Below are 115,343 nucleotides of genomic sequence, written 5' to 3'. Positions count from 1 at the left end.
CACGCGCGAGACCTCGAGCAACCGACCAAAGGCTTGTCCCGATTCCGAGCCGTTTGAGCAGCGCATGCGACATCAGACGCGCAACCCGACCATTCCCATCTAGAAAAGGATGAATCCATAAAAAGCGATGATGCGCCGCACCTACGGACTGAATTTGACGCATTCTTGATAATGTCGGCGAAACGTACGCTCGATCAAACCGCGCGAGGAAGCGCGGGACATCGTCATAAGCAGGTGGTAAATGCTTGCCGACTTCAACGTCAATGCGCCGGAACTGCCCAGGAACAACTTGATGGCGCTCGCCAGTACTCGGGTTTTCAATCCAAAGCATATCTTCAGGCAATAGTTGGCAGAATTCTCGGTGTAGCCAACGAGCATATGCCGCCGTGGTCGGCCAAACGGCGGGATCACGACCTTCGTCAATTAATTTCTGAACATGGATATGCGCGACAGCTTCAAGTTGGAGATCACGTTCTTTCGGCTCTGTTGAGAAGTCGTCTGCCAGAGCACGTTCGATATCTCGAGGATGTGTATTATGGCCTTCGATTAGGTTCGAGTAGTAGCAGTTCATTGACCTTACAAGATCACCGACTGACTTTTGAAGAGTGGGATGAACTCGCTTTGCCAGCCCGCTAGCGCTTTCTACAAGTTTTAATGCGCTGTCTTCGAGCTGCTGTATGGCTGCATCTTCTGGCAGCATTGGTTCCATCATAGTTACATCCATACGACGTACTGTGCCGGTTTTTATGCCGGTTGTAAATTCATATTTTTCAGTAAGTTAATGTGCATATTGAGCTGGCTTTGTGCCGGTTCATGTGCCGGAGATTTATATTACCCGAGAATAAATCATGGCGCGCCGGCCTTGTTGAGTTTGGTTGCCCGAAGTTCGCGGACGCTTGGCGAACCTAGAAGAAACCAAGCCGTTCCCAACGTCTCAAGGAAAATCGCTGAGACGTCACCAGATGGGAGCTTAAGGGTATGACCAATGCTTGCCATTCGGTGCTCGATTTCCCCGAATTTCTTAGCGTTGTCATGGTGATGCGCTCCACCGCATTTATTGGCGACGAAACGAACTATTGCTTCTCGATCAAACTGCTGGCCAGCGAAAGCAACGCAGGGTTGCTTCATAAATATACCCAATTTTTGCTCCGTCTGCGTGTGGTGGCGTGGCGAAGCCGCTCTCTCTCTTTCAAACTGAGGGCGGTGGGGACTGTTTTGTCCAGGTTCTCGGTAGAGATAATATGGAAGAATCTCTTGCTTGCCAATTTGGTAGCCTCCGCATGCGAACAGCAGTGCATTGCTTGTAGGGACTTCTCGCAGATCTGGGGCCATTATTTTCAGATCTAGGCCGTTTTCATGCGCTACGTGGTTCAAGTTTCCGTCAAAGAGAAACCTCAACGATATGCTGGCCTTTATGGCCTGCTTGGCAGAAGCAGTTTCGTTCGTAGCTTCTTCCAACAGATCGAGGTGAATTTGTACTATCTCAGTGCGATTAATCAACGGTTTGCTAGATATCATTGCTAGTAATCCGTTCCTCTAGGCCAAACTCTTACCCCGTTGAAGGGTAGGTAGTTAATCGCCGGGAAAGCCGAGGAGTGGCATACTATGCTTTGCTCACTCAGCAATTAAACGCTCCAATTTCTTGCTCGCGAAATGCAAGGTCAGAATTGAGCCTGTCAGCACAGGAACTAGAGCGCCTGCCACGGCAACACAGATGACTACGCATGCTGTGAACCAACTGAAATCAGTGCCGCGTTCGAAGAAGCTGAAATGAAGGAAGCCCGCTAGATAAACGGCACAGACGCCAAAGTATAAGTCATAGAGCGGCGATAAAGGGTCTATAGCGGTTCGTTGTGCTCGTTCCAAAGTTGCCCGGCGAATACGCTTCCAGTTCTCGCTTGGTTTTTGCATTTTCTCACTCCCTTGCGAATTCGATCCAAGTGTGGACCTCATCATCCGTTACTTCCCGGCCCTTGACGTGCGACTCGTACCAGCGCGCGACGATGGCCCCTCGCTTCTCACTTTTGATCTTGATGTTAGCGCTCACCAGGTGCTGATCGAGCGAGGTCTCAATTCTTTTCAGCGCATCGAAATCATGACCGGCGCGGATTGATTTTGTGCCAAGCAGCAGCCAAGCAACGTCAACGTCATACTTGTTCTGCATCTTGATTAGGGCTTCGACCGGGACGCCGCGCTTGCCCTTTTCGTAGCTGTGATAGGCTCTATGCGAGACGCCAACGGCTTCGGCCATCGCGGCCTGAGAGACGCCTATTTCGCTGCGACAGATCGCGAGGCGTGCGCCTATCTCAGCAAACAATTCGGCATCTTCTCGCGGCATGCAAGTTTCCTAATTGACCATTGCGCAATTTTGTATAAACATAGCACAAAATGACGTATATTTACGTTTCAACTCATCTGACCACGTCAGAAGGTGCAGAACAAGCGATTCCATGCGTACAGCGAATTCAACCCAAACGAACAAGGATGACTGAAATGGCAGAAATCGACAAAACCGACAGCTCGCAAATCCTGGGGCTTGGAAAGACGCCAGCGCAGTGGGTTGAGATTATGGCCGAGCGAGAGATTGAAATTTCCGAGCGAACCTTGCGCGAGCGGGCAAATGAAACAGGGGCATTCTACCGCCTTGGGCGGACCATGCTGATCACACCCGCGCAGATCGATACGATTTTTGAAGGAGGTCAGTCATGCCGCTCGAAATCTACAAGAGGGGCCGAGTTTACTGGGCGAAAGGCTGGGTCGAGTACAACGGCAGGCGTATCGCGGGCCCATACCGGCGAAGCACTAAGGCATCTACAGAAGCAGGCGCACGGGACTGGGTAGCCCGCGAAACAGAGGCACAAATTCATCGATACGTTTTCGGAGATGAACCGCGCATGACTTTCGCTGATGCGATCTTGATCTACAAGGCATCACCGAAAGCAGCGAAGCAGCTCATCCCCATTGTCGAAGAAGTCGGCGATCTGCCTCTGTCCGCGATCTCGGGCAGGATGCTTAAGGAGCTGGGGCCAAAGTTAAAGCCAGATGCTTGCACAGACACGTGGTGGCGGGAAATTGTCACTCCCGCCTGTGCAGTGATCAACAATGCCCACGATTTGAAGAACACGCCAATGATCCGCGTAAAGGCATACGACAACTTTGAGCGGATCGCTCAAGACAAGCGACGTAATAAACCGAGTCGTGTGGAGCGAAAACCAGCGGACAAGGAATGGATCGATGCGTTTTGCAGGGCTGCTGATCCATACAATGCTGCATTGGTGCGCTTCATGTTTGAGACGGCGGCGCGGATTGATCAGGCCGTATCATTGGAGCCAGACGATCTGCGGCCCGCCGAAAACAAGGTCAGGGTGAAGGCACAGAAAGGTCATCCCGAAAGTTGGATCACCGTTTCCCCACAGATGATGGACGAACTGCTGGCCTTGCCAGCCAAGCGACCCAAGAACCGCAAGACTGGCAGGCTCATGAAACCGCGCGTTTTGGCTATGGCAGTTCGACCGGCTACAACACGCGCTGGAAGACGATCTGCAAGCGTGCAGGCATTCCATACCTGTCGGCACACCCGGCAGGGCGGCATGGGTTCTTCACAGAATTGGTCGTGCGCCAAGGCGTTGACCCGGTCACCGCTGCCAAGGCTGGCCGCTGGTCCGACCCCAATTTGCCGATGCGCATTTACGCCCACGCAGAGACGGATGAGGCCGATGTCAGGGCCCTATTTCGTACAAACCACGTACAGGCGGACACTGTAAAAACACACAAGAGCAAGAAATCACAGAAGGAATAACGCTATGAACGGTTCCCTCCTAAGGGGCAGGTTGCAGGTTCGAATCCTGCCGGGGCCGCCAGCGCCGTTGGTTTTATTGAACACAGCAGCGCCACAGGCAGGACCTGCACACACATTTCTACCCGCATCATCTTGTCCACCGGCATCATCCTGCGCGCCAATGCTGCGTGGGGAAGGCGGCAAAGCTAGTGACGTGGGCTCAGCGCGGGCCAGGTTTCGGTGATCTGGCCCTCTGTCAGCACCAGGATTTCGCCGAACTCGGGGATCACCGCCTCGCTTTGGCTGGGGTGTAAAAAGGCAAAGTGATCCACCGGAGACGCCGCGAGTTGCGGGCCGGACCAGACCTCCTGATTTGAGGAGCGGCCAAAGATCCCAGAATAGCCGTAGCCATGGGGATAGACTGGCGAGGCCTTCCAATAGCCGCCATAGATGGCCAGGTTGGCGCGGCGGCGCCAGGTCAGCAGGGGGTTTAATCCGTCAAGCCCCGGCAACGGGTTGTTGGCGCGGTATTTAAGAATTGGTGTGGCGATGAACATCGCAGGCAGAAACCCACGGGTTGCGGGGCGGCAAAAACCCTGTGGCTTTACCAGCACGGACCCCAGCGAGACTTCGCTGACCCCCTGCGCTGGCCCGTAGCGGTCAAAGGTGAGGCTGCCGCCGGTATTGACCAGTGGTGCAGCCCCCTGCGGCCCGGTAATCCCCCGTTGTTTCAGCAGCTCCGCCGCCCCGCGCAGCGCCTGTTCGACCGCTGCTATGGATCGCTTGCGCAGCGGTGCCGGCAGCTTGTCCAAATGCGGCTCATAGCCCATCACCCCCTCAAGCTGCAGCTGTGGCATTTGCTGGATCTGTGTCAGCAGCGCGGCAAAGGCGGCGGGCTCAACACCGCCGCGATGCAACCCCACGTCCAGCTCTATCGCCACCCGCAGGCGGATACCGCAGAACTGCGCAAGCTCTGCATATTGCTGTGCCCGCACCACGGTATCAAGCAGCCAGATCACCTGATCCGGGGCCTTTGCCTGCTGCGTCAGAACCTCGGCAGCGGCGCCAACGGGCAGGGGTTTCCCCATGAGGTGGTCCAGCGCAGGACGTTCCTGCAGCAGGCTGTGCAACATGGCCGAAGAAAAAGTCATCACGCCCACGGCGCCAAGCTGCTGCACCGCCAGATCCAGCATTGGCAGCGCGGCCAGCGATTTTGCCACCACCCGCAGCCCGGTGCCGGGGTGCGCCCTGCTGCGGGCCAGCGCCAGGTTGGCGACAAAACGCGCTCGGTCCAGCACCAGACAGGGCAGGGTCTGGCCTGCTTGCCGCAACGCCCCATCCCAAAGCGCAAAATCTGGCAGGCTCTCTGCGCTGCTCATGGGCGAAACATCCGGGCCAGGGCGGGGGACAAAAAGCGGTCCTTGGGGTCGAGCCGGGCGCGCAGCGCGTCAAACTTGCCCAGATCAGGATAGAGATCTTCGAGATCACGCCGCTGCAGGCTGTGCAACTTACCCCAATGGGGCCGCCCGCCAGCGCTGCGGAAAATGGCTTCGCAATCGTGAAAGAACCCGGTGTAATCCTGTCCCCCATGCATATGCACCGCCACCGAGACCCGGCGGCCATGCTGAAAGGGTGACAGCCAGGCAGTGTCTCCGGCGGTTTGGCGCACCTCAATCGGGAACCAGACATCTGGGTGGCGCCTTTCGATCAACGCGATGATGTCGCGCAATACGGGTTCGGCAACATCCGGTGGCAGGTGATACTCCATCTCATTAAAACGCATGGCACGGGTCGAGCTGAGCACGCGCCAGCTTTCGCCGACATAGTCCTCCTCCCCCTGCAGTTTCAACATCAGCGCCAAAACCCCGCGCTGCGCTTTGGGGTGCAGATGGCGCAGGGCGCTGGCGACCTTCATCACCTGCAACCCCAGCGCATCTAGATCAAGCGGGGGTTTGCTGGGCGCGGCCTCGGTCACGTCATGTGAAATCTGCACCCCCTTGCCACTATGGGGCAACAGGAAGAATTCAAAACAGCGATGCGCCGACCAGTTGCCATGCATCTGCTCCAACAGCACCTCAAAGGGCCGCACCCCAACACGGCGGCGCAGATTAAATGCAGGAACGGTGTTCAGTTCAATCTCCAGCAAGATCCCCAAAAGACCAAGGCCGACCTGAACCCCTGGCAAATCCTCTGCCGCGATCTCAACCAGCTCACCGCTGCCCGAGAGCAGCCGGGCACCAGTCATTTCCGCCGCGATGCTGGGCAGATCCCGTCCGGTGCCGTGAGTGGCGGTCGACATGGCCCCGGCCAGGGTCTGGACATTGATATCCCCGAGATTGCGGAACCCCTGCCCTTTGGCCTGCAGAGCAGCTGACAGGTCATGTAGCCGGGCATTGGCACTGACCCGCGCGCGGCCCGGTGCGCTCGTCAGTACGGTGGGCGTATTTATCTGGCTCAGGTCAAGAATGCGCCCGCCCCCAGACACCAAGGGGGTAAAGGAATGCCCTGCCCCCACGGGGCGCAGAACCTTATCGGGGGCTGCCAGAACCTCCCGCAGCTGTTCAATCGTGCGCGGTGCCACAACCGCCGCCTCTGAGCTTTCACAGCCAGACCAGTTCCGCCACATCAGCCTCCCCCTTCTTGTTGTTATCAGACCCGCATTTTGGCCTAGCCTAGTCTAGCCGCAGCCCCCGGTGTGCAAACAATGCTGACCATGCGTCAAGCACACCTCGCTGATGCTGACGAAAGACCGCGGGGACAAACACCGGTGAAACATGACCAAGGAGTGGACCAAGTGGGCCAAATCGTCCGGTCTGGTCGGGGCAAAGCAAAAGCCATGGCCTGCTTTGCCCGCCCTTGGGTTAGACCTTCACCCGCTCCGATTTTGGGTCATACATGGGTTTGAGCGAAGCCTCGGCCTGTACCCGCACCCCCATGACCTCAATCTCATAGCTGGAGGCCAGCACCTCCGCTGCCGTCTCCCCCTCGCAGGGCACATAGCCCATGCCAATAGCCGCCCCCAGGGTATGACCATAGTTGCCCGAACAGATATAGCCGACGATCTCCCCGTCCCGCAGGAGCGGCTCGTTGTGGTACAGCAGTGGCTCAGGATCGCTGAGTTTGAACTGCAAGAGCCGCGCCTTGGGGCCAGTTTCCTTGCGCTGGAGCACCGCGTCGCGGCCAATGAAAGCCGGTTTGTCGGTTTTCACCGCAAAGCCCAGCCCGGCATCAATCACATGATCTTCGCAGGTGATGTCATGGCCAAAGTGGCAAAAGCCCTTCTCGATGCGGCAGCTGTCCATCATATGCATACCGCAAAGTTTTAGCCCCATGTCCTGACCAGCGGCGTGCAGGGTTTCAAAGGCATGGCCTGCCATGTCCGCGCTCATGTAGATTTCCCAGCCCAGCTCCCCCACATAGGTGACCCGGTGCACCCGGGCCAGCCCCATGCCCAGCTCGATCTCCTGCGCGGTGCCAAAGGGATTCACCGCGTTTGAGAAATCATTGGGAGAAACACGCTCCAGCAGCTTGCGGGCATTTGGTCCCATCACCGCCAAGACGCCCTCACCCGCAGTTACATCGGTGATGACCACGCGGTGATCGCCCACATGACGCCTCATCCAGGTTTCATCCGCCAGGCGGGTCGCTGCCGGAGTTACCACCAGATAGGCGGTTTCCGAAAGGCGGGTGACGGTGACGTCGGCCTCGATGCCGCCCCGCGTGTTGAGGAACTGGGTATAGACAATCTTGCCCGCAGGCACCGACAGGTTGGCGCCACACACATGGTTGAGGAACACCTCAGCATCAGGCCCTTCGACGCGCAGTTTGCCAAACGACGACATGTCATACATGCCGAGGTTTTCGCGCACGGCGCGGTGTTCGGCTGCGGCGTTTTCAAACCAGTTCTGCCGCTTCCAGCTGTACTCATACTCCGCCGTCTGGCCCGCATTGGCGAACCAGTTGGCGCGCTCCCAGCCGGCCAGTTCACCCATCACTGCGCCTTCTTCTTTCAGGTGGTGATGGAACGGTGTGCGGCGCACTCCCCGCGCGGTGGCCTTTTGCCGATAGGGAAAGTGATCTGCATAAAGCAGTCCCAGGGTCTCTTTGGAGCGTTCAAACAGGTAATGTTTGTTGCCCTGAAAAGGCTGCATCCGCGAGATGTCCACATCGCCCAGATCAAAGGGTTTCTGCCCCTCGTCCATCCATTGCGCCAGCGCCATGCCAGCGCCGCCAGCGGATTGAATACCGATGGAGTTAAAACCCGCCGCGACCCAGACATTGTCCATCTCGGGCGCCAGGCCCAGATGATAGGCGTCATCGGGGGTAAAGCTTTCCGGTCCGTTAAAGAAAGTGTGGATCCCGGCCTCGGCCAGCATCGGCATCCGGTTGCAGGCGTTTTCCAAAATGGGTTCAAAATGGTCAAAATCTTCCGGCAGCTGGTCAAATTCAAAACTGTCGGGAATACCCGTCATCGCCCAGGGTTTGGCATTGGGTTCAAAAGCGCCCAGCAACATCTTGCCCGCGTCTTCCTTGTAATAGGCGCATTCATCCGGCACCCGCAGCACTGGCAGCTGGGTCAGGCCCTTGATGGCTTCGGTGACGATATAGAAGTGTTCGCAGGCATGCAGCGGCACATTCACCCCCGCCATACGACCGACCTCGTGGCCCCACATGCCAGCACAGTTCACCACCATATCGGCGGCGATATGACCCTGGCTCGCCCCATCATCGCTGATCCAGTCAACCCCGGTCACCCGGCGGCCAGTCTTTGACAGGCCAGTGACCTTGATGCGTTCCTTGATCAGGGCGCCACGCTGACGCGCCCCCTTGGCCAGCGCCAGGGCGATATTGCCCGGATCACCCTGACCATCCCTGGGAAGCCAGACACCGGCCTTTACGTCACCAATGTTCAGGTGTTCATATTTTGCCTTCACCTCCTGAGGTGAGATTTCTTCCACATCAACGCCAAAGGCCCGCGCCATGCCGGCCTGGCGGAAGATTTCTTCGCGGCGTTCCTCGGTCAGGGCGACAGTGATCGACCCACAGCGTTTAAAGCCGGTGGCGACACCGGTTTCCTGTTCCAGCCCGCCATAGAGCTCTTGGGAGTATTTGGCCAATTTGGTCATATTGGCGGTGGCACGCAGCTGGGCAATCAGACCGGCAGCATGCCAGGTGGTCCCCGAGGTGAGCTGCTTGCGCTCCAGCAGCACCACATCCGTCCAGCCCAGTTTGGTCAGATGATAGGCAACCGAGCAGCCAATAACGCCGCCCCCGATAATGACCACACGGGCCTGAGTTGGAAGTTCGCTCATGTCAGCACTCCGAAAGAACCTGAATTCCACTCAGATTATCACAGGCAGGCGTCACAAAAGGTGCCAAAAGCGCCAGTTACCCAGGGCTATTCTCCGAGGTTTTGAAAATCCGGCGACTGATCTGCCCCCAGGCGGCGACGCTTGCGCAGCGCAAAGGGGGTGATTCCAAAGACCGATTTGTACAGGGTGGAAAATCCGTTCTGAAACCCACAGGCCAGGCCAATTTCGCGCACGCTCATGGTGGTATTGAGCAGCAGGTTATTGGCCTTGTTCAGTCGCATTTCCCGGTAGAACCCATTGGGGGTGGTGGCCAGATAGGTCCTGAACTTGCGCTCCAGCGATCGGGTCGAAACCCCCAGCTCCGCCACGATCTCACCAATGGGCAGTGGCTCTTCGATATTGGCCTGCATCAGACGGATGGCATGGTCCAGATCCCGGTCGCCAGTGATCGTCGGTCTGGCCCCAGAGAAAGGCTGCAAGGAGGAATAGTCCCGCACCTGTTCATGCAGCATGATATTGGCGACGCTGACCTGTGCGGCCGCCGAGGTGAGCCGCCCAATCAAGGCCAGCACGATATCAGTGGTGGCCCCCATTCCGGCACAGGTGATGATTGGGCCATCCTCGCTGGCCAGCGCGTGGCTGGCCTCGAACAGGCCCTGACGTTCGCGCAGCAGCGCGGCATTTTCCCAATGGGTGGCCCCGCCCCTGCCTTGATCTTTGAGATAGCGCGCGGCGGCCTCTGCCAACAAAAAGACCCGCGCCCCCCGGCTGGTGTAGCCTTGCAGCACCCGCCCCAGGGACAGCGCCGGGTGGTCCGGGTCGGTATTGCCCAGAACAAAGGCAAAATCCGCATCGGGGCGATCAATATAAGGATCGGTATCGACCAGCAGCCCCGCCCGGCAGGACAGCTGCCCGCCCTGTGCCGAGCGATAGCAGATCCGAAACGGCGGTTGCGCCAACACTCGGTTGGCGATGCGCAGGGTCTCTGCCACGGCGGACAGTTCTGTCAGCACAAAGCCCTCGGCCAGCAGAATATCCACCGTCCAGACGCGCGGCGGGGAGGTCGGAGCGCCTGTCGCCTTTTGCTGTGTCATGTCACGCCTCCCCGTTTGCAGATCTCAGATTAGATGATCTCGTGTCCGGCCGCGCGCAGCTGGTGGGCCAGCTCGGCAATATGGCCGGGGCCAACCTCGCAGCAGCCGCCCACAATCGTGGCGCCCATGGCCACCCAGCCCATCACAAACTGCGCGTATTCAGCCGGCCCCAGATCCTGCCGCTGCTGCAACGCGTCCACCGTAGGCGCCTCTTGCAGGAAACCGTCGGTGATGCCGGTAAAGCCATTGGCATAGGCCCCAAATGGGCGGTCAAAGCGTTGGAGGATCTCCAGCCCGGCGCCAATCACCTCGGGGCGGGAGCAGTTGATCAAAACGGCGGCGGGTTGGAATTCTGCAAGCACCGGCGCCAGGTCCAACAAGGGCTCACCCGAGCGCAGGCGGCTGCCGTCATCGTCCTTCACCGAGACCGCCAGCCAGACCGGCTTGGAGGTTGCGCAACAACCCATCAGGGCGCCACGCGCCTGCGCCAGTGACGAGGCCGTTTCGATCAGGAACAGATCAGCCGTGTCCTCCGTCAGGCGCACCAGTTCCGCAAACAGCCGCGCTGCCTCTTGCAGCGGGATGTTCAGATCAGGCCGATAGCTGGCCCCAAGCGGCCCCAAGGCAGCGGCGATGCGTCCGCCCCCATGGGCATCCCGTGCAGCCTTGGCCTGTGCCATGGCAATGTCCAGCAAGGTTTCAAAGCGGTCTTCCAGCCCAGCGCGCAACAGACGATCCCGGTGCACCGTATAGGTATTGGTGGTGGCAATGGTGGCCCCGGCAGCAAAATAGTCGCCATGAACCGCGCCGACCAAATCCGGCTGATCCATCATCACCGAAGCCGACCAAAGCGGCGTTGGCCGCTCCCCGGATCGTTTGACAACTTCCTGGCCAACCGAGCCATCCAACAAGGTGATCTGCATAAGCGTCTTCTCTTTTATGGCACCAGGACCAGCCTGCCGCCCCATTATTTTGGTCTTTTGTACGGCAGTATTCCCTATCAGGCACGCAGGCGAGCGTTAGTGGGATCCCACAGGGGCTGATCTTCCTGAACAATGGCGCGGCATTTCTCACCGTAGATTTCGACCTCGACCTCGGTGCCCGGCAGGGCCAGGTCACGGCGCAGCATGCCCAGCGCGATCGAGGCATCGATGCGGTAGCCATAGTCGCCACTGGTGGTCTCTCCGACAATTTCCCCATCTTTCCAGATACAGGACATATAGGGTGCATCAGCCTCGCCTGCCTCCACAATCAGCGTCACAAAGACCTTTTTTGGTCCCTGCTGCAGCTCACTGCGGATCGCCGCCTTGCCGGGGAACTCCTGTGGCTTGTCGAGTTTGACAAAACGCCCCAAGCCCCCTTCGAGCAGGGTGTAATCTGTGGACAGATCGCCTTTCCAGCTGCGGTAACCCTTTTCGATCCGCAGGGCGTTCAGCGCATACATGCCAAAGGGTTTGGCTCCGCCTGTCAGCAGCGCATCATAGATCGCCGCCTGATGGCTATTGGTGCAATGCACCTCCCAGCCCAGCTCACCCGCATAGGACACCCGCGCCAAAAGGGCGGGCTGACCTGCAACCGTGGCCGTCTGGTGGGTCAACCAACCCAGGGACAGATCGGCGTCAGAGATATCGGCAAACAGGTCGCGTGATTTTGGCCCGGTGACGATCATAGTGGCAAATTCGGTGGTGCGGTCGCTCAGCGTCAGCCCGGTCGGCAGTGCCTTTTTCAGCACATCAAAATCGTGCCACTGGGCCGATCCTGCGGTGATCATGGTAAAGTGATCCTCGCCGTGACGCAGACAGGACATTTCCGTCAGAATACGGCCGCGATCATCGGAGAAATAGACCAGGTTCATCCTGCCCACCTTGGGCAGACCGCCGGTGACCAGACCGCGCAGAAACTCAGCCGCGCCCTCCCCTTCGAGATTAAAGCGCGAAAAGCCCGGCAGGTCCAAGACGCCAACCCCGTCCCGCACCGCTTCGCACTCTTCCTTGATGCGCTGCTGCCAGGGGCCGGAGCGACCCCAGGTATGGGTAGCAGCCTCAGAGGTATCATCCCCGTCTTTGGCAAACCAATTGGCCCGTTCCCAACCGTTGTAAGCGCCCATTTGCCCCCCCAGTTGCCTGAGTTGCCCATGCACCTGACTGACCTTTTTGTCCCGCGCAGCAGGCCATTCGTGGTGGGGGAAGTGCATGGCATATTCGTTGCCGTAAACTTCCATGCCTTTCTGGTCGCAATAGTCCTGATCGGTATAATCGGTGTAACGGCGCGGATCGACCGACCACATGTCCCATTCGGTCTGACCATCGACAATCCATTCCGCCAGAACCTTGCCGGCGCCGCCGCCCTGGGCGATGCCAAAGGTAAAGACGCAGGCCTCAAAGGCGTTGTCGACACCGGGCATTGGGCCAAGCAGCGGCAGGCCATCGGGCGCATAGGGGATCGGGCCATTGATAACGCTGGAGACCCCGGAGGTTGCCATCAACGGCACCCGCGCCATGGCATCGGTAACGATATCCTCGATCCGGTCCAGATCATCCTGCCAAAGCTGGAAGGAGAAATCCTCCGGCATCTGGTCATCATCCGTCATCCAATGACCCCGGCAGTTGGGTTCATAGGGCCCAAGGTTATAGCCGTTCTTCTCCTGGCGCAGATAGTAAGACACATCCACATCGCGGATCAGCGGCAGCTTCTTACCGGTCTGTTTGACATGGGCCTCTACCTCATCAATCTGCTCGGTCAGCAGATACTGGTGCGACATCACCATCATCGGCACTGTGCGCCCACCATAGGGTTTGAAGAATTCGCCGACGCGCTGGGCGTAATACCCCGCAGCATTGACCACATAGTCACATTCGATATCGCCCTTCTCGGTATGAACGATCCAGGTCTTGTCTGCCTTCTGGGTGACGCCAGTGGCGGGACAAAAGCGGATGATCTTAGCCCCCATGTCGCGCGCGCCTTTGGCCAGGGCCTGGGTCACCTGCGCCGGGTCGATGTCGCCATCACTTGGATCCCACAGCACCCCTTCCAGATCATGGGTTTCCAGGAACGGATAGTGCTCTTTGGCCTGCTCAGGCGTCCAGATCTCCATCTCGATGCCCTGATAACGGCCCATGGAACAGGCGCGCTCAAACTCCTGCATCCGCTCCTTGGAATGCGCCAGACGGATCGACCCGGTCTGGTGATAGTTCATCGGATAATCGACCTCATCTCCCAGGCGGGCATAAAGCTCAGTCGAATAGCGCTGCATGTTCATGATCGACCACGAGGTCGAAAAGGTCGGCACATTGCCCGCCGCATGCCAGGTAGAGCCCGCCGTCAGCTCGTTCTTTTCCAAAAGCACGCAATCGCTCCAGCCCTTCTTGGCCAGATGATAAAGACCAGAGGCGCCAATCACGCCACCGCCGATAATGACCACACGGGCCTTGGTTGGAAAATCAGACATGTTTGCTCCCCGGCCTTAGTCTTTTTGCAAAACACCATCGGCGATCTCATAGAAATCGCCCTTGTCACGCACAAAGATATGTTTCTCGATCCTCAGCCCCGTGGGCGCCGCAACAGCGCCAAGGGCAAAACTTGTGGTGTCCTCGTCATGGGCCTTCCAGAACAGGGAGGACCCACAGCGCCCACAAAAGCCCCGTTTGGCCTGTGGGCTGGCCTCAAACCAGCGCACAGGGCCAGAAATGGTCAGCGCGCTGTCCTTCACATAGGCCGAAGACCAGATGCCGCCGGATTGCTTGCGACACTGGCCGCAATGGCACATCGAGGCCCCCTGTGGCTCCGCCGCAGTCTCAAACCGGATATCGCCGCACAGGCAGGATCCCCTGGTCACATGATCCGTCATCGCATCACCTCCGCTTGCGGCATACTGCTGGCGCCCAGAAGCACACCGTAGATAATAAAACACAGGGCCAGACCCCGGCGGATCCAGATGTTAAACACCGCCTTCAGCGCCGCCTTGCCCATCATCATCCCCAGCAGGGTAAAACCAGTATAGCTGAGCGTGGTCAGCACCAGCGCTGTGGGCATGATCACCCCCATCTGCTGCCAGATCGGCACATCCGGCTGCACAAACTGGGAAAAGGCCGCAAGATAGCCAGCGACGCTTTTGGGGTTGATCACCGCCACCGCCAGGGCATGCAGATAGACATGGCGCGCAGGCCGCTCCACCGCTGGGGTGGGCGTGCTGGCATTGCGCCAGTTGCGCAGCCCCAAAAAGATCAAAAATGCCGCGCCTACGAGTTTGGCGACAAAAAATCCGGTTGGCGACGCGGCAATCAGGGCCGTCACTCCCAGTGCCGAGAGCACCAGAAACAACACCGCCTGTGTCAGGATCGCCAGAACCCCAAGCATCGCCTTGGAAAAGCGCAAACTCATACCATTGCTGATACAATTCACCGCATTTGGCCCCGGAGTGGTCACAAAGACCACCCAGAACACTACAAATATGGTCCAGGCCTCAAAACTCATCGCTCAATAGACCGGCGGCGCGATAACCCAGACCGCAATGGCTGGCTCATCGTAGGGGTTGGCCCATTGGTAGGGCTGATGTTTGATGCGAAAGCTATCGCCAGGCCCAACCGTAAAGGGCTTTTGGTCAATCAAAAGGTCCAGCCGCCCCGCGATCATATAGCCCACCTCCTGGGTCGGACGGTCTGCCGGTTTCTGCATCTTGGAATGGGGCCGAAACGTAGAATGCACCATTTCAAAATCATCGGTCAGATCAGGCGAAAGCAGCTCTTCGATCAGCCCCTCCTCGCCCGAGCCCATAGGCCGCCGTGATCCCGCCCGAACAATATAGCCATGTTCATTTGCCGGAGCGTCCGTATGGGCAAAAAGCATCGACATTGGCACGCATAGACAACTGGCAAGTTGCCGCAGATCTGAAATCGAAGGCTCTGACAGATCCCGCTCCACCTGGCTCAGCCAACCAACAGATTTATCCAGTCTTCCCGCGATATCAGTCAACGTCAGCCCGCGCGCCTTGCGCAGGGCTCGAATATCTGCACCCAAAGTTGCCGGTTGCGGGGCTTGACTGGTCACGGCTGAGATCTCCCTCCGCAAAATGCTGGTGAAATTTTTACCTGTTTTTTCACTATGTGCCGATCCGGTGAAATTTTCAAACCTTTTTTCACATCCCTCGCAGCCCCATCGTAGCAATGGGCTCCAAAAGACGGCGCGAACAGGCGCGCGCCCTTTCGGCTTTCATCTTTCCAAAAATACCTTGGGGTGAGGCCGCAGGCCGAGGGGCAAAGCCCCTCTTGCGGGCGCCTCCCCTAAGCCCTGGCAAATACCTGCTGTAAAATCGCAGCTAATTGCTGCTGGTCGTTCAGGGTAAAGGCATTTGCCTGGTCGCTATCGATATCCAAAACCGCAATCAACTGCCCTGCCGCATTCCACACCGGCAGCACCAACTCAGACCGGGTAGAAGAGGCGCAGGCGATATGCCCGGGGAAAGCGTCGACATCCGCCACCAGCTGCGCCTCCCCACTGCGCGCCGCCGCACCGCAAACACCGCGCGAAAACGGGATTTGCAAACAGCCATGGCCGCCCTGATAGGGGCCGATCTTCAATAGATCAGGCGCGACAACGCGGTAAAACCCGGTCCAGTCAAATCGATCATCGCTGTGATGCAATTCGCAGGCAACAGTGGCCATCAGCGCCACGGTGTCATCCTCACCCTCGGTCAGAGAGGCAAGTGTCTTGGACAAGGTATTGTAATCCACAGCCATGTCACGGTCCTTTAAAAGCAAAAGAGGGGGCTCTTCTGCCCCCTCTTGCCCCTCCGGGTCAATTCATCCCCGAGGATATTTTTGTCCAAATGGAAATCAGACCACTTCGATGGCAATGGCCGTACCTTCGCCACCGCCAATGCAAATCGCCGCAACGCCGCGTTTCAACCCACGCTTTTCCAAAGCATTCAGAAGCGTCACAATGATGCGCGCGCCCGATGCGCCAATGGGATGGCCCAACGCACAGGCGCCGCCGTTCACATTCACCTTGTCACGGCTGATGCCCATTTCATGCATAAAGGCCATCGGAACCACGGCAAAGGCTTCGTTCACTTCCCAGAGATCGACATCCTCTACGGCCCAGCCAATTGAATCGAGCAGTTTTTTGGCGGCGGGAACCGGCGCAGTGGTGAACCAGCCCGGCGCCTGAGCATGGCTGGCGTGGCCCAGAACACGGGCCCGCACAGTGAGGCCCTGGGTGGTTGCCGCCTCTTCCGAGGCCAAAACCAGAGCCGCCGCCCCATCGGAAATCGACGAGGCATTGGCCGCAGTCACGGTGCCGTCCTTGCGAAAGGCCGGTTTCAGTGTTGGGATCTTTTCGGGACGGGCATTGCCGGGCTGTTCATCAGCTGCGCTGGTGGTTTCGCCTTTCCGCGTTTTCATCGTAACACTGGCAATTTCACCCTCAAAAGCTCCGCTTTCTTGCGCAGCCAAAGCATTGGAGAGCGACTTCAGCGCATAGTCATCCTGTGCTTCACGGGTGAACTGGTAATGTTCGGCGCAGTCCTCGGCAAAGGTGCCCATCAGGCGGCCTTTGTCGTAGGCGTCCTCCAGCCCATCCAGGAACATGTGGTCAATGACCTGGCCATGCCCGATTCGCGCGCCACTACGCTGATTTGGCAGCAAATAGGGCGCATTTGTCATGCTCTCCATACCGCCAGCAACAACCGTGTCAGTTTGTCCCAGGGCGATCTGGTCATAGGCGATCATTGCCGCTTTCATGCCCGAGCCACACATCTTGTTGAGCGTGGTTGCCGGAACCTCTTCACCAAGCCCGGCGGCAAAACCTGCCTGCCGTGCGGGCGCCTGGCCCTGTCCTGCTGGCAAAACGCAGCCCATCAGCACCTCATCAACGGTCTTGGCGCCGGCCCCTTCCAGCGCCGCCTTGATGGCGACCCCGCCCAGCTCAGATGCGGGCAGGGCTTCAAAGACCCCCTGAAATCCACCCATAGGGGTGCGCGCCGCGCCGGCAATCACAACATTTTTCATCAGATATTCCTCCAATCGTCGCCAATAAACATACTGAATGCTAAGGATTGAGGTCTAGACTGGTATAAATACGTTGAGACAACTTTCCTGGGGGATCACTATGAGCCTGACAAGTACAGAGGCCAATGGTGCACAAATTGTGACTGTAAATGCGGATCGCATCGATGCAGCCATGGCAATTCAATTCAAAGAAGACATGCGGTCAGAGACCGAAAGCGGACCTGACCGCGTCATTCTGGACCTGTCACTGGTACAGTTCATCGACTCCAGCGGATTGGGCGCCATTGTCGCCGCCATGAAGCAATTGGGGCGCGACCGCCGTCTGGACCTGGCTGGGCCCACACCAATGGTAGAAAAAGTATTTCGCCTGACCCGCATGGATACAATTTTCAATCTCTACGCCTCTTTGAATGACGCTGTCAGTGCAAATAACACCTGAGTTCTGTCCAACCGACCGCATAGGGGCGGGAAGCGAGAAATGAATGGCTGAGACTTTTGCATGTTCGTTCAAAGCAACCGAACAAGGCGCCAGATCCTGTATCTCGGCGGTGATGCAACAACTGCGCGATATTGATCTGCCGGTGAACCGGGCCGGAGATGTGCAAATAGCCCTGGCAGAAGCTGTCAACAACATCGTAGAGCACGCCTATTCTGACCTCTCAGACGGCGAAATCTATATCCAATGCGATCTGTCGCCGGACGAACTACAAATTTGCATCAGCGACACCGGCCCTCCGCTGCCCAACGGCGAGCTGCCAGTCGGCCTGCCCGCTGATATCAGCGGCCCCATGGAGACGCTACCGGAGGGGGGATTTGGCTGGCATCTTATTCGTGCGCTAACCTGTCGCCTGCACTACGAAAGACAGGCCGACAGCAACCAGTTGTCGCTGTTTTTTGATATGCAGGCCAAACAAAATTAGCTGATGAGCCATACAAGCAAGCCTCAGCTCAGATCATTGGATCACACAAGAGCGGGGCACGGGGCGAACCTGCGCCGCAAAAGCACCACATTTCCGGCCCACTCTCGCCCCAGGTCTCAGGCATTGATTAACCCGTAGCTGACATAGCTTCTCCTGGCGTCGGACATCCAAGCCCCCACCGATCGTACGACGCCAGGGACAATCCTCCTCCTCAGTCCAGACCTCCCAGATTGCGCCCCGCAGGGCTGCGTATCACCCGGCGGAATCACAAAATCTCATTGTCATTTCAATCAGGGTCACTACTTTGCCGGGCAGCCTAACAGGAGTGGTCAATGCGCAACTTTCAATCTCCCGGACGTTCTGCCGTCTTTGCCCAGAACGGTCTCTGTGCAACCTCGCACCCGCTGGCAGCTGGCGCTGCTATTGATGTGTTGAAACGCGGCGGAAACGCCATGGATGCCGCCATTGCCGGGGCTGTTCTTCTCGGCATATGCGAACCACAAATGACCGGGATTGGCGGCGATTGCTTTGTGCTCTTTTCGCGCAGCGACAGCGATGAAATTCAGGCGGTGAATGGTTCGGGGCGGGCGCCGACAGGTGCCACGGCCCAGGCACTGCGGGATCAGGGCCTGACCAGCGTCCCGTTGCAAAGCGCCGATGCCGTCACCATTCCCACCGCGATCGAGACCTTCTGCCATCTCGCGGAAACCGAAGGCAAGCTTGGCCTGGATGCCCTGCTTGCCCCAGCCATTCAGTATGCAGAAACTGGCGTCCCGGTGGCGCCACGTGTTGCCTTTGACTGGGCAAATGATGCCGCCACCCTGCAGGGCACGGCCCGCGAGGCCTACCTCTTTGATGGCAAGGCTCCGAAGGTTGGCCAGATCTTTCGTGCCCCCGGCCAGGCCGAAGTCCTGCGCCGCATCGCGCGCGATGGCCGCGATGCCTTTTACACCGGTGAAATCGCCGAAGACATGGTTGCGACACTTCAGGCCGCGGGAGGTACCCACCAGGTGGCAGATTTTTCCGCCGCCGCCTGCGACCGGGTCACCCCGGTTTCGGCCAACTACAAAGGCGTTGATCTGGTTGAGCATCCCCCCAACGGTCAGGGGGCGACCGCCTTGCTGATGCTCAATATCCTCTCACATTTTGACATCGCAGCCCTGGACCCTCTGGGCGCCCAACGCGCCCATATCGAGGCCGAAGCCGCCAAGCTGGCCTATGATGCACGCAACCGGTTTCTGGCTGACCCGGCGCATATGCAGCGGCTCGACCATATGCTGTCGCCCGAAACAGCCAGCCGGCTTGCTGCGCTTATTGACCCAAAGCGCGCCATGGCTGCTGCCGCTCCGCTTACCGAAGCCATCCACAAAGACACCATCTATATCACCGTGGTGGACAAAGATCGCATGTCAGTCTCGCTGATCTACTCGATCTTTCATGGCTTTGGCTCGGGCCTTGCCTCTGAGAAATTCGGCATCCTGCTGCAAAACCGGGGCGCCGGCTTTAGCCTTCAGCAGGGGCACCCAAACGAATTGGCAGGTGGCAAGCGCCCAATGCACACAATCATCCCAGGCATGCTCCGGCATCAGGGACGGGTGATGATGCCCTTTGGGGTGATGGGTGGGGCCTATCAACCCAATGGCCATGCCCGGTTTGTATCCAACCTGCAGGACTTTGGCATGGATGCGCAGACCGCAATTGATGCCCCCCGCAGCTTCTCCGATAACGGCGTTCTCAAAGTTGAACAGGGCTACAGCGATCAAACGCGGCAAGACCTGAGCGATCTGGGTCATAAGGTTGAAATCCCGGACACCGCCATTGGCGGCGCTCAGGCGATCAAGATCCACCCTGATGGGCTGTTGGAAGGCGGCAGCGACCCGCGCAAGGATGGCTGCGCCCTCGGCTATTGAGGCCAGCGGGCCGTTGACCAAGACGTATTGAAAAACGCGCACCCGCGCCAGACCTGGGGGTCGGTGCGGGTAAAACACCCGTGCAATTGCCAGTCGTGAAATTGCCAGTCAGAAGCCCAGCAAAACACCTGTCAGGTCGGCCTAGCGCGACCTGTATCAGAACCCGCCCGAGAAGAGGGGGGACCACAGCCGGAGCCAGGTTTCAAAACGAGTGATAGAAAAACGGATCGTCGATCCGGGGACGTTCAGTTGAGCTGATACTGCAAGGCGTAGGCCGCCCCATCAAACTGATCAAACATCTCTGGCAAGTCCGGGTGGCTGATTGGCTCACCGGAATAATCCGCGACCAGATTCTGCTCAGAGACATAGGCCACATAGTAGGTCTGATCATTCTCTGCCAGCAGATGGTAGAACGGCTGATCCCGCACCGGACGGCTGTCTTCGGGAATGGCTTCATACCACTCTTCCGTGTTCTCGAACTCTGGATCGACGTCAAAGACCACACCGCGAAACGGGTGTTTTCGATGACGGACAACCTGTCCCAGATTATATTTTGCACGTGTTCTTAGCATTGGCAGACTGTCTCCGTGACTTGTTACTAACGTGAAACACTGGCAGATGTCCAACTCTTGAGACAAATTTTCGAGGAAACAGTCTGTGAACCTGGCCTTAACAGTGCTTGAAATTACCGCCCCCGTTTTCCTGCTCGCGGGCGTTGGTTTTGCCTGGGTGAAACTGGGATTTGAATACCGCATTCAGTTTGTCACCCGGCTCGCTATGACCCTTGCGGTCCCGGCACTCATCTTCACCGCCTTGATGAAAACCGAGCTCGACAAGTCTGCGCTTGGGGTCTTTGTTATTGCTGCCATTTTGGGCCATGTATTGCTCGCCCTGGTGGGTTCGGTGCTGATCAAAACGGGTCGCCTGAACCGGCAAACCTATCTGGCACCTTTCATTTTTGGCAATACCGGCAATCTTGGCATCCCCTTGGCCCTGTTTGCATTTGGCGAGGCGGGCCTTGGCTATGCGGTGGTGATGTTGGCCGTATCGGCGGTGTTGTCCTTTACCCTCGGCCTGTCCTTGGTGGCGGGCAAGGGCGGCGGCGCCAAGGCCCTGCGCGAACCAATGGTTTGGGCCACTTTGCTGGGCGCGCTGTTTTTGTGGCAAGACTGGCAGACCCCCAAATTCTTGACCAATGCGCTGGATCTCATTGGCCAAATGGCCATCCCCTTGATGCTGATCACATTGGGCGTGGCCATCGCACGGTTGACACCGGGCAAAACTGGGCTGGCGGTTTTGCTGTCTCTTGCCAAGCTCATCGCCAGTGTCGCCATTGGCTGGGGGTTGGGCTGGGCCTTTGGCCTCGACCAGATCGCCTTTGGCGTGTTGGTCCTGCAACTGGCCACCCCCGTCGCCGTCACCTCCTATCTGCTGGCCGAAAAATTCGGTGCTGATGCAGAAGCGGTTGCCGGGCTGGTGGTGGTCTCGACCCTGATGGCGATTGCGGCCCTGCCGCTGGTGCTGTCACTTTTGATTGATTTGTGATTTTCACGGATGGCCAAACAGGCTAGAATGACAAAAAAATATAACGAATAGGCAGAGGCAATGAGCAGAATCATCGTCGTACTCGCCCTTCTTCTGGTTGTCGCATCCTGCGGAGGTGGTCCCAATACCCCACCCCGCAATCTGGAAAACGCGTGCGCCATCATCAAGGAGCGGCCCAAATACCTGCACGCCTTTCGCGCCACCGAGCGCCGCTGGGGCGTGCCCATCCATGTGCAAATGGCCACCATCCATCAAGAAAGCGCGTTCCGTGGTAATGCCCGCACCCCCCATAAATACCTGCTGGGGGTGATCCCCATGGGGCGGCAATCCAGCGCCTATGGCTATGGCCAGGCTTTGGACGGCACCTGGGAGGATTACAAACGCGACACCGGACGGCGCCGCGCCAAACGCGACCGGATCGAGGATGCCACCGATTTTATGGGCTGGTATATGAACAAAAGCCTCGAGAAGAACAGCATCCCGCTTTATGACGCGCGCAACCAGTACCTAGCCTATCACGACGGTCACACCGGCTATGCACGCGGAACCTACAAAGCAAAAAGCTGGCTGCTGCGGGTCGCCAGCAAGGTCGAAGCCCGCTCGCAGATGTACCAGGCCCAGCTTGCCACCTGCCGTCGCGCCCGCTGATCTAGGTCACACACACCAGGCTGTCGTTCTCCGCATTGCTTAGAACGGCAGCTCGGCGCCTGATATCTAGCGAACTTCTTTTGCCAGCTTTCCGGCAAACCCCAGAAGCAGCATCCCAGACAAAATCCGAAACCCTCGGTATCTGGACTGGGTCAGCAGCCGTGCGCGCAATAGCCCGGCAAGTGCCGCGTAGGTCGTCAGCGAGGCGAGGGATATCGCACAATAGGTGGACACCAGCACCAGCGCCTGCGGCCCGGCTGGCGCGTCCGGCTGAATGACTTGCGGAAAGATCGCCACATAAAAAAGAACCGCCTTGGGATTGGACACGGCCAGAGTGAACGCCTCCAGAAACAATGTCCGGGTCGATACGGATGGTGGCGCGGATGCTGACTGGCCAAGGTCAAGCGTTTCGCGGACAAAAATCAGGCGCAGCCCCAAATAGGCAAGATAGAGAACCCCCGCCCAGCGAAACAGGAACCACAACCATTCAGAGGCAAGAACAAATGCGGCGACGCCGAACGCACATGCAAAACCCGCGACAGCGAGACCGGCCGCGTTTGCAGCAATCGTCGGCAGGCATTGTTTGAAGCCAAGTTGCGCGGCCCGTCGGATCGTATTCAAGATCGCAGGACCTGGTGTTATGATGTTTGCAGCAGATATCAACGTAAATGCCAGCCAAGCTTCAAATGACATTTTTTCCTCCGTCAGAGAGACACATCAAATACTTAAGACGATCTAAAGAGAGGTCGGCAGACCCCATGTAGAATTTCCGCCGCAAGGCAATATCCACTCTGCCTCACCTGGCCATTCTTTGGTGTTTCTAGGGTGAATTGCCACCGCCACCGGCGCTGAACAGGGTTGAGGGCAGGCGCATCCCGGTTTCCAGCGCACCAAGGATCACGGTGGTCTTGCCCCCGGCCCCGTCATGTACCACCCATTTGCGCAGCTCCACCGGCGCATCCGTGAACATCAGCTCCAGACTGCCGTAGTCCGGGTTTTCCGGGTCCTGCGCCTGTACCACAGTCGAGGTGCCGTCAAAGCCGTGGCCGACAACCATATTGGCCTGATCCAGATTGACCCGCTTGGCCAGAATGATCGACAGCGGAGTGCGGCGTAGTGGGAAGGTTTCGGGCGGTTGATTGGATTTGGGGTCGTGAATGCGCACCGCGCCTGCGCCGGCCACAACTGTGCCACCATCGGTCCCATCATATTCAAACCGCATCCGGCCCGGACGGTGCAGATAGAGCTTGCCGGTGGTCAGCGACCCATCATCATTGATCTGGGTAAAGCTCGCCGTGGCGGTCTTCATCTCGTTCAGATAGCCGGAAATCTCATCCAGGCTCAGCTTTTCGTCAGCCCAGGCCAGGGTGCCGGACAGCGACGCTGTGACGCCCAGCGCCAAGATACAAAGAAGTTTTTTCATATGCGTTAAATAATCCTTGGAGCGGAAAAGAAAAGAGGCCGCCCCGCTTGCGGGCCGACCTCGCGGTTTCTTGATTGGGAAAGCCGATTTTCACCCAGCCTTACTGCTCCGGCACCAGGATTTCCCGTTTGCCCACGTGGTTGGCCGGAGAGACCAGACCCTCGTCCTCCATCTGCTCCACCAGGCGCGCGGCTTTGTTATAGCCGATGGCCAGCTTGCGCTGAATATAGGAGGTCGAACATTTGCGGTCCTTGATCACGATCTGCACTGCGGAATCATAAAGCGCATCCTCGCCGGTGGTGTTGCCACCGGTATTCAGCCCCAGAACCGCGTCAATGTTTTCGGCCTTGTCGTCATCCGGCCCCTCGACCACACCGCCCATATACTCCGGCGGGCCAAACTGTTTCAGGTGGTTCACCACCTCTTCGACCTCTTCATCCGACACAAAGGGCCCATGGCAGCGGGTGATTTTGGCGCCGCCCGCCATATAAAGCATGTCGCCCATGCCCAACAGCTGCTCGGCACCCATCTCGCCCAGGATCGTACGGCTGTCGATTTTCGAGGTCACCTGGAAAGAAATCCGGGTGGGGAAGTTGGCCTTGATGGTGCCGGTGATCACATCCACCGACGGGCGCTGGGTGGCCATGATCAGGTGGATTCCAGAGGCCCGCGCCATCTGCGCCAGACGCTGGATACAGGCCTCGATCTCTTTGCCGGCAACCATCATCAGATCCGCCATCTCATCGACGATGACCACGATATAGGGCAGCGCTTCGGGGGCGAATTCATCGGTCTCGAACACGGGTTCGCCGGTGTCATCGTCAAACCCGGTCTGCACGGTGCGGCTGAACATTTCGCCCTTTTCCAGGGCTTCTTTTACGCGTCCATTGTAGCCGGCGATGTTGCGCACGCCCATCTTGGACATCTTGCGGTAGCGATCTTCCATCTCGCCCACCACCCATTTCAGGGCGACAACCGCCTTTTTGGGATCGGTCACAACCGGCGACAAAAGATGGGGAATGCCATCATAGACAGACAGTTCCAGCATCTTGGGGTCGATCATAATCAGGCGGCATTCATCCGGTGACAGCTTATACAGCAGCGACAGGATCATGGTGTTGATGGCCACCGATTTACCAGAGCCCGTGGTCCCCGCGATCAGCAAGTGGGGCATCTTGGCCAGATCGGCCACCATCGAGGAGCCGCCAATATCCTTGCCCAGCGCCAGCGGCAGGTTCTGCGTGCCATCGCCATAATCGCGGCTCGACAGGATTTCTCGGAAGTTCACCATCTCGCGCTTTTCATTGGGCAGCTCAATGCCGATGACAGTGCGCCCAGGCACGGTAGACACCCGCGCCGACAGCGCCGACATGGATCGCGCGATATCATCGGACAGACCAATCACACGCGACGCCTTGAGACCCGGCGCGGGTTCCAGCTCATACATGGTGACAACAGGACCGGGGCGCACCGAGACGATCTCACCTTTGACGCCGTAGTCATCCAGAACCACTTCCAGCATCCGGGCATTTTCTTCCAGGGCTTCATCGCTCAGATGGTGCCGTTCGACCCCACTGGGATGGCTGAGCAACGACAGCGGCGGCAGTTCAAAGTCCGATGCACTGTCTTCAAAGGCCAGACCAGGCTGCGCCTCGGCCTTGGCCCGGGTCGAAGGCTGGACCGGCTTGCGCTGCGGCTGCTCGACCACCGCCTTGCGCGGGGTGGCAACGGGAATGTCATATTCCACCGGCTCTGGTGCCTGCTGTGCCGCAGCGGGGTTTGCGGGCGCGCCAAATTCACGGTTGATGACCCGGCCGGCGGGCAGTTCTTCTGAAACAACCCGGTCCGGCGCCAATTCAGAGGACATCCCCATCACCGCGCTTGGCTCCATTGTCGCGGTCTCAGCTTCGGCATGGTCTGCTGTGGGCTCTGCATACTCAGGTCCGGTATCTGCAGGTCCGGTTTCAACAGGTGCCGCGTCATAGCCCTGTTCCGCCTGCAGCTCTGGGGCAGAGGGCACAAATGCCGCCATCGATGCTGTAGCGCCCGGTGCTGCGGGAATGGCGGGGGTGGCGGTCAACGGCGGCTCGGGGGGCAGGCCATTCGTGGCAGCATTGGGATTGAACAGCAAAGGCTCCGCCCGCTTGCCGCGCCCCTTGGTCAGGGGCAGATCTGCGTCATTGCTCGCAGCTGCCTGGGTGGCCGCGCGGCGAATGCGCACCGCGCTGGCGATCTTTTCCGAAATACGCGCGTCGCCCGACAGCAGGGATTCCCCAGATTGTGCATTCTCAACCAGCTCAGGTTCCGGCATCTGATCTGGGATATCATCTGGGTCAGACCGGCGCATCAGCCCTGGCACACGGGAAAACAGGCTGGTTTTTTCGGGTTTTTCCACCACAAAATCATCGTCACCGATCCCCGCCTCAGCATCACCGCCCTGGGGATAGCTCTCAAACATCTGCGCGTCAGTGTCCTCGACGATCCAGGCCTCTTCTTCGGCCTGCAATTTGGCGGCACGCCGCTGTTCGCGCAGGGTCATCGCCGCCCGAAAACCGCTGGTAGCGCCGCGCCCCAGCAGGCTGGCAATGCCACCGTAGATCAGCACAAAGCCCAAGGTCAGATAGCGACCGGCGCGGTTGATCTCCCCGCGGCTGAACCCAGCCACAAAGGCGCCAAGGGACAACATGCCAATGGCCATCAGCAGCGACATCAATTTCACCGCAAAATGCGAACTCACCGGCAAAAGCGTCAGCAAGGCCCCCATCACGGTATCGCCAAACAGCCCACCCAGCCCAAAGCTATGGGTGGTTTTCCAATCGGCGTCGGGCACCAGCGTCGCCGCATAGATCGAGGCCACCGCCAACAAAACCGGCGCAAAGATCATCCGGCCAAGCACGCGCTCTTCGCCACTGTGGAACAAAAAACGCAGCCCCCAGGCCAGTGGCGTCAGCGCCAGGCTCCAGGCAGCCCAGCCCACAATCAGGAACAGCGGTGCCGCAATCGAGGCCCCAGGGCGCCCCATCCAATTCTGCACCGGCGCATCGGTAGAGACCATCCAGTTGGGATCATCCGGGGTGTAGGAACCAACCATTGCAGCCACAAGCAAGCCAAGCGCGATCAGAAAGATTCCAATCAGCTCCTTGCCACGCTTTTCGATCGCCGCCTGCATCGAACTGTCAAGCAGGGGGTCCCTGCTGCGGGTTTGAAATGCCATGCCTACCTCGGTTCATTGTTGCCGATGTGCCCTGAATTGTACCACAGGATCGGATCATCGGTTTGTCTTTTGTATTGGCGATGCCCCCGCTCTGGCAGGCAATCGCAGTCATTCAGTCGTCGTAGAGACAGCGCCGCAGCTTACTCAGCGCCTCCCGTGTCACCTCAGGCGCGGCCACCAGCGCCACCCGGATATAGCCTTTACCGGGGTTTTCGTCACCACTGCCCTGAGCCAGATAGGCCCCCGGCAAGACCCGCACGCCAGTCTGCTGCCACAGCTTCAGCGCGGCGTCTTCTCCATCCGCAACCGGCAGCCACAGGAAAAACCCGGCATGGGGAGAGACGTACCCGTCCAACCCGGCAAAGACCTCATCTGCAATGGCGTATTTCTCAACATAAAGCGCCCGGTTTTCCACCACATGGGCCTCATCCGCCCAGACCTTTGCCGCGGCAGCCTGCAACGGTCCCGGCAGCGGTGCCCCGGAATAGGCCCGCAGCTGCTTGATCCGTTTGATATTCTCCGGCCCGCTGGCAATCAACCCAGAGCGCAGCCCCGGCAGGTTTGAACGTTTGGAGAGCGAATTGAACAGCACCACCCGCTCGGGATCCGCGCCCATCTCCTGCGCCACGGTCAGCGCCCCAAGCGGTGGCGCATCGCGGTAAATCTCGCTGTAGCATTCATCGGCGAAAATACAGAAATCATGTTTTTCGGCCAGGGCGATCAGCCGCTGCCAATAGGCGCGATCCGCCACCGCGCCCTGGGGGTTGGCGGGAGAGCAAATATAGGTAATCGCTGTGCGCTGCAGCAGCTCAACCGGCAGGCTCTCATAATCTGGCAGATGGCCTGTCGCAGCTGTGGCCGACAGGAACACAGGTTCAGCCGCGACTGATAGGCTGGCCACCATGTAGACCTGATAAAACGGGTTCGGGATCAAAATCGCCGGTGTTTCGCCATTCTTTGTCTCAGGACACAGCGCCATGGCAGCATTATACAGCCCCTCGCGGGTGCCATTCAGCGCCATAATCTGTGTCGCCGGGTCCATGGTCACGCCGTAGCGGTTGGAAATCCAGCCCGCCATCGCGCCACGCAGACCATCAGAGCCATCGTTGGGCGGATAGCTGTTAAAGCCAGCGGCGTTTTCAACGATGACATCCGTCACCCATTGCGGGAATTGGTGTTTCGGCTCGCCAATGGTCATATGCACCACATCGCCGCCAGGCGCGTGATGGTCCAAAAGCGCCCGCAGACGCGGAAACGCATAGGCTGGCAGGTTCGCAAACCGGTCAGGGAAATTCATAGCTGTGCCTCGAATTCGGGATCATTCGCGCCCCGTTTGCAGTCAAATTACAGAGCAAGAGCCAATGCGTCCAGCCGCAGGATGCGGCCTTGGGCAAATTTGTGGCATTCCGGCCAGACTTTGGCGATTGGCTGCCCCGGGGTTAAACTGCCAGGGCAGCTTCGATCCCCATGCCAACCCGCAGCAAAGCCTCCTCACAGTTGGGTTGGCCAAGGACCTGCAAACCACAACTGGGGGTGCCCGTAGGCAGGCTCAGCCCGCAGGTGCCCATCAGGTTGCCTATGCGGGTATTGCGCAGCGTCAGCAGATTGGCCTGTACATAGTAGTCCTCCTCCTGCTCCAAACGCGCCAGATTGGGCGGCAGAATCGGGCAGCTGGGGGACAGGACGCCATCAAAGCCAGCCGTGGCCTGATCCCAGGCCATGCGGGCCTGTTCCAGCCGCCCCCAGGCGGCAACGTAGTCAGGCCCGGAGAAGCCTGCGCCAGAGCGGAAACGCTCCAGGATCTTGTCAAACATCACCTCGGGGCTGGCCTCGATCACCTCTTTCCACAGCCCATAGGCCTCGGTGGTGAACAAGATAGCGCTGAGCCCCATGGGCTCAACCAGTTCGGGCACTTCCAGCGGCACAATCTCGGCGCCCGCCTGCTGCAGTTTTAGCAGCGCATCCGCGTAGCTTTGGGCGACTACAGGATCTAGATCATCCTGCGCAATCGTTTGCAGATCCGCAAATCGGCGCCCCTCAAGACCCGTCGCGCCACGCAGATCGGGGCCAGCCGTGCCCTCAAGCAACCCCAAAAACAGGCCCGCATCCTCAACCGAGCGCACCAGCGGGCCGATGGTGTCAAACTTCAGACACAACGGCACCACCCCTTCGAGGCTAATCCGCCCGGCGGTGGTTTTCAGCCCCACCAGATCGTTCCAAGCCGAGGGAATGCGCACCGACCCCCCGGTATCAGAGCCAATGGCCCCTGCCGCCAGACCAAAAGCAACCGAGGCTGCGGCGCCAGAGGACGAGCCCCCCGGCACTGCCGCCTCATCGTTGACACAGGGCGGCGTTGCTGTCACCGGATTGAGCCCCAGCCCGGAAAAGGCCAGCTCGCTCATATGGGTTTTGCCCAGACACACAGCCCCCATGGAGGTCGCAACTTCCAGAACCAAGGCATCCTGATCCGGCACCCGGCCTTTGAGCAGCGCCGAGCCCGCCTCGGTCCCGGCCCCCGCCGAATCAAACAGGTCCTTCCAGCTGATCGGCACCCCATCAAGCGGGGAGCGGCGCAGCCCCGCCCGGGCCCGCTCGGCTGCGGCCTCGGCCTCGGCCAGAGCGCGCTCAGGGGTCACAGTGCTGTATATGCGATCGCGATGCGGGTGGCTGTCGATGGCCGCCAGATAGCACTGCGCCAAAGCAACAGGATCAATCTCTTGTGCTGCAATTCCCCGCCCCAGATCTGCGGCGCTCATCTTTAGCCAGTCCTGCATTGCCATCCCTCCGTTTGATTTTTCAGGACGGTAGCCCTCTGCTCAAACTGGTACAATCCCGAAGAGACGAAACGAGCCCACAAAGCGGCTGAGAATTGCCTGCTTTTGATCCACTGCCATGGACAATTCCGTCAATCGGCGCATATTGCGAGCTATGAAAAACACATCCGATATCTTGATCGTTGGTGGCGGCTTGAACGGCCCCGCCCTGGCTTTGGCCCTGGCACAAACCGGCCATAGCGTCACCGTTGTCGACGCCCTGCCACGCGGTGGGTTTGAGGATGAAGGCTTTGACGGCCGCGGCTATGCCCTGGCCCTGGCCTCACAGCGGTTGCTGGCGCAGATCGGCATCTGGCCGCAGGTGGCCGAGCAGGCCCAACCAATGCTGGAAATCAAGGCCAGCGATGGCCACGCCGGCGAAGGGGCGGCGCCGTTTTTTGTGCATTTTGATCACCGCGAGATCGAAGAAGGCCCGATGGGCTATATGTTGGAAGATCGCTATCTGCGCCGCGCTTTGCTCAAGGCGCTGGAGGAGGAGCCCCGCATTTCCCTGATCAACGGTGCCCGCGTGGTGGCCCAAGACACGGACCAGACCGGCGTTACCTTGACTTTGGCAAGTGGTGACACCCTGCGCGGCGGCATTCTGGTGGGGGCGGATGGGCGCAAAAGCGGCACCGCCGCGCGCGCCGGGATCAAGCGTACAGGCTGGGACTACGGCCAGACCGCACTGGTCTGCGCCATTGATCACGAAAAGCCGCACCACGGCATTGCCCATCAGTTCTTTATGGAACCCGGCCCACTGGCGGTCTTACCGCTGCCGGGCAATCGCTCTTCGATTGTCTGGAGCGAAAAGACCGAGATGGCCGAGGCGATCCAGGGGCTGGATGACAGCGATTATATCACCGCGCTAAAGCCGCGATTTGGCAATTTCCTCGGCGAGATTTCCCTGGCAGGCAAACGCTTTACCTATCCGCTGAACCTGACCATCGCCAATAGTTTTACTGGCGCCCGGATGGCGCTGATTGGCGATGCGGCCCATGGCATGCACCCCATTGCCGGGCAGGGATTGAACGCAGGGCTACGCGATGTTGGTGCCCTGGCGGAGGTGCTGACCGAGGCCCGGCGGCGTGGCGAAGATGCCGGATCCTCGCTGGTGCTGGACCGCTATCAGCAGTGGCGCCGCTTTGATACAGCCACGCTTGTTGCCGGCACGGATATGGTCAACAAACTGTTTTCCAATGACAACCCACTGCTGCGCCTTGGCCGGGATCTGGGGATGGGGCTGGTTAACAGCCTGCCCGGTCTGAGACGTGGTTTCATGCGCGAGGCTGCCGGGCTGACCGGTGATTTGCCGCGTCTGCTCAAAGGTGAAGCCATTTGACGTCCCGCCCCGGCAAGGGGGGGCTCCCGCCCATTGCGTCAACACCTGCGGTGTTGCGATCTGGTTGGGCCCAGCGCCTTGCCTAACGGCAAGGCGCGGCATCGCGGGTATTACAGGTATTGCTAAAAGCCACCCTGACCGCCGACACCACCGCCGATAGATCGTCAAAAGCCTCAACGGTCCAAACTGCGCGCTCGCTGTGCGTAAGCACAGCCCGGGCCCAAGGCCGCCAAGGCGCCCCAAAGGGGCACCTGCGGGCGCGGAAGCCCCCCCTTTTTTTCTGCTAAACCATGCAACAGCCGCGTTTGCTACAACCTGAACCAAGGCAGTTTTCAAACGACAGAACTCATCCCAGAACAGAACGACCAGAGCGATCTAGCCGAGAACAACAGGAAAGAGCTGCTGTAGGCCTACTCAATGGCGCGGGCTTCATCCGCCAGCATAACCGGAATGCCATTGCGGATTGGAAAGGCCAGATTGGCCGCTCTGGACAGCAATTCCTGCGCCTCAGCGTCATACTCCAGAGTGCCTTGGGTTTGTGGACACACCAAAGCCTCCAACATGCGGCGATCAAAGGTCACCGGTTTTGTATCACTCATTGCAAGATATCCTCATCTGCGCCGCCCCTTAGGGAAAACTCGATCAATGTCACCAGAGTTTTTCGCCTTGTGGCAAGGCAAGGCGCCTCTAGCAAGGCCTGTTTGTCTTCTGGCTCGAACTCCAACAACATCGACAGGGAGTTGATCAGCAGCTCATCTTCGGCCTCTTTCAGAGAATCCCAATCCGTTGACAGCCCCTGGGCCACAAAGAGCCGTTCCAGCAAAGCCAGAAAACCGGCACGGTCAAACTCGGTATCCGTCTCAGCAGCAGTGCCAAGATCGCGGTCAAACCCGGTCCAGCTGACGTCACAGCGCCGGTAGGGGCTAAAGCCGCTGACTTCACCCAGAATACGAAACCTGGACAGGCCCGACAGGGTGACCATGTAGCGGCCATCTTCGGTCTCGGAGAACTGCGTCACCCGGCCAGCGCAGCCAATGGCCTGCAGCGCCTCAGCATCCCCAGAGCCTGCGCAGGGCTGGATCATGCCAATCAGGCGCTCCGGGGTCTTCAGCGCATCTTCGAACATCTGCAAATAGCGCGGTTCAAAGATATGCAACGGCAGGCGGGCCCGGGGCAATAAAATCGCCCGGGGCAGTGGAAAGACAGCAATAGTGTCCGGCAGATCTGCGATATGCATCATGGCTATTACTGTAGGGCAGAGACCCAATTAGGCAAATATCAATGAGCTCAGCTTGCGGCGACCGTTCAAAACCACCGGATCATTGGGCTGCAGCGCGTCAAAGATAGTGAAAAGCTGCGCCTTGGCAGCGCCGTCGTTCCACTCACGATCACGGCGGAACAGCTCCAGCAGCTCAGTCACCGCCGCCTCGGCATCGCCCGCGGCATGCAGCGCCTGCGCCAATTCAAAGCGCGCGTCCAGATCCTCTGGGCTGGCCTCAACTTTGGCTGCCAGTTCGGCAACGGGGCCGGCGTTTTCCGCCTGTCGCGCGAGTTCGATCTGCGCCCGCGCCGCCTCGATCTCGGCAGCATCGGCAATCTCTGCCGGGGCGCCATTCAGAACCGCTTCGGCCTGGTCCAGATCTTCCAGCGCGATATGCGCCCGCGCCAGACCACCATAGGCCGCGGCGCTTTTGTCATCTTCGCCAATAATTGCTGCAAAGGTCTGCGCCGCATCCGCGACGTCACCATCTGCCAGCATTTGCTCGGCAACGTCCAGGGCTTCGCTCAGGCCACCGTCAGCACTGCCACCACCCGCCTCGATAGCCTTGTTGACAAAGGCTTCGATTTCGCTCGGCGGCACATTGCCCTGAAACATATCAATGGGGCGCCCTTCCACAAAGGCAACCACAGTTGGGATCGATTGCAGCGGCAACCCCTGCTGCGACAAAGCCTGGGCCAGGCGCTGGTTTTCATCGACATTTACCTTGGCCATGGTGACCGCGCCCTTGGCCTTGGTCACAACCGCCTCCAAGGCGGGTCCAAGCGTCTTGCAAGGACCACACCAGGGCGCCCAGAAATCAACGATGACCGGCGCCTGCATCGAGGCCTCGATCACATCCTGCATAAAGGTCGCCTCACCGACGTCCTTGATTACATCACCTGCGGGGGCTGCGGTGCCCGCTCCGCCAATAATATCCATTGTCTCAATCTTCTCCGTTTGAAGCTTGGCCCCTATATGGAGCGCTGGAACACAGAAACCAAGAGTGGAGTTCTCTCCGCCCTGGTCCCACTGTCATTTCTCGCCAGCCTAAGACGCTTGGTGTCCGACCTCAACACAGCGCACCCGCGCCGCGCCCTGGCGCGGCGCCGGGCCCAACGGGAGGCGGGCATCTGTGATGCCCAAACGACGGGCGGGAGCCCCCCCCGTTCCTCAAGAATGTTACAGATCAAAGGTGGCAAAAACCGGCGCGTGGTCACTGGGTTTTTCCCAGCCCCGGGCGGCGCGCAGAACCCGGCTGGAATGCGCTGCCTGACGAATGTCCCCGGTGGCCCAGACGTGATCCAAACGGCGCCCTTTGTCAGCCGCGTCCCAATCCTTGGCCCGGTAGCTCCACCAGCTATACAGCAGCCCCTCAGGAATATCCGCGCGGGTCACATCGGCCCAGCCTCCTGCCTCCTGCACCTCTGCCAGCAGATCCACCTCCACCGGCGTGTGGCTGACGATCTTCAGCATTTTCTTGTGGTCCCAGACGTCATCTTCGCGCGGCGCGATATTGAGATCGCCAACCAAAATGGATTTTTCAGGCTTCTCCGCCTTAAACCAGTCCCGCATCTCGCTCAGGTAATCCAGCTTCTGACCAAATTTCTCATTCACTTCCCGGTCAGGCTTGTCCCCGCCTGCAGGCACATAGAAATTATGCACGGTCACGCCATTTTCCAGCCGCCCCGCGATATGGCGCGCATGGCCGAGATTGGCAAAATCCTCAGCCCCGGCTTCCACGATGGGCAAGCGCGATAAAATGGCGACGCCGTTATATCCCTTCTGCCCACGTGCAACCATATAGGGGTAGCCCAAATCGGCAAAACCCTGTGTCGGGATCTTGTCCACCGGGCTTTTACACTCCTGCAGACACAGCACATCCGGGCCTTCCTCGCGCAAAAGTTTTTGCACCAGCTCTTCGCGCAGGCGGACAGAGTTAATGTTCCAGGTCGCAAGGGAAAAAGCCATGTAGATGCTCCGATTGGCAGGGGTATGCCACTCGCTATCACAGTGCTGCTAACCGGAGAAGAGAGCAGAGACGGGATTTTATGAAATCCAGTTTGCCCCCCCTGGGGGACGCACAGAGCCAAAAGCCGCAAAAAAAAGGCCGGGCATAAAGCCCGGCCCAGTCCAACAGGGAGGTGCACATCATAACCCGGACATGCGCGGGATGAGGGAAAAAAGACAGGCGCTAGCTGATCAGACGATAGCCACCGGATTCCGTTACCAGGATACGGGCATTGGAGGGATCCGGTTCGATCTTTTGGCGCAGCCGATAGATATGGGTTTCCAAGGTATGCGTGGTGACACCGGCGTTATAGCCCCAGACCTCATGCAGCAGCACATCCCGCGCCACCACCCCATCGGTGGAGCGATAGAGGAATTTCAGGATATTGGTCTCTTTCTCGGTCAGCCGGATCTTGCGCTCATCCTCGGTCAGCAACATCTTCATCGCCGGCTTGAACGTATAGGGCCCAAGCACAAAAACCGCATCTTCGGATTGTTCATGCTGGCGCAATTGGGCGCGGATACGCGCCAATAGCACCGGAAATTTGAAAGGTTTCGAGACATAGTCATTGGCACCGGCATCCAGTCCCAGAATGGTGTCTGAATCGCTGTCATGGCCTGTCAGCATCAGGATCGGCGCCTTGACGCCTTGCTTGCGCATCAGGCGGCACAGCTCACGACCATCGGTGTCGGGCAAGCCCACATCCAGGATCACCAGATCATACAGCGCCTCTTTCACGCGCTCCATGGCGCCTTGGCCATTTTCGGCCTCAAAGACATCAAAGTCCTCGGTCATAATCAGCTGTTCACTCAGAGCCTCGCGCAGATCCTCGTCATCATCCACCAGTAGAATTTTCTTCAGTTGCGCCATGGTTCTGGTCTCCCGCCTCTAGATCCTGTTTGCGTGACTGACAGATGCGCCTCCCCCCTGCAAAGGACAAGATATGCTGCAAAACATTCACGCCGTCGTGTCCGTAGCAAAGGAATTATTTCACTTCTGTTGAAATTGAGCCTAGGAAAGGCCGGTATTTATGTCACCCAATGCTGGATTTGCCGCATGAGCCTGATGCCCACCATGATCGAACTCTTGGCCCGCGCGCGGGTAGATCTGCGCATGGGGCTGCCAGTCGTCCTGATTGAGGAGGGGCAAGCCGCCCTAGCGATCGCCGCCGAGAGCCTGTCACAGGACCGCTTGACCGAAATGCAGGCGCTGGGAGAGGCCACCCTGGCCCTGACCGCACGCCGCGCCGAGACCCTGAAGGCCCGCGCCTATGATGGCGATACCGCCCGCATCCACCTGCCAGAGGCAGCAGATCTGGGCTGGATCCAGGCGCTGGCAGATCCCGCGGATGATCTGAAGGCGCCGATGAAAGGCCCCCTGGTCAGCGCCCGTGAGGGCTCCGCCACCCTGCACCGTCTGGCCATTGCTCTAGTGAAATCGGCGCGGCTGCTGCCCGCTGCATTGTTGGTGCCGCTGGAGAGTGGCGCGCAGTTTGCCGTCAGCCATGGGCTCACCCTGTTGCCGCAGGCTGCCGCTGAACCGCTGATGAGCCAAAGCTCGCCGCTGCATGCCGTCGCTGCCGCCCGCCTGCCGATGCAGGCTGCCGAGGCTGGTCGGCTGCATGTGTTTCGCCCCGAAGATGGCGCCGAAGAACACTACGCCATCGAAGTGGGCCGGCCTGACCGACACCAGCCAGTTCTGGCACGGCTGCATTCGGCCTGTTTCACTGGCGATGTTCTGGGATCGCTGAAATGCGACTGCGGCCCGCAGCTCAACGCGGCGCTGGCGCAGATGGGGGCGACGGGCAGCGGCGTGTTGCTTTACCTCAATCAAGAGGGGCGCGGCATTGGTCTGGCCAACAAGATGCGCGCCTATTCCCTGCAAGATCAAGGGTTTGACACGGTGGAAGCCAACCATCGCCTGGGCTTTGAAGATGACGAACGCGATTTCCGCCTTGGCTCTGCCATTCTGAATGAGCTGGGGTTTTCCCAGGTGCGTCTGTTGACCAACAACCCAAACAAGATCGCGATGATGGAAAAAACCGGCATCAAGGTCACCGAGCGGGTGGCGCTTAAAGTTGGCGAAAATGCCTTCAACGCGCAGTATCTGGCCACCAAGGCCGCCAAATCGGGTCACATGTTGTGACCACCACACCGCCCTATTCTGCAGCCGATCTGGTGCTGACCAAGCGCGGTCTGCGCTTTGCCGGACGGCTGTTGCCCTGCAGCATCGGCAAGGGCGGCATCTCGCGCAACAAGCGCGAAGGCGACGGGGCCACGCCAACCGGGCTGCACCACATTGTCGGGATGCTGTACCGCCCGGACCGCATGGCCAGACCAAATGCCTGGGCCCGGCCGATTGGCCCCGGTGATCTGTGGTCGGATGACAGTCACGACAGCCACTACAACACCCTGATCACAGCGCCTTATGGATTCAGCCACGAGCACCTGCGCCGGGCCGACCCTTTGTATGATCTGGTGCTGATACTGGATTGGAACTGGCCCAATGCCACCCCCGGCAAGGGCTCTGCCATATTTATCCACCAATGGCGCCGTCCGGGATATCCGACCGAGGGCTGCATCGCCTTTGATCGGCGTGATCTACAGTGGTTGGCCGCCCGCGTAGAGCCGGGCAGCCGGGTGATTGTCCCAGATCTGGCTTAGGCTCGGTCAGGCTTGCGTATCATAAGCGCGGGCGCCAAAGATGGCTGAGCCAACCCGCACATGGGTTGCCCCATGGGCGATGGCCTGCTCGAAATCGCCGCTCATTCCCATGGACAGCCCCGCCAGCCCATTGCGGGCGGCAATTTCTGCCAGCTGGGTGAAATGATCGGCTGCGGCCTCATCTACCGGCGGGATACACATCAGGCCTTTGACCGGTAGATCCAGCCCACGGCACTCGGCGACAAAGGCATCGGCCTCCTCCGGCAGGATGCCTGCCTTTTGTGGTTCGGCTCCGGTATTGACCTGAATGAACAGATCAGGGCAGTGGCCCAGCTCCTGCGCCAGCCGTGCGATACTTTTGGCCAGCTTTGGGCGATCCAGCGTATGAATGGCGTTGAACAGCTCCATCGCCTGACGCGCCTTGTTGCTTTGCAAGGGGCCAATCAGATGCAGATCCAGCCCGCTATAGGTTTGGGAAAAATCTGGCCATTTGCCCAGGGCCTCTTGCACCCGGTTTTCACCAAAGCAGCGCTGACCTTCGTCTAGCACCGCTGCCACCCGTGTATTTGGCTGGACCTTGGACACCGCAATCAGCGTCACCGATCCTGCGGGACGATCTGCAGCAACCTCTGCCGCGGTGATACGGTTTTTTATTTCTTGCAGCGACATTTAGCGTCCTCCGGTTTTGACGCCAGAACAACACTGTTTGGCGGCAAATGTTAAGAGCCAAACGAAAAGGGCGAGCTCTGTTAAGAGCCCGCCCCCAATTCACGCTAAGCGTAAGTTCAGCTTAGAAGCTGAAGTATACACCAGCCTGGAACGAGTTGTCGTCGTCTGCTTCGTCAACATAGCCAGCAACAAAGGTAGCGCCGCCACCCAGGTCGTACTGGTAGTTGATGCCGAAGGAGGTGCCGTCGGTTGCGCGAGCGTTTGCACCAACAGTGGTTGCACCGGTAACGGTGGTATCAGCCAGCAGAGCTGCGTCAACGTCGGAGTTGTTCACCCAGAGAACCAGGTTGGAAGCTGCGCCGATGTCCATGCTACCTTCCAGGGTAACGGAGTCAGCAACGTCGGTGGAACCGTAAGCGATTTTTGCACCGAACTGACCGAAGTCACCACCAGCAGCGATGAAGTACAGGCCATCGTTTGCGTCGATAACGACACCGCCGGAAGTTGTGTAGGTGGCAGTGTTGTCAGCAGCTTGGTAAGCAGCGGTGACATAGTAATCGGAGAACGAGTATGTCACCATGACTGCGGTGCGCTGTTCGCCGTTTGCTTCACCCAGAACGAGACCACCGTTACGCTGGCTGTAGGAGATGTGGCCAGTGAAACCACCAACCGAGTACAGAGCTTCGATGCCGTTTGCGCCCATGCCGTCGGAGGAATATGCATCCCAGTTAAAGCCAGTGCCAACGGAACCAGCTGTACCGGCTGCGATGGAAGCAGCGGAGAAGCTAGAAGATTTGATGGCCAGCGAGTGGAAGCCTTGGCCGTCGATGCCTGTACCAGCGGAACGAGCGCCAGTTACATACAGACCAGGTGCGTTTTCAACAGCACCGATGATGTTGCCAACGTTGACAGCCAGGCCGCCGTAGGTCACGCCAAAACGTGCGCCGTTGAAGCCATTGTCGCCACCAGGAGCACTTTGACCTGGGTTGCCGTCACGGCTTTCGGACTGCATACGAACGCGAGCGTTGAAGCCAATGCCGCCGTCAGATTCGGTGGACATGTCGACCTGCAGACGCAGACGGCTGGTGATGTTGGTTTCGGAAACGCCAGCAACACGCTCGTTGGCGGAGTTGTAGTCCAGACCAAAGCGGCCGTAACCGGACAGACGGACGTCAGCAGCTGCCATGCCGGCAGTGGCGATCAGCGCGGTAGTCGCGAAGAGAACCTTTTTCATCGATTTTTCCCTCGGTTTTCAATTCTGATGCCCAAACCGGGGAATCCGGTGTGGGTATGACAAGGGGTTTCGCTTTTTCACCCCCGTTTTGGCAAGAGCGGCCCAACTGCCAGCCAGCATTGCTCTTTCGGATGGTGCAGCTTTGCCACAGTCTCGAGCCTGCCCCGGCTCTTACCCCTCTGAATCCGCCTGATTTGCTCTCTGTGCAGCGCGTTAATCAACAACAATCCGCGCAGCTCCCATGATAACCAGACTGCCCGTAATTCGCTGTGCCCCATATATAACTGTCCGCCCACACGATTCGCTGGAAGCTGGCGCAGATCGCTAAACCCCTTGCTCCGCAACCCGTCGATACGGTAGGAGTGCGGCAAGATACTGGCGCCGGGAGTGACGATGACACTGCATAAGATAGTAAAGACAACTCTTATCGGAGTTGTGTGCCTTGGATTAGCAGCCTGTGGCGGGCGCTCTGACAGAACCGGTCCCCGTGGGACAGCCCCCCAAGAGTTCAACAATGACATTGATACTGCCCAAAGCAGCAAGTCATCGATCTGGGATCTGTTCGGCGGCACGCCGGATCAGAAGGTCCAGGTGAACCGCTACCTGTGGAATGCCACCCTGGATGTGCTGGAATTCCTGCCAGTGCAATCGGTTGACCCCTTCACCGGCGTCATCGTAACCGGCTATGGCACACCTCCTGGCAGCGGCCGCTCCTATCGCGCCACGGTTCACATCAAAGACCCGGCCCTGGACGCGCGATCACTGAATGTCTCGCTGCAGGCAAAGGGCGGCCGCCCTGTCAGCGCATCGACCACCCGCGCCGTCGAGGACGCAATCCTGTCACGCGCCCGCCAGTTGCGCATCGCTGACAAGAACCTCTGACAGGCCGCGACGACGGCTCTGGAACAGAGATCAAAACAACAGTATTACATGCGCCGGGTCACCACCCGGCGTTTTCATTCTTAAAGGACCTGTCGTGATGTCGCGCTACGCTGCCACCAAAATCGAAGAAAAATGGCAAAAGGCCTGGGATGAGGCCGGTATTTTTGAGGCCAAACGCATACCTGGCAAAGAGAAATACTATGTGCTCGAGATGTTCCCCTACCCATCGGGGAAGCTGCACATGGGTCATGTGCGCAACTACACCATGGGCGACGTGGTGGCGCGCTACAAGATGTCCACCGGACATAACGTATTGCACCCAATGGGCTGGGATGCCTTTGGCATGCCCGCAGAAAACGCTGCAATGGCCAGCGGTGGCCACCCCAAGGACTGGACCTACGCCAATATCGACGCGATGAAAGAGCAGATGAAGCCCCTGGGCCTGTCGCTCGACTGGTCGCGTGAATTTGCCACCTGTGACGAAGATTACTACGGCCAGCAACAGGCACTGTTCCTGGATTTCCTCGACAAGGGGTTGGTCTACCGCAAAAACGCTGTGGTGAACTGGGATCCGGTTGATATGACCGTTCTGGCCAACGAACAGGTCGAAGGCGGCCGTGGCTGGCGTTCGGGCGCGCTTGTGGAACGGCGCGAGCTGACCCAGTGGTTCTTCAAGATCTCTGACTATTCCGAAGAGCTGCTCTCGGCGCTGGACGGGCTGGACAACTGGCCCGCCAAGGTGCGCCTGATGCAGGAGAACTGGATCGGAAAATCCCGCGGTCTGCAGTTTGGCTTTGAGCGCACAGAAGGCGGTGACCCGATTGACGTCTACACCACTCGCCCCGACACCCTGATGGGCGCTTCCTTTGTCGGTATCTCACCCGATCACCCCATTGCCAAAGAGCTCGAAGCGAAGTCCGCTGAAGTAGCTGAATTTGTTGCACAATGCCGCAAGGGCGGCACCACCGAAGAGGCCATCGAGACCGCGGAAAAGCTGGGCTACGACACCGGCATCCGGGTGAAACATCCGCTGAACCCGGACTGGGAACTGCCGGTCTGGATCGCCAATTTCATCCTGATGGATTACGGCACCGGCGCCATCTTTGCCTGCCCAGCACATGACCAGCGCGACCTGGATTTCTGCCGCAAATACGACCTGCCGGTGAAAAACGCCTTCTTCACATTGGAAGACGCAACACCGGTTGCAAACGAGGCCTTGGTGCCTGCGAAATCGGAAAAAGTCCGCTGGGTTGATCATTTTGCCGGTCTCACCGAGGCCACCGGCGAAGAAGCCATCAACACCACCGTTGATTTTGCCGAAAAGGCCGGTTGGGGCGAGGGCGTCACCAAATACCGCCTGCGCGACTGGGGCCTGTCGCGTCAGCGCTATTGGGGCTGCCCGATTCCCGTAGTGCATTGCGCCGATTGCGGCGTGGTACCGGAAAAGAAAGAAAACCTGCCCATCGCCCTGCCCTATGACGAAGACGGCAAGGCGATTGATTTCTCGGTGCCGGGCAACCCGCTGGATCGTCACCCCAGCTGGCGCGATTGTGCCTGCCCCGCCTGTGGCAAACCGGCCCGGCGCGAAACCGATACCATGGACACCTTTGTGGACTCCTCCTGGTATTTCTCCCGTTTCACCGCGCCACATGCCAAAACACCCACGATTCTGCCCGAGGCCGAATACTGGATGAATGTGGATCAGTATATCGGCGGCGTCGAACATGCGATTCTGCACCTGCTTTATGCCCGGTTCTTTTCCCGCGCGATGAAGATCTGCGGCCACCTGCCGGATGGCTGCGAAGAGCCCTTTGACGCGCTGTTCACCCAGGGCATGGTGACCCATGCGATCTATCAAAGCACGGGAGCCAATGGCCGGCCGGTCTACCACTACCCCGAAGAGGTGGAGCTGCGCGACGGTGGCGCCTTCCTGAAAGAGAGCGGCGCCGAGGTGAAAATCATCCCGTCGGCCAAGATGTCGAAGTCTAAGAACAACGTCGTCGATCCGCTGTCGATCATCTCCTCCTACGGCGCCGACACTGCGCGTTGGTTTGTCCTTTCCGATTCGCCCCCCGAACGGGACGTGGAATGGACCGCCTCCGGCGCCGAGGCCTCCTACAAGCACCTCAACCGGGTCTGGAATCTCTGCGACAAGATTGCCGCGATGGAGCCCGGAACAGCGGGCCAAGGCGACGAAGACCTGCTGCGTGAGATGCATAAAACCATCCGTGACGTGACCCTGGGCATTGAAAGCTTTGGCTTTAACGCCTCCATCGCGCGGCTTTATGGCTTCACCAATACCCTGGCCAAATCGAAGGCGGGGCAAGCGGCACAGAAACAGGCCATCATGGTGCTGGCGCAGCTGATGTCCCCCATGGTGCCGCACCTTGCCGAAGACATCTGGGCTCACCAGGGCGGGGCCGGTCTGGTCACCACAGCGCCCTGGCCGGTTGCGGATGAGGCGATGCTGGTCGAGGCCAGCGTCACCCTGCCGATCCAGATCAATGGCAAACGCCGTGGGGAAATCACCGTGGCGGCTGATCTCGACAAAGCAGAGGTTGAAAAAATCGCCCTGGCACACGAAGCTGTACAAAAGGCGCTGAATGGCGGCGCCCCGAAAAAGGTCATCGTGGTGCCGGGTCGTATCGTCAATGTCGTTGCTTAAACAGTCTTTGCTGATCTTAACGCTGGCCGCCTCTGTGGTGGTCAGTGCCTGTGGCTTTACCCCGGTGCATGCACCGGGGGGCACCGGGGATGCGCTTTATGGGGAGGTGGAAATCACCTTTCCTGACCTGCCCGATTCGACTGGCGACAAGAATGCCTATTTCCTGGTGCGGGATCTGGAACAGCGTCTGGGACGCGCCAGCAGTGGCGCCTACCAACTTGACCTGACCCTGACCACCAGAACCGACGGCCAGGCGATCACCGCTGACAACTCGATCACCCGCTATTCGATCATCGGCGCTGCGGGCTACAGCCTGACGCGAAAATCGGATGGGGTGGTGGTGGCCAGCGGCAGTGAGACCAACTTCACCGGCTATTCTGCCACTGGCTCAACCGTTGAAACCCTTGCCGGGGAGCGCGACGCCTATAAGCGCCTGATGCGCATTCTGGCGGATCAGATCTCTGCCCGCCTGCTGGCCTCAGCGGATCTGGCCCCCACAGCCGCCGAATGAAGCTTTCGCCGCGTGACACCGACGCCTATTGCCAACGCCCGGATCCCTCCAAGACCGGGCTGCTGATCTATGGTGCCGATGCCATGCGGGTAGCGCTAAAGCGCCAGCAGATGCTCGCGGCCCTGCTGGGGCCTGGCGCAGATGAAGAAATGCGCCTTGCCCGGATGCCGGGCAGCGAGCTGCGCAAAGACCCCGCGCAGTTGTTGGATGCGGTCAAGGCGGTCGGCTTTTTCCCCGGCGCCCGCGCCGTTTTTGTGGAAGAGGCCAACGACACCGCTGCCCCGGCGATCCTGGCCGCACTCGAAGAATGGCAGCCGGGAGACGCGCAGATTATCGTCACCGCCGGCCAGCTCAAAGCCACCTCAAAGCTGCGCAAGGGGTTTGAAAGCCACTCAAATGCCTATGCCACCGGTATCTATGACGATCCCCCCTCGCGGGCTGAGATTGAGCGTATCCTGGGGGCGGCGCAGATCCGCGATGTGCCAAATGACAGCATGCTGGCGCTGACCGATATTGCCAATGACATTGGCCCCGGGGATTTCTCCCGGATGATCGATAAGCTGTCGCTTTATAAACACGGCGACACTGCGCCTTTGTCACTGGAGGATATCCAGGCGGTGGCACCACAGTCCACCGAGGCGGCCTTGGATGATGTGCTCAACGTGGTGGCCGAGGGGCGCACCGCCGAAATTGGCCCCTTGATCAGTAGATTACAGTCGCAAGGCACCAATGCAGTAACACTGTGTATTGGCGCCACCCGGCATTTTCGCACGCTTTACACTGTTGCCGCCGATCCCGGCGGTCCGGCGCAGGGTATTGGCCGCTTACGGCCGCCGCTCTATGGCAAGCGCCGCGACAGGGTGTTGCGCCAGGCGCAAAACTGGGGCGCCGATCGGTTGCAACGGGGCCTGACAATCCTGACAGACACCGACCTTATGCTGCGCTCAGCCGGGCAAACCGCGCCGGCCCTGGCGCTGATGGAACGTGCGCTGATCCGGCTGTCGATGCTGGGCCGCGCCCGCTAAGGCTGTACGCGCTGCGTCACATGTCCTTTCCAGCCTTGACCTCTCGCCCCCAGGCTTCATCTTGGCGCCAACGTCCAAGAGGGAGAGACCATCATGTATACAGTTGTCGGCGCACCTATGACACGCAGCTTTCGGGTGCTGTGGGCCCTGGAAGAACTGGGCCAGCCCTATGAGCTGATCCCGGCCCTGCCACAAAGCCCCGAGATCCTGGAAGTAACGGACTCGGGCAAGGTGCCTGCCCTGATTGAGGGGGACGCGGTGCTGACCGATTCCACCGCGATCATCACCTATCTGGCGGACAAACACGGGGGCCTCACAGCGCCGGCCGGTACGCTGGCGCGGGCCCAGCAAGATGCCATGACCCAGCGGTTTCTGGATGAGCTGGACGCGGTGTTGTGGACCGCCGCGCGGCACAGCTTTGCCCTGCCCAAGGACCAGCGCGTGGCTGATGTGAAACCCAGCTTGATGTGGGAATTCAATCGCAACCTCAACCGAATCGCGCCGTTGATCAAAGGCCCCTTTGTCATGGGGGAACACTTCACCCTGGCGGATATCGTTCTGACCCATTGCCTGAGCTGGGCCTTTGGCGCCAAGTTTCCAGTGGATAGCCAAGCGATGCTGGACTACGGCAAGGCCATGCGTGGGCGGGCGGCGCATCAGCGGGTTGCGGCCCTCACCAAGACATAGCCGCCCCCCGGCCCAGTCGTGCCGACCCAGTTGCGACTGGGCCTGTTACTGGGCCGCGAGATAGCGCGCGGCGCCCTGGCCAGCCCAACGGCCAGTGGCAAAACAGCCCGTCAACAGATAGCCGCCGGTGGGGGCCTCCCAATCCAGCATCTCTCCGGCGCAAAATGTACCGGGGCGTTTGGCCAGCATCAGATCCGGCGTCAGCTCTGCCCAACTGAGCCCGCCAGCGGTGGAGATTGCCTCATCCATGGGACGCAGGCCCGCATGGTTCACCGGCAGCGCCTTGATCAGCTTCGCCAAACTGGCTGGATCCTGCGGCAGCGGGCGGCCAAATTCCTGCAACAGGGCGGTGCGGGCTGCCCCCAGTTTCAAGCTGCGGCGCAGATGATTGGCCAGGCTGGCCTTGCCACGGGGGCGCGACAGGCGCTTGGTGATTTCTGCAGCGGATAGATCCGGCAGCAAATCCACGCGCAGATCCGCGCCATCGCGTACCGCAGCGCTGACGGTATAGATCCCGCCGCCCTCCAACCCACGCGCCGAGATCACCGCCTCACCGCGCGACGCGCTGCTGCCTGCCTGCCATTTCACGCCTTTCACTGGCTGGCCGTACTGCCCCTGCATGTGCGCAGACCAATCGACCAGTAGGCCCGCATTGGCCGGTCTGAATGGCTCCAGGCCAACCCCCTGCGCCGCAAGAATTTCGCTCCAGCTCCCGTCCGCGCCCAGCCGCGCCCAGCTGGCGCCGCCCAGCGCCAGCACCGTGCAGCGCGTTTTGACCTGCTGCGCCCCGTCAGGGGTGTCAAAACACAGATCAGCCCCCTGCCAACCGGTCCAGCGCCAGCGGGTCTGCTGGGTCACGCCCAGTTTATCCAGCTCACCCAACCAGGCGCGCAACAGCGGCGAGGCTTTCATTTTTTCAGGGAAGACCCGACCGGTGGAGCCTGTGAACAGGGGCTGACCCAAGCCCCGCGCCCAGTCCTGAATGGCGGCAGCGTCAAACGCCGCAATGATCGGCGCCAAGGATGCAGCGGCAGCGCCAAAATGCGGCAACAGCTGCGCTAGGGGCTCATCCTTGGTCAGGTTCAGCCCGGATTTCCCCGCCATCAGGAATTTGCGCCCCAATGAGGGCTTGGCCTCAACCAGCAGCACCCTATGGCCCTGGACTGCAAGCTCACCGGCAGCCATCAGCCCCGCAGGCCCGCCACCGATCACCACCGCATCCCATACCCGTTCCTGATCCATCCCGGCCTCTTTCCCGCTATTGGCCTCCTGATTTCAGGAGGGCTCTCTGCCTGCGCACCTAACGAAGGACCATACAAAAGACGAGGCCCGCGCAGCGGTCCTTTAGCTTTGGCACATCTCCAGGATACCCGTGGCGATTTCAGGCTTGGCCGCCAGCGAATCCGCCAGCAAGGCCTGCGCCTGTGCCATCAGATCCTCTGGCTCGACCAGCCGATCCACCAACCCCCAGGCGCAGGCCTCTGGCGCCTCGATCTTTTGTCCAGCAGCCAGAACCATCTTGGTGCGGGCCGGACCGATCAGCGCAGCCATGCGCCCGGCATCCGAAGGCTGGGGCAGATAGCCGAGCTTCATCACCGGATAAAAGACCTTTGCCCCAGGCACCGCCAGACGGATATCGCAGGCCAGCGCCATGCCATTGGCGCCCCCCGCCAGGGTGCCGTTCAGCGCCGCGATCTTGAGACAGGGAACCGCCGCCAGCGCCGCCGAGAGGCGTTCCCAAACGGTGGAGGTCGCCAGCCCGGCGCGGGCCTCGTCCAGATCGGCACCTGCGCTAAAGACCTTGCCAGCGCCGGTAAGAATCAACCCGCGCGCCGCCTGCGCCCTGGTCGCGATATCGACAAGCTCTTCCAGCATATCTGAGGTCAGCGAATTGGCCTTTTCCGGCCGGTTAATGGTGACGGTCCAAAGCCCCGCCTCGGATATATCAAGATTGATCATAGCAGGCCCACCCGGCGACGGATCAGGTCGAGACGCAATGAGACCTCATCGCCGAGAAATTCATCCGCATCCGAGCTGCACATCCACAGCAGGGTCTTGGCGGGCCATTCCGCTGGCACATGGTCATTCCAGTCAAGCTGGCTAACTGCGTTAATCCCACTGGCCTTGATCTTGCGCTGCATCTCGGTGGCCACGGTTCCGGGCGACAGGCTGAGTACGCGAATACCGTTGCTGGCCTCCTCCAGATGCAGGGCCTTGGTCAACATCAAAACACCCGCCTTTGAGGTGCAATAGGCGCTCCAGCCTTCGAGCGCACTATAGGCCGCACCGGAGCCGATATTGATGATGGTGCCGCCATTCCCCGATTTCATCAACGGCAAGGCCGCATGGATGCCGTTAAAAACGCCCTTGATGTTGATATCCATCAATTGGCCCCAGGCCGCCGGGTCAGCATCTTCGATTCGGGCGATCGGATCGATGATGCCAGCGTTGTTGATCAAGACGTCAATGCTGCCAAAATCCGCATGTACCTTTTGCAGTGCGGCTGCAACCGCTGCGGGTTCAGAGACATCACAGGCAAAGGCCAGCGTGTTTCCGCCGAGCTCCTCAGCGAGGGCTGCCAGACTATCGGTGCTCCTTGCCAGCAAGGCCAGATTGGCACCTGCCTGCGCAAAAACGCGCGCCGCATCCGCCCCGATGCCACGGCTGGCACCGGTGATGACAACTGTTTTGCCCTTGATATCCATCAGCTAAATCTCCAAGTCCTCTAATTCCAAATGTGGTAAACTGCTTAGGGGGAACGGTCCAGCCCTTGGCACCTTGACGGGTAAAGACATGCAGTTGACCATATGGGCCATTGTATTTGCTTATATGCAGAAAGGTTATCCTATGACAGTTTCCCTCGCGCGCGGCACGGGCGCTGCTGCGGTTTTGATTATCTCCGCCCAAGGCGCATTTGCTGACGTCAGCGCCCAGGATGTCTGGTCGGACTGGAAAGCCTATATGACAGGCACGGGCTACACCGTGACCGGCACCGAAAGCCAGTCCGGCAATGTGCTCACCGTCAGCGATATCTCGATGACAATGCCGATGCCCGAACAGGACGGCACCGGCGGCGTGACCATGCCCGAGATCCAGTTTGTCGAGAATGGTGATGGCACAGTCAATGTGATGCTGCCCAAAGATTTCCCGATGACCTTTGCCGGGGAAGATGACGGCGAAAAATTCTCGGCTGAGATCCTGTATTCCCATGACGGCAGCCCAATGGTGGTCTCGGGTGATACCTCTGCTATGACCTATGACTATGCGATTGGTCAGGCCAGCCTGACACTGGGCCAAATCATCGGCGACGGCAAAGAGATGCCTGCGGATGCCCTGAAAGCCTCCGTGGTGATCAACGATATGGTCGCCAAGACTGTGATGCAGATTGATGGTCAGCGTAGCTATACTCAAACCCAGTCGATGGCAAAACTGGCCTATGACATCGCTTTCCAAGACCCGGATTCCGACGACGCCGGCACCATCACAGGCAGCATGAGCGACATCACAGGCACGGCCGTCAGCACCATTCCATCCGGTCTGGACAGCCCTGAGATGGCTGACCTGATCAAGGCGGGTCTGAGCATTGATGCAAAGCTCGCCTATACCGGCGGCAATAGTGCCATTTCGGTGACCGGATCTGACAGCTTTGACATGCAAAGCACCTCTGCGGGCGGCGATTTTGGCGTCACCATGAGCAAGGACGGTTTGTCCTATGACGTTGGTCAGAAAGATATCTCGGTAGATGTCTCCGGGTCGGAAATCCCCTTCCCGCTGGCACTCACCATGGCGGAAGCCGGCTTCAAACTGTTGATGCCAGTAAGCCAGTCTGACGAAGAGCAGGATTTTGGCCTTGGCATCACCCTGCGTGATTTTGCGGTTCCTGACATGCTGTGGGGCATGGTTGATCCCACCGGCACCCTGCCACATGATCCGGCAACAATTGTGCTGGATCTGGCCGGCAAGGGCAAACTGCTGTTTGACATGTTCGACCCAGAATCGATGAAAGCCATGGAACGTGGCGCTCAAAAACCGGGTGAATTCAACGCCGTCACCATCAAGCAACTGCTGGTAACCGCCGCTGGCGCCAAGCTGACCGGCACCGGTGATTTTACCTTCAACAACGAAGACCTGGTGACCTTTGATGGTATGCCTGCCCCCGATGGCACCGCCAATATCAAGTTGGAAGGGGCCAATGGCCTGATCGACAACCTGATCAAAATGGGACTGGTCAGCGACAGCGATGCCATGGGCGCGCGGATGATGATGGGCATGTTTGGCGTTCCCGGCGAAGGTGAAGACACCCTGACATCGGAAATCAAGGTCTCCGAGGATGGTCAGATCCTCGCCAATGGTCAGCGCATCAAATAAGCGCCTGTTCGGCAAAAAATAGGCAATCAGGGCCGCCCCGCGCGGCCCTTTTTTGTGCCACACCCTTGCGGCAGCACGCCGGTCTGGCTAGCTCTTGTTGCAATCCAAATTCAGTAGGTGCCCATGACCCAGTCTCCCCAAGCGCTTTGCCACGCCCTGATTGACGCCGCCAAACGTGCCGGCGCAGATGCCGTCGATGCCATGGCCACCGAGGGCCGCTCTCTCAGCATCGAGGTGCGCGAAGGCAAACTGGAGCATGCAGAACGCTCAGAAGGCACTGACTTGGGGCTGCGGGTCTTTGTAGGTCAGCGTCAGGCGCAGGTGTCCTCCTCTGACAGTCGCCCGGAAACCCTCACCGCCATGGCCGAACGCGCCGTGGCCATGGCCCGCGAGGCCCCCGAGGATCCCTATAGCGGTCTGGCCAGCGCCGATCAGCTGGCCCAGAACTGGGATCTGGACGCGCTGGAGCTGTGCGATCCCAGCGCCGAGCCCGCACCAGAAGCCCTGCAACAGGATGCGCTGGCAGCCGAAGCCGCCTGCGCCGCCATTGAGGGCATCAGCCAGGTGCAGGCAGCAGGGGCCAGCTATGGGCACCACAGCATCTATCTGGCCACCTCCAATGGTTTTGCCGGCGGCTACCAGCGCACCGGCCGGTCGCTGTCCTGCACCGGGATTGCCGGAACCGGCGCCGGGATGGAGCGCGACTATGATGGCGATTCCCGCACTTTTCAGAACGACCTGCGCAGCGCGACAGACATTGGCCGCCTCGCAGGTGAGCGCGCCGTAGCGCGGCTCAACGCCCGTCGGCCAAAGACCGGCAGCTACCCGGTCTTGTTTGACGAACGGGTCTCGTCTTCGCTGATTGGCCATCTGCTCTCCGCCGCCAATGGCGCCGCCATCGCCCGTGGATCCTCCTGGTTGCAGGGCGCGGTGGGCGAACAGATCCTGCCAGAAACACTGTCCGTCATCGAGGACCCGCATCGCGCCCGGATTTCCGGGTCGCGCCCCTTTGACGGTGAAGGCCTGCCCACCCAGCAACGCGCCATCATTCAGGATGGTGTCCTGACCGGCTGGACCCTGGATCTGGCCTCGGCCCGTAAACTGGGCCTGCAAAGCACCGGCAATGCGGCACGGGGTGTTGGCTCTGTTCCGTCACCGTCGAACTGGAACATCGCGCTGACCCCTGGCCAGCACAGCCGCGAGCAGCTGATCGCAGGCATGGGCACCGGTCTGCTGGTGACATCGCTCATTGGCTCGACCATCAATCCCAATACCGGCGATTATTCACGTGGGGCCTCGGGCTATTGGGTCGAGAACGGCGAAATCGCCTATCCGGTGAATGAATGCACCATCGCGGGCAATCTGCGGGACATGCTGAAAACACTTACCCCGGCAAATGACGCCCGCAGCTACCTGTCGCGGGTGGTGCCCTCGCTCATGGTCGAAGGAATGACCCTTGCCGGCAGCTGAAGACCTCACGCTCCTGATCCAGGCCGCCAGGGCCGCGGGTGAAATCGCGCTCAAATACTCTGGACCCACCGCGCAGCGTTGGGAAAAACCCGACGGCCAGGGCCCGGTTACAGAGGCCGATCTGGCGGTCAATGCCATGCTCGAAACCATGCTGCCACAGGCGCGGCCTGACTACGGCTGGCTGTCTGAGGAAAGCGAGGACAGCGCCGCCCGGCTGAGCAAAGACCGGGTTTTCATCATTGATCCTATTGATGGCACCCGCAGCTTTGCCGAAGGCTCTGCCACCTGGGCGCATTCCCTGGCGGTGGCAGATCGTGGTGAGATCACTGCGGCGGTGATCTATCTGCCGCAACGGGATTTGCTCTATACCGCTGCCAAGGGCGGCGGCGCCTTTTGCAATGGCGCCCCCATCCGTGTGGCGGCGCCTGCGGCGCTGAATACCACAAAGGTGCTCACCGCCAAGCCAAACCTAGCATCGCAGCACTGGCTGGGAGGCGCCGCACCCGCCTTTCACCGCAGTTATCGCCCATCGCTGGCCTATCGGCTGGCCCGGGTGGCGGATGGTGGCTATAGCGCCATGCTGACCCTGCGGCGCAGCTGGGAATGGGATATTGCCGCTGGTGATCTCATCCTGCGCGAAGCCGGGGGGGTGATCAGCGACCGGTTGAACAAACCTTTGCTGTTCAACAATCCAACGCCCCTGTTGGACGGGGTTGTCGCCGCAACCCCTGCAACGCATCTTGAACTGCTGCAGGCCCTGGACCCAAAAGGTCCCGGCATTGCAGGGCAATGACCGGTAATGGCCTCCTCGCAGCAGATATGACTGGGCAACAATGACAGAGCCGCAAACATTCGCCGCACCTGCCCGACCTGCGGGAGAAATTCTGTGGGTGCATGCCACCAGCATTGAGCGCTTTCTGGCACTTTGTGACATTGGTCAGCGGCTCAAGGCCATGCGCCCGGATCTGGTGGTCCTGGCCACCTGGGAAGCCGAAATGGGCGCGGTGCCCGGGGTTGACGGCTGTGATTTTATGCTCGGACCGCTACCAGGTGACCAAACCAGCGAGGCCAAGGCCTTTCTCAGCCACTGGCGTCCCGATCTGTGCCTCTGGGCCGGCGGCGACCTGCGCCGGGGGCTGTTGCGCCAGCTGCGCGAGCAGGGAGGCTCTGCGCTGTTGGTGGATATTCTGGACAGCGAAATGCCCGCCCGCAAGCTGCGCTGGCTACCAGATCAGCGCCATCGCATTTTTAGCACCTTTGATGCGGTTTTCACCCCTTCAAAATCCGTACAAAGCCAATTGCTACGCGGCGGACAGATGTCACCAGAGCAGGTCCTGCTGACCAGTCGCCTGCGGCTTTCCACCGTGCCGCCGGGCTGCGATCAGGAGGCGCTGAGCACCCTGCAACAGGATCTTGGCAGTCGCCCCGTCTGGCTGGCGGCCCGCGCACAGCTGGAGGAACTGCCCGCCCTACTGGACGCACATCGCACCGCGCTGCGACTGCTGCATCGGATGCTGTTGGTTATCGCCCTGGACAACCCCGAGTGCCGCGCCCGCGCCCGAAACCTAGTGCAGGCCAGTGGTCTGCAATGCGCCGATTGGGACGCCGGGGAAGAGCTCAACGACTACACCCAAATCCTGATCACAGACAGCGCCCACCTGGGGCTTTGGTACCGGCTCGCCCCGATTACCCTGCTCGCCTCTAGCCTGATTCAGGATATGCCGGGGCAAAACCCACTGGATGCGCTGGCTTTGGGATCGGTTGTTCTGCACGGGCCGGGCACCGGCCATCACAGGGTAATTTATGACCAGCTTGCACCGCTCAAGGCGACGCAGCAGGTCAAAACCGCCCAGGCACTGGCCAAGATGGTGATTCATCTCTCCGCGCCGGACATGGCGGCCAAACGGGCACTGGCCGGCTGGACCGCAGTGACCGAAGGCGCAGAAATGACCGATCAGCTGATAGACAGAGTTCAGGACATCCTGGACCTGCGCGAGGACCAAGATGCGACCTCCTGAGTTCTGGAACAAACCCCCGCAAGCCTTTGATCTGCGTCGCCTGGTTTTGGCGCCACTGGGCTGGGTCTACGCCGCCGCCACCGCCAGACGACTGCGCCGGCCTGGGTACCAGGCCCGCGTACCGGTGATCTGTGTCGGCAATCTCAACGCCGGCGGCACTGGCAAAACGCCCACCGTGATCTGGCTGCTGGAGACACTGCGGGCCCTGGGTCATGATCCACATGTGATCACACGCGGCTATGGTGGCACCTTGCAGGGACCGGTGGCAGTTGACCCCAGCACCCACCGGGCACAGGAGTGCGGCGACGAGCCCTTGCTGCTGGCTGCTTTTGGTGAGGTCTGGGTGTCCCGCGACCGCGCCGCAGGGGCCAAAGCCGCCGAGGCGGCGGGCGCCACGGTTATTGTGCTGGACGACGGGTTTCAAAACCCGAGTGTGATCAAGGATCTGTCGATTGTGGTGGCGGATGCCACCCGCGGCTTTGGCAATGGTAGCTGCCTGCCCGCCGGCCCCCTACGCGAGCCCGTGCAGCCTGGCCTGCGCCGGGCGGATCTGCTGCTTTCCATCGGTGATGCAGCCGCCCAAGCGCGCTTTGCCGCTCAGTGGTCGCCCAGCCTGCAAGACCTGCCCCATGTCCAGGCCGCGCTGGAGCCGCTGCAGACGGGGATGCCCTGGAAGGACACACCGGTTCTTGCCTTTGCGGGCATTGGTCATCCGCAAAAATTTTTTGATACCCTGCGCGGCCTTGGCGCTCGGATCATCCACGCCGAGGCGCTGGATGATCACCAGCCGCTGTCCACCGCGTTGATGACCCGGTTGGAGGCCGACTCCAAGATGCGCGGCGCTCAGCTGGTCACCACAGAAAAAGACGCAGTGCGCCTGCCCCCAAGTTTCCGCCATAAGGTGATCACCCTGCCGGTGCGACTGAAGATCGCCAATGATCAGGCGCTGATGGATCAGCTCAAGGCAATTGCCCCGGCGCCTTAGCGGGTTGCCAAGGATACCACCCTACAGCACTAAAAAACAAAGCCCGAGGTTTCCCCCGGGCTTTGGCATAGTCACTTTGATAAAAGCGCTTTAGTCTTCCAGCTCGGCGTCGATCAGGGCCTTGAACTGCTCATAGGACTGATTGGCGACCTTGGTGCCGTTCAGGACAAAAGAGGGGGTCGATTCCACACCATCCGCCGTCGCGTTTTCCTGATACCAGGCCACCAGTGTCTGTGCCTTGGTGCCATCCTGCAGGCAGGCCTCAACCCTGTCTTTATCCAGCCCGGCAATACCGCCAATTTTACGCAGCGCATCGATGACCTCAGTTGCACCACCTGCGCGGGTCCAATCGGACTGGCCTTTATAGATCAGATCGCTGATGCCAAAGAATTTTTCAGGCCCACCGCAGCGCGCAATCATCGACGCCCAGAGACCGTAGCGATCAAAATAGACCTCGCGGTAGATCAGTTTGACCTTGCCGGTGTCGATGTAGTTTTCCTTCAGCTGCGGATAGACGCCCTTGTGGAAATTGGCGCAGTGAATGCAGGTGTAGGACGCATATTCGATCAGGGTGACGGGAGCATCTTCGGCACCGATGACCATTTCGGTGATGGTCGAGGTGTCAACCTCGGCCTCTTGTGCAGAGGCAGCCCCCACCAGGGGAAGATCGGGCAGGCGGGTTTGGCTGTTGTAGCCGTTGACCGCATAGGCCCCGGCAGCAAGCGCCACCGCAGCAAAAACACCAGACATAAGACGGGTCATTCATACCTCTTTCGTTCAGTTTTCTTTTTTGTCAGCACATTGCGCCCCAATCGTTCTAGCGCGGCGCGCAGATCGTCGTTTTCGACCCCTTTGGCAGCCTGGGCGGCCTCGGCCTGATCCTGGGGATCAACCGGCGCCAGCTTTTGCACCTTGGGGGCATGTGTGAATTCAACCTGGCCATCGGAAAACCCGGTAGGGGCGGTCTGGGTGATCCAAACCTTGGAGATGGCATTGTAGCCGTAGACCGCGTTCACCTTTTCCCGCAGCCGTTCCTTTTGCATTTCCAGCATTGGCGCATTGGCGCCATTGGTCAGCACCGTCAGGGTGGCGCCAAAGGAACTGCGCCCATAGCCAACCTTGACTGGCCGGGCAATCGCCGCAATATCAGCCCCGGCAATCTCCTCCCAATGGGTGAGCAGACGCGACACCGCAAAGCCGCGGCTTTCGCCTGCCTTGCGAATCTGATCCGACAGGAGCCGGGAGGTGCGGGAGAACCCGCGTGTTGTACTGCGTCTGAATGCCATAATCTGGTTTTGCGTGACTGGTCCCCCTATTGTAAAGGGTCGTTGTAACGTGGTCATCAAAACAACGATAGCAAGGGGTAAAGAATGCGTGATTTGGACAAAACCCCAGAAGTGGAGGACAGCTCTGCCCTGAACCAGCAGTTGCTGACCTGGTACGACCACAACGCCCGTGCGATGCCCTGGCGGGTCACTCCGGCGGATCGCGCCCGTGGCCAGCGCCCCGATCCCTATCGGGTCTGGCTCTCCGAAGTGATGCTGCAGCAGACCACGGTTGCCGCCGTCACGGAGTATTTTCAACGCTTTACCCAGCGCTGGCCAAGCGTGCAGGATCTCGCCGCTGCTGAGGACGCCCAGGTGATGGCCGAATGGGCCGGCCTTGGCTATTACGCGCGTGCCCGCAACCTGCTGAAATGCGCCCGCGTGGTCGCACAGGATCGGGATGGCTGCTTTCCTGACAGCTATGAGGCGCTGCTGAAACTGCCTGGCATTGGCCCCTATACGGCCGCCGCCATAGCCTCGATCGCTTTTGATCGTGCCGAAACGGTGCTCGACGGCAATGTGGAGCGGGTGATGGCACGGCTGCATGACATCCATGATCCACTGCCTGCGGTGAAACCGGTGCTAAAAGAGCAGGCCGGCCTCCTGACGCCGCCCCTGCGTCCCGGCGATTATGCCCAGGCGGTGATGGATCTGGGCGCCACCATCTGCACCCCTAAAAATCCTGCCTGCGGCATTTGCCCCTGGCGCAGCCCGTGCCTGGCCCGGGTTGCCGGAACCGCCCCCGAGCTGCCAAAGAAGACCCCGAAGCAGCCCAAGCCAACGCGGCTGGGTGTGGCCTATCTGGCCCGCAGTGCCGATGGCGCCTGGCTGTTGGAGCGCCGTCCCGACAAGGGGCTGTTGGGGGGCATGCTGGGCTGGCCCGGATCGGAGTGGAACGCGGCCCCAGCACCGCGCCCGCCCTTTGCGGCGGAGTGGCAGGATCTGGGTGGCGAAGTGCGCCATACCTTCACTCATTTCCACCTGATCCTGCAGGTCAAGCTGGCAGAGCTGCCCACGGGACATAACCTATTGCCGGGGCAGGAGCTGCTGTCGCGGCATGACTTTCGCCCCCAGGATCTGCCGACAGTGATGCGCAAGGTATTTGATCTGTGGGCCGGATCGGATTTCAATCCGGGCAAAGACCGGTAAGGCAAGGCAGAGCCCTGCACCCTGTCTCCTTTGGTCGCTGCTCAGCCCCCTTGGGTTTCGCATAAAACGGGCCTAGGCTCAGCCCATCTCACAAGGCCTGATTTAGGCCACTGATTTTGGAGACTGATTGATGATCGCCGCTGATATTCTGCCGCGCTGGCAATCCGCCCTGCCCTTCTGGCTCTCCTTTTTGCTGTTGCCGCTGATCTGGGCCGCCGCCCTGTTTGGCGGCTGGATCATTCTGCTGCCGCCGCTGGTGACCTGGTATCTGTTTGCGGTGCTGGATGGCGTTTTAGGGCTCAACCTTGAAAATGCAGACCCGGCAACACCGGAGGAGGATCTGGTCTGGTATCGCAGCCTGACCACCGCCTGGGTGCCGCTTCAGTTTCTCACCCTGTTTGGCCTGATCTGGTATGTCAGCGATGCCGGCCATCTGTCTGGACTGGAAAAGTTCGGGGTGTTTTTTGGCGTCGGTGTGGTCACCGGAACCATCGGCATCAACTACAGCCACGAGCTGATGCATCAGCGCAACCGACTGGAGCGCAGCCTGGCTGATCTGTTGCTGGCCATGGTGCTGTATTCGCATTTCCGCTCAGAGCATCTTTTGGTGCATCACCGCTATGTCGGCACCCCCCGCGATCCCGTCACTGCCCGCTATAACGAGGGCTTTCACCGGTTTTACCCGCGTGTATTGCGGCAATGCTGGCAGTCCGCCTTCCGGGCTGAACGTGAAAAGCTCGCCAAAAAGAACCTGCCCTGGACCCATGCCAAGAACCCATTCTTCCGCTACTGGGGGCTGCAGATCACCATGCTGATTCTGGCGCTGCTGCTTGGCGGTGTAACCGGTCTGGTACTGTTCCTGGTGCAGGCCGGCGTTGCCATCTGGCAGCTGGAGCTGGTCAACTACGTGGAGCATTACGGGCTGACCCGCAAACACCTGGGTGAGGGGAAATACGAACATGTCCGCCCGCATCACTCATGGAATGCCGCTCATAAGGCCTCAAACTGGCTGCTGATCAACCTGCAACGCCACTCGGATCACCACTACCGGCCGGATCGGCGGTTTCCCTTGTTGCAGAACTATACCCCCTCGGATGCACCGCAACTGCCCTATGGCTATCCGGTGATGACGGTGGCGGCAATGATCCCACCCCTGTGGCGCCGGGTGATGAACCCAAGGGTACGGCGCTGGCGTCAGATGTATTACCCCGAAATCACCGACTGGAGCAGCTACAACAAGGCCAAAACCCCCATGCCGCGCGCCTAGGAGAAAACCCCTTCATCCTGCCAGGGTGCCAGGGTGCCAGGGTCTGAAACGGAAAAAGAACACTGACCGGCCCAAGGGTCAGTGTTCTTTAAAAGACCCTTGGCAAGGGTCTCAATGAGGCACAGGTCGGAAGTGAGTTTGGACAGACAACTCCCTTGCTGCACTGCAACAATGGCATACTGACGCATGCAACCCTTAAAAAAGCTTAACACCACTCACACAACCAAGGGAATTTTCATTGGCGCCGTGAAAGCAGCCAATTAGACACATGGGGTTTCTCAGTTGCGGTATTACATTAACTTACTGCGCACCCCATGGCTGCAAGTCAATTAGCGCTTTGCCCAAACCTTCATCGTCTCATCCAGACCGCGCACTTCTTGCTCTGGGTGGCATTCAAAGCCCTGGGTTATCTCAGAGTTGGGATGTTCCAGCTGAGCTTGCAGCCGCAGGGCATCGCTCATGACAATTGGCGTCTTTAGCCTCCGGGTCATCTCTTCCAGCCGGGCTGCAACATTCACCGCTGTCCCGATCACCGCATATTCCAGACGGTTAGCCCCGATATCCCCCAGCAAGGTTTCGCCAAAATGGATACCAATCCCGGCTTGGATTTCCGGCTCGCCCATGCGGCGGCGTTCCCGGTTCCAGATCGCCAGGGCCTCTTGCATTGCCAAGGCACATTCCAAGGCATTGCTCGCGTCGCGTTCTCCGGCGGTAGGGGTGCCAAAGGTCGCCATCAACCCATCGCCTAGATATTTATCAAGCGTGCCGTTATGGCGAAAAACCTCGCGCTCCATCCGGCCATGAAACCCGCGCAGCAGGGCAATGACCTGGTGCGGATCCCGCCCGGCGGCAAGCCGCGTAAAGCCGATGATATCGATGAACAGTACCGCAACACTCTGGATCTTCACCTGCTTCAAAGGTTCATCGTTTTGCGACAGCTGCTCCACCACATTGGGTGAAAAGTAGCGCGACAGGTTGGCGCGTTCACGTTCAAGCCCGGCGTTATTCAACAGCAAGGTATTGGTCCGGCGCGCCGATATCCCCAGTGTGATTGCAACGATGAGAAAGACAATGACCTCCTGTATGCGCAACTGGGGAACATAGCTGTTGGGGTCCAGGAATTGTAACAAATCGGAATCAGCGCCAAAAGCATCAATCGCCGCCTCCGTAAGCCCCGGAGCAGGCGTGGAAAACCACCATGACAGGGCCGTCGCCCCCAGCCACATCACAAAGGTCCAGACCCCAATGGCAATCACCGTACGCCAGGAATAGGCCATGGTGCCAACGGCCAAGATCACAAAGAAGTAGATGAAATTGTCTAACCTGTACTGCATCGCAAGCGGCATCGCATCGACGCTCAACGGGTTCGGCCCGATCATCCCCAGGGTCATCAAAAACAAATCAACAAAGATCAGGAACAGCTCCAGGCGCGACCGCCCAACACGCCCGACACGCTGGATAAACCAGCCATTCAGGCACAGCAGCGCCATGATGCCGATGTGATAGGCGACTTCAAAATGCGGGTGCACTGAGACGACAAAAATCGCAAAGATCGTCATCGCAATCCAGCGCGCTTTCACCGCCAGTTCCAAGCCTTCACGCTTGTGGTTTTCCAGCGCCGCCAAGACATATTGCGTCTCTGGAGTGTCTTCGACCTCTGTCACCCGATACAAATCATTCAATCTGGACTTGGGCGGAATCAGAGCAGAGTCAGTCATCAGGAAATCCCTATTTCTGTGCCCTAGATAGGCAGTCCCTCGGCAACATACATCCTCCAGCTGGCAGGCAACACGAAAAAACCCCGCCTAACAGGCGGGGCAAGGTGCGGTCCCCATGTTCAGGCCGCGCCACATTGGGTGACGCAGGCTCGGGGACCGGTGGTTAACTTGGATAAGTTTGAAAACAGTCGGGCGGGCTAGTTCTGCATTTCAGCCCGGATTTGCTGGCGCAACACGTCGATGGGCACCGTCTGGCCATCGCGCTTAAAGCACCAGTAGGTCCAACCATTACAGGAGGGCGCGTTTTCCAGATGTGCCCCCACCTGATGGATCGAGCCTTTGACATTGTCCCCAATCAGCGTGCCATCGGCGCGCACCTTGGCTTTATGTCTTTGGTTCATCGAATACAGCTCATCGCCGGGGCGCAGCATGCCACGTTCCACCAGCTGGCCAAAGGGCACACGCGGCTCGGCACGTTTACTGGTCGAGACCTGCAGCGCTTCGCGGTCGAATTTGCGCACGGATTTGATCCGCTCTTCGGCCACTTTGCGATAGCTTTCTTCCTGCTCGATGCCGATGAATTCACGGCCCAGCATCTTGGCCACAGCGCCAGTGGTCCCGGTGCCAAAGAAGGGGTCAAGAACCACGTCACCGGGGTTGGTTGAGCCAACCAGGATACGGTGCAGCAGGGATTCCGGTTTCTGCGTCGGGTGCGCCTTGTCGCCGTTCTCGTCCTTTAGCCGCTCATGGCCGGTGCAGATCGGCAGCACCCAGTCCGAGCGCATCTGGATGCCCTCGTTTAGCGCCTTCAGCGCCTCATAGTTGAAGGTATATTTGCCACCTTCAGATTTCGACGCCCAGATCATCGTCTCATGGGCGTTGGTGTAACGCTTGCCGCGGAAGTTCGGCATTGGGTTGGACTTGCGCCAGACCACATCGTTGAGAATCCAGAAGCCCTCGTCCTGCAGCGCGGTGCCGACGCGGAAGATGTTGTGGTAAGACCCAATCACCCAGATCGCGCCGTTTGGCTTCAGGATCCGGCGGGCCTGGTGCAGCCAGCGGCTGGTGAAATCGTCATAGGCCGCAAAACTGGAGAACTGATCCCAATGATCATCCACCGCATCGACCTTGCTATTGTCGGGCCGGTGCAACTGGTTCTTCAATTGCAGGTTATAGGGGGGGTCCGCAAAGATCAGATCGATAGAGTTGTCCGGCAACCCGGCCATCACGTCGATACAATCGCCGTCAATAATCGTGTTTAAAGGAAGCGCCGCGGCGCCCTTCGTCATTGTTTTAGTCATTTGCTCTGCCTCAAAACCACTCGGCGCATTTTTGCGCTCATTTTGGTTATCCACAGGATGAGTCATCCGGGATTCGAGGTCAATTTGTTTTTTAGATCAGCCCTCTACGGTTCACTCTTGATACAATATCTTGTGTACAGGTTTGAATGAGCGCCGATGATGTGGTGTCACCCCCAATTCGACCAAGGCCTCCCGGTGTTGCTTTGAAGGATATCCGGCGTTGCGCTCCCATCCATATCCTGGAAACTGTTGCGCCAAATCCACCATGAGCAAATCGCGTGCCTCTTTTGCCACGATCGAGGCGGCTGCAATCGAGACTGATTTGCCATCTCCTTTGACCACTGCTTCCGACTCAATTGTCAGGTCGCGGGGGATCATATTGCCGTCAATCAGCAGGTAATCCGGGGGCGGGTCCAAGGCCGCCACCGCGCGCTCCATCGCCAGATGCGAGGCGCGGAGAATATTAATGGAATCAATCTCTTCAACGCTGGCCTCTGCGAGGGAAACCTCGGCACTGGCCCAGATCTCTGCGGCGAGGGCGGCACGTTTTTTTGCGCTCAGCTTTTTGGAATCATTCAGCCCTTCAGGCAGCTGCGCCAGATCCAGGACCACGGCCGCCGCCGTGACGGGTCCGGCAAGCGGCCCCCGGCCCACCTCATCGACTCCGGCAATCCTCAAATAGCCCTTTTCATGGGCGGCGATCTCTAGGCTGTTGTCTGGCTGTTCCATGTCCCTGTCAGACCCAAAATCATCCCGTTTTGCAAGCTCTCGGCGCAAGCCACCCGCTGTGAGGCACAAAAAGAAGGGGGCCAAGGCCCCCTCAAGTCTGCTCGACGTGTTGCACTTGGGTCACTTTTCAGCGTGCCCCTTAGCGATTGACCAGGCGGTAGCCATGCTTGTTCAGACACCGGGGCTTGTAAGCGGTGCGATTTTTCCGACCGTTCCAGAAGGTCACCTTGCAGCTTTGCGGCAGGGAACGGACCTGATTGTAGTTGCGTTGCAGGCAACCGCGCGCCACCAGGGTTTTGCCATTTCGGAAGTTGGGAAAATACTTCACGCATTGTGCCGGCAGATCATAGCGACCAAAGCGCGGCGGCAGCGGACGGGGATGCGGCGTTGGATTTGGGCGATGCGGCCGGGTCACAGTCCCACGGCGGTGGTCCCGCGTGTTGTGATCGTGAATTGCCGCGCCCAGGATGCCCAAAACCGCCAGTCCTGCGACCACCTTTCCAAAGTCATCCCCGGCCCGCGCAGGCCCCGAGGAGGCCCCGGTGATGGCCAGTGCTGCGGCCAGAATGACGGCGATGAATTTACGGTGTTGTTTAGGCTGAGTGCTCTGGGTCATCGGATTGGTTCCTATTGTGTTACTGTCTGGTTGCGCCGCCTGATAGGGCGGCAACCCGCTGTGTTTCAGCCATGTCTGCCGTGATGTCGGCAGGGGTAATGGCAGGGATGTTGGCGGGATTAAAATCTGCACCCTCACACTCGGCCAACACCGCTCAGACAGGCAATAACAGCGCCATGATATCGAATAACCGATGGGACAAACGGCTGTTGTTATTGAATTTCATCCAGCTTTCAGGGCAGGGTGTGCAGATGAAACACGCCCTTGCCATACCGCTGATATGCTTTGCTTTGTTGGCGCAGATTGCGCCCGCACAGGCCGCCGATTGCTATGCCGATTACAAGGCCAAGCAGAACAACCCGCTGAAATTGCATTACGGGGTGATCCAGATCCGGGGCGCCTGCAACAAGGCCGCCGCGCAGGGGGAAATCCAGTCCCGCCTTGCGGCCTCCGGCTGGACCCTGTTGAATGTGATGGCGATCTTTGGTCCCGAAGGCCTGCAACAAAGGAAGGCCAATGCCGGATCCTATTTTCTCCGTTTCTGAGGCCCGCACAGCAGGCAGCCGTATCATCGCCTTTGGCATCGCCCTGATCGCCGCCCTGTTGGCCATCACCGGCACGGTGCTTTTGCTGGCGCTGCCCGATGCCAATGCCTTTAACGCACGGGTGGAACAGCTCTTTGTCGAAAACGACCTGACCGCCCAGGCCGAAATCAAACTGCTGGAGATCCTGGCCCAATCCGGCACCGCCTTTGCCGATACCCTGGCCAGCTACCGGGTGGTGATTTTTGTGCTCTTGGTCTTTGCCACCGCCATGATGATTGTCGCTCTGGTGGTGCTGGCAATGCTCTTGCTGCTCAACCGCCGCATGGCCCAGATCGAACGATCGGGTATTCAGGTGACCGAGCTGTTGATCAGTCGCGAGGAACACACTGTCTACCTCAACAACATGGGGTTCAAACTGACCGCCGCCGCGATGGAGACACTCTCTGCCCTGGCCGAGGCCCGGATGGATGATGACGTGCTGTCAGGCGCCGAGATCGAGGCGGTGATTTCCGGCAAGCACAGCAGCGATTGCGAAGAGGCCGCCGGTGCCACCCGGATCAAGCGGCTGCGCGACACTCTGGGCAACCAGATGGTGAGCGAACTTCTGGTCAAAAACATTGCCAAACGCGGCTATGTCTTGGCGATCAGCAAGGACGTCATCCGCATGGTCTGACCTGCCTGCCTGTGTCTGGGCGCGCCAAGTGCTGGTCACAACTTGGCGAGCCGGGGTGGATTTGGCAGCAAAACACATCCCCTGTGCACAGATGATCCTTCCAGCCACTGGATATTCACCTCCAAAGCCCCACATATAGGGCTGCCTCCCTGTGGGAGGCGCCCTGGGGTGTCTCTCGTTGCGTCCGGGGCTCAACAGGCCTCTCGGACGTCGGGGGGACAAGAGGATCGCCCCGAATGAACGCACATGTTCCGCCTCCCCCCAACAGTGCCGGCCCCAACAGTACCGGGCCACAGAATCGCGGCCCGCAAAATCATGGCTATGGCATTCTGGTCGAGCCCCTGCGCGGCGAGGTTCAGGTGCGGCGCGGTGGTTGCCTTTTGGCCAAAAGCACCCGCGCGCGGGTGATGTATGAAACCCGGGTACAGCCAACCATCTACATTCCGCGCGATGATCTCGTGGTGGATCTCTCCAACAAAGTTGGTCTGCAGACCTTCTGCCCCTTCAAAGGCACCGCCTGCTACCATGACCTGAAACTAGAGGATGGTCGCGTCGACAACGCCGTCTGGATCTATGAGAACACCCTGCCAGAGGCCTCGCAGATCGCAGGCCATGTGGGCTTCGTCTCTGATCCTGACACCCTGATCGACCTTGGCTCGAATCAGATTGCGCCACCTGAATATGGCAATATCTCCGGTCCGCTGGTCGACTGGCTGCTGCGTGAGGCTGCCTTTTTACCCACCCCAGCAGAGTTTACCAAGGCCTTTGCTGAAAAGCTGCTTGAGCAAGGCGTGAACCTGTCGCGCCTATCGGTACTGGCCTGGTCCTTGCACCCACAAATCGCGGGGAAAAACTTCATCTGGCAGAAGGCCACAGATGAGGTGACGACCTACGCGCCCAGCTATGAAATCTACGAGCACCCCTCTTATAATGCCAGTCCGCTGCGCCATGTCTCCAAAGGTCTGGGGGGTGTGCGCCATCGCATCGACACCGAAGACAGCGACGATGCCTTCCCCATCCTCAGCGATCTGCGCGCCGCCGGGGCAACGGATTATGTCGCCATGCCGCTGCCCTTCTCGGATGGGCGAATCAATGTGCTCACCGTGGCCTCGGATCACCCGAATGGGTTCTCTACCGCCAATCTGGGTCTGATCTTTGAATGTTCCGCCGTGGTGGCCCGTTACTATGAGGTCTTCATGCAGCGCGAAAACGCCCAATCCCTGCTGGAAACCTATGTGGGCAAACGCACCGGTGAACGGGTTTTGGGCGGCAAGATCCGCCGCGGCGAAGGCGATGAGATCGACGCCGCCATCATGTTCTGCGATCTGCGTGGCTCGACCCTGCTGGAGGAGCAGCTGGGACGGCATGACTATATCAAGCTGCTGAATGCGTTTTTCGACACCGCCTCCACCATCGTGCATGACAATGGCGGCGAGGTGCTGAAATTCATCGGCGACGCGGTTCTGGCAGTGTTTCCCGCCGGCGAGGAGAGCGGGCAGGATGCAGATCAGGCCCGTGCCCAGGCGCTGAAGTCCGCCCGCAGTATTGTCCCGGCTCTGGCGGAGGTCGCAGCCGAGCATGACTTGCCTGAACTCAAATGTGCCAGCGGTATTGCCTATGGCACCGTGACCTATGGCAATGTCGGCTCGCGGGAGCGGCTGGATTTCACCGTCATTGGCCAGGCTGCCAATATCGCGGCCCGCCTTGGCGACTATGGCAAGACGCTGGGCCATCAGATCGTGGTCAGCCAGAACTCGCTGCCAGGCTCCTGCCAAAACGCCACACCTCTCGGCGCCTTGAGCCTGCACAATGTCAGCCAACCAGTCGAAAGCTACGCTCTCGCGCCCTTCCTCACCGCGCCAGACCGTAAGCCCCAGCCCGAACCAGGTGGCCCACCGCCCGTTCCCGCCAAAGTCATCAAATAGCTGCGCAATTGAAGTTGCCCAAAATAGACGGGATCACAAGGCGCACCGCCTGCCGCAGGTGCTGGCGCGCCGCCCGGAACGGGCGGCGCCGGGCCCAAGGGCCGGGTGGTTTTGCGTCAGTAAAACAGGCCCGGCGCGCGGGAGCCCCCCCCTTGCCTGTCAGGCTGTCCGCTTACCTGATCCGACTGGTTTGACCATCTCAAACCAGACAGCAGCCACAGCCTACCTACGAAGCAGGAGCAGTCGCCACAGATCGTTGACTATCATCCCCCATGGAGATCAACAGCGGCTCTTCTGCCTGCCGCGCCTTGAACGCCGCCTTGTCCGTCATACCCCGCCAATCCTGATGCACCAGCGATTGCGCCACAGCCCCACCCAGCGTGGTGCCAGGGCCGGTGACGATAAACAGATCCGGCGCATATTCCTGCGCTGCGATCTGCACTGCGCGGGTGAAATCATAGCTCTCCACCACCTGATGCCCCAGGGTATAGTCCCAAAGACTGGCCAGATCAGTAGACCCCGGCTGCCAGATTGCCCCGCGCCCATCCACCAGCGGCACTGCGGGCTGCGTCAGCATGGCGCCATCCAGGCGTTTGCGCCCCTCAGCAGCCACCGGCGCCTGTAGCGCTGTGTGAAATCCGGCGTGGTTGGCCAGCCGCATGGGGAAACGATCTGCGATTTGCGGCACCGCAGCCTCAAAGGCAGCCAGGCCAGCGTCATCTCCGGCCAGCACCAGCATCCCCCCCAGATCAATCGACAGCGCCAGAACATGCCCGCTGCGGCCGTTGATCTGCGCCACCAGCGCCAAAAGCTCTGCCTTGCGCTGCAGATCTGGGCGCCAGTCATCACCGGTAAAGGGATAGACCAGCTGTCCGCCAATCAGATGCTCCTGCATCAAGGTCCCCATGGTGTTCACCAACTCAGACCCATCCTGCGCTGACAGCGCCCCGGCAGCGGCCAGCGCGATATACCAGCCCATGGAGTTGCCAGTGACCGCAACCACCTCGATATCCTCCGCCAGTGACTGCGCATCCGCCAAAGCGCTGGCATAGATCAGCGGCGAGGCAATATCCCCGCGCGAGTATTTCCCTACCGAAAACCGCGTTGCCCCATCCAAAGCGGTGACCTCTTCCTGGCCCAATGCAGCCCGCGCCGCGTCAAAGCCCGCAAACAGCGCCGCCTTATCAGCGTGATGGCGGTGCAGATAGCCCAGCTCGGGCTTGTTATAGGTGCCCCGGCCGGGGCAGATCAGAACGGCGGTGCGGGTCATGGTTTTGCTCCTACCAGGTCCAGGGCTGCGGCAAGAATGCTGTCTTTTGAGGGCAGCGTTGCGGCATAGGCCGGGCCGGTGGCGATGAAGCAATCCTCGGCGGCGATGCGCGCGGCAGGGCGGTCGCTGGCCTCCGTAAACAGTGCCATCAGCGCCTCGGATTGGCTGCCAGTGGTGCGGCATTCATCGACAATCAGCACATGTTTGCAGCTCTTGGTCGCTTGCAGCAGCGCCTCTGCCGGCAGTGGCGCCAGCCAGCGCAGATCAACAATGCGGGTCTTTATACCCCGCGCCTCCAGCTCGGCCTGGGCCTGGGTCGACAGATAGCGCCCATTTCCATAGGTCACGATGGCAAGATCCGTCCCCGCCCCATGCTGCCCCACCTCACCCAAAGCGATGCTTTGATCAGGGGCTGGGTAGGTCCGCATCCAGCCGCCATCCTTGGCCGCGTGCAGGTCCCGCATCGGGTAGAGCGCGATTGGTTCGACAAAAACCACCACCCGCTGTTCTTCACGCGCCAGTCGAACGGATTCGCGCAGCATCATCGCCGCCTCTGCCCCATCCGAAGGGCAGGCAATCACGATCCCCGGAATGTCGCGCAACACCGCCAATGAGTTGTCATTGTGGAAATGGCCACCAAAACCCTTTTGATAGCCCAGGCCCGCAATGCGCAGCACCATCGGGTTGCTGAATTGACCGTTAGAGAAAAACGGCAGGGTTGCAGCCTCGCCGCGCAGCTGGTCTTCGGCATTGTGCAGATAGGCCAGGAACTGAATTTCCGGCATCGGCACAAAACCATTGTGCCCCATGCCAATGGCCAGTCCCAAAATCGACTGCTCATCCAGCAGCGTATCAATCATCCTGTCCCGGCCAAAGCGCTGGTGCAGCTTTTGGGTAACACCGTAAACGCCGCCCTTACGGCCCACGTCTTCGCCCATCATGACGATCTCGCTATGCGCCAGCATCAGATCGGTCAGCGCCCAGTTGATCAGCCGTGACATCGGCTGCGGCTCGGACATAGCCCGCATGTCACCGCCAAAGGCAGTGGCGCGGTCCGCTGCGCTGGGTCCATTGCTGGCAGCGCAGGCGCGGGTGGGCGGGATCAGGCTGGCCGCAACATCGGCACCGCTTTGCAGATGCGGACGTGTCACCACCTCGGCGCGGATACGTTCCACCCGGGCACAGGTCTCGGTGTAGATCTTCAGCGCCTCTGCCCGGGGCAAGGCGCCGGCCTGGTCCAACAGGCGCACCGAATGCAGCAGCGGATCATTGGCCTCGTCTGCCTCGACCTCGGATTTGGGCAAATAGGTCGTTGGCACATCCGCGCCGGCATGACCGTAGAGCCGCACAGTGCCCAGATGCAAAAAGGCGGGTTTCTTGCGGCGGCGCACATAATCGGCGGCCTCTTGTGCCACCGCATGGGCCGCGTAGATGTCCAGCCCGTCCGCCTTGAAGTATTTGATGCCGGGGCGGGCGCGCATCGAGGTCTCGATCCAGCCCTGGGGTGTCTTGGTCGAAATGCCGATGCCGTTGTCCTCACAGACAAACAACAGCGGCAGCGGCGTTGACTGCACCGAGGTCCAGCCGGCCGTATTGATCGCCCCCTGCGCGGTGGAGTGATTGGCAGAAGCATCGCCAAAAGAACACATGACAATGCTGTCGTCGCGCATGAGCTGATGTTCGGGCGCATGGCGTTTGGCAGCACCGATGGAATAGGCAGCACCTACCGCCTTGGGCAGGTGGCTGGCGATGGTCGAGGTCTGCGGCGGGATCATCAGCGCCTTGGACCCCAGCACCTTATGCCGCCCGCCCGAGGTTGGGTCCTCAGATGAGCAGGCAAAGGACAGAAGCATATCCCAGGCAATACGTTGCCCCGGCACTTGATCGGCGCGGGAAATCTGAAAGGCGGCATCGCGGTAATGCAGAAACGCCATATCATCGGGGCGCAGCGCACGGGCAACCGCCGCCATGCCCTCATGCCCGGAAGAGCCGATGGTATAAAACCCCTGGCCCGCCTTTTGCATCGCCCGGCTGGTAATATCCAACGCCCGGCTCAGCACCTGTGCCCGGTAGATCCCCACCGCCTGCTCAGGTGCCAGCCCCGCCGCTGGCGCCGCGCCCTGCGGCAGGGCGCCGGAGGCAACCCGATCCAGGAAGTTTTGATGCACGATCTGAGCGCGGTCCATTGGCTATCCCTTTGTCTGTTTCGTCCCAGTTATCAGGCAAACCAGACATGAATTCCAATGAGATTATCAGCCCAATTCATGCAATTTTGGCATGGATTGGACTGTCGTGCCCCTACAGCTTGACCTGCCAGCCTTGGATCGCCATGAACGGTGGTGAGTTTCTTTTTGTCACCAGAGCGCCTCATCATCGGGCAACTCATCAACCCTGGAAACAGGGTGCGATGCCGCCAGCGGACCGATCATTCCAACACAAGGATCAAAATGCCCCGCGCCGAATCCTCTTACCGGCCTACCCTTGTCGATATGGCTCTCAGAACTTTGTGGGAACAAGGCTTCCACGGGGTCGCCATAGGGCGACAGCAGCGACAGCGTGGCGCTGCACCAACAGTGCCGCCCTCTGCTGTCACTGCGTGCCTATCGTTTTGGCATTGATGGGGCCGAATAAGATGACGGGTTATTCAGCCGCCACAACCCTGCCAGCAGGCCCCTTTCGGTTCATCGCGCTGGATGTGGAAACCGCCAGCCGTGACAGCGCCAGCATCTGCCAGATCGGCATTGCCTGTGTGCGTGCCGACAGCCACATCGAAACCTACACAACCTATGTAAACCCCGAGCAAAGCTTTGCCGCCTTCAACACCGAATTACACGGCATTGATGCAGCAACTGTCGCCCAGGCCCCCTGCTTTCCAAAGGCATGGGAACTGCTGAAGCCGCTGTTAGAACTACATCACCTGGTGCAGCACAGCAGCTTTGACAGCCGGGCCATCAGCGCAGCTTGCCGTGCCTATCGCCTGCCCAATGCAGATCTAAGCTGGAGCGACAGCGTCAAGATTGCCCGCCGGGCCTGGCCTGAGTTCAAAGGCAACGGTGGGCACGGGCTGGGCAACCTAAAAAGGGAACTGGGGCTTTCGTTTCAACACCACGACGCCGGGGAAGATGCCCGCGCCGCGGCGCAGGTGGTCCTGCTGGCGGAAGACCGGTTGGGCAAGAGCTTTGATGCGATCAGTGGCACCGCGCGCAAAGCACAGTTCAATCTCCCGCTTGGTCCACCATAAGACGCAGCCAATGAAGCCTGCCCCAAAGACACTCCACCAAGGGATTCACCAGAAATTCAGGGAAACCCTATAGCGTTTCTCCCGAAATGAATGCCCACACAGGGCGACAAATCGCGGAGATACGTATGAAGTTAATTGGTAAAACCCTGACCCTCGCGGCAGCGGTTGTGTGTACTGCGTCCCTCATGGCGTCAAAAACAATGGCGGAGCCTGTGCAACTCACCACCCTGGAATGGCCGCCCTATGTGAATTCCGATGGATCTGGGACCAGCACCGACCGGGTTATCGAAATTCTGCAAGGCGCCGGCATCGAAACCACCGTGCAGGTCTTCCCCTGGAACCGTGCGGTGAACCTGGCCGCCAAAGACCCGGCGTGGCTTGGCGTCTATCCAGAATATTACTCCGAAGCGGATGATGCTGACAAAGGTGGCGATCGCTGCCTGTATTCCAAATCCTTTGGCACCAGCCCGGTTGGCTTTGCCCAGCGGATCGACGCGCCAATCACCTGGTCTGACCACGCCGACCTGACCAGCTACACCATTGGTGTGGTGTCCGGCTATCTGAACGAGGCCCGTTTCGACGCCATGGTCGCCAATGGGGAAGTCCAAACCCAGGAAGTGACCGCCGATGACGCAAACCTCAAAAAGGTTGCCGCTGGTCGCATCGATGCTGCTGTGATCGACCGCGAAGTCATGGCCCACCTGCTCGCCGATATGCCCGCGCTTGCTGAACGACTGGAGTTCAACCCCGTCCCATTGGCGGAACATGGGCTTCATATCTGCTTTGAAAACTCAGACGCAGGCCGCGCATTGCGGGACCAGTTCAACGCCGCATTCTAAGCCGCGCCTTGTTATTTTAAGATGCGAAAAGCCCGTGTGTAGGGCTTTTCGTCTCCCTTGCTGTGCTCTTACCAGTCGTGCCTATTCTAATCCATTGGTGGTATTTTTGAGCCTGACAAATCACGCTTCCACTGTTGGTCAATCGTGAAAACTCAGAAGTTTGTACCCTGTACAACCCCACCCCGGATTCCCATGAGACGCTCTGCTGCACCGTGCTGAAAAAGAGAAAGCCTCAGGCGTTTCCGCCTAAGGCTTTGATAAAGTGGTGAGCCGTGATGGGTTCGAACCATCGACCTACTGATTAAAAGTCAGTTGCTCTACCAGCTGAGCTAACGGCCCACTTTATAGTCGCGGTCTAAGTGATTTATCCAAGAGGATCAAGCGCTTAATTTGCTATCGTCCGGCCAGTCCGTGTCGTTCTTGCCGTTCCGATTGGCGGCTATCTACGGTTCGCGGGGGAACGGGTCAAGCCCTTTTTTGAACTTTATGCGTCACAGACTGGATTCATTTTCACCACAGGTCTATATGGCCGATATGAGCATGTATTCAGAACCCCTTTTTCCCTTCATGAAGATGCACGGGCTGGGCAACGACTTTGTTGTTGTTGACGCGCGGAGCAATCGATTGGAAATCACCCCCGCCCTGGCGCGGGGAATCGCCCATCGTCAATTTGGCGTTGGCTTTGATCAGTTGGCGCTGATTGAACAGGGAAAGGGGGACGCGCATCTCACCTTTTACAACGCCGATGGCTCCACCTCAGCGGCCTGTGGCAATGCCACCCGCTGCATTGCCCGCCACCTGATGCAGGAAAGCGGCAAGACCGATCTGCACCTCACCACTGATCGCGGCGATCTATTCGCCTGCGACGTCGGCAACGGGCTCACCTCGGTCAACATGGGGCAACCGCAGCTGGACTGGCGCGACATTCCTTTGCGGGAAGAAACCGACACCCTGGAGTTGCCCATCGAGGGCGCCCCAACCGCCACCGGTATGGGCAACCCCCATTGCACCTTCTTTGTCGAAGATGCCGATCTCATCCCGCTCTCAGAGTTTGGCCCCAGATACGAACATCACCCGCTTTACCCCCAGCGCACCAATGTGCAGGTCGCCCATCTTGTTGGCCCCAATCACATCCGCATGCGCGTCTGGGAACGCGGTGTGGGCGTTACCCTGGCCTCTGGCTCTTCCTCCTGCGCAACCGCCGTGGCCGCCGCCCGACGCGGCCTGACCGGGCGCAAGGTCCAGATTGATCTGGACGGTGGCACACTCTGGATCGACTGGCGCGACGATGGCGTCTGGATGACCGGACCGACCATGCATGTCTTCACCGGCAGTTTCACCGCCGCTTTTCTCGAAAGTCTCTGACATGTCAGCGCCAAAGTTCACCACACTCGGCTGCCGTCTCAACGCCTATGAGACCGAAGCAATGAAAGAGCTGTCTCAGGCCGCTGGCCTGGAAAATCTGGTGGTGGTGAATACCTGCGCCGTCACCGCAGAGGCGGTGCGCAAATCCCGCCAGGAAATTCGCCGCCTGCGCCGGGACAACCCAGAGGCCCGCATCGTGGTCACCGGCTGCGCGGCCCAGACCGAACCCGAAACCTTTGCACAGATGTCAGAGGTCGATACCGTTCTGGGCAATACCGAAAAAATGCAGCCAGAAACATGGCATGGCATGGCCGCCAATTTCATCGGCGAGACGGAAAAGGTCCAGGTCGATGACATCATGTCGGTAACCGAAACCGCCGGCCACCTGATCGACGGCTTTGGCACCCGCAGCCGCGCCTATGTGCAGGTGCAAAATGGCTGTGACCACCGCTGTACCTTCTGCATTATCCCCTATGGCCGGGGCAATTCGCGATCCGTGCCCGCCGGGGTGGTGGTGGACCAGATCAAGCGGCTTGTGGACAAGGGCTATAACGAAGTGGTGCTGACCGGCGTTGACCTCACCAGCTGGGGCGCCGATCTGCCTGCGCAGCCAAAACTGGGCGATCTGGTGATGCGGATCCTCAAACTGGTGCCGGACCTGCCGCGCCTGCGCATTTCCTCCATTGATTCGATCGAAGTGGATGACAACCTGATGCAGGCCATCGCCACGGAGCCGCGTCTGATGCCGCATCTGCATCTGTCGCTGCAACATGGCGACGACATGATTCTCAAACGTATGGCCCGGCGCCACCTGCGCGACGACGCCATCCGGTTCTGCGAAGAGGCCCGGCGCCTGCGCCCCGATATGACCTTTGGCGCCGATATTATCGCCGGCTTTCCCACCGAAACCGAAGCGCATTTTGAAAACTCACTGGCGCTGGTCGAAGACTGTCATCTCACATGGCTGCACGTCTTTCCCTATTCAAAACGAGAGGGCACGCCTGCGGCCAAGATCCCCAAACAAATCAACGGCAACACCATCAAGCAACGCGCCGCCAGACTGCGCGCAGCTGGTGACGCCCAAGTCCAGAAACACCTCGCCACCCAGATCGGCAAAACCCATCAGGTCTTGATGGAAAACCCCCATATGGGTCGGACCGAACAGTTCACCGAAGTGAAATTCTCCAAACCTCAGAGCGAAGGCAAAATCGTCTCCACCCACATCCTCGGTATCAACGATACCCATCTCACCGCCTGAGCCCCCCACCTTTCATCTTGCACTAAATACCTCGGGGTGAATGGGCGTTCACGCCCAGAGGGGCAGCGCCCCTGCATCCCGCCTGATCAAACAAAAAGGCCCCCGCAAGGTGACTTGCAGGGGCCGTTTTATGTCAGGTGAAATCAGCCTATCAGGCGGATTTTTTACCCTTGTGCGGTGCCCAGAGCTGTTTGTTGGTCAGATAAAGCAGAACCGACAGAACGGTCAGGATCAGCACCCCAACAAAACCGCTTTGCTTGCGGGCCATCATCTTGGGCTCGGCGGTCCACATCAGGAACGCCGCAACATCCTGCGCCATGTGATGCACAGTGTTGTCATGGCCATCGGCAAATTCAACCTGCTCATCCGACAGCGGCGGCGCCATCGAGATCCAGCCACCTGGGAAGGCGGTGTTCTCATAAAACAGGGTGCCTGCCTCTTCCTTTTCCTCACCGGTATAGCCGTCCAGCAAGGAGGCGATGTATTCCGCGCCACCGATGCCTTTGAACAGCTGGTTCATACCGGACCCATAGGGGCCGTGGAAACCGGCGCGTGCCTTGGCCATCAGGCTCAGGTCAGGGGCACCGGCGGCGGTATTGGCAGGGAAGTGATCTACCGGCTTGGCAGGGACATCCTCGTCCAGTTCCGGGTCATAGACGGTAAAGTTCTCAGCCGCATAGGCACGGACCTGATCAGCAGGCAGTGCAGGACCACCCTCGTCAGCAAGGGTGCGCAGGGGTACGAACTTCAGCCCGTGACAGGCAGCGCAGACTTCGGTGTAGATCTGCAAGCCGCGCTGCAGCTGATTTTGATCATAGGCGCCAAATGGTCCCTCAAACGAGAACTGAAAGTCCTCGACGTGGCCGCTGCCACCTGCCGCATGGGATGCGACAGGAGCAAGGGCCAGAGCGAAGGCGGCACCGATTGCGAGTTTCTTCAACATTGGTAGCTGTCCTTCTCTTACTCGGCAGGAGTGGCTGCGTCAGATTTCTCGCCATAGTGAGCGTCGAAATCTTCTTCGATTGTAGCAGGCTCTGCCAATGGCTTCTCGATGACACCCAGGATCGGCAGGATCACCAGGAAGTAACCGAACCAATAGGCCGATGCGATCAGCGAGAACGATGCATAGGGCTCTTCCGCCGGCATCGCGCCCAGCCACATCAGGGCAAAGAAGTCAAAGATCAGCAGATAGAACCACCATTTGAACATCGGACGATAGCGACCCGACCGCACCCGGCTGGTATCCAGCCAAGGCACCAGCGCCATCACGGCGATCGCGCCAAACATCGCCAGAACCCCAAAGAACTTGGCGTCGACAATGCCACCCGTCACAAAGGATGCAATCTGAACAACCCAGACTTCCGAGGTGAAGGCCCGCAGGATCGCGTAGAACGGCAGGAAGTACCATTCAGGAACGATATGCGACGGCGTCACCAGTGGGTTTGCCTCGATGTAGTTATCGGGGTGGCCCAGGTAGTTTGGCATAAAGCCGACGATGGCCCAGAAGATCACCAGAACCACGGCCAGACCGAGGAAATCCTTGATCACAAAATAGGGCCAGAACGGCAGGGTGTCTTTTTTAACTTCCTCTTTCGAGCCCTTGCGCACATCAACACCGGTTGGGTTGTTGTTGCCGGTGGTGTGGAAGGCCCAAATATGGACCACAACCAGCGCCGCAATAACAAAAGGCAGCAGATAGTGCAGCGAGAAGAAGCGGTTCAGGGTGGCGTTGTCCACCGCAGGTCCGCCCAGCAGGAATGTCTGCAGTGCTTCACCCACAAAAGGAATAGCGCCAAACAGGCCGGTGATCACGGTCGCGCCCCAGAAGGACATCTGACCCCAGGGCAAAACATAGCCCATGAACCCGGTGGCCATCATCAACAGGTAGATGATCATGCCGATGATCCAGGTGATCTCACGTGGGGCCTTGTAAGAACCGTAGAAGAGACCGCGGAAGATGTGGATGTAGACCGCCACAAAGAACAGCGAGGCGCCGTTTGCGTGCAGATAGCGCAGCATATAGCCGCCATTCACGTCGCGCATGATGTGCTCAACGCTGGCAAAAGCCATGTCGGCATGCGGGGTGTAGTGCATCACCAGGACGATACCGGTGACAATTTGCATCACCAGGCAAAAGGCCAGAACAATGCCCCAGATCCACCACCAGTTCAGGTTTTTGGGGGTAGGGATCATGATGGTGTCGTAGATCAGACCGACGATGGGCAGGCGGCTATGCAGCCACTTTTCTGCGCCTGTCTTCGGCTCGTAATGGTCGTGCGGAATACCGGACATATGTTAGTCTCCTTATCCCAGCTTGATGGTTGTTGCGTCGGTGAACTCAGCGACGGGCACGTGCAGGTTCTGGGGCGCGGGGCCTTTGCGGATCCGGCCAGCGGTGTCGTAGTGCGACCCGTGACAGGGGCAGAACCAACCGTTGAAATCGCCCGAACCATCGCCCAGCGGCACACAGCCGAGGTGGGTGCAGACACCCATCATCACCAGCCACTCGCCGTTTTCATCCATGGTGCGGTTTTGGTCCGCAGCATCGGTGCCAGGCTTGTTGGGGTTTTCCGAAGCGGTATCGATCAGGCCCGCAACATCAACCGCGCGGCCTTCGTCGATCTCAGCCTGGGTACGACGACGGATGAACACGGGTTTCCCCAAGAACATCACACTAATTTGCGTTCCAACTTCTACACCGCTGACATCCACGAGAATCGAGGACAAAGCTTTGACGTCAGCCGAGGGGTTCATCTGATTGACCAGGGGCCATACAGCGGCACCCGCAGTCACTGCCCCGGCGCCGGCAGTGGCGTAGTAGAGGAAATCTCTCCGGGTTCCTTCGTTGTCTTCTGCGTGGGACACGAGGTTTTCTCCATTTCCAGCGCCCGTTTAGGGCAAACATGCGCATGCACCACGATAAACGCGGTGACTCAGGCGGGTCATAGCTGGGTGAGGCGCTTTCGTCCAGCGGTCAAAGCCGCACAGGGCACTCCAGTTTGAAGTTTCTTTCAAACGGCGCTCTCAAAGCCACAGCAGACCTGCCTCAGCCCCTGCATTTTAAAGAAAGAATTAACCCTCAGGCGGCCGCGTCGCCTGCATGGAAGGCCGCGATTCGAAATCCTTGAACCAATCTGCCAGAGTCTCGCTTCCAACCCGCCAACCGGCGTCGGGATGCCTGAAATCCAGGTAAGAAAGCGCACAGCCCACTGCGATTTGCCCCATATCCAAAGGCCCCTGCAGGTGGCTCATCCAGCGCGCATTGAGCGCCGCACAGGCTCCCAGAACTTTGCCCAGCTGGGCCTGGATCCACTCGGGGTATTGCTGTGCCTCGGGGCGCAGGCGCTTTTCATAGGTCATCAGAACGGCGGCATCCATCATGCCATCGGCAGTGGCTTCTAGGACTTTGCTATCCCAGCGCGCCGCATATAGCCCAGCCTCGGCGCGTGCATCAAGGTATTCACAAATCACCCGGCTGTCATACAGCGCCGGCCCGTCATCGCGTTCCAACGCCGGGATTTTTGCCAGCGGATTGCTGGCCTGGACATCTGAACTGGGGGCATAGGGCGTGGTTGCAACATTGTGTATTTCCACACTGTCCAGGGTCCCCGTCTCGTGCAGCAGGACCATCACCTTGCGAACGAAAGGGGAAGTCGGGGCATAATGCAGTTTCATCGCGCTCTCCTTGTCGATTGGCCGCAGCCTAGCTGTTTGGTGTCAAATGGAAAGCCCGCACGCACAAAGGCTGTGCGCGCATTGCAAGTCGCCCTACGTCATATCTGTGCTTCACATCTTGCGCACCGTGCAACTTCTTGGCAATGTCGCGCTGTTCTCAGGGCGGGGCGAAATTCCCCACCGGCGGTATGCAAGGGAGTTTCCTTTTGCGAGCCCGCGAGCGGCTTTTGTCGTCTCCACGATCCAAAAAGTGGGAACCGGTTTTTGGATAAATTGTGGAACATGGGCAAAAGTGTCAGCAGATCTGGTGTGATTCCAGAGCCGACGGTCATAGTCCGGATGGAAGAGAACGTGCGACAGGAGTGCTTTTGGCTATGGCCAGGTGCGCCCATGCCGTTCGTTATCGCCTTGGGTGACGTGTCAAACCTATAGGAGATACCAATGACACACACCCGCTACGCCTTTATCAAGGCACAATGGCATGCCGATATCGTAGATCAGGCCTTGCTTGGCTTCACCCAACTTATCCCCGCCGAACAGGTTGATGTTTTTGACGTGCCCGGCGCGTTTGAGATGCCGCTGATGGCTCAGGATCTGGCCAAAACAGGCCGCTACACGGCCATCGCTTGCGCCGCTTTTGTGGTAGACGGCGGCATTTACCGCCATGATTTTGTTGCCCAATCCGTGGTTGACGGATTGATGCGTGTGGGCCTGGATACTGGCGTGCCAGTGCTGTCGGTCTCATTGACGCCGCATCAGTATCAGGAAACCGATCACCACAACGCCATCTATCAGGCGCATTTTGTCGACAAGGGCCGCGAAGCTGCCCAGGCGGCGCTGATGCTCGCCAAATCGCGCCAAACTCTGGCCGTTGTCGCCTGATATCGAACCTGATCCTGCGAACGGCAGTGGGCCTACGCTTGGTCCACTTGCCTGCCCCTAGCCCAGATAGGTCTTCAGCGCCGGGGGCGGATTATCCAGCAGCGCCGCCGTGGCCTGTGGAGGCTGCGCTTCCCCCTCGGCCACCAGAACCACCTGTTCGGCGATGCGGCGGGCGTCTTTGGGGTCATGGCTGACCATCAGCACCGTGGCGCCGGTCTCATCGGCAATTTCCGCCACCAGATCCAGCATTTCGTCCTTCAAGGCAGGCCCAAGGGCGGCAAAGGGTTCATCCAGCAGCAAGATATCGCGCCGCTGCAGCAAAACCCGCGCCAGAGCCACCCGGCTTTGTTGGCCACCGGACAGGGCCGCCGGTTTGCGTGCCGCCAGATCCGCCAGCCCAACGCGGCTCAACGCATTCTGCACCTGGGCGTGTTCTGCACTGGACAGGCGCAGATTGGCCCGCAGCCCCAGGCCTGCGTTCTGCGCAACGGTAAGATGGGGAAACAGGTTGCCATCCTGAAACAGCATCGCCACCGGGCGCTGCCCTGGTGGCAAATTCGTCAGATCCTCGCCCTGCCAAAGAATACGCCCCTGAGGCAGCGGTAAAAACCCGGCAATCGCCTCAATCAGGGTGGATTTCCCCGCCCCCGAGGGGCCGATAATGGCCAGCTTTGCCCCCTTGTTGACCTCAAGATCCGCCCGCAGGATGAAGGCGCCATTTGCTATTTCACAGCTTTCAAGCCTCAGCATGCCAGCGGCCTCCACGATCCAGTATCCAAAATGCGCCCATCGACAACAAGAGCAACAACAGCGCTGCCCCGGCTGCCGCCTGCATCTGATAGGCTCCCATCAGGCGGTAGACCTGCAACGGCAGGGTGGCCACCTCGGGGTCGGCAAACAGGGTGATAACGCCCAGATCCCCCATCGACAGCGCCGCTGCCAGCCCGGCGGCAAAACCAATCTGCGCCCGCATCCGTGGCAGGAACACCCGCCACAAAAACGGCCCGCCTGCCATATCCAACGACAGCGCTAGCCGACCATAGCGCATCATCACCTCGCGGGCCTGCGGCACCAGAATACGCAGGGCAAAGGGCAGTGCCATCACCGCATTGACCAGCGCCGTCACCGGCAATGCCAGGGCAAAGGGATCAGCAACAGGGTAGATCACGATGAACAACCCCGTACCAATAACCAGGGGCGAGGCCGCCAGCCCCAAAATGCCCGCGACCTCAATCAATGTGCTGCGCCCCATCGCCACCGCCGCCGCCATCGGCAGTGCCAATAACAGCAACACCAGGGTACTGAGGCCAGCTACCAGCACCGAGGTCAGCGCCGCCATCCAAACCCCGGCGTTCAGCAGCAACAAACCAGAGACCCCAGAGACAACAACCGCCGACAAGGGCAGGATCAAAAACAGCGCCGCACCAACAATCCAGGCTGCATCCAGGCCTCGCGCCAGAGGGGCATCTCCATCCCAGCGCCGCAGCACCCGGTCCAGCCCAGCGCCGGCACCATCATTGTCAGCCACCCGCAGCGCCACAAAAGCAGCCCCCCCGGTCAGCACCAGTTGCAGTGCCGACAACAGCGCCGCCCGACCAAGATCAAAATCAAACCGAAAGGCCTGATAGATGGCCAGCTCGATCGTGGTGGCCCGCGGGCCACCGCCCAGCGTCAGCGCCACGGCAAAGCTCGACAGGCAAATGGCAAACACCACCGCCAGGGCACCGGGCACCACCCGCCGCAGCATCGGCGCTTCCAGCAGCTGCCACATGGCACGCGGGCCGGCGTTCAGCTGCGCCGCCAGACGAAACCGTTCCGCCGGGATCTCCTGCCAGCCCTGCAAAATCAACCGTGTCGCCAGCGGCAAGTTGAAAAACACATGTGCCAAGACCACCCCATGCAGCCCATAGATCTGCAAGGGCTCCAGCCCAAAGAACATCAACAGCTGGCTGATCCAGCCCGCCCGGCCAAAAACGCTCAGCAATCCCAGGATGGCCACGATCACCGGCAGAATAAACGGCGCCCCCAGCAGCGTGATCAATGCGCTGCGGCCAAAGAACCGCCGCCGCGCCAGAGCCCGCGCCAGGCCAATCGCCAGACCAACGCTTGTGACTGCCGACAATATCGCCTGGGTCAGGGTAAACCGCAACGCCGCCCAATCACTGGCGGCAAATCCGCGACCGGTCTCGGCGCGCAATGCCACCGCCGCAAGCGTCCCCAGGATCAGCGCGGCCACAAACAGGGCCGCGCCAGCACCGGGAAGCGCGCTTATTGGCTCAGCGCGTCGAGCCATTCGCCCAATGCACCGTCGCGCAGCGCTGCGGCCTCATCCGCTGGCAAAAGCAGAGATTTGACCGGGGTAATCAGGGTCTCAAACCCCTCAGGCAGGCCGCTCGCTGGGGTTACCGATGGATACATCCAGTTGGTGGTGGGGATCACTGACTGAAACCCCTCAGAGACCATGAACTGCATAAAGTCACGCGCCAGCTCTGGCTGGTCGCTGGCCGCCAAAACGCCAGCAACTTCAACCTGCATGTAATGGCCCTCATCAAAGGCGGCAGCAGCTTTTGTGGCGTCTTCTTCGGCAATCAGATGATAGGCCGGCGAGGTGGTATACGAGAGCACCATGTCGGCCTCTCCATCCAGAAACAGCCCGTAGGCCTCGGACCAACCTTTGGTCACTGTCACCACATTGTCCGCCAGATCGGCCCAGATCGCCGGAGCGTCGTCGCCATAGGCCGCCTTGACCCACATCAGCAGGCCCAACCCGGGCGTTGATGAGCGCGGATCCTGAATGACGATTTTCATGTCACTGGCGCCCAGCGCCTTGAAATTCGTCGGTACGGACACCGCATCTGCGTTGTGCACAAAGGCAAAATAGCCCCAATCATAGGGGGCAAAGGTTGCGTCTTCCCAGGCCAGGGGCAGGCTGTAATCCGCTGTCACACCGTGTTCGGCAAACAGCCCGGTTGCCGCCGCAGCCGCCGTCAGGTTGGTGTCCAACCCCAACACCACATCCGCGTCCGAGCGCGCACCCTCCAGTTTGACCCGCGCCAGCAGTGCCGCGCCATCGCCGGCAGCAACCAGTTTCAGATCACAATCACACTGGGCCTCAAAGGCTTGTTCCACCGCAGGACCAGGGCCCCAGTCGGAGACAAAGCTGTCATAGGTATAGACAGTCAGCTCGGGCGTATCAGCATATGCAGCTGACGCTCCCAATAGTGCTGCTGCAAAAACAGAATACTTCATGGCATCCTCCTTTGCGGCATCGGGCAAGGGTGGAGCAACTCCGAAACCTTCCCTCCGCCGGTTCTAGCCGGTTCAGGTTCAACGGGTCTGTTCTCAGCCTGGATCTCCCAAGCACCCCGAGGTGCCCTCTGTCCTAGGTCTCCACCGCCTTAAAGGCAAGCCCAACCCTGCGCCGTGCTAGGAGTTTCACTGCCCGACGTGACACACCCAGCCCCGGCCTCATTTGGCCAAAAATATATCTAGGCAGCCACCAACAGCGGCGGGGGCAGCGCCCCCTCTGGCCTCTCTTCTTAATGGCACGCTGAGGACATCGAACCGCAATACCCCTTGAGCCACGGGCCGCGCCTCGCTAAGCACAACGCGCAAAGGAGATCCCAGCACATGTCGATGAACAGCTTTGGCCATCTTTTCCGCGTCACCACCTGGGGCGAAAGCCACGGACCGGCGCTGGGGGCAACCGTGGACGGCTGCCCACCAAATGTTCCGCTGGACCCTGAGATGCTCCAGCAATGGCTGGACCGACGCCGCCCCGGCCAGAACAAGAACACCACCCAGCGCAACGAACCCGACGCGGTGAAGATCCTGTCCGGCGTCTTCGACGGCAAAAGCACCGGCACGCCAATCCAGCTGATGATCGAAAACACCGATCAGCGCTCCAAGGACTATGGCGATATCGCCCATACCTTCCGCCCCGGCCATGCCGACATCACCTATTTCCAGAAATACGGCAATCGCGACTATCGCGGCGGTGGCCGCTCCTCGGCCCGCGAAACTGCAGCGCGCGTAGCTGCGGGTGGCGTCGCACGTGAAGCCATCAAGGCGCTGGTCCCGGATCTGCAGATCACCGGCTACATGACCCAGATGGGGGGGATGGAGATCGACCGCTCCCGCTTTGACTGGGAGGCGATCGGCCAGAATGATTTCTGGATCCCCGATGCCGGTGCGGTGCAGGACTGGGAGGATTACCTCCAGGGCTTGCGCAAGGCCCATGATTCCGTTGGCGCCGTGGTCGAAGTGGTCGCCCGTGGAGTGCCCGCCGGTATCGGCGCGCCGGTCTATAGTAAGCTCGACACCGATCTGGCAGCCGCCATGATGTCGATCAACGCCGTCAAAGCGGTGGAGATTGGCGAAGGCATGAATGCCGCCCGTCTGAAGGGCTCGCAAAACGCCGATGAAATCTTCATGGGCAACGATGGTCAGCCGGTCTATTCCTCCAACCATGCAGGTGGCATTCTGGGGGGGATCTCTACCGGCCAGGATGTTGTGGTACGCTTTGCCGTCAAACCGACCTCTTCGATCCTGACGCCACGCCAGTCGATCCGCAAGGATGGCACCGCCGCCGAGGTGATCACCAAGGGCCGCCATGATCCCTGTGTTGGCATCCGCGCCGTGCCGGTGGCCGAGGCAATGATGGCCTGTGTGATCCTGGACCATCTGCTGCTGCATCGCGGCCAGATTGGCAGCAACCAGGGCCATATCGGCGCATGAGCCTGACCCAGCTGCAGATCCAGCTCCGCCGCATCTCAGAGGTGCAGATGGCGCAGGATCCGGCCCATGACATCGCTCATCTTGATCGGGTCTGGGCCAATGCGCAGCGGATTGCCCGTGACGAAAACGAAAAATCCCCAAACCGGGCCAACCTGCGGATACTGATCGCCGGGGCCTACCTGCATGATCTGGTCAACCTGCCAAAGGATCACCCCCAGCGCGAGACGGCCTCAAAGCTGTCGGCGGAAAAATCAGAGCCTATTCTGCGGGATTTGGGCTATAACGCCGATGAAATCATCGCCGCGCAACACGTGATCGAAGCCCATAGCTTTTCCGCCGGCTTGCCCGCCAACAGTCTGGAAGCTCTGATCCTGCGCGATGCGGACCGGCTGGATGCCTTGGGCGCTGTTGGCATCGCGCGCACCTTTATGGTGGCGGGGACAATTGACCGGCCGCTCTGTGATCCTGATGATCCCTTTGCCGCCAACCGGCCGTTGGATGATCAGATCTGGTCGATTGATCATTGGCATCTGAAACTTTTGAAACTTCCCGGTGATATGGCCACCGACAAGGGCCGCAAGATCGCCCGCAAACGCGCGCGGCTGATGCTGGCCTATCTGCGGCAACTGGCCAAGGAAATGGACACCGAGCTGCCAGACCACTGGGCGGCGCTGCTGAAATGATCGACATTCTCGCCATCACCTTTCCCATCTACGCCGCCCTGGCACTGGGCTATCTGGTGGTCTGGAAAGGTTGGTTCAGCCCGGGCGATATGCGCGTACTAGGCCGCTATGTGCTGAATATCGCCCTGCCTGCCTTGATCTTTTCCGCAGTGGCGGCACGCAGCCCGGTGGAGGTTTTTCAACCCGGATATGTCGTGGTCTATGCCCTTGGCGGGCTGGCAACGGTGGTGCTGTCCTATCTGTTGTTCACGCTGCGCGGCACCGACCCCAAACGCCGCGCCCTGGGGGTCATGGGCTCCACCTGCCCCAACAATGCCTTTGTCGGCTATCCGATCATGCTACTGGCCTTTCCTGACCAGGCCGGGATCATTCTGGCGCTGAACCTGCTGGTGGAAAATCTGCTGTTGGTCCCGGTCTGCCTGATTTTGGTGGAGCTGGCAGGCAAAGGCGTTGACCAGCCGTTGCTGCCACGACTGCGGCGTATCCTGCTGGATCTGGCCAAAATGCCCATGCTTATCGGTCTCGCCCTGGGGCTGGTGGTGTCGATCTTTGGTATAGCGCTGCCCGGCCCCCTTATGCGGTCTATTGATATGTTTGCTGTCTCTGCTGGGGCTGTTGCGCTGATCGTCATAGGCGGCTCGCTTGTCGGGCTGCCGCTGCATGGCAATCGCTCGCTTGCGGCGCAGATCAGTGCCTCCAAACTGCTGTTGCATCCAGCCCTGGTCGCGCTGGTGGCTGCCGTCCTGTTGGCACTGGGGCTGATCACCCTGCCACCCGCGCTGCACAGCGCGGTTATCCTGTCGGCGGCGATGCCGATGTTTGGCATCTATACCGTCCTGGCCCAGCGCCAGGGGTTGGAGGGCGCCGCCAGTCTGGCCATGCTCACCGGGACCAGCTGCGCCTTTGTTACGCTAACTGGTTTGTTGTGGATTTTGACCTGACAGACAGGCGCTTGACCGCCCCCTATTAGGCGTACAAATCGGCGTAATCCTCGCGCAGCGCCTTTTTCTGCACCTTCCCCATGGTATTGCGCGGCAGCTCAGACACCAGCACGATCTGTTTGGGCTGCTTGAACTTGGCCAACCGAACAGAGAGCGCTTGGGCGATTGCTGCGGCAGTGATGCTCGCGTCGGCCTCGGGCACGACAACGGCCACCACCGCCTCGCCAAAATCGGGATGAGCCACGCCAATAACGGCGCTTTCCAGCACGCCGGGCAGATCGTCGATCAGGCTTTCGACCTCTTTGGGGTAGACGTTAAAGCCGCCAGTGATCACCAGATCCTTTTGCCGCCCCACAATGGTGATATAGCCATCCGCATCTTGCCGGGCGAGGTCACCGGTGATGAACCAGCCATCTGCCTGCAGCTCTTCTGCGGTCTTTTCGGGCATGTGCCAATAGCCCCGAAACACATTGGCCCCGCGCACTTCCAGCACGCCTGTTTCACCACTGGCGACCTCATGCCCCTGGTCCATGATACGGGCCTCAACGCCGGGTAGCGGAAAACCCACAGTGCCGGCGCGACGCTCACCCTCATAGGGGTTGGAAGTGCTCATATTGGTTTCGGTCATCCCATAACGTTCCAGAATGCGATGCCCGGTGCGGGCCTGCCACTGCTCATGGGTGTCCACCAGCAGCGGCGCCGAGCCAGAAATGAACAACCGCATATTCGCCGCCCGCTGCGGTGTCAGGCGCGGATCCTGCAACAGGCGGGTGTAGAAGGTTGGCACCCCCATAAGGGCCGTCGCCTGCGGCATCGCCTCCAGGATCTGATCGGCGTTGAACCCAGACAGAAACACCACGCGTGCACCGGCAAACAGCGCGACATTGGTGGCCACAAACAGCCCATGGGTATGAAAAATCGGCAAGGCGTGGATCAACACATCCGCGTCGGTGAACTGCCAATAGTCCCGCAGGGTCAGCGAGTTTGAGGCCAGGTTATCGTGGCTCAGCATCGCCCCCTTGGAGCGCCCGGTGGTTCCCGAAGTATACAGAATGGCCGCCAGATCATCTGGCCCGCGCGGCACCGGTTCAAACCGCCCGCGGCCCACCACGGCATCTGTCAGCGTGCCCAGCCCCGTGCCATCCAGCGTCACAACCCGCGCCGCGCCCGCGATTTCTGCCATATCATCGCGCCGCGCCGGGTCGCAGACCAACACGCGAGGCGTCGCATCGCCCAGGAAATAAGCCACCTCCGGCACTGTGTAGGCGGTGTTCAACGGCAAAAACACCCCGCCCGCCATGACTGTTCCAAGATAGAGCTGGATTGCCTCGATGGTTTTTTCAACCTGCACCGCCACCCGGTCGCCGGGCTGAACGCCCATGGCCACCAGGGCCGCCGCAGTGCGTTCAGCGCCGGCAAACAGCTCTCCAAACGTGACGCTGGCACGGGCCGGAAAGGTCGCAAAGTTGCGGGTTTCATGCCCTTCACAGGCCGCATATAGCTGTGAAATCAAATGGTTTTCATCATACATTGAAAGGGCTCCTCAACTTTTGGCGCAATCTGCGCCGGGGCTGATAGGGAAATCAACCCATTGATCTTTTTGTCGCAGGGGCTCAGGGTCCTGCTCATGGCCACATCCTTAACATCGCATCGACCTCTGCTTGCCATCGCCCTCAAGGTTGCTGCCATTGGGCTGTTTACCGGCCTCTCTGCCGTGATCAAGTCGGTGTCCGATGTGGTTCCTGCCGGCGAAGCGGTGTTTTTTCGTTCGTTTTTTGCCATTCCTGTCATTGTTGTCTGGCTGTCCATGCGCGGTGATCTGAAACACGGGCTCAAGACCACGCGCCCCATGGGGCATGTGATGCGCGGTCTGGTTGGCACCTCGGCGATGGCAATGACCTTTATGGGGCTGGGCATGTTGCCCCTGCCAGAGGTCACGGCCATTGGCTATGCGACGCCGATCTTCACCCTGATCCTGGCCGCCGTCTTTCTGGGAGAGCGCATACGCCTGGTACGTATCAGTGCTGTTGGGATTGGCCTGCTCGGAGTGTTGATCATGATCTATCCGCGGCTGTCCAGCGGCATGGATATGTCCAGCACCGCCTTTGTCGGGGTCATGCTGATCCTTGGCGCCACAGTGGCGCGTGGGTTTGTACAAATTCACATTCGCCGGATGGTGATGACAGAGCAAACTGCCGCAATTGTGTTTTACTTTTCCGTCACCGCATCCCTGCTGTCTCTGCTGACACTGCCGTTTGGCTGGGTCATGCCGGATCTGACGACGCTTCTCCTGTTGATCAGCGCCGGGATTATCGGCGGCGTGGCGCAAATCCTGATCACCTCGTCCTACCGCTTTGCACCTGCGTCGATGCTGGCTCCCTACGACTATGTCTCAATGCTGTTTGCGATTGTCCTCGGCTATGTCTGGTTTGCAGAATTGCCAACGCTTGTCATGCTGGCAGGGGCCAGCCTGGTGATTGCGGGCAATATTCTGGTGATTTGGCGTGAAAGCCGCCTTGGCCTGGTCCGTGGCAAGGCCAAATCTCTGACCGACCCCAAAGGCGGGTAAGCCCGCCCTGCCCTCCCGGCTCGGGTTTCGCCTAAACCACGATCCGGTTTCGTTCTTTTAGGCCTGGCTCTTTGCGTTCAACCGCAGTGCCAGCTCCTGGATCTTGTCGCGTAACGAAATCAGGTCAGCCAGATCATCCCCCGCCGCGTCCAAAATACAGCGCGAGATAGTTGCCGCCTCGTTCTGCAAGGCAAGACCTTTAGCTGCCAATGAGACAATCACACTGCGCTCATCCTCAGGATTTCGCTTACGCGTGATCAGGTCGGCCGCCTCCATGCGTTTCAACAAAGGCGTGAGCGTATTTGACTCCAGGTTCAATGCGATGCCCAGATCATTCACCTTCTGGCTGCCCTGCTCCCACAGGGCGACAAGCACCAGATACTGCGGATAGGTCAGCCCATATTGCGACAACAGCGGCCGATACAGCCGCCCCATGGCATTGTTGGCGGAATAGAGCGCAAAGCACAGCAGGTCATCAAGGTGAAGGGGTCGGTGCGTCATTCTTGACAGGTAAATCGCACACGATCAAACTGCAACCCCTTGCCACTGGTCCCGGCCTGACCTATTTAAATCGTACACGATATATTCTTACACGATTAAAATCAAAACAAGGACACCACCATGAGCATCTCCCCTCTTTATACCGCCCAGGGCACAGCCACCGGAGGCCGCAATGGCCGCGCCACAGTTGCAGAATCTGGTCTCGATCTGGTTCTGGCGGCGCCACCTGCCCTGGGCGGGGACGGCAAAGGCAGCAATCCAGAGCAGCTTTTTGCCGCCGGATATTCCGCCTGCTTCATTGGCGCCATGCAATTTGCCACGACGCAGGATGAAAGCCTGGCCAAGGTTCCCGCCGAGGTTTCGGTCACTGCAAATGTGGGAATTGGCCCCAAACCCGAGGGTGGTTTTGGTCTGAGTGTCGCCCTTGTGGTGACCCTGCCCGGGCTTGACGCGGCCCAGGCCGAACGCATCGTCGAAGCAGGTCACAAAATTTGCCCCTATTCCAACGCGATTCAGGGCAACGTCGAGGTGACAACAGAAGTTCAATAAGGCCGAAGTAATGCGCGAGTCCTTGCCGCGCGTTCGGGATATTTTTGGCCAAATGAAGCAGCCACAGGCGGCAACCGCATCGCCAGATGCTCATACAGTAAAAGCGCGGAAGGTATCTTCCGCGCTTTTTCATTTTAACAACAGCAGCTGCGATTAACTACGCACCATCGCTTCATAAGCTGCAGCGATGTCGCGCGTCATCTCACCGACTTCGAATGTGTAGGGACCGATTTCCCCAACAGGGGTGACCTCAGCCGCGGTGCCGGTCAACCAGCACTGTTCAAACCCTTCCATCTCCTCGGGCAGGATGCGACGTTCATGCACGGTGATGCCTTTTTCCTTGAGCATCGCAATCACGGTCTGACGGGTAATCCCATTGAGAAAGCAATCTGCCAGCGGCGTGTGCACTTCGCCGTCCTTCACAAAGAAGATATTGGCGCCGGTCGCCTCAGCCACATAGCCGCGATAATCCATGAACAGGGCATCCGAACAGCCTTTGGCCTCAGCCTTATGCTTGGAAATGGTGCAGATCATATAAAGACCCGCCGCCTTGGCATGCACCGGGATTGTCTCAGGGCTGGGGCGCTTGTATTCCGCAATGTCCAGTTTGGCGCCCTGCATCTTGGCATCGCCATAATAGGCCCCCCAGCCCCAGACTGCCACGGCCATGCGCACCGGATTCTGCGCCGAGGCAACACCCATGTCTTCGCCAGAGCCGCGCCAGACCAGAGCCCGCACATAGGCGTCCTGCAGCCCAGAGGCCTTGAGGGTCTCTTCTTTGGCGGCTTCGATATCATCCACCGAATAGGGCATCGGCATGTCCAGCGCCTCAGCACTGGCAATCAGCCGCTCGGAATGTTCGCGGCTTTTGAAGATCTTGCCGTTATAGGCGCGCTCACCTTCAAACACCGAAGACGCATAGTGCATCGCATGGGTCAGGACGTGCACCTTTGCATCTCGCCAGTCGACCAGCTCTCCGTCCATCCAGATAAAGCCGTCACGATCATCATATCCAGCCATGCCACAGCCTCCTCAAAGCAGTTGTATTTTCATAAGTTGCGCCAAATATGACCGAAGTGGACATATTGTTGCGCCAAAGCTGCGATTCGATACATCTTCACTCTTGGAATGTCAATATAGCTGACATAAACTGACCGGCAGGGACGCACGGCGAGCAGAGGGAACGCACCATGGCAGAAGGCAGCTCAAGCGGACGGTCAATGGGGCGATCCAGCCAGGGCTATGGCGGCGAAAGCCTGTTGTTTTTGACCGATGAACAATTGCGCCAGGGGATCGAGGCAATGTTCTTTGCCTATCGCGGCTTTACAGCCGATCCCGACCGCATTCTGGCACAGATGTCTTATGGGCGTGCCCATCACCGCGCCATTCACTTTATCAATCGCGCCCCCGGGACCACGGTAAACAACATGCTGACCATCCTGGGCGTCACCAAACAATCGCTCAACCGGGTTCTGCGCACCCTGATCAGCGATGGGTTGGTCGAAAGCCGGGTTGGGGTCACCGACAAGCGCGAACGCCATCTTCACCTCACCGAGGAAGGCAGACAGCTGGAGGCCAAGCTTTCGGATGCCCAGCGCGCCCGCATGCGCGCCGCCTATAAGGATGCCGGGCCCGAGGCCGTCCAGGGGTTCAAGAAGGTATTGGAGGCGATGATGGATGCAGATATGCGCCGGGCCTATATCAATCTGCGGGAAACCGGATCATGACCACCTTTGACTCGCACCTACTGATTGTTGACGATGACGAACGCATTCGCGGATTGCTGAAGAAATTTCTGGTGCGGGCCGGTTTTCTGGTCTCTGCGGCACGGGACGCAGCCCATGCCCGCCGGATCTTGGCCGGGCTCGATTTTGATCTGATCATCATGGATGTGATGATGCCGGGCGAGGACGGTATCTCGCTGACCAAATCCCTGCGCGAAACCATGACCACGCCAATCCTGCTGCTCACCGCTAAGGGCGAGACAGAGGACCGCATCACCGGATTTGAGGCCGGCGCGGATGACTATCTGCCCAAACCCTTTGAACCCAAGGAACTGCTGCTGCGGGTCAATGCGATCCTGCGCCGGGTGCCGGATACCTCGGCGCAGGACAGCGCCCCCAAGGTGCTGCATCTTGGCGACATCCGCTATGATATCGAACGCGGAGAGATGTGGCAGGGCAATGATCTGGTGCGGTTAACCGGCACCGAAAGCCAGCTGATGAAGATCTTTTCGGCCTGCCCCGGAGACCCCGTGAGCCGCGCCAAACTGGTCGAAGATCTGGGCCGGGACCGTGGTCAGGCACAGGAACGCGCTGTGGATGTTCAGATCACCCGGCTGCGCCGCAAGATCGAGCCGAACCCAAAACAGCCGCAATACCTGCAAACTGTCCGCGGCGCCGGCTATATGCTTGCGCCTGATTGATCAGGGACCGTCGCTCCGAAAGACTCGCCCTTTCTAACTGATCCCTTTGCTGGCACCCTGTGGGCAATGCTGCCCCTGTTGTTCACTCTGACGCTCTGGAACATGCCAAAATGACAACCGCTTTGATCACCCACGCTGATTGCCTGCGCCATGACACACCAGAGGGGCACCCCGAACAGGTGGCCCGCCTTGAACACGTCCTACACGCGCTGGAAACACTGGATCTGAAACGTGTTGCCGCGCCGATGGCGGCCGAGGATGACGTCCTGCGCATCCATCCTGTGGATCATCTGCGCGCCCTGCGCAGCGCCCGCCCAATCGAAGGCTATGCACAGATTGATGGCGATACTTTCCTGTCCCCCGGTTCACTAGACGCGGCCTTTCGCGCCGCCGGTGCTGCGGTACGCGCCGTGGATTTGGTACTGACAGGCGAGGTTCAAAACGCCTTTGCTGCTATTCGCCCACCGGGACACCATGCCGAAACCGAGACCGCCATGGGGTTTTGCCTGTTTGGGAACGCTGCACTGGCCGCCAAACATGCCCTAGATCATCACGGCCTGAAGCGAGTCGCGGTGGTGGATTTTGACGTGCATCACGGCAACGGCACCCAGGATCTATTGTGGGATGAGCCCCGCGCCCTGTTTATCACTAGCCAACAAATGCCGCTGTGGCCCGGTTCAGGGCGGGTGGATGAAGACGGCGCATACGGCCAGATTCTCAACATGCCACTGGCACCCGATTCTGCTGGCCCTGAAATGCGCGCCGCCTATGAAGGCCAGGCTTTTCCACGGCTGCGCGCCTTTAAACCAGAGCTGATAATCATTTCGGCCGGCTTTGACGCCCACCGCGATGATCCGCTGGCCAGTCTGAACTGGAGCACGACCGATTTTGCCTGGCTTACGGCTAAACTCTGCGCTCTGGCAGAGGAGCTGTGTCAGGGTCGTATCGTCTCGACTTTGGAAGGCGGATATGATCTGAACGCCCTAGCGCAGGCCACGCGCGCACATGTGGAAGAATTGATAAAGGCAGCGACATGACTGAACCCACCGCCCCCTCCGTAGAAGAGATGAGCTTTGAGCAGGCCATGCGCGAGCTGGAAACTGTGGTTGGCCAACTGGAACGTGGCGATGTGGCACTGGATGCCTCGATCGCGCTGTATGAACGGGGTGCCAAGCTCAAGAAACGCTGCGAAGATGAGTTGAAGCGCGCCGAAGAGAAGGTCGCCTCCCTGACGCTGGACGCCAGCGGCACACCGGTTGCAACCCAGGCTCTGGACGCGGGCTAACAGCATGGCTGCCTCGTTCACCGTGGCGCTGAAACAGGCGCAACAAGAGATCTCTGCCCGCTTGAGCGCGATTATTCCTGTGCAGTCCACCTTGGGACAGCCCATGCTGCATGCGGTGATGGGCGGCAAGATGCTGCGCGGATTTCTGGCGCTGGAAAGTGCGCGGCTGCACGGCGTTGATGCCGAGGCCGCCCTGGATGCGGCCGTCGCGATTGAATGCATTCACGCCTACTCCCTGGTGCATGATGATCTGCCCTGCATGGATGACGACGATCTGCGCCGTGGCCTGCCGACGGTCCATAAAAAATGGGACGAGGCAACAGCGGTGCTGACAGGCGATGCCCTGCAAACCATGGCCTTTGATCTGTTGGCCGATGCAAAATTCGGCCCCAACGCGCTAGAGCTCATCCGGCTATTGGCCCGTGCGGCTGGCCGCTCTGGCATGGTGCTGGGGCAGATGCTGGATATTGATGCAGAAACCGCCACAACCCCTTTGACCCTGGAACAGATCACCCGCCTGCAGGACCGCAAAACCGGCTGCCTGATCAACTGGTCTGCCACCGTTGGACCAGTGATTGCCGGCGACGATTCCCGCGCTCTGTGGCAATATGCAACCGCTCTTGGCCTTGCATTTCAGATTGCCGATGACATCTTGGATGTGGAAGGAGACGCTGAAAAGGTTGGCAAGGCCCTGCGCAAAGATGCCACTGCCGGCAAGGCGACCTTTGTCTCGCTCTTAGGACTGGAGCCTGCCAAACAGCGCGCTCGGGATCTGGTCGACGAGGCCTGCAGCGCCCTAGCCCCCTATGGGGTCGCCGGAGAAACCTTGAAGCAGACCGCCCGCTTCGTTATTGCGCGTGACAGCTGACACCGGGGCCCGATTGCCCTGACCGCCACAAGGAAACATCATGTCTGACCGGCCCTCTACCCCGCTTCTGGACCAGATCGCGCGCCCTGCGGATATGAAAGGGCTGAGTGATGCACAATTGGTGCAGCTGGCCCATGAGCTGCGGCAAGAGACCATTTCGGCGGTCTCAACCACTGGCGGCCATCTGGGTGCGGGGCTGGGCGTGATAGAGCTCACCGTGGCGCTGCATGCGGTGTTCAACACCCCACGGGATAAACTGATCTGGGATGTCTCGCATCAAAGCTACCCCCATAAAATTCTGACCGAACGCCGTGACCGCATCCGCACCCTGCGCACCAAGGGCGGGCTGTCGGGTTTCACCAAACGCTCCGAATCTCCCTATGATCCCTTTGGCGCTGCCCATAGCTCCACCTCGATCTCTGCGGCGCTGGGGTTCTCGGTGGCCCGCGATCTGGGCGGCGTAGTGCCCGAAGGTCTGGGCGAAGCAATTGCGGTGATCGGCGATGGCGCGATGTCGGCCGGCATGGCCTTTGAGGCGATGAACAACGCTGGTCATCTGGACAAGCGCATGATCGTCATCCTCAACGACAATGAGATGAGCATCGCACCGCCAGTTGGCGCGCTGTCCTCCTATCTGTCACGGCTTTATGCCGAAGAACCGTTTCAGGAACTGAAGGCCGTGGCCAAGGGCGCCGCATCGCTGCTGCCGGAACCCTTCCGCGAAGGCGCCAAACGCGCCAAAGACATGCTCAAAGGCATGGCCGTTGGCGGCACCATGTTTGAATCCCTCGGCTTTTCCTACATCGGCCCTATTGATGGCCACGATCTGGATCAGCTGCTGCCAGTGCTGCGCACCGTCAAGGCCCGCGCGCGCGGGCCGATCCTGATCCACGTGCTGACCAAAAAGGGCAAGGGATACGCCCCGGCTGAAACAGCCCGTGACAAGGGCCATGCCACCGCCAAATTTGACATGGTCACCGGAGAGCAGAAAAAAGCCCCCTCTAACGCGCCCTCCTACACGGGTGTCTTTGGCGATGAGCTGGTGAAACTTGCCGCCAAAGATGACAAGATCTGCGCTGTCACGGCCGCCATGCCCGATGGCACCGGCCTGTCGCTGATGGCGGAACGCTATCCGTCACGCTGTTTTGACGTGGGCATAGCCGAACAGCACGGCGTCACCTTTGCCGCCGCGCTGGCGGCCGGCGGGATGAAGCCGTTTTGTGCGATGTATTCCACCTTTTTGCAGCGTGGCTATGACCAGGTGGTGCATGACGTCGCCATCCAGCGCCTGCCCGTGCGCTTTGCCATCGACCGCGCTGGCCTGGTGGGGGCAGATGGTGCCACCCATGCTGGTTCCTTCGACATCGGTTTTATGTCCAACCTGCCCGGTATGGTGGTGATGGCCGCCGCCGACGAGGCAGAGCTGGTGCATATGGTCCATACCGCCGCCGCCCATGACGCGGGCCCCATCGCCTTTCGCTATCCCCGTGGCGAGGGCGAAGGTGTCGAGATGCCGGAAGAGCCGCAACTGCTGGAGATCGGCAAGGGCCGGATGATCCAAACGGGCAAACGCGTGGCGCTGCTCTCTTTTGGCACCCGTCTGGGCGAAACCCGCAAGGCCGCTGAGGCCCTGTCGGCCAAGGGCATCACCCCAACCATTGCCGACGCCCGTTTTGCTAAACCGCTGGACCGTGAGATGATCCTGAATCTGGTGGCCGACCACGAGGCGCTGATCACCATTGAAGAGGGCGCCGTAGGCGGCTTTGGCTCCCATGTGGCGCAGCTGCTGGCAGATGAGGGCGTATTCGACGCGGGCTTCAAATTCCGCTCCATGGTGCTGCCCGATACGTTTATCGACCAAGCCAGCCCCAAAGACATGTACGAGACCGCCGCCATGAACGCCCCGCAGATCGAAGCCAAGGTGTTGGAGGTACTAGGCGTAGCCCAGATCGGGGAAAAGCGTGCGTAAGATTGGAAAACACGAGGACAGGACTTGCCTTGATGGACAGGTTCGACCGAACCACCTCGCCTAGTCGTATCCAGACATTTTGCAGAAAAACCGATAAATAGACGCGGCCTTACCCGCGTTCAGTTTTTGTATCTGCTCCGCAATTTGATCGTCTCCCAGTAAATAGACCGGCAGTTTCTCTGGGTTTACTACTGCAAAATTCAACAGCACCGCCCGCTTGGAAAACACCGCGGAACCACACACAACGTCAAATTTTCTCGCAAATGGTTGTTGCTCCCAAAGCTGGTCCAAAACGCTGGGATGCTTCCGGTTGATCCGGGCACCGAGCCGCCCAAGTGTTCTGAAATTCAGCAGCACAAAGAACAGATGCATAATCCCCATTTGCTACAACGCTGGCGGCTCCGAAGGGGGCACAAAGCGCTCCATATCTTCTGCTGCAAGCACCGCCTGCAACCCCTCGCGGTAGCTTGGATACAGCAGCTCGACCCCCAACTCGTCTTTGATACGATTGTTGCGGACGCGCTTGTTCTCGCCGTAAAAACTGCGCGCCATTGGGGTCATGCCGGCCTCGTCAAAAGGCACCTCGGCGGGCACGGGCAGGCCCAGCAGCTCTGCCGCGTAGCCCAGAACATCCTGTGGCGGGGCCGGGTCATCATCGCAAAGGTTATAAATCCCCCCCGGGTTCGGCGCGTCAATTGAGGCCAGCAGTGCCTGCACAATGTCATCCACATGAATGCGGGAAAACACCTGCCCCGGTTTGACAATACGCCGCGCTTTGCCCGCCATCAGCTTGGCAAAGGGGCCGCGCCCGGGGCCGTAGATCCCCGCCAGACGAAAGATATGCAGCGGCAGGTCAGGGATCTGCTGCCAGTGTTGCTCTGCCAGGCTGCGCCAGGTGCCGCGTTCGCTGGTCGGCGCAACCGGTGTGGTTTCATCCACCCAACCGCCGTCCCGGTCACCATAGACCGCTGTGGTCGACAAATACCCGACCCATTCAAAATGGGCAGCCGCAGCAGCTATCTCGTCTCGCAAGTGAGCCAAAACAGGGTCGCCGCGCTCATTTGGCCCGATAGAACTGAGCACATGGGTCACCCCGGCCAAAGGAATATCCTCCCCCGGCCAGGTCAGCATGTCCACACCTGGGACCGCAACCGGCTCCCGCGCGGTGCCAATCACCCGCCAGCCGCGCGCCAGTAGCTGCGACGCCAGGTGGCGCGCCGTATATCCACATCCAAGACAAAGAAGCGTTTTTTGCATAGGCTCTATTTGGGCAGAACCACGCGAGGGTGCAAGACTTGTTTCGCCCCCTGCGCCGCTCTTTCAAACCGTCATCAGCGTTTCCTGAAGTGAGCCAGCAAAACAGTGCTAAAAAGCAGGAGAGCGGGCAGGCCTGCACACGACATATTCACCCGGCAAGAGACCGCCACGACCTGTTGCTCTGCGGAGCTTGCTCACCGTCCTCTTTGTTGGCGCAATGCCGCTTTAGCTATCTGCTCAGTCGATCTGATAGCTAGGTAATTGCGCCAGCGCGTTGCGCAGGGCGTCTCCCCAGCTTGAGGAGACCGCTTGGTAATAGGCATCGTCCACTTCGATCCGTGGCCTGGGGGTGGCGACAAAGCTGTCTTGGAAATAGACGTGCAGATCAAGGGGCAGCCCAACAGACAGATTGGCCTTTATTGTTGAATCAAACGAGACGATCAGCAGCTTAACAGCGTCTTCAAATGACATCTCGGGATCATAGGCCCGTACCAGGATTGGTTTGCCGTACTTGGCTTCGCCGATCTGGAAAAACGGATTGTCGTCCGTGATTTCAATAAAATTGCCTTCGGGGTAAATCATAAACATCGTAGGTGCCCCGCCTTTGATCTGGCCCCCTACAATCACCGAGGCTTTGAATTTTGACGATGCTTGCTGGCCCTCGGAATGGCTATCGGCAATCACCTCTCGCAATGTCGAGCCAACAAGCCGGGCGATCTCGAACATCGTCGGCAGCTCCAATATGGAGGGGCTGCGTTCCGTTGTGACCTTTGACCGTTCCTCCAGAAGGCTGATCAATGATTGAGTGGTTGCAAGGTTTCCCGATGTCATCAGCGTGATGACCCGTTCGCCAGGAACATCCCATGTGAACATTTTCCGCGTAACCGAGAAGTTATCTACGCCTGCGTTGGTGCGGGTGTCGGACATGAAAACCAAGCCCTTGTTCAATCGTAGTCCGACGCAATAGGTCATTGTTTTGGTCCAGTACGGGGTAGAGAGTTCGAAACAGTGTACCGTATCTATTGCTGAATTTGCAGCGATACAATCATCGTCTCGTCCATAGCTCCCCTGCGAATGCCCGTAATTGGCGCCGCATCCCGTGAATCAAGGCCCGTTGCGATCCTGACATATCGCTCATCCGGCGAAATACCATTGGAGACGTCAAAGCCGACCCAGCCCAGCCCCTCAATATGGGCCTCGGCCCAGGCGTGGCTGGCATCTTGATCGATCCGGTCGTCCATCATGAGATATCCACTGACATAGCGCGCAGGAATGCCTGCCACCCGCGCCGCTGCAACGAAGATCTGCGCGTGGTCCTGGCAAACGCCACCACCGGCCTTCAGCGCCTCTTCGGCGCTGGTTCCTGCAAAGGTGTTTGCTTCGCCATACGGGGCCGCTGCAAGAATTTCCTGTGACAATACGTGAAGATCGCTCAGCGTATCGCCTTTGGCCTTTATATGTTTGGCCAGCTTGCGAATGCCGCGTCCAGGTGTGGTGCGTGGTGTTGTTTGGCAAAAATGCCAAAGCGGCGCCTTTCCGTAAACTTTGCCGAAAATACCATCCGACGAATGGGTTTCGACCACGCCTGAGACCTGAACAGAGACTTCGGTCGTGCCTGCATTGGCTTGAACCAACAGCGTTTGGTTTTGATATTGATCCTGAAACTCAAGCTCCTGAACCCCGCCGGAAATCGAGACATTCCAGTCCAGAACCGTTTGATGCTTAGTGGACATCGGGGTCAGGCGCACCTGTTGCAAGCCATAAGACACCGGCGCATCGTAAGTGTATTTGGTCGTATGTGAGATTTCCAGTTTCATAGTCTCAAACGCTTATCCGATGAACCGATAGTCTGTTTCAATCTGCTGCCCGATCGCGTTGATATCGTCGATAAAGGCTGTGATGAATTGATGCAGCCCCTCGTCAAAAACCGTTGCAATCGTGTGCGCACGCAGCCTGTCGCGCTGTGCGCTGATCATGTCGTGACATGTCAGGCGGGTGCCATAATCCTTGGCGAGAAATCCGAGACTTTCTTCCAGAATTCGGCTGCAAAAGGACAGGGACCGTGGAAAGCGGGGATCCAGAATGAGGAAATCAGCGACGCTGGCGGGCGTCATGTTTTCATCATTGAGCCAGCGAAAAGACCGGTGCGCAGAAACCGAGCGTAGAATGGTTTCCCACTGCACGTTATCCAAAGCGGATCCGACAAAACTGGCTGACGGTAGCAATGTGTAATACTTCACATCAATGATCCGTGCCGTATTGTCTGCCCGTTCCAATGCGATGCCCATTTGGGTGAAATCATAAATATCATTGCGCAGCATGGTGCCGTGCATAGCACCGCGGACCAATGCGCTATGGCGGCGAATTTCTCCGAGCACGGCTGGCAGGTCCGTTTCTTTTACAGGTGACTTGAGGGTCTTTTTCAGGCCCATCCAGCCTTCATTGACCGCTTCCCAGACTTCTGTGGTCAACGCGGTTCGAACCATACGGGCGTTGGTTCGTGCTTTTTCGACAGCTGAGAGAACACTCGACGGATTGGCCGGATCTCGCAGCAGGAAATCCACCACATATGCCGCCTCGTAGGAATCATATTTTGCGTCATAATGGCTACGGGCGCCCGCCGTGGTCACAACGGATTTCCATTCTGAGGCAGGATCATTGGATCGCGTCAGCGCAATGCGGAACCCGGCTTCGACAAGGCGCGCGGTATTCTCGCAGCGTTCCAAAAAGCGAAACATCCAATAGAGGCCACCAGCGGTTTTTCCAAGCATCCTGCTAGTCCTCCAGAACCCAAGTATCTTTGGTGCCGCCACCCTGGCTGGAGTTGACCACCAGGGAACCGGCCTTCAATGCCACGCGGGTCAGACCGCCCGGGGCGATGTTGATACTGTCCGGTGACACCAGGGCAAAGGGCCGTAAATCAACGTGACGCGGCGCAAGCCCTTTTTTGGCAAAGATGGGCACTGTCGACAAAGACAAGGTCGGCTGCGCGATATAGTTGCCTGGGTTTCTGCGCAGTTTGGCAGCAAAGGATGACAGCTCTTTCTTGCTGGCTGCTGGCCCGACAAGCATCCCATAGCCGCCCGATCCGTGAACCTCTTTCACCACCAGCTCTGCCAGATGATCCAGGACATAGGCCAGCGAGTCCGCTTCTGAACACCGCCAGGTCTGGACGTTTTTCAAAATTGCCTTCTCACCAGTATAAAATTCGATGATGTCGGGCATGTAGGAATAGATCGCTTTATCGTCAGCAATGCCCGTCCCCGGCGCGTTCGCAATGGTGATGTTTCCGGCACGGTAGACATCCATGATACCCGGCACACCCAACATGGAGTCAGGGTTGAAATTCAGCGGATCAAGATAATCATCATCGACCCTGCGATACAGCACATCAATCTTCTTATAGCCCTTGGTCGTGCGCATCGCGATGTGGCCGTCCACAACCATCAGATCATGCCCTTCCACCAGCTCAACGCCCATCTGATCAGCCAGAAACGAATGCTCAAAATAGGCGGAGTTGTGAATTCCCGGCGTCAGAATGGCCACAGTGGGCTTGCCAGCGCAGCGCTCGGGCGCACAGGCGGCAAGCGAGCGCCGCAGGTTCTTGGGGTAGTCGCTCACGCGCTGAACTTTGATCTGGCTGAACAGTTCGGGAAACATATGCAGCATCGTTTCGCGATTCTCGAGCATGTAAGACACACCCGACGGTGTTCGGGCGTTGTCTTCGAGCACGTAGAAATCATCCTCACCCGTGCGCACAAGATCAGTGCCGACGATGTGGGTGTACACTTTACCCGGTGGCGTGAACCCGATCATCTGCGGCAGGAACGCTTCATTGCGCGAAATCAGTTCGGTCGGCACGATCCCCGCACGTAGAATTTCTTGTCGGTGATAGATGTCATGCAAAAAGGCATTGATTGCACCCACACGTTGCTTGATCCCTTTAGACAATTTGGTCCACTCGCGGTTTGCAATAATGCGGGGGATCAAGTCGAACGGGATCAATCTTTCTTGGGCGGCGGCTTGGCCATAGACATTAAAGGTGATGCCTGTGCGTCGGAAAAACGCCTCGGCTTCCTTTGATTTCTTTGAAAGACGCGCAGGGTCTTCGTTTGCAAACCACTTTTGGTATTCGGCGTATGGAGCGCGGACGCCATCTGAACCCAAAAGCATTTCATCAAAGTGGAGACGTTCTAAATCCATATAAACACGTTAAGGGTTTATGAAGGTTTGGCAAATGGAAGTGTTGAATTACACGCTGCGCGCCACATTAACTGCCTGTTTTTTGAGCAACATACTGCCGTAGGACGTCATAAAAGAGACGTCTGCAGCGTCTCTGCCCACACCAATGCGCGCAATTTCACTCGCTTTTGCCATGCCCGTCGGGTCAACCAAATGCCACTGACCTTCTAGATAAACCTCTGCCACAGCATGAAAATCCTGGGGCGTGACATCTGGTGCATAGGCACTCACAAATCGGGCGGGAATACCCACGGAACGCGCCATTGCGATCAAAACATGTGCATAGTCGCGACAAACGCCTGCACGAGCACCAAAACTGTCCGTTGCGGTTGTCAGACCATGGCTTGCAAAGCTGTCATATGTGAATTGATTCTCAATCCATTCGGACATTGCCACAATCAACTGGCCACCAGAGGCCGCCCCAAACAAAGCTGGGACAGAATTGGCGAAGTCTTCTGGGTGGCAATATCGTGAGGGCATAAGGAACTTTGTGACCTCGCTGGGAAGCTGGCGCAGCTCTGTGGCCGCGAGCTCAGCCAATACAGCTGTTTTTCGATCCACCATGACCTGCGTTTGATACATGCATTCAAATTCACCGGCCACGCGGAGCCACCGCCTTGTTCCGACCTGTTCTTCACCGGAAACAATACTGGTTTCAACATCGGGTGAGAGGCAAAATTGCGTGTTCTGCAAGCGCTGCTCGGTATCCTGCGCCGCCTCGATCTGCAGCAATAAATCGCAGGGGTGCTCAGATCTGTAGATGAGATGGGCCTGGATCGATAGAAGCAAGACGTATCCTTCCAAAGCAAAAACGCAAGACAAGCAGGCTCACACTTTCCGCCCTGAGTGTCGATGCATTTTCAAACAGCGGCCAGAACGCCGGCTCGGTTACCCAAACGTCCAAGCAGACATTCACCGCTTAACGGCAACTTGCTCTCTCAGGGCTCGGGCCCGTCGCTGGCTGAACATGAGGCAAAGGTTTGCTCTGGCTGTTCTTATTAGACCCAGCATATCGCCTTGGCCCCGGTCAGCCGAGCAAAGGCTGCCGCAGGGGCTCAAAGCCCGAGCAATTGCGCCTCCAGGGATTTTGCGCGGGCTGTTTTCAGCCGCCGTTTTTCAGTCTTTGCCATATCACCCACGGCGGTTTTGCGGCCAAAGGTCTGGCGCAGACGATCCATCGCCATCAGTTTGCGGGCGGTGACCTGCGCCAGCTGCATGTTAAGGTTGCGGCGCGTGTTCAAATGCCAGCCCTCCCACAACAGATCAGCCCCCAGCGCCTTCATCGGCATGTCGCTATCAGCCTCTGAACGGGCCTCACGAACCTGGGCCTCCAATTTGGTCAACTGGCCACGCAGCCGCGCCTCTTGGTCCAGGATGGGTTTGATTTTGGCGTGTTCTTTCAGATACTGCGCTTCGGTGACAGCAGCCATCTGTTTGAGCATGGCCATCTTTTGTTTCATCACAGACCTCCCTTGGCGCGTTCGCGCATCTCATCAGCAAAGCGGATCGCCGCGGCCACCGGTGCATAATATTCTTCTTCAACCTCGTCACCGATCCCGATGGTGGCGTAAAGTGCCCGCGCCGTTGGCGGATCACTGTGGATCGGAATGGCGTTTTCATTGGCGATCCGGCGAATGGTCGCCGCGACCTCATCCACACCTTTGGCCACGCAGACCGGCGCCGTACCGGCACCGCCCTCCCATTTCAGCGCTACCGCATAGTGGGTCGGGTTGACGATCACAACGCTGGCCTCTGGCACCGCAGCCATCATCTGGCCCGTGGCAATTTCCATGGCTTTTTGACGTCGCTTACCCTTCATATGGGGATCGCCTTCGGCATCCTTGTTTTCGTCCTGGATTTCCTTGCGTGACATCATGTTCTTGCGGCGGTGTTCATCGTGCTGGAAAATCGCATCCACCACCCCGATGGTGATCGAGATCAGCAAGGCAATCACCAGGAACTCCATTCCCAGCTCTGCCAGCATCTTGATCACCGAAGAAGCCCCGGTTGCCGACGAAGCGATCATCTCGGGCATCCGGTTATTGAGGTAAACCCCAAGACAGATCGAATAGATCATCAGCTTGAAGGCGCTTTTGCCAAACTCAAACAGCCCAGCGCGACCAAACTTGTTCTTGGCGTTGGAAATAATCGAAAGCCGCGACATCTTTGGTTCAAGCTTGCTGGGCGCAAAGACCAGTGCCCGTTGGCCGACGATGGACAACAGAACCAGCACAAAAGGAATGATAAACAGCGGCAGCAAAGGCCAGGCCAGTGCCGCAATCATGCCGCCAATCGGTGGCGTTCCATTGCCGGAAAACAGCTGTTTCGCCAGCCGGTCGGGCTGGTCGATAATTGACATCAACACAGTGCCAAATTCGGTCACCATACCGTGGCCAGCCGCATATAAGGCGACGACCAACCCCATATAGGCGGCGGCGACGGAAAGGTCGGTTGATTTGGCAACCTCACCTTTCTCCCGCGCTTTGCGCAGCTTGGCCTCCGTTGGCTCAAATGACTTGTCTGAATCGTCGTCGCCGCTCATTACAGGCCACCTCCGGGATCAGCAAAAAAGGTCATCATCTCGCGCATCCAGACATCCAGGATCATCGGGCTGGCAACCATCAGAATGAACAGGCCACCAAAGGTGATTACCGGCGCACCAACAAAGAACACCATCAACTGAGGCATGGCACGGTTGATCACGCCCAGCGCCAGATTGTAGATCACCGCCGTAATGAGAAAAGGCGCCGCCAGGGTGAAGGCCATGTAGAACGCGCGGGCGATCCGGTGTATGCCCCATTCGGAAAAACCAGCGGGCGCAGGGTAATCGCCGAGCGGAAAAATCTGGTAGGAATAGATCAAAAACTCCGCCACCCGGACATGCAGCCCCATCATCACTGCCAGCGCCAGGCCTGACACCAGTAACACTGCCCCCATTGCCGGCAGGGAATCGGCGCCGATATTACCCAGAACCTGCGACAGGGAGGTGCTTTGCGCTGCAATTGTGCCAGCGATCTGCAACCCCATGAGAAACAGCCGCACCGACATCCCCAACGCCAGGCCAACAATGGCCTCGCTGGTGGCTAAACCGGCAAAATGCAGCGGTGATGTCGGCTCTGGAAACAGGGGCAAGGCCGGCGCCACGACAAAGGTAAAAGCAACGGCAATCGCCAGCTTAATATTCATCGGGACATATTGTTCACCAAAGGCCGGCAGCACTGAGGTCATGGCACCAACCCGCAAGAAGACAATGGCAAAATGCCAGAAACTCGCTCCGAGAAACGCCCGCAACTCTGGAGGCAGATCCAGCAGTGTCATGCGGCAACCATTCCAACCAATGCCGGGCGGGCTTCCAGACCAATTTCCTCAAACGAGAGCACCGGATTGGTGATGCCACGGGATTTCAGAATGGTGCGCAGATAGCGACGGCGGCGGGTAGAGGTCACCACGGCGGCAAAGACGCCCTGTTCTGTCACCGTGTTCAGGCGCTCGCTCAGACCCTCTGCCAAGCGGTTGAACATATCAGGCGGCAGGGCCACATCGAGATTGCCGGCGCTGACATCCACCTGATAGGTCGAAAAGGTATCCTCCCACTCTGGCGCCAATTGGATCAGCGGGATGGTGCCATCTTCGCGCTTCATCTCGGCAACCAGCTGGAAACCGAGGCGCTGACGCACCTGTTCGCAGATTACCTCTGGCTGGGTAGAGTGGATGCGTGCCTCTGCAATGGCCTCCAGAATCAGAGGAATATTGCGGATCGACACCCGCTCTTCCAACAGCAGGCGCAGGACCGCATGCAGGGTATCCAATGGCACCTTGTCGGGCACCAGATCCTCCAGCAGCTTGCGGTTGGCTTCGGCGCGGAACGGATCCGACAGCTCGGTCATTTCATTCAGCAGGCGGCGCAGGGATTTGAAGGTCAGCAAGCGGGCAAAGTTCTGTTTGATCACTTCCAGAAGATGCGTTGCCAGGATTTCCGGCGGGGTCACGACCGTGGCCCCAGCAAGAACAGCATCCTGTTGTTGCGCCGCATTAATCCAGCGGGCAGGCGCGCCATAGACGGGCTCGGTTACGTCCGTCCCTGGGGGCAGCGCACTATGGTTGTCGGGCATCAAGGCCAGGACCATATCCGGGTGTAGCGTCCCCCGCACCTGTTCGACCCCCTGCACTTTCACCACATAGGTTCCGCGCACCAGATCCGCCTGATCTGTGAGACGGATTTCGGGCAAAATCAGGCCAAAGCTGGTGGCAATATGGGTCCGCATGTTGGCGATACGCGCGTCTAACCCGGTGCCGGCATCCAGCACCATGCTGACCAGATCCGGGGCAAACTCCAGGTGCAAATCGTCAAGATCAAGGATATCGCCCAGCGCCTTGCTCGGTGTTGGATTGGCGGTTTCCTCCATCTCGTCTTCGATTTCGGCGTCTTCTTTGGCCTTGATTTTCACCTGAATACGATAGGCCGCAAAGCCCAGAACCGCCCCCCCGATAACAAAGGGCAGGAACGGCAGGCCAGGGACCAGCGCAAACATCACCATCAGCACCGCAACCGTGGCCAGGGCCGCCGGGTGTTTGCCAAACTGATCCATCAGCGCGATATCGGTCGCGCCGGTGGCCCCACCACGGGCCAGCAACAGCGCCGCAGCAATCGAGATGATGACCGATGGAATCTGCGAAACCAGCCCATCCCCAACAGTCAGGATTGCATAGGTTTCAAAAGCCGTCGCAACTGGCATCCCGTGGACAATAACGCCCATCACCAGACCCATCACCAGGTTCAACAGCGTAATAAGCAGACCGGCAACCGCGTCCCCTTTGACAAATTTCGACGCCCCATCCAGCGAGCCAAAGAAGGTGGTTTCCTTCTGGTCGTTCTCGCGGCGCTCCTTGGCGGTGGCATGGTCAATCGCGCCTGCCGACATGTCGGCGTCAATCGCCATCTGTTTGCCCGGCATCCCGTCCAGGGCAAAACGTGCACCAACTTCGGCCATCCGGGCCGCGCCCTTGTTGATGACCATGAAGTTAACAATAAGCAGAACGCCAAAGGTCACCAGACCCAGAAACACGCTGCCGCTCATGACAAACTGAGCAAAGCCCTGGATCACATCGCCGGCCGCATCTGTGCCGGTATGACCCTGGCCGATGATCAGCTTGGTTGACGAAATGTTCAGCGACAGGCGCAGCATCAAGGAGGCCAGCAGGATCGTCGGGAAGGACGAGAAATCCAGCGGCCGCTCGATGAACAGGGTAATGGTGAAGATCAGGATCGCCAGGCCAAATGACGCGGCAAGGCCCACATCCAGTACCCAGGCTGGCATGGGCAGGATCATCATCACGATGATCGCCATCAGAGCCAGCGCCAAAAGCACTGTCGGGCTAAAAAGCTGTTGAACGGTAAATTTAGGCACGAGCATTCTCTTGTTCTGGAGCAATCAGGCTGTTGAGGACGATGTGGTCTTTGCGGACATGCCAAAGCCCCCCACACGGGGTGGAGCTTCCGGCGCAGGCCCTGCGTTCAAAAGTTTTGAAAGGTGTCCCCTTCAAGACCACGGCATATTTTGCCCCGGTCTGAGCAGCACTGGATATCGCCCCAAATTGCCGCCCCGAGGCGGCAGGGGGAGACCTGTGGTTCAAAGACCGCGACATGCGTCGATCTGAAGTTCTGATAGCTAACGGCATTCTGCCTGTCCAATCGCGGATTAATCTAAAATCCAAGGTAGTTTCAGACAGTTGACAAAGTGTTAGCAGGACAGCGAAAGGCCGCCCCAAGAGGCGGCCTTTCGCAACTTCATCAACACGTCAAAAGCGCCCCGAACTGGCCCTTATTCAGCCTGGCCCCTATTCAACAGGGGGGGCATTTGCAGAATCGACCCTATTGAGCAGGTCGAGAATATTGTCACGGGTGCCGATGCTGCTCTCGACCAGAGCCCGTGCATGGGCCAGCGGTGACAGACCTTCGGGATCCTGGCTGGTTTCGGAAATCTGGCTGGTCACCGTGGCAACCTGTCCAAAGGGCGCATCCTCAGCAGGCGCCATGGTCTCGATCGCCTCCATGTCTTCCGAGTGCCAGAAGCCACGGGCAGCCGCGTTGCTGTCTTCTCCCAGCATATACTCGCCAGAGCGCGCAAATTCACCGTTGCGCCACAGGGCAGCGGCCCGCATCCGATTGGCTTCCGATCCCTCAAGCCCCATCAATTCCACCAGCGCGTTATGGGGTTTGCCCAGCGCCAGCGCGGTTTCGGCCATCATCAGGCGACGGTCCTTGTTTTCAGGCTCCAGCGCCAGTTTCTGCAGCAAGGACTGCGCCTGTTCCGCAAACCCCAGATCCAGCAGGCGACGTGCCATCAGCTCAGCCACCGGGCCAGCTTCGGCGGCGGTCGATTGACCGGCAAACACCAGACCATACTGCAGAAAGGTCACATCATCTGCCCGTTCGGTCAGCAGTGTCATCAGCGGATCAAGCACATCAGCCCGCGCCGCTGGCCCATCACGCCGGGTGACCTGCTTCAACTTGTCAAAAGCCTGCGCGAACTCTCCGGTCAAGGCCAGGGACACCACACCGGCCTTGCGCAGAGGCCCACCCAGAGGGGTATCGCGGCTCTCCAGTTCATAGGAGGCGATCAGCTCTGGCACATCCGGAGACAGGGCTTTGCGTTCGTTATAGCTGAGCTCAATCAAATCAATCAAAGCCGTGGGCGCGCTTTCAGTACGCTCGGCGACCTCTTCGGTGAGCTTTTCTGCCACCACCTCAGTATCGCCTTCCAGTTCTGCAATTGCGGCTTCGGCCAAGTTGATCTCCGGCACAAATTCCGCCCCTGTGCGGCTGACAGAGCGCAATATAGATTCGGCAATATGAAGATCACCAGATTCAGCAAACATCGAGCTGAGACGAGGGCCAAAATTCACCCGCAGATGCACAGGCAGCTTGGCAAAGGCCTGCTGAATTGCATCGGTATTGGCCGTTTTGCGGATGTTACCATCTGCCAGCACCGACCAAAGCGCGGTTTGCCCATTGCAGCCCTGCTGCCCCGAAAACGGATGATTGATGCCGATCCCTTTGCCATCCATCAGATCTGCCATCGCCATAAGCGTTGCCTGTTGCTCGGCGTCGACCCGTTCTTCTGGCAGCATCGACAACATGCTCCGGGCTTCGGCCCCAAAGCCAAAGTATAGATAAAGCTTGGCAAGAGCCCGCACACCGGCTGGGTTTACATCATCAAATTCACGCACCAAGGCACCGCGCAACGGGCCAAGCTGATCCGCAAAGGGGCTGTCGTTGCCCCAGGTGTGAATAGCGATTCGGCGATCCGGCAGACAGTGGTCATCAATGTTGGAATCCGTGGTCGCGCGCGCAATCAAACCGGTCTCGCGGTCGATGGCCGAGGTCACAGAAATATTGTCAAGCGGGTTCAGGGGGCGATCTGCCCGCCCCAGCAGCTCCAATGGCCGACTGCCATCCGCATCCCCTGACCGTGCCACATCCAGCAAACCCTGGTTCGCTGCCCTGCCAATCTGTTGCAGCAACCGCTGCTCTGAAGCGTTCACCGCCGCAGCCCGCGCGGTTTCATCCATATTGAGCAACAAATTCATCTCGGGCAGTTCATCCAAGACTTCCGCAGTTTCTTGCGCTGCGGTCTCGTCTTCTGCCACAGGTTCCGGGGTGGCCGGTGTTTGGTTCAGACCCAGTTCCGCATCCAGTCCAGCAGCCAGAACCGCAGCACCGCGCGACCCGACCGGTTCGGGTTCAGCCAAACGAGCGGACTCGGCAATCATTTCCTTGGTCGTCTTGACAGGTTCCGGTTCGGGCTCTGGCTGTTGTCGGCTAACTTGTCCGCCGCGATCAGCACTGATGGCAGATTTCAGGTTCAACGCCATGCGGGCATCTGCGATAGCCCCCTGGGACAGGTTGAACCGGTATCCCGCAACAGCTGAAGGCACCCTGGACGGCTCTGGGGCGACAGATTCCACCGGAGAGCCAAGCGTCAAAGCGCCAAAATTGCTCTGTACCGGATTGGACGCCACCGGCGCACCGCTGCCATCTGTGATATCGACAACCAGATAGCCATCCCTTTGCAGATAGGACTGGATTTCACAGTCACAGCCCAATTCCATCCGCAGAGGCTGACCAGGGCCGCTTTGTGTCAGGCCCTGCAGACGATCGCGGGGGATCAGGTTCCAAACCCGCGAGGTGTCAAATACAGCGGTAGACGAATTAATTTTTAGGCTTGCGGTACGCCCAGATTGGTTAAGCGTCCACTGCACCCCATCCGGCAGGCGCATGACCAGGCGCGAGAAGCCATCATGCTCGCCCGAGCGGGCGATGATGGTCTCAGCCTGGGCAGAGGAGCCCGCCGCCAACGCTGTGGCGGCTATCGCAAATGCGCGCCAAATCATGCTGCGTCCTGTTTTACCGATCTAAGGGCTTCTTCCAGTTCAGAAAAACCGGGGCGAATATGCGAAGGCGTGTTCTGGCGACCAACTTCGATACAGATCGCAGCCGCATGGTTGTGAAGATTCGCAACCAGCACTTCGCGGATCAATTTGTAAAAGTGGGAGTCTTCCTCGGTGATGGTTTTGACCTTGTCAGCAAAGGGACCAACCAGACCATAGGCCAGAAAAACCCCAAGGAACGTCCCAACAAGCGCGCCACCAATCATCTTACCCAGGACCTCTGGCGGCTGGTCGATCGAGGCCATGGTTTTGATAACACCCAAAACAGCCGCAACAATCCCAAGCGCCGGAAGACCGTCTGCCATGGTTTGCAGAGCGTGGCTGGAATGCAGCGCATGGTGGTGATTGGCCTCCATGCGTTTTTCCAGAACTTCCTCGACCTGATGCGGGTCATCGTAGTTCATCGAGGCAGAGCGCATGGTGTCACAAATCAGGTTCACCGCTTCGCCATCTGCCAGGATCTTGGGGTATTTGTTGAAGACCGAGGAATTTTCAGGGTCTTCAATGTGCTGCTCCACCTCGACCGGGTTGGCCCGGGCAATACGGATCAGCGAGAACAGAAGGCAAAGGAGATCCCGATAATCATCGGATTTCCACTTGGCCCCTTTGAAGACCTTCCCGAGGTCTTTCAGGGTGTGTTTGATGCCGCCCATATCGTTACTGATCAGAAAGGCACCCACTGCGGCACCGCCAATCATCATCATCTCAAAGGGAAGCGACTTGAGAATAATCCCCATCTTGCCGCCGGCCAGTAGATACCCACCGAATACCATGACAAAAATTACCAGGATGCCTGCTATTCCGACCATAGGGTCACTCCAAATTTCATTGCTTTTTCTAAACTTAGGCGAGTCGGATTAAGAAAGCCTGAGCGCGAAGCCCAAGTTATTCCTTGGGAACTCCGCTGTTACGTCCAGCCATCACAACGCTGATTGTATAGGCTGCTTCCGGGCTCAGACCGGCCATGATACCAGCCGCAGCCTCTGGCCGCATACGTGCCAGGAAACCCGCCGCAAAATTGGGATCCATTTCTTCAAACAGTGCTGCCGATTCTTTTGGCTTCATCTGTTCATAAACAGTGGTCAGACGGTCAACATCAGCCTCTGTGGCACCATCGGCCAATGCCAATGTTGTCCGCAGCTCTTCTTCCGCCTTCTCCAAGGCCGCCAGTTTCCGGTCAATGGCCTCGTCAGCGATTCCCAAAGCCTTCATGCGGTCTTCGATTTCAGCTTCGCGCAGCTCAAGCGCCGCTTCGCGCTCCTTAAAGGCTGCCAGCATCGCCTGCAGCTCAGCAGAAGACGGCATGCCCTGGCTTTGCATCTGGCCGCCATGGGCGGGCTCTTGGTCTTCGCCGTTCTGAAGATTGGAAACTTCCCGCGCGATTGCCGGACCGGCCTCCATGCCCAGACGCACCAGCGCCGAGCCGATCAAAAGCAGCGACAACAAGAACAAGGCGCTGCTCCGGCTACGACCTGGCTTCTTTTGCTTTTTGGTCTTTGGCTGTTTTGCAGTCATCACGCCACCCGATTCTTATCGCGGTTGTGACGCACAAACATAACGCCGGCCGCTTTGTTTGGATCTTCTGCCTGTGTCTCTACTGCGGCCTCTGGGGCGGATTCGGTCTCATAGGCAACAGCCAGAGCATCGTTTTCTTCCGCATCAGGGGCGACAGCCCGGCGGGGCTGCGGGGCTGCGACATTTGCTTCCGGCATGTCATGCATCGAAGCCATCATCAGTTCCAGCCGCTGCGCCACCGATTCGGCCCGCCCGGTGAGCTGATCCAGCGCCTGGCTCGAGCCCTCAGTGATTTGCCGCGCCGAGGCAAAAGATTTATTCAAGTCATCTACTTGCGAGGAAAGTACAGCAACGGCTCCGCCGACGCCCTTTTCCAGGTCATTGAACCGTTTCAACCGGCGCGAAAGCACCAAACAGTAAAATCCGGCCCCAAGGGCCCCCGCCGCAAGCAGGATATCAGCAATAAGGTCCATCCCGTTCTCCTAGTTCAGTACGAATTCCATGATCAGCAAATCACGCACACGCCCCTGTCCGGTGGCTATGTTGATTCGCCGCAGCATCTGCGCGCGCAGCCTTGGCAGCGCCATCGGATCAGACAGATCCTCCAGCTCCAGAGCGCGAAGATAGCTATTCAGTACATCGACTACACGGGGGAGGACTTTTTCGACCTCGGCCTGGTGGAGCGCATCCACCTCTAATTGTGCGTTGAACCGCAAGTGTTTGATGCCGCTTGCTTTGCGCAGCGTAATCACAATTGGTTCCATCTCGATGAAGGCAAGCTTGGCGATATCCTCCGCCGTCTCACCACTATCTACGCCTTCTGGCGCTTCTACAGCCGCATGAGTCTCTTCGGACTCTGCGGATTTACCAAAGGGAAGAAGCCCTGACGAAACTGCAAAGAAACCGCCACCGCCGCCTGCAAGTGCAAGGACGACCCCAATGATGAGAGGCAGTTTGCTTTTTTTACCCGGTGCGTCTTCTTCCGCATTCACTACAGCGTCTGTCATGGCTTTCCCTAAAACGTCGTGCAAAGCCTTCATAACCCCTGAGGAACTAACCGAATGTTAAGGCCCCTCGGTCAAAAAGGGATCACGCCGGACAGAATGCCGGTGCGACGGAGGTTAAAGTGCAGCAGATCAAGAATGTCTGGACCGGGTTGGATACGCGTAAGCGGCTCATTGTGGTTGGCGCCACAGTAGCGGTGATTGCGAGTGTGTTTGCCATGTCCCATGTGGCGAGCAAGCCAACCATGAAATTACTCTATGCTGGGCTCGAAGCTGGCTCGGCTGGGGATGTAGTACGGTCACTGGAACAGGCCAATACACAATACGAAGTTCGCGGTGGCTCTATATATGTCCCCGCTGATCGCCGCGATGAGCTGCGCATGACACTGGCCAGCGAAGGCCTGCCTGCAAATGGCGGTCGTGGCTACGAGCTGCTCGATTCGCTAACCGGGTTTGGCACAACATCGCAGATGTTTGATGCGGCCTACTGGCGCGCCAAAGAAGGAGAGCTCGCCCGAACCATCGTTGCCAGCCCCCATATCAGCCAGGCCCGCGTCCATATTGCCAATACTGGCGCCAATCCTTTTCAACGCACTGTGGATCCAACAGCCTCCGTATCCGTCGTGCCTCTGGGATCCCCGATTACCCCAGCCCAGGCCAATGCGATTCGCTTTTTGGTTGCGTCCGCCGTCACCGGACTGGCGGTGGATAATGTTGCTGTGATTGATGCCAATGGGTCTTTGATCGGATCTCCTGAAGCCGCGGCTGCTGCCGGTGCTGGAACCGATGATCGCTCACAATCGATTCGGGATCGGGTCATGCGCCTGGTTGAGGCCCGCGTGGGTCACGGCAATGCCGTGGTCGAGGTCAGCGTCGATACCGTCACCGACACCGAATCGATCCGCGAAAAGCATGTTGATCCCGCCAGCCGTGTCGCCATCAGTACAGATGTCGAAGAACGTGCCGATGTGTCCAGCAACCAATCCGGCGAGGTCACCGTGGCCTCGAATATCCCGGATGGGGATGCCGCTTCGGGCCAGGGGTCAAAGAACAACACCACTGCAACGCGTGAGCGAGTGAACTATGAAATCTCCGAGACCGAAAAGGAAATCATCCGCGGCCCAGGTGCAATCAAACGCCTGACCGTTGCGGTCCTGATCAATGGTCAGACGATAACCAATGACGCGGGCGAATCTGTGTTTGAACCGCGCCCCGAAGAAGAGCTGGGCGCCCTGCGCGAGCTGATCTCGGCGGCGATCGGGTTTGACGAGGCCCGCGGCGATGTCATTACCCTCAAGTCGATGGATCTGCCCAGCATCGAACCCCAGGGCACCGAGGCCACCTCCTCCTTTATGGACAACGTCTACTTTGACGCCATGGGGCTTATTCAGATGGCAGCCCTTGCCATTGTGACCCTGATTCTCGGTCTCTTTGTGGTCCGGCCAATTCTGGCAGGAAAAAGCGAGGGCGTTCAAGCGCTTGGCGCCCCGAGTATGGATCCAATGGGGGGGCTGCCTGACCTGCCCGCCATGGGTACAGCACCTGGTATGGGGGACTTTATGATGAACCCGGACCTTGGCTCCAATATTGCCCTGGATGGTGAAATTCAGGATGGCGGCGGCCAGTTCGGCGGTATGGGAGACATGGGCGGCATGGGCGACATGGGTGGCCTGCCAGCCCTCGGAGGTGGCGGCGAGAACCCGGTTGATCGCCTGCGTGAAATGATTGGCGAACGCCAAGAAGAAACTGTCCAGATCCTGCGCGGATGGCTGGAAGAAAATGAGGAACGGGTCTGATGGGAATTACCCACCTACTAGAAGATTTTGGTCCTGCAACCTTCGTTCAACAAACGGATTTCCCGGAACTCTCGGAAGAGCTGATCGAGGAAGAACGGGCTGTGTCTTATGAAAAGGGCTACAGCGCCGGTTGGGACGATGCGGTGACGGCCAAGGATAAAGAGACAGCACATATTTCAGCCACTTTGACGAGTTCGCTGGAGGATCTGAACTTCACCTACAAAGAAGCGCAGGCACAGCTGATCGAATCGCTGGACCCTATGTTCAAGGTCCTGACCAGTGCGGTGCTGCCCGATACCATGGCGGCGACCTTTGGCCACCATATCGTCGATCAAATGACCGACATGGCCAAGATGCACACGGATCAACCGATGAGCATCTTTGTGTCGCCCGGGGAAGGGACTGCTGTGCGCTCCCTGCTACCCGATTCTTTTGCCACTCCGGTTCAGGTCCAGGAAGACGAAAACCTGGCACCGGGGCAGGCCTATCTGCGGGCCGGAACTTCGGAACGCGAAATTAACAGTTCGGGGCTGGTTGAATCCATTCAGGACTCAATAGAAGCCTTCACCTACCACGTTAGAGAGGACAGCCAGTATGGATGACGCCGACGATCTCAAGAAGCAGGCCACCGACGCCAGCAACCCATTTGTTTCTGTTCCCGTCGAGGTGGTGGTTTCAGTTGGCAAGGCCCGCCCCCTGGTCCGCGACCTCGTGGGTCTGTGTGAGAACTCAATTCTGGCGCTGGATAAACGCGTCGAGGATCCCGTTGACCTATATGTCGGGGACCGTTTGGTCGCCCGGGGTCAGCTCGAAGAAATGGAAGGCGATCAGGCTGGTCAATTGGCGGTTCGCCTGACCGAGATCGCCGATTTGCAAAACGGCCTGGGATGACACGCACAGCCCTAGTCCTCACACTTGTTGTCACCTGCGCAGCCCTGATGCTGCCGCAGGCGGCAATGGCGCAGGAGCTGAGCCTGTCGCTCGCCGAGGGGCAATCTATCTCGGCCCGTTCGATCCAGCTTATCCTGTTGATCACCGTGCTCAGCCTGGCCCCTGGTCTGCTGATCATGATCACCTGTTTCCCATTCCTGGTGACGGTTCTGTCGATCCTTCGCCAGGGTCTGGGCCTGCAGCAGGCGCCACCCAATATGATGATGATCAGCCTGGCGCTGTTTCTCACCTATTTTGTCATGGAGCCCGTCTTTACCGAGGCCTGGCAGGTCGGCATCAGTCCTCTGATCGAAGAACAGATCGACATTGAAACCGGCCTGATGCGGGGGCTGGAACCCTTTCGTGCCTTTATGGCCAATCGTCTGGATCCCGATACCTTCTATGCGATTTCCGATCTGCGCCCAGACATGGAAGCCATGAATCCCAGCCCGGAGGCGCCGCTTTCCGTGCTGATCCCCAGCTTTCTGCTGTCTGAAATTGCCCGCGCTTTTCAGATTGGCTTTCTGGTCTTTCTGCCCTTCCTGGTGATCGACCTTGTGGTGGCTGCGGTGCTGATGTCGATGGGGATGATGATGGTGCCACCGGCGGTGGTCTCGCTGCCGTTCAAACTGGCGTTCTTTGTGGTCGCCGACGGCTGGAGCCTGATCGCAACTGCCCTGGTGCGCAGCTATTATCCCTAGCCATTAAAATAAGACATAAATCCCACAGGGTGCCTCCAGCATTCTGCGCTTACAGCCCCGGCCCCAGTGCCGGGGCTGTTGTCCTGTGTGCGCTGGTCTTTGCCCAAGATTGTTTTGGCGGTACAGAATTTTCTTGCAAATGTTATGATATAACATCATTACATGATTCATCCCTTTCACCCGCCTAGCAAAAAGCCGAGGATCCCTGTTCCATGCGCGACACCTCCCAATCCGATACCCGCCTTCCCGTCACCGTTCTGTCCGGCTTTCTTGGGGCAGGCAAAACCACATTGCTCAACCGTGTCCTAAACAACCGCAATGGGCGGCGGGTTGCCGTCATCGTCAACGACATGTCTGAGGTAAACATCGATGCCGATCTGGTCCGCGAGGGCACCGAACTGTCGCGATCCGAAGAAACCCTGGTTGAAATGTCCAATGGCTGTATCTGCTGCACCCTGCGTGATGACCTGCTCAAAGAGGTGCGCAAACTGTCCCAGGAAGGCCGCTTTGATTATCTTCTGATCGAATCCACCGGAATTTCAGAACCGCTGCCGGTGGCGGCGACCTTTGATTTTCGCGACGACCAGGGCCAAAGCCTGTCTGACGTGGCACGGCTCGACACCATGGTCACCGTGGTTGATGCGGTGAACCTTTTACAGGATTTCTCCAGCCATGACTTTCTCAACGACCGCGGCGAATCGCTGGGCGAAGAAGACAACCGCAGTCTGGTCAGCCTGCTCACCGAACAGATCGAATTTGCCGATGTTGTGATCCTCAACAAGGTTACAGATGCAGGCGCATCCCGCACAGAAAATGCGCGCAAGATCATCCGCGCCCTGAATGGTGACGCCAGGATCATCGAAACCGATCACTCTGACGTGGCGGCTGATGCCATTCTCGACACCGGCCTGTTCAACTTTGACACCGCCCATGAACACCCCATGTGGGCAAAAGAGCTGTATGGCTTTGCCAACCACACCCCCGAGGATGAAGAATACGGCATCGAATCCTTCGTCTTTCACGCCCGTGCGCCCTTTGATCCGCAAAAACTGCATGCGGTGTTGAACGGTGCACTTCCGGGGGTGATCCGTGCGAAGGGACATTTCTGGATCGCTACCCGGCCAGACTGGACGGCCGAATTCAGCCTCGCCGGGGCGCTGTCTTCAGTGGCTCCCCTGGGCCGGTGGTGGGCCTCGGTACCGCAAGACCGCCTGCCCGACCACCCACAGGCGCAGGCTGAAATTGCCCGCAACTGGGTAGAGCCATGGGGGGATCGGCGCCAGGAACTGGTCTTCATTGGCGCCGGGCTGGAGCGTGAAACCATCAGTGCCCGGCTGAATGACGCCTTGGTCGATACAACGGATTTCCACCCCGATGCATGGACCGATATGGCAGATCCTTTTCCACAATGGGGACAGCGTTGATGCCGGTGACCCGTTTTGATGTCGGGTAATGCCTTATGCTGCGGGCTGCGCTATTGGCAGCGTGATCTGAAGATCTAAAACCTCAAAATAAAAAGTCCCGGACCGTCTGCGACGATCCGGGACTTTCTGTAGCTTAGGCAGTCTGCCGTGGCTTAGCGCACCACAAACTCGGCGTGCAATGCACCTGCGGCTTTCAGACTTTTCAGGATGTCGATCATGTCACGGGGCGACACGCCCAGCGCATTGAGACCTGCGACCACCTCTGACAG

At 59.0% G+C, this 115,343-nt stretch carries 112 protein-coding genes, 1 tRNA gene and 2 riboswitches (2 of these 115 running past the window's edge); of the genes, 46 read left to right on the top strand and 67 right to left on the bottom strand.

Annotation, left to right across the window (positions count from 1 at the left end; genetic code table 11):
* The 4 genes from N1037_01665 to N1037_01650 all read right to left on the bottom strand — a co-directional run.
* Positions 1-712, bottom strand: the 5' portion of a protein-coding gene (locus N1037_01665) for a Fic family protein (GenBank protein UWS79755.1). The gene continues 467 nt to the left of window position 1, outside the view; the window shows 712 of its 1,179 coding nt (coding positions 1-712); the start codon lies at positions 710-712; the stop codon falls past the left edge of the window.
* A 134-nt stretch (positions 713-846) separates the two neighbouring features.
* Positions 847-1,518: a hypothetical protein gene (locus tag N1037_01660; GenBank protein ID UWS79754.1), complete on the bottom strand. Its 672-nt coding sequence runs from the start codon at positions 1,516-1,518 to the stop codon at positions 847-849.
* A 96-nt stretch (positions 1,519-1,614) separates the two neighbouring features.
* Positions 1,615-1,911, bottom strand: a complete 297-nt coding sequence (locus N1037_01655) for a hypothetical protein (GenBank protein ID UWS79753.1) — start codon at positions 1,909-1,911, stop codon at positions 1,615-1,617.
* A 4-nt stretch (positions 1,912-1,915) separates the two neighbouring features.
* Complete coding sequence (locus tag N1037_01650) at positions 1,916-2,338, bottom strand: helix-turn-helix transcriptional regulator (protein ID UWS79752.1); 423 nt, start codon at positions 2,336-2,338, stop codon at positions 1,916-1,918.
* Positions 2,339-2,493: 155 nt separating this feature from the next.
* Here N1037_01650 and N1037_01645 point away from each other — a divergent pair, with 155 nt between their 5' ends.
* The gene (locus N1037_01645; GenBank protein ID UWS79751.1) at positions 2,494-2,841 is read left to right on the top strand and encodes a hypothetical protein; all 348 of its coding nucleotides are present in this window, start codon (positions 2,494-2,496) and stop codon (positions 2,839-2,841) included.
* A 53-nt stretch (positions 2,842-2,894) separates the two neighbouring features.
* Complete coding sequence (locus N1037_01640; protein UWS79750.1) at positions 2,895-3,764, top strand: site-specific integrase; 870 nt, start codon at positions 2,895-2,897, stop codon at positions 3,762-3,764.
* Positions 3,765-3,984: 220 nt separating this feature from the next.
* Here N1037_01640 and N1037_01635 read toward each other — a convergent pair whose 3' ends face one another.
* From N1037_01635 to N1037_01585, 11 genes are all read right to left on the bottom strand, one after another.
* Positions 3,985-5,157, bottom strand: coding sequence for an alanine racemase (locus N1037_01635; protein UWS79749.1), 1,173 nt, complete (start codon positions 5,155-5,157; stop codon positions 3,985-3,987).
* Complete coding sequence (locus N1037_01630) at positions 5,154-6,404, bottom strand: FAD-binding protein (protein UWS79748.1); 1,251 nt, start codon at positions 6,402-6,404, stop codon at positions 5,154-5,156. The genes N1037_01635 and N1037_01630 overlap by 4 nt, the downstream gene beginning before the upstream one ends.
* A 235-nt stretch (positions 6,405-6,639) precedes the next feature.
* Entirely contained in the window at positions 6,640-9,090 is a 2,451-nt protein-coding gene (locus N1037_01625) for an FAD-dependent oxidoreductase (protein UWS79747.1), read from the bottom strand.
* An 86-nt stretch (positions 9,091-9,176) separates the two neighbouring features.
* Positions 9,177-10,184: a helix-turn-helix domain-containing protein gene (locus N1037_01620; GenBank protein ID UWS79746.1), complete on the bottom strand. Its 1,008-nt coding sequence runs from the start codon at positions 10,182-10,184 to the stop codon at positions 9,177-9,179.
* A gap of 29 nt (positions 10,185-10,213) precedes the next feature.
* Positions 10,214-11,107: a homocysteine S-methyltransferase family protein gene (locus N1037_01615; GenBank protein ID UWS79745.1), complete on the bottom strand. Its 894-nt coding sequence runs from the start codon at positions 11,105-11,107 to the stop codon at positions 10,214-10,216.
* A 77-nt stretch (positions 11,108-11,184) separates the two neighbouring features.
* Positions 11,185-13,632 (bottom strand): FAD-dependent oxidoreductase, encoded by a 2,448-nt coding sequence (locus N1037_01610; GenBank protein ID UWS79744.1) that lies wholly within the window; start codon positions 13,630-13,632, stop codon positions 11,185-11,187.
* Between the two features lie 15 nt (positions 13,633-13,647).
* Positions 13,648-14,031: a GFA family protein gene (locus N1037_01605; GenBank protein ID UWS79743.1), complete on the bottom strand. Its 384-nt coding sequence runs from the start codon at positions 14,029-14,031 to the stop codon at positions 13,648-13,650.
* Entirely contained in the window at positions 14,028-14,657 is a 630-nt protein-coding gene (locus tag N1037_01600; protein UWS79742.1) for a LysE family translocator, read from the bottom strand. The genes N1037_01605 and N1037_01600 overlap by 4 nt, the downstream gene beginning before the upstream one ends.
* Positions 14,658-14,660: 3 nt before the next feature.
* Positions 14,661-15,230 (bottom strand): XRE family transcriptional regulator, encoded by a 570-nt coding sequence (locus N1037_01595; GenBank protein ID UWS79741.1) that lies wholly within the window; start codon positions 15,228-15,230, stop codon positions 14,661-14,663.
* 233 nt (positions 15,231-15,463) lie between these two features.
* Entirely contained in the window at positions 15,464-15,919 is a 456-nt protein-coding gene (locus tag N1037_01590) for a GAF domain-containing protein (GenBank protein UWS79740.1), read from the bottom strand.
* Between the two features lie 96 nt (positions 15,920-16,015).
* Positions 16,016-17,188 carry an acetyl-CoA C-acyltransferase gene (locus N1037_01585; protein UWS79739.1) on the bottom strand — a complete coding sequence of 391 codons (1,173 nt, stop codon included), beginning with the start codon at positions 17,186-17,188 and terminating at the stop codon, positions 16,016-16,018.
* Positions 17,189-17,288: 100 nt separating this feature from the next.
* Here N1037_01585 and N1037_01580 point away from each other — a divergent pair, with 100 nt between their 5' ends.
* The 3 genes from N1037_01580 (at position 17,289) to N1037_01570 (ending at position 20,018) form a co-directional block, all read left to right on the top strand.
* The gene (locus N1037_01580; GenBank protein UWS79738.1) at positions 17,289-17,627 is read left to right on the top strand and encodes an STAS domain-containing protein; all 339 of its coding nucleotides are present in this window, start codon (positions 17,289-17,291) and stop codon (positions 17,625-17,627) included.
* A 43-nt stretch (positions 17,628-17,670) separates the two neighbouring features.
* Entirely contained in the window at positions 17,671-18,108 is a 438-nt protein-coding gene (locus tag N1037_01575; GenBank protein UWS79737.1) for an ATP-binding protein, read from the top strand.
* Between the two features lie 332 nt (positions 18,109-18,440).
* Complete coding sequence (locus N1037_01570; protein UWS79736.1) at positions 18,441-20,018, top strand: gamma-glutamyltransferase family protein; 1,578 nt, start codon at positions 18,441-18,443, stop codon at positions 20,016-20,018.
* Positions 20,019-20,263: 245 nt separating this feature from the next.
* On the opposite strand, the gene hspQ is transcribed toward N1037_01570, so the two are convergent.
* Positions 20,264-20,590 (bottom strand): heat shock protein HspQ, encoded by a 327-nt coding sequence (gene hspQ / locus N1037_01565; GenBank protein ID UWS79735.1) that lies wholly within the window; start codon positions 20,588-20,590, stop codon positions 20,264-20,266.
* Positions 20,591-20,675: 85 nt separating this feature from the next.
* Between hspQ and N1037_01560 the strand changes: the two genes are divergently transcribed.
* Together N1037_01560 and N1037_01555 are read left to right on the top strand one after the other, a co-directional pair.
* Entirely contained in the window at positions 20,676-21,563 is an 888-nt protein-coding gene (locus tag N1037_01560; GenBank protein UWS79734.1) for an AEC family transporter, read from the top strand.
* Positions 21,564-21,623: 60 nt separating this feature from the next.
* Entirely contained in the window at positions 21,624-22,211 is a 588-nt protein-coding gene (locus N1037_01555; protein UWS79733.1) for a lytic transglycosylase, read from the top strand.
* Positions 22,212-22,277: 66 nt separating this feature from the next.
* On the opposite strand, the gene N1037_01550 is transcribed toward N1037_01555, so the two are convergent.
* From N1037_01550 to N1037_01530, 5 genes are all read right to left on the bottom strand, one after another.
* The gene (locus N1037_01550) at positions 22,278-22,904 is read right to left on the bottom strand and encodes a LysE family translocator (protein UWS79732.1); all 627 of its coding nucleotides are present in this window, start codon (positions 22,902-22,904) and stop codon (positions 22,278-22,280) included.
* 127 nt (positions 22,905-23,031) lie between these two features.
* Entirely contained in the window at positions 23,032-23,634 is a 603-nt protein-coding gene (locus N1037_01545) for an outer membrane lipoprotein carrier protein LolA (GenBank protein ID UWS79731.1), read from the bottom strand.
* A 100-nt stretch (positions 23,635-23,734) separates the two neighbouring features.
* A complete protein-coding gene (locus N1037_01540) occupies positions 23,735-26,848 on the bottom strand; it encodes a DNA translocase FtsK 4TM domain-containing protein (protein UWS79730.1) in 3,114 nt (1,037 codons plus the stop codon).
* A gap of 112 nt (positions 26,849-26,960) precedes the next feature.
* On the bottom strand, positions 26,961-28,145 hold the full coding sequence (locus N1037_01535) for an aminotransferase class I/II-fold pyridoxal phosphate-dependent enzyme (GenBank protein UWS79729.1): 1,185 nt from the start codon (positions 28,143-28,145) through the stop codon (positions 26,961-26,963).
* Positions 28,146-28,287: 142 nt separating this feature from the next.
* A complete protein-coding gene (locus N1037_01530) occupies positions 28,288-29,622 on the bottom strand; it encodes an amidase family protein (protein UWS79728.1) in 1,335 nt (444 codons plus the stop codon).
* Between the two features lie 154 nt (positions 29,623-29,776).
* Between N1037_01530 and N1037_01525 the strand changes: the two genes are divergently transcribed.
* On the top strand, positions 29,777-31,003 hold the full coding sequence (locus N1037_01525; protein ID UWS79727.1) for an FAD-dependent monooxygenase: 1,227 nt from the start codon (positions 29,777-29,779) through the stop codon (positions 31,001-31,003).
* A 410-nt stretch (positions 31,004-31,413) separates the two neighbouring features.
* Here N1037_01525 and N1037_01520 read toward each other — a convergent pair whose 3' ends face one another.
* The 5 genes from N1037_01520 to N1037_01500 form a co-directional block, all read right to left on the bottom strand.
* Entirely contained in the window at positions 31,414-31,602 is a 189-nt protein-coding gene (locus N1037_01520) for a Trm112 family protein (protein UWS79726.1), read from the bottom strand.
* Positions 31,599-32,243 (bottom strand): LON peptidase substrate-binding domain-containing protein, encoded by a 645-nt coding sequence (locus N1037_01515; GenBank protein UWS79725.1) that lies wholly within the window; start codon positions 32,241-32,243, stop codon positions 31,599-31,601. Before N1037_01515 ends, N1037_01520 begins: the two co-directional genes overlap by 4 nt.
* 27 nt (positions 32,244-32,270) lie before the next feature.
* Entirely contained in the window at positions 32,271-33,203 is a 933-nt protein-coding gene (locus N1037_01510) for a tetratricopeptide repeat protein (GenBank protein UWS79724.1), read from the bottom strand.
* 240 nt (positions 33,204-33,443) lie between these two features.
* Positions 33,444-34,232 (bottom strand): exodeoxyribonuclease III, encoded by a 789-nt coding sequence (locus tag N1037_01505; protein ID UWS79723.1) that lies wholly within the window; start codon positions 34,230-34,232, stop codon positions 33,444-33,446.
* 223 nt (positions 34,233-34,455) lie between these two features.
* Positions 34,456-35,142, bottom strand: a complete 687-nt coding sequence (locus N1037_01500; GenBank protein ID UWS79722.1) for a response regulator transcription factor — start codon at positions 35,140-35,142, stop codon at positions 34,456-34,458.
* Positions 35,143-35,328: 186 nt separating this feature from the next.
* Between N1037_01500 and ribA the strand changes: the two genes are divergently transcribed.
* Positions 35,329-36,417, top strand: a complete 1,089-nt coding sequence (gene ribA / locus N1037_01495; protein ID UWS79721.1) for a GTP cyclohydrolase II — start codon at positions 35,329-35,331, stop codon at positions 36,415-36,417.
* Entirely contained in the window at positions 36,414-36,935 is a 522-nt protein-coding gene (locus N1037_01490; protein ID UWS79720.1) for a L,D-transpeptidase family protein, read from the top strand. Before ribA ends, N1037_01490 begins: the two co-directional genes overlap by 4 nt.
* A gap of 6 nt (positions 36,936-36,941) precedes the next feature.
* On the opposite strand, the gene N1037_01485 is transcribed toward N1037_01490, so the two are convergent.
* Complete coding sequence (locus tag N1037_01485; GenBank protein ID UWS79719.1) at positions 36,942-37,604, bottom strand: YggS family pyridoxal phosphate-dependent enzyme; 663 nt, start codon at positions 37,602-37,604, stop codon at positions 36,942-36,944.
* 121 nt (positions 37,605-37,725) lie between these two features.
* Positions 37,726-38,838: a porin gene (locus tag N1037_01480; GenBank protein ID UWS79718.1), complete on the bottom strand. Its 1,113-nt coding sequence runs from the start codon at positions 38,836-38,838 to the stop codon at positions 37,726-37,728.
* Positions 38,839-39,231: 393 nt separating this feature from the next.
* Between N1037_01480 and N1037_01475 the strand changes: the two genes are divergently transcribed.
* From N1037_01475 to N1037_01455, 5 genes are all read left to right on the top strand, one after another.
* Positions 39,232-39,720, top strand: coding sequence for a DUF3576 domain-containing protein (locus tag N1037_01475; protein UWS79717.1), 489 nt, complete (start codon positions 39,232-39,234; stop codon positions 39,718-39,720).
* A 97-nt stretch (positions 39,721-39,817) separates the two neighbouring features.
* Positions 39,818-42,385, top strand: a complete 2,568-nt coding sequence (leuS, locus tag N1037_01470; protein ID UWS79716.1) for a leucine--tRNA ligase — start codon at positions 39,818-39,820, stop codon at positions 42,383-42,385.
* Positions 42,372-42,896, top strand: coding sequence for an LPS assembly lipoprotein LptE (gene lptE / locus N1037_01465; protein UWS79715.1), 525 nt, complete (start codon positions 42,372-42,374; stop codon positions 42,894-42,896). Before leuS ends, lptE begins: the two co-directional genes overlap by 14 nt.
* Positions 42,893-43,921: a DNA polymerase III subunit delta gene (locus N1037_01460; GenBank protein UWS79714.1), complete on the top strand. Its 1,029-nt coding sequence runs from the start codon at positions 42,893-42,895 to the stop codon at positions 43,919-43,921. Before lptE ends, N1037_01460 begins: the two co-directional genes overlap by 4 nt.
* Before the next feature lie 93 nt (positions 43,922-44,014).
* Positions 44,015-44,608: a glutathione S-transferase family protein gene (locus N1037_01455; protein ID UWS79713.1), complete on the top strand. Its 594-nt coding sequence runs from the start codon at positions 44,015-44,017 to the stop codon at positions 44,606-44,608.
* A 45-nt stretch (positions 44,609-44,653) separates the two neighbouring features.
* On the opposite strand, the gene N1037_01450 is transcribed toward N1037_01455, so the two are convergent.
* From N1037_01450 to N1037_01440, 3 genes are all read right to left on the bottom strand, one after another.
* Positions 44,654-45,850 carry a TIGR03862 family flavoprotein gene (locus N1037_01450; protein UWS79712.1) on the bottom strand — a complete coding sequence of 399 codons (1,197 nt, stop codon included), beginning with the start codon at positions 45,848-45,850 and terminating at the stop codon, positions 44,654-44,656.
* Positions 45,851-45,952: 102 nt separating this feature from the next.
* On the bottom strand, positions 45,953-46,567 hold the full coding sequence (locus tag N1037_01445; protein UWS79711.1) for an enoyl-CoA hydratase/isomerase family protein: 615 nt from the start codon (positions 46,565-46,567) through the stop codon (positions 45,953-45,955).
* Positions 46,564-47,313: an SDR family oxidoreductase gene (locus tag N1037_01440; GenBank protein UWS79710.1), complete on the bottom strand. Its 750-nt coding sequence runs from the start codon at positions 47,311-47,313 to the stop codon at positions 46,564-46,566. The genes N1037_01445 and N1037_01440 overlap by 4 nt, the downstream gene beginning before the upstream one ends.
* Before the next feature lie 142 nt (positions 47,314-47,455).
* On the opposite strand from N1037_01440, the gene N1037_01435 reads away from it, so the two are divergent.
* The 5 genes from N1037_01435 (at position 47,456) to lpxK (ending at position 53,449) form a co-directional block, all read left to right on the top strand.
* Positions 47,456-48,976, top strand: a complete 1,521-nt coding sequence (locus N1037_01435) for a DUF2125 domain-containing protein (GenBank protein ID UWS79709.1) — start codon at positions 47,456-47,458, stop codon at positions 48,974-48,976.
* Positions 48,977-49,099: 123 nt separating this feature from the next.
* Positions 49,100-50,446, top strand: a complete 1,347-nt coding sequence (locus N1037_01430) for a TldD/PmbA family protein (GenBank protein ID UWS79708.1) — start codon at positions 49,100-49,102, stop codon at positions 50,444-50,446.
* Positions 50,433-51,239 carry a 3'(2'),5'-bisphosphate nucleotidase CysQ gene (locus tag N1037_01425; protein UWS79707.1) on the top strand — a complete coding sequence of 269 codons (807 nt, stop codon included), beginning with the start codon at positions 50,433-50,435 and terminating at the stop codon, positions 51,237-51,239. Before N1037_01430 ends, N1037_01425 begins: the two co-directional genes overlap by 14 nt.
* Positions 51,240-51,279: 40 nt before the next feature.
* On the top strand, positions 51,280-52,464 hold the full coding sequence (locus N1037_01420; GenBank protein ID UWS79706.1) for a 3-deoxy-D-manno-octulosonic acid transferase: 1,185 nt from the start codon (positions 51,280-51,282) through the stop codon (positions 52,462-52,464).
* Positions 52,451-53,449 (top strand): tetraacyldisaccharide 4'-kinase, encoded by a 999-nt coding sequence (lpxK, locus tag N1037_01415; protein ID UWS79705.1) that lies wholly within the window; start codon positions 52,451-52,453, stop codon positions 53,447-53,449. The genes N1037_01420 and lpxK overlap by 14 nt, the downstream gene beginning before the upstream one ends.
* Positions 53,450-53,539: 90 nt before the next feature.
* Here the strand turns inward: lpxK and N1037_01410 are convergent, their stop codons facing one another.
* Positions 53,540-54,211, bottom strand: a complete 672-nt coding sequence (locus tag N1037_01410) for a DsbA family protein (protein UWS79704.1) — start codon at positions 54,209-54,211, stop codon at positions 53,540-53,542.
* Positions 54,208-54,735, bottom strand: a complete 528-nt coding sequence (locus tag N1037_01405) for a DciA family protein (protein ID UWS79703.1) — start codon at positions 54,733-54,735, stop codon at positions 54,208-54,210. The genes N1037_01410 and N1037_01405 overlap by 4 nt, the downstream gene beginning before the upstream one ends.
* A gap of 84 nt (positions 54,736-54,819) precedes the next feature.
* Here N1037_01405 and mutY point away from each other — a divergent pair, with 84 nt between their 5' ends.
* Together mutY and N1037_01395 are read left to right on the top strand one after the other, a co-directional pair.
* Positions 54,820-55,923, top strand: coding sequence for an A/G-specific adenine glycosylase (mutY, locus tag N1037_01400; protein UWS79702.1), 1,104 nt, complete (start codon positions 54,820-54,822; stop codon positions 55,921-55,923).
* A gap of 130 nt (positions 55,924-56,053) precedes the next feature.
* Positions 56,054-57,190 carry an alkane 1-monooxygenase gene (locus tag N1037_01395; GenBank protein UWS79701.1) on the top strand — a complete coding sequence of 379 codons (1,137 nt, stop codon included), beginning with the start codon at positions 56,054-56,056 and terminating at the stop codon, positions 57,188-57,190.
* Positions 57,191-57,519: 329 nt separating this feature from the next.
* Here N1037_01395 and N1037_01390 read toward each other — a convergent pair whose 3' ends face one another.
* The 4 genes from N1037_01390 to N1037_01375 form a co-directional block, all read right to left on the bottom strand.
* Positions 57,520-58,908: an adenylate/guanylate cyclase domain-containing protein gene (locus N1037_01390; protein UWS79700.1), complete on the bottom strand. Its 1,389-nt coding sequence runs from the start codon at positions 58,906-58,908 to the stop codon at positions 57,520-57,522.
* A gap of 197 nt (positions 58,909-59,105) precedes the next feature.
* Complete coding sequence (locus N1037_01385) at positions 59,106-60,209, bottom strand: site-specific DNA-methyltransferase (protein UWS79699.1); 1,104 nt, start codon at positions 60,207-60,209, stop codon at positions 59,106-59,108.
* Positions 60,210-60,320: 111 nt separating this feature from the next.
* Complete coding sequence (locus tag N1037_01380) at positions 60,321-60,938, bottom strand: ribonuclease HII (protein ID UWS79698.1); 618 nt, start codon at positions 60,936-60,938, stop codon at positions 60,321-60,323.
* A 139-nt stretch (positions 60,939-61,077) separates the two neighbouring features.
* A complete protein-coding gene (locus tag N1037_01375; protein UWS79697.1) occupies positions 61,078-61,554 on the bottom strand; it encodes a hypothetical protein in 477 nt (158 codons plus the stop codon).
* Positions 61,555-61,805: 251 nt separating this feature from the next.
* Between N1037_01375 and N1037_01370 the strand changes: the two genes are divergently transcribed.
* The 3 genes from N1037_01370 to N1037_01360 all read left to right on the top strand — a co-directional run bounded on the left by N1037_01370 (position 61,806) and on the right by N1037_01360 (position 64,697).
* Positions 61,806-62,099 carry a hypothetical protein gene (locus tag N1037_01370; protein ID UWS79696.1) on the top strand — a complete coding sequence of 98 codons (294 nt, stop codon included), beginning with the start codon at positions 61,806-61,808 and terminating at the stop codon, positions 62,097-62,099.
* On the top strand, positions 62,071-62,772 hold the full coding sequence (locus tag N1037_01365) for a hypothetical protein (GenBank protein ID UWS79695.1): 702 nt from the start codon (positions 62,071-62,073) through the stop codon (positions 62,770-62,772). Before N1037_01370 ends, N1037_01365 begins: the two co-directional genes overlap by 29 nt.
* A gap of 236 nt (positions 62,773-63,008) precedes the next feature.
* Positions 63,009-64,697, top strand: coding sequence for a DUF427 domain-containing protein (locus tag N1037_01360; GenBank protein UWS79694.1), 1,689 nt, complete (start codon positions 63,009-63,011; stop codon positions 64,695-64,697).
* A 226-nt stretch (positions 64,698-64,923) separates the two neighbouring features.
* Here the strand turns inward: N1037_01360 and N1037_01355 are convergent, their stop codons facing one another.
* Positions 64,924-65,967: an ACP S-malonyltransferase gene (locus N1037_01355; protein ID UWS79693.1), complete on the bottom strand. Its 1,044-nt coding sequence runs from the start codon at positions 65,965-65,967 to the stop codon at positions 64,924-64,926.
* Complete coding sequence (locus N1037_01350; GenBank protein ID UWS79692.1) at positions 65,964-68,153, bottom strand: thiamine pyrophosphate-dependent enzyme; 2,190 nt, start codon at positions 68,151-68,153, stop codon at positions 65,964-65,966. The genes N1037_01355 and N1037_01350 overlap by 4 nt, the downstream gene beginning before the upstream one ends.
* 446 nt (positions 68,154-68,599) lie before the next feature.
* Between N1037_01350 and N1037_01345 the strand changes: the two genes are divergently transcribed.
* Positions 68,600-69,208 carry a 3'-5' exonuclease gene (locus N1037_01345; GenBank protein ID UWS79691.1) on the top strand — a complete coding sequence of 203 codons (609 nt, stop codon included), beginning with the start codon at positions 68,600-68,602 and terminating at the stop codon, positions 69,206-69,208.
* Positions 69,209-69,333: 125 nt separating this feature from the next.
* Positions 69,334-70,047, top strand: coding sequence for an ABC transporter substrate-binding protein (locus tag N1037_01340; protein ID UWS79690.1), 714 nt, complete (start codon positions 69,334-69,336; stop codon positions 70,045-70,047).
* A gap of 263 nt (positions 70,048-70,310) precedes the next feature.
* Here N1037_01340 and N1037_01335 read toward each other — a convergent pair.
* Positions 70,311-70,386 (bottom strand) — tRNA-Lys (locus N1037_01335).
* Between the two features lie 186 nt (positions 70,387-70,572).
* On the opposite strand from N1037_01335, the gene dapF reads away from it, so the two are divergent.
* On the top strand, positions 70,573-71,412 hold the full coding sequence (dapF, locus tag N1037_01330; protein ID UWS79689.1) for a diaminopimelate epimerase: 840 nt from the start codon (positions 70,573-70,575) through the stop codon (positions 71,410-71,412).
* A gap of 1 nt (position 71,413) precedes the next feature.
* Positions 71,414-72,670: a tRNA (N(6)-L-threonylcarbamoyladenosine(37)-C(2))-methylthiotransferase MtaB gene (gene mtaB, locus N1037_01325; protein UWS81288.1), complete on the top strand. Its 1,257-nt coding sequence runs from the start codon at positions 71,414-71,416 to the stop codon at positions 72,668-72,670.
* Between the two features lie 151 nt (positions 72,671-72,821).
* Here the strand turns inward: mtaB and N1037_01320 are convergent, their stop codons facing one another.
* The 4 genes from N1037_01320 to N1037_01305 all read right to left on the bottom strand — a co-directional run bounded on the left by N1037_01320 (position 72,822) and on the right by N1037_01305 (position 76,345).
* On the bottom strand, positions 72,822-73,613 hold the full coding sequence (locus tag N1037_01320; protein ID UWS79688.1) for a cytochrome c1: 792 nt from the start codon (positions 73,611-73,613) through the stop codon (positions 72,822-72,824).
* Positions 73,614-73,630: 17 nt separating this feature from the next.
* Positions 73,631-74,962 carry a cytochrome b gene (gene petB, locus N1037_01315; protein UWS79687.1) on the bottom strand — a complete coding sequence of 444 codons (1,332 nt, stop codon included), beginning with the start codon at positions 74,960-74,962 and terminating at the stop codon, positions 73,631-73,633.
* A gap of 12 nt (positions 74,963-74,974) precedes the next feature.
* Positions 74,975-75,535: a ubiquinol-cytochrome c reductase iron-sulfur subunit gene (petA, locus tag N1037_01310; protein ID UWS79686.1), complete on the bottom strand. Its 561-nt coding sequence runs from the start codon at positions 75,533-75,535 to the stop codon at positions 74,975-74,977.
* A gap of 207 nt (positions 75,536-75,742) precedes the next feature.
* Positions 75,743-76,345: a glutathione S-transferase gene (locus N1037_01305; GenBank protein UWS79685.1), complete on the bottom strand. Its 603-nt coding sequence runs from the start codon at positions 76,343-76,345 to the stop codon at positions 75,743-75,745.
* Between the two features lie 149 nt (positions 76,346-76,494).
* Positions 76,495-76,700, top strand: a riboswitch (FMN riboswitch).
* An 86-nt stretch (positions 76,701-76,786) separates the two neighbouring features.
* Here N1037_01305 and N1037_01300 point away from each other — a divergent pair.
* A complete protein-coding gene (locus N1037_01300; protein ID UWS79684.1) occupies positions 76,787-77,227 on the top strand; it encodes a 6,7-dimethyl-8-ribityllumazine synthase in 441 nt (146 codons plus the stop codon).
* A gap of 57 nt (positions 77,228-77,284) precedes the next feature.
* Here N1037_01300 and N1037_01295 read toward each other — a convergent pair whose 3' ends face one another.
* From N1037_01295 to thiB, 3 genes are read right to left on the bottom strand one after another with little or no spacing between them, the layout of a single operon-like run.
* A complete protein-coding gene (locus N1037_01295; GenBank protein ID UWS79683.1) occupies positions 77,285-77,977 on the bottom strand; it encodes an ATP-binding cassette domain-containing protein in 693 nt (230 codons plus the stop codon).
* Entirely contained in the window at positions 77,964-79,520 is a 1,557-nt protein-coding gene (locus tag N1037_01290) for a thiamine/thiamine pyrophosphate ABC transporter permease ThiP (GenBank protein UWS79682.1), read from the bottom strand. The genes N1037_01295 and N1037_01290 overlap by 14 nt, the downstream gene beginning before the upstream one ends.
* The gene (gene thiB / locus N1037_01285) at positions 79,496-80,476 is read right to left on the bottom strand and encodes a thiamine ABC transporter substrate binding subunit (GenBank protein ID UWS79681.1); all 981 of its coding nucleotides are present in this window, start codon (positions 80,474-80,476) and stop codon (positions 79,496-79,498) included. The genes N1037_01290 and thiB overlap by 25 nt, the downstream gene beginning before the upstream one ends.
* Before the next feature lie 32 nt (positions 80,477-80,508).
* Positions 80,509-80,605: riboswitch (TPP riboswitch) on the bottom strand.
* Positions 80,606-80,857: 252 nt separating this feature from the next.
* Here thiB and aroC point away from each other — a divergent pair.
* Genes aroC through N1037_01270 form a run of 3 tightly spaced genes read left to right on the top strand, consistent with a single transcriptional unit; the run spans position 80,858 to position 83,588 of the window.
* The gene (gene aroC, locus N1037_01280; GenBank protein ID UWS79680.1) at positions 80,858-81,964 is read left to right on the top strand and encodes a chorismate synthase; all 1,107 of its coding nucleotides are present in this window, start codon (positions 80,858-80,860) and stop codon (positions 81,962-81,964) included.
* Entirely contained in the window at positions 81,961-82,647 is a 687-nt protein-coding gene (locus tag N1037_01275) for an HD domain-containing protein (GenBank protein ID UWS79679.1), read from the top strand. Before aroC ends, N1037_01275 begins: the two co-directional genes overlap by 4 nt.
* Complete coding sequence (locus N1037_01270) at positions 82,644-83,588, top strand: AEC family transporter (GenBank protein UWS79678.1); 945 nt, start codon at positions 82,644-82,646, stop codon at positions 83,586-83,588. Before N1037_01275 ends, N1037_01270 begins: the two co-directional genes overlap by 4 nt.
* Positions 83,589-83,613: 25 nt before the next feature.
* Here N1037_01270 and N1037_01265 read toward each other — a convergent pair whose 3' ends face one another.
* Entirely contained in the window at positions 83,614-85,119 is a 1,506-nt protein-coding gene (locus N1037_01265) for a malonyl-CoA synthase (protein UWS79677.1), read from the bottom strand.
* A 96-nt stretch (positions 85,120-85,215) separates the two neighbouring features.
* On the opposite strand from N1037_01265, the gene N1037_01260 reads away from it, so the two are divergent.
* Positions 85,216-86,157, top strand: a complete 942-nt coding sequence (locus N1037_01260) for a DMT family transporter (GenBank protein UWS79676.1) — start codon at positions 85,216-85,218, stop codon at positions 86,155-86,157.
* Between the two features lie 57 nt (positions 86,158-86,214).
* Here N1037_01260 and N1037_01255 read toward each other — a convergent pair whose 3' ends face one another.
* Entirely contained in the window at positions 86,215-86,658 is a 444-nt protein-coding gene (locus tag N1037_01255; GenBank protein UWS79675.1) for a MarR family transcriptional regulator, read from the bottom strand.
* A gap of 120 nt (positions 86,659-86,778) precedes the next feature.
* On the opposite strand from N1037_01255, the gene N1037_01250 reads away from it, so the two are divergent.
* The gene (locus tag N1037_01250) at positions 86,779-87,207 is read left to right on the top strand and encodes an organic hydroperoxide resistance protein (GenBank protein ID UWS79674.1); all 429 of its coding nucleotides are present in this window, start codon (positions 86,779-86,781) and stop codon (positions 87,205-87,207) included.
* Positions 87,208-87,360: 153 nt separating this feature from the next.
* On the opposite strand, the gene N1037_01245 is transcribed toward N1037_01250, so the two are convergent.
* On the bottom strand, positions 87,361-88,227 hold the full coding sequence (locus tag N1037_01245) for a branched-chain amino acid aminotransferase (protein ID UWS79673.1): 867 nt from the start codon (positions 88,225-88,227) through the stop codon (positions 87,361-87,363).
* A gap of 170 nt (positions 88,228-88,397) precedes the next feature.
* On the opposite strand from N1037_01245, the gene N1037_01240 reads away from it, so the two are divergent.
* The 6 genes from N1037_01240 to dxs all read left to right on the top strand — a co-directional run bounded on the left by N1037_01240 (position 88,398) and on the right by dxs (position 93,754).
* Positions 88,398-88,934, top strand: coding sequence for a MarR family transcriptional regulator (locus tag N1037_01240; protein UWS79672.1), 537 nt, complete (start codon positions 88,398-88,400; stop codon positions 88,932-88,934).
* A complete protein-coding gene (locus N1037_01235; protein UWS79671.1) occupies positions 88,931-89,632 on the top strand; it encodes a response regulator in 702 nt (233 codons plus the stop codon). Before N1037_01240 ends, N1037_01235 begins: the two co-directional genes overlap by 4 nt.
* A gap of 110 nt (positions 89,633-89,742) precedes the next feature.
* Positions 89,743-90,669 (top strand): histone deacetylase family protein, encoded by a 927-nt coding sequence (locus N1037_01230; GenBank protein UWS79670.1) that lies wholly within the window; start codon positions 89,743-89,745, stop codon positions 90,667-90,669.
* Positions 90,666-90,917: an exodeoxyribonuclease VII small subunit gene (locus N1037_01225; protein UWS79669.1), complete on the top strand. Its 252-nt coding sequence runs from the start codon at positions 90,666-90,668 to the stop codon at positions 90,915-90,917. Before N1037_01230 ends, N1037_01225 begins: the two co-directional genes overlap by 4 nt.
* A 4-nt stretch (positions 90,918-90,921) precedes the next feature.
* Complete coding sequence (locus N1037_01220; GenBank protein UWS79668.1) at positions 90,922-91,785, top strand: polyprenyl synthetase family protein; 864 nt, start codon at positions 90,922-90,924, stop codon at positions 91,783-91,785.
* 40 nt (positions 91,786-91,825) lie between these two features.
* Complete coding sequence (dxs, locus tag N1037_01215; protein UWS79667.1) at positions 91,826-93,754, top strand: 1-deoxy-D-xylulose-5-phosphate synthase; 1,929 nt, start codon at positions 91,826-91,828, stop codon at positions 93,752-93,754.
* A gap of 60 nt (positions 93,755-93,814) precedes the next feature.
* Here dxs and N1037_01210 read toward each other — a convergent pair whose 3' ends face one another.
* From N1037_01210 to N1037_01135, 16 genes are all read right to left on the bottom strand, one after another.
* Positions 93,815-94,126, bottom strand: a complete 312-nt coding sequence (locus N1037_01210; protein ID UWS79666.1) for a hypothetical protein — start codon at positions 94,124-94,126, stop codon at positions 93,815-93,817.
* A gap of 12 nt (positions 94,127-94,138) precedes the next feature.
* A complete protein-coding gene (locus tag N1037_01205) occupies positions 94,139-95,011 on the bottom strand; it encodes an SDR family oxidoreductase (GenBank protein ID UWS79665.1) in 873 nt (290 codons plus the stop codon).
* A gap of 237 nt (positions 95,012-95,248) precedes the next feature.
* Positions 95,249-95,983 carry a proteasome-type protease gene (locus N1037_01200; protein ID UWS79664.1) on the bottom strand — a complete coding sequence of 245 codons (735 nt, stop codon included), beginning with the start codon at positions 95,981-95,983 and terminating at the stop codon, positions 95,249-95,251.
* A 47-nt stretch (positions 95,984-96,030) separates the two neighbouring features.
* On the bottom strand, positions 96,031-96,828 hold the full coding sequence (locus tag N1037_01195; protein UWS79663.1) for a transglutaminase family protein: 798 nt from the start codon (positions 96,826-96,828) through the stop codon (positions 96,031-96,033).
* A gap of 12 nt (positions 96,829-96,840) precedes the next feature.
* The gene (locus N1037_01190) at positions 96,841-97,782 is read right to left on the bottom strand and encodes an alpha-E domain-containing protein (GenBank protein ID UWS79662.1); all 942 of its coding nucleotides are present in this window, start codon (positions 97,780-97,782) and stop codon (positions 96,841-96,843) included.
* Between the two features lie 4 nt (positions 97,783-97,786).
* Positions 97,787-99,214 (bottom strand): circularly permuted type 2 ATP-grasp protein, encoded by a 1,428-nt coding sequence (locus N1037_01185; protein ID UWS79661.1) that lies wholly within the window; start codon positions 99,212-99,214, stop codon positions 97,787-97,789.
* 48 nt (positions 99,215-99,262) lie between these two features.
* Positions 99,263-100,042: a transglutaminase family protein gene (locus tag N1037_01180; protein ID UWS79660.1), complete on the bottom strand. Its 780-nt coding sequence runs from the start codon at positions 100,040-100,042 to the stop codon at positions 99,263-99,265.
* 266 nt (positions 100,043-100,308) lie between these two features.
* Positions 100,309-100,713 carry a hypothetical protein gene (locus N1037_01175; GenBank protein ID UWS79659.1) on the bottom strand — a complete coding sequence of 135 codons (405 nt, stop codon included), beginning with the start codon at positions 100,711-100,713 and terminating at the stop codon, positions 100,309-100,311.
* Entirely contained in the window at positions 100,713-101,795 is a 1,083-nt protein-coding gene (locus tag N1037_01170; GenBank protein ID UWS79658.1) for a flagellar type III secretion system protein FlhB, read from the bottom strand. The genes N1037_01175 and N1037_01170 overlap by 1 nt, the downstream gene beginning before the upstream one ends.
* Positions 101,795-102,571, bottom strand: coding sequence for a flagellar biosynthetic protein FliR (locus N1037_01165; GenBank protein ID UWS79657.1), 777 nt, complete (start codon positions 102,569-102,571; stop codon positions 101,795-101,797). Before N1037_01165 ends, N1037_01170 begins: the two co-directional genes overlap by 1 nt.
* A complete protein-coding gene (flhA, locus tag N1037_01160) occupies positions 102,568-104,661 on the bottom strand; it encodes a flagellar biosynthesis protein FlhA (protein UWS79656.1) in 2,094 nt (697 codons plus the stop codon). The genes N1037_01165 and flhA overlap by 4 nt, the downstream gene beginning before the upstream one ends.
* A 430-nt stretch (positions 104,662-105,091) precedes the next feature.
* Positions 105,092-107,647, bottom strand: a complete 2,556-nt coding sequence (locus N1037_01155; protein UWS79655.1) for a hypothetical protein — start codon at positions 107,645-107,647, stop codon at positions 105,092-105,094.
* Positions 107,644-108,513 (bottom strand): flagellar motor stator protein MotA, encoded by an 870-nt coding sequence (gene motA, locus N1037_01150; protein UWS79654.1) that lies wholly within the window; start codon positions 108,511-108,513, stop codon positions 107,644-107,646. The genes N1037_01155 and motA overlap by 4 nt, the downstream gene beginning before the upstream one ends.
* 76 nt (positions 108,514-108,589) lie before the next feature.
* Positions 108,590-109,219 (bottom strand): hypothetical protein, encoded by a 630-nt coding sequence (locus N1037_01145; protein UWS79653.1) that lies wholly within the window; start codon positions 109,217-109,219, stop codon positions 108,590-108,592.
* Complete coding sequence (locus N1037_01140; GenBank protein ID UWS79652.1) at positions 109,219-109,692, bottom strand: hypothetical protein; 474 nt, start codon at positions 109,690-109,692, stop codon at positions 109,219-109,221. Before N1037_01140 ends, N1037_01145 begins: the two co-directional genes overlap by 1 nt.
* A gap of 9 nt (positions 109,693-109,701) precedes the next feature.
* Positions 109,702-110,226: a flagellar basal body-associated FliL family protein gene (locus N1037_01135; GenBank protein UWS79651.1), complete on the bottom strand. Its 525-nt coding sequence runs from the start codon at positions 110,224-110,226 to the stop codon at positions 109,702-109,704.
* A gap of 119 nt (positions 110,227-110,345) precedes the next feature.
* Between N1037_01135 and fliF the strand changes: the two genes are divergently transcribed.
* The 5 genes from fliF (at position 110,346) to N1037_01110 (ending at position 115,074) form a co-directional block, all read left to right on the top strand.
* Complete coding sequence (gene fliF / locus N1037_01130) at positions 110,346-112,019, top strand: flagellar basal-body MS-ring/collar protein FliF (protein ID UWS79650.1); 1,674 nt, start codon at positions 110,346-110,348, stop codon at positions 112,017-112,019.
* Positions 112,019-112,621 carry an ABC transporter ATP-binding protein gene (locus tag N1037_01125; protein UWS79649.1) on the top strand — a complete coding sequence of 201 codons (603 nt, stop codon included), beginning with the start codon at positions 112,019-112,021 and terminating at the stop codon, positions 112,619-112,621. The genes fliF and N1037_01125 overlap by 1 nt, the downstream gene beginning before the upstream one ends.
* Entirely contained in the window at positions 112,614-112,910 is a 297-nt protein-coding gene (locus N1037_01120; GenBank protein UWS79648.1) for a FliM/FliN family flagellar motor C-terminal domain-containing protein, read from the top strand. Before N1037_01125 ends, N1037_01120 begins: the two co-directional genes overlap by 8 nt.
* Positions 112,907-113,650 (top strand): flagellar type III secretion system pore protein FliP, encoded by a 744-nt coding sequence (fliP, locus tag N1037_01115; protein ID UWS79647.1) that lies wholly within the window; start codon positions 112,907-112,909, stop codon positions 113,648-113,650. The genes N1037_01120 and fliP overlap by 4 nt, the downstream gene beginning before the upstream one ends.
* A 212-nt stretch (positions 113,651-113,862) precedes the next feature.
* On the top strand, positions 113,863-115,074 hold the full coding sequence (locus tag N1037_01110) for a GTP-binding protein (GenBank protein ID UWS79646.1): 1,212 nt from the start codon (positions 113,863-113,865) through the stop codon (positions 115,072-115,074).
* 152 nt (positions 115,075-115,226) lie between these two features.
* Here N1037_01110 and N1037_01105 read toward each other — a convergent pair whose 3' ends face one another.
* Positions 115,227-115,343: the 3' end of a flagellar basal body P-ring protein FlgI gene (locus N1037_01105; GenBank protein UWS79645.1), read on the bottom strand. The gene runs 987 nt beyond the window's last position; the window shows 117 of its 1,104 coding nt (coding positions 988-1,104); its start codon lies off the right edge, out of view — the gene reads right to left on this strand; the stop codon is at positions 115,227-115,229.

Source organism: Phaeobacter sp. G2 (assembly GCA_025163595.1).
Lineage (GTDB): Bacteria > Pseudomonadota > Alphaproteobacteria > Rhodobacterales > Rhodobacteraceae > Pseudophaeobacter.
Note: the sequence above shows the minus strand (reverse complement) of the source record. Positions and strands in the feature narration are given on the sequence as shown.

Coding starts and splice junctions, on each gene's coding strand:
- N1037_01660 (UWS79754.1), bottom strand. CDS start 1,518: ATGATATCTAGCAAACCGTTGATTAATCGCACTGAGATAGTACAAATT.
- N1037_01655 (UWS79753.1), bottom strand. CDS start 1,911: ATGCAAAAACCAAGCGAGAACTGGAAGCGTATTCGCCGGGCAACTTTG.
- N1037_01650 (UWS79752.1), bottom strand. CDS start 2,338: ATGCCGCGAGAAGATGCCGAATTGTTTGCTGAGATAGGCGCACGCCTC.
- N1037_01645 (UWS79751.1), top strand. CDS start 2,494: ATGGCAGAAATCGACAAAACCGACAGCTCGCAAATCCTGGGGCTTGGA.
- N1037_01640 (UWS79750.1), top strand. CDS start 2,895: ATGACTTTCGCTGATGCGATCTTGATCTACAAGGCATCACCGAAAGCA.
- N1037_01635 (UWS79749.1), bottom strand. CDS start 5,157: ATGAGCAGCGCAGAGAGCCTGCCAGATTTTGCGCTTTGGGATGGGGCG.
- N1037_01630 (UWS79748.1), bottom strand. CDS start 6,404: ATGTGGCGGAACTGGTCTGGCTGTGAAAGCTCAGAGGCGGCGGTTGTG.
- N1037_01625 (UWS79747.1), bottom strand. CDS start 9,090: ATGAGCGAACTTCCAACTCAGGCCCGTGTGGTCATTATCGGGGGCGGC.
- N1037_01620 (UWS79746.1), bottom strand. CDS start 10,184: ATGACACAGCAAAAGGCGACAGGCGCTCCGACCTCCCCGCCGCGCGTC.
- N1037_01615 (UWS79745.1), bottom strand. CDS start 11,107: ATGCAGATCACCTTGTTGGATGGCTCGGTTGGCCAGGAAGTTGTCAAA.
- N1037_01610 (UWS79744.1), bottom strand. CDS start 13,632: ATGTCTGATTTTCCAACCAAGGCCCGTGTGGTCATTATCGGCGGTGGC.
- N1037_01605 (UWS79743.1), bottom strand. CDS start 14,031: ATGACGGATCATGTGACCAGGGGATCCTGCCTGTGCGGCGATATCCGG.
- N1037_01600 (UWS79742.1), bottom strand. CDS start 14,657: ATGAGTTTTGAGGCCTGGACCATATTTGTAGTGTTCTGGGTGGTCTTT.
- N1037_01590 (UWS79740.1), bottom strand. CDS start 15,919: ATGGCTGTGGATTACAATACCTTGTCCAAGACACTTGCCTCTCTGACC.
- N1037_01585 (UWS79739.1), bottom strand. CDS start 17,188: ATGAAAAATGTTGTGATTGCCGGCGCGGCGCGCACCCCTATGGGTGGA.
- N1037_01580 (UWS79738.1), top strand. CDS start 17,289: ATGAGCCTGACAAGTACAGAGGCCAATGGTGCACAAATTGTGACTGTA.
- N1037_01575 (UWS79737.1), top strand. CDS start 17,671: ATGGCTGAGACTTTTGCATGTTCGTTCAAAGCAACCGAACAAGGCGCC.
- N1037_01570 (UWS79736.1), top strand. CDS start 18,441: ATGCGCAACTTTCAATCTCCCGGACGTTCTGCCGTCTTTGCCCAGAAC.
- hspQ (UWS79735.1), bottom strand. CDS start 20,590: ATGCTAAGAACACGTGCAAAATATAATCTGGGACAGGTTGTCCGTCAT.
- N1037_01555 (UWS79733.1), top strand. CDS start 21,624: ATGAGCAGAATCATCGTCGTACTCGCCCTTCTTCTGGTTGTCGCATCC.
- N1037_01550 (UWS79732.1), bottom strand. CDS start 22,904: ATGTCATTTGAAGCTTGGCTGGCATTTACGTTGATATCTGCTGCAAAC.
- N1037_01545 (UWS79731.1), bottom strand. CDS start 23,634: ATGAAAAAACTTCTTTGTATCTTGGCGCTGGGCGTCACAGCGTCGCTG.
- N1037_01540 (UWS79730.1), bottom strand. CDS start 26,848: ATGGCATTTCAAACCCGCAGCAGGGACCCCCTGCTTGACAGTTCGATG.
- N1037_01535 (UWS79729.1), bottom strand. CDS start 28,145: ATGAATTTCCCTGACCGGTTTGCGAACCTGCCAGCCTATGCGTTTCCG.
- N1037_01530 (UWS79728.1), bottom strand. CDS start 29,622: ATGCAGGACTGGCTAAAGATGAGCGCCGCAGATCTGGGGCGGGGAATT.
- N1037_01525 (UWS79727.1), top strand. CDS start 29,777: ATGAAAAACACATCCGATATCTTGATCGTTGGTGGCGGCTTGAACGGC.
- N1037_01520 (UWS79726.1), bottom strand. CDS start 31,602: ATGAGTGATACAAAACCGGTGACCTTTGATCGCCGCATGTTGGAGGCT.
- N1037_01515 (UWS79725.1), bottom strand. CDS start 32,243: ATGATGCATATCGCAGATCTGCCGGACACTATTGCTGTCTTTCCACTG.
- N1037_01510 (UWS79724.1), bottom strand. CDS start 33,203: ATGGATATTATTGGCGGAGCGGGCACCGCAGCCCCCGCAGGTGATGTA.
- N1037_01505 (UWS79723.1), bottom strand. CDS start 34,232: ATGGCTTTTTCCCTTGCGACCTGGAACATTAACTCTGTCCGCCTGCGC.
- N1037_01500 (UWS79722.1), bottom strand. CDS start 35,142: ATGGCGCAACTGAAGAAAATTCTACTGGTGGATGATGACGAGGATCTG.
- ribA (UWS79721.1), top strand. CDS start 35,329: ATGAGCCTGATGCCCACCATGATCGAACTCTTGGCCCGCGCGCGGGTA.
- N1037_01485 (UWS79719.1), bottom strand. CDS start 37,604: ATGTCGCTGCAAGAAATAAAAAACCGTATCACCGCGGCAGAGGTTGCT.
- N1037_01480 (UWS79718.1), bottom strand. CDS start 38,838: ATGAAAAAGGTTCTCTTCGCGACTACCGCGCTGATCGCCACTGCCGGC.
- N1037_01475 (UWS79717.1), top strand. CDS start 39,232: ATGACACTGCATAAGATAGTAAAGACAACTCTTATCGGAGTTGTGTGC.
- leuS (UWS79716.1), top strand. CDS start 39,818: ATGTCGCGCTACGCTGCCACCAAAATCGAAGAAAAATGGCAAAAGGCC.
- lptE (UWS79715.1), top strand. CDS start 42,372: ATGTCGTTGCTTAAACAGTCTTTGCTGATCTTAACGCTGGCCGCCTCT.
- N1037_01460 (UWS79714.1), top strand. CDS start 42,893: ATGAAGCTTTCGCCGCGTGACACCGACGCCTATTGCCAACGCCCGGAT.
- N1037_01455 (UWS79713.1), top strand. CDS start 44,015: ATGTATACAGTTGTCGGCGCACCTATGACACGCAGCTTTCGGGTGCTG.
- N1037_01450 (UWS79712.1), bottom strand. CDS start 45,850: ATGGATCAGGAACGGGTATGGGATGCGGTGGTGATCGGTGGCGGGCCT.
- N1037_01445 (UWS79711.1), bottom strand. CDS start 46,567: ATGATCAATCTTGATATATCCGAGGCGGGGCTTTGGACCGTCACCATT.
- N1037_01440 (UWS79710.1), bottom strand. CDS start 47,313: ATGGATATCAAGGGCAAAACAGTTGTCATCACCGGTGCCAGCCGTGGC.
- N1037_01435 (UWS79709.1), top strand. CDS start 47,456: ATGACAGTTTCCCTCGCGCGCGGCACGGGCGCTGCTGCGGTTTTGATT.
- N1037_01430 (UWS79708.1), top strand. CDS start 49,100: ATGACCCAGTCTCCCCAAGCGCTTTGCCACGCCCTGATTGACGCCGCC.
- N1037_01420 (UWS79706.1), top strand. CDS start 51,280: ATGACAGAGCCGCAAACATTCGCCGCACCTGCCCGACCTGCGGGAGAA.
- lpxK (UWS79705.1), top strand. CDS start 52,451: ATGCGACCTCCTGAGTTCTGGAACAAACCCCCGCAAGCCTTTGATCTG.
- N1037_01410 (UWS79704.1), bottom strand. CDS start 54,211: ATGACCCGTCTTATGTCTGGTGTTTTTGCTGCGGTGGCGCTTGCTGCC.
- N1037_01405 (UWS79703.1), bottom strand. CDS start 54,735: ATGGCATTCAGACGCAGTACAACACGCGGGTTCTCCCGCACCTCCCGG.
- mutY (UWS79702.1), top strand. CDS start 54,820: ATGCGTGATTTGGACAAAACCCCAGAAGTGGAGGACAGCTCTGCCCTG.
- N1037_01395 (UWS79701.1), top strand. CDS start 56,054: ATGATCGCCGCTGATATTCTGCCGCGCTGGCAATCCGCCCTGCCCTTC.
- N1037_01390 (UWS79700.1), bottom strand. CDS start 58,908: ATGACTGACTCTGCTCTGATTCCGCCCAAGTCCAGATTGAATGATTTG.
- N1037_01385 (UWS79699.1), bottom strand. CDS start 60,209: ATGACTAAAACAATGACGAAGGGCGCCGCGGCGCTTCCTTTAAACACG.
- N1037_01380 (UWS79698.1), bottom strand. CDS start 60,938: ATGGAACAGCCAGACAACAGCCTAGAGATCGCCGCCCATGAAAAGGGC.
- N1037_01375 (UWS79697.1), bottom strand. CDS start 61,554: ATGACCCAGAGCACTCAGCCTAAACAACACCGTAAATTCATCGCCGTC.
- N1037_01370 (UWS79696.1), top strand. CDS start 61,806: ATGAAACACGCCCTTGCCATACCGCTGATATGCTTTGCTTTGTTGGCG.
- N1037_01365 (UWS79695.1), top strand. CDS start 62,071: ATGCCGGATCCTATTTTCTCCGTTTCTGAGGCCCGCACAGCAGGCAGC.
- N1037_01360 (UWS79694.1), top strand. CDS start 63,009: ATGAACGCACATGTTCCGCCTCCCCCCAACAGTGCCGGCCCCAACAGT.
- N1037_01355 (UWS79693.1), bottom strand. CDS start 65,967: ATGACCCGCACCGCCGTTCTGATCTGCCCCGGCCGGGGCACCTATAAC.
- N1037_01350 (UWS79692.1), bottom strand. CDS start 68,153: ATGGACCGCGCTCAGATCGTGCATCAAAACTTCCTGGATCGGGTTGCC.
- N1037_01345 (UWS79691.1), top strand. CDS start 68,600: ATGACGGGTTATTCAGCCGCCACAACCCTGCCAGCAGGCCCCTTTCGG.
- N1037_01340 (UWS79690.1), top strand. CDS start 69,334: ATGAAGTTAATTGGTAAAACCCTGACCCTCGCGGCAGCGGTTGTGTGT.
- dapF (UWS79689.1), top strand. CDS start 70,573: ATGGCCGATATGAGCATGTATTCAGAACCCCTTTTTCCCTTCATGAAG.
- mtaB (UWS81288.1), top strand. CDS start 71,414: ATGTCAGCGCCAAAGTTCACCACACTCGGCTGCCGTCTCAACGCCTAT.
- N1037_01320 (UWS79688.1), bottom strand. CDS start 73,613: ATGTTGAAGAAACTCGCAATCGGTGCCGCCTTCGCTCTGGCCCTTGCT.
- petB (UWS79687.1), bottom strand. CDS start 74,962: ATGTCCGGTATTCCGCACGACCATTACGAGCCGAAGACAGGCGCAGAA.
- N1037_01305 (UWS79685.1), bottom strand. CDS start 76,345: ATGAAACTGCATTATGCCCCGACTTCCCCTTTCGTTCGCAAGGTGATG.
- N1037_01300 (UWS79684.1), top strand. CDS start 76,787: ATGACACACACCCGCTACGCCTTTATCAAGGCACAATGGCATGCCGAT.
- N1037_01295 (UWS79683.1), bottom strand. CDS start 77,977: ATGCTGAGGCTTGAAAGCTGTGAAATAGCAAATGGCGCCTTCATCCTG.
- N1037_01290 (UWS79682.1), bottom strand. CDS start 79,520: ATGGCTCGACGCGCTGAGCCAATAAGCGCGCTTCCCGGTGCTGGCGCG.
- thiB (UWS79681.1), bottom strand. CDS start 80,476: ATGAAGTATTCTGTTTTTGCAGCAGCACTATTGGGAGCGTCAGCTGCA.
- aroC (UWS79680.1), top strand. CDS start 80,858: ATGTCGATGAACAGCTTTGGCCATCTTTTCCGCGTCACCACCTGGGGC.
- N1037_01275 (UWS79679.1), top strand. CDS start 81,961: ATGAGCCTGACCCAGCTGCAGATCCAGCTCCGCCGCATCTCAGAGGTG.
- N1037_01270 (UWS79678.1), top strand. CDS start 82,644: ATGATCGACATTCTCGCCATCACCTTTCCCATCTACGCCGCCCTGGCA.
- N1037_01265 (UWS79677.1), bottom strand. CDS start 85,119: ATGTATGATGAAAACCATTTGATTTCACAGCTATATGCGGCCTGTGAA.
- N1037_01260 (UWS79676.1), top strand. CDS start 85,216: ATGGCCACATCCTTAACATCGCATCGACCTCTGCTTGCCATCGCCCTC.
- N1037_01255 (UWS79675.1), bottom strand. CDS start 86,658: ATGACGCACCGACCCCTTCACCTTGATGACCTGCTGTGCTTTGCGCTC.
- N1037_01250 (UWS79674.1), top strand. CDS start 86,779: ATGAGCATCTCCCCTCTTTATACCGCCCAGGGCACAGCCACCGGAGGC.
- N1037_01245 (UWS79673.1), bottom strand. CDS start 88,227: ATGGCTGGATATGATGATCGTGACGGCTTTATCTGGATGGACGGAGAG.
- N1037_01240 (UWS79672.1), top strand. CDS start 88,398: ATGGCAGAAGGCAGCTCAAGCGGACGGTCAATGGGGCGATCCAGCCAG.
- N1037_01235 (UWS79671.1), top strand. CDS start 88,931: ATGACCACCTTTGACTCGCACCTACTGATTGTTGACGATGACGAACGC.
- N1037_01230 (UWS79670.1), top strand. CDS start 89,743: ATGACAACCGCTTTGATCACCCACGCTGATTGCCTGCGCCATGACACA.
- N1037_01225 (UWS79669.1), top strand. CDS start 90,666: ATGACTGAACCCACCGCCCCCTCCGTAGAAGAGATGAGCTTTGAGCAG.
- N1037_01220 (UWS79668.1), top strand. CDS start 90,922: ATGGCTGCCTCGTTCACCGTGGCGCTGAAACAGGCGCAACAAGAGATC.
- dxs (UWS79667.1), top strand. CDS start 91,826: ATGTCTGACCGGCCCTCTACCCCGCTTCTGGACCAGATCGCGCGCCCT.
- N1037_01210 (UWS79666.1), bottom strand. CDS start 94,126: ATGCATCTGTTCTTTGTGCTGCTGAATTTCAGAACACTTGGGCGGCTC.
- N1037_01205 (UWS79665.1), bottom strand. CDS start 95,011: ATGCAAAAAACGCTTCTTTGTCTTGGATGTGGATATACGGCGCGCCAC.
- N1037_01200 (UWS79664.1), bottom strand. CDS start 95,983: ATGACCTATTGCGTCGGACTACGATTGAACAAGGGCTTGGTTTTCATG.
- N1037_01195 (UWS79663.1), bottom strand. CDS start 96,828: ATGAAACTGGAAATCTCACATACGACCAAATACACTTACGATGCGCCG.
- N1037_01190 (UWS79662.1), bottom strand. CDS start 97,782: ATGCTTGGAAAAACCGCTGGTGGCCTCTATTGGATGTTTCGCTTTTTG.
- N1037_01185 (UWS79661.1), bottom strand. CDS start 99,214: ATGGATTTAGAACGTCTCCACTTTGATGAAATGCTTTTGGGTTCAGAT.
- N1037_01175 (UWS79659.1), bottom strand. CDS start 100,713: ATGAAACAAAAGATGGCCATGCTCAAACAGATGGCTGCTGTCACCGAA.
- N1037_01170 (UWS79658.1), bottom strand. CDS start 101,795: ATGAGCGGCGACGACGATTCAGACAAGTCATTTGAGCCAACGGAGGCC.
- N1037_01165 (UWS79657.1), bottom strand. CDS start 102,571: ATGACACTGCTGGATCTGCCTCCAGAGTTGCGGGCGTTTCTCGGAGCG.
- N1037_01155 (UWS79655.1), bottom strand. CDS start 107,647: ATGATTTGGCGCGCATTTGCGATAGCCGCCACAGCGTTGGCGGCGGGC.
- motA (UWS79654.1), bottom strand. CDS start 108,513: ATGGTCGGAATAGCAGGCATCCTGGTAATTTTTGTCATGGTATTCGGT.
- N1037_01145 (UWS79653.1), bottom strand. CDS start 109,219: ATGACTGCAAAACAGCCAAAGACCAAAAAGCAAAAGAAGCCAGGTCGT.
- N1037_01140 (UWS79652.1), bottom strand. CDS start 109,692: ATGGACCTTATTGCTGATATCCTGCTTGCGGCGGGGGCCCTTGGGGCC.
- N1037_01135 (UWS79651.1), bottom strand. CDS start 110,226: ATGACAGACGCTGTAGTGAATGCGGAAGAAGACGCACCGGGTAAAAAA.
- N1037_01125 (UWS79649.1), top strand. CDS start 112,019: ATGGGAATTACCCACCTACTAGAAGATTTTGGTCCTGCAACCTTCGTT.
- N1037_01120 (UWS79648.1), top strand. CDS start 112,614: ATGGATGACGCCGACGATCTCAAGAAGCAGGCCACCGACGCCAGCAAC.
- fliP (UWS79647.1), top strand. CDS start 112,907: ATGACACGCACAGCCCTAGTCCTCACACTTGTTGTCACCTGCGCAGCC.
- N1037_01110 (UWS79646.1), top strand. CDS start 113,863: ATGCGCGACACCTCCCAATCCGATACCCGCCTTCCCGTCACCGTTCTG.